The 115,343-nt window shown below is 72.2% G+C and carries 98 protein-coding genes (1 of these 98 cut by a window edge); 62 read left to right on the top strand and 36 right to left on the bottom strand.

All coding sequences use genetic code 11. The features are described 5' to 3' along the window. A protein-coding gene (locus EXE59_RS10660) for an FAD-dependent oxidoreductase (protein ID WP_135838877.1) crosses the window boundary here: on the top strand, positions 1-603 show its end. The gene continues 771 nt to the left of window position 1, outside the view; only the last 603 of its 1,374 coding nucleotides appear in the window; its start codon lies off the left edge, out of view; its stop codon occupies positions 601-603. A 32-nt stretch (positions 604-635) separates the two neighbouring features. Continuing rightward, positions 636-1,370 (top strand): N-acetyltransferase, encoded by a 735-nt coding sequence (locus EXE59_RS10665; RefSeq protein ID WP_135838878.1) that lies wholly within the window; start codon positions 636-638, stop codon positions 1,368-1,370. A 4-nt stretch (positions 1,371-1,374) separates the two neighbouring features. On the opposite strand, the gene EXE59_RS10670 is transcribed toward EXE59_RS10665, so the two are convergent. Continuing rightward, the gene (locus EXE59_RS10670) at positions 1,375-2,628 is read right to left on the bottom strand and encodes an Nramp family divalent metal transporter (protein WP_135838879.1); all 1,254 of its coding nucleotides are present in this window, start codon (positions 2,626-2,628) and stop codon (positions 1,375-1,377) included. A gap of 207 nt (positions 2,629-2,835) precedes the next feature. Between EXE59_RS10670 and EXE59_RS10675 the strand changes: the two genes are divergently transcribed. Together EXE59_RS10675 and EXE59_RS10680 are read left to right on the top strand one after the other, a co-directional pair. Continuing rightward, a complete protein-coding gene (locus EXE59_RS10675; RefSeq protein ID WP_135838880.1) occupies positions 2,836-4,515 on the top strand; it encodes an ABC-F family ATP-binding cassette domain-containing protein in 1,680 nt (559 codons plus the stop codon). Beyond that, positions 4,512-5,543, top strand: a complete 1,032-nt coding sequence (locus EXE59_RS10680; RefSeq protein WP_135838881.1) for a GNAT family N-acetyltransferase — start codon at positions 4,512-4,514, stop codon at positions 5,541-5,543. Before EXE59_RS10675 ends, EXE59_RS10680 begins: the two co-directional genes overlap by 4 nt. Positions 5,544-5,782: 239 nt before the next feature. Here EXE59_RS10680 and EXE59_RS10685 read toward each other — a convergent pair whose 3' ends face one another. The 9 genes from EXE59_RS10685 to EXE59_RS10725 form a co-directional block, all read right to left on the bottom strand. Beyond that, positions 5,783-7,081: a WD40 repeat domain-containing protein gene (locus EXE59_RS10685; protein WP_135838882.1), complete on the bottom strand. Its 1,299-nt coding sequence runs from the start codon at positions 7,079-7,081 to the stop codon at positions 5,783-5,785. A 36-nt stretch (positions 7,082-7,117) separates the two neighbouring features. Then, the gene (locus tag EXE59_RS10690) at positions 7,118-8,269 is read right to left on the bottom strand and encodes an acyl-CoA dehydrogenase family protein (RefSeq protein ID WP_135838883.1); all 1,152 of its coding nucleotides are present in this window, start codon (positions 8,267-8,269) and stop codon (positions 7,118-7,120) included. Beyond that, positions 8,269-9,414, bottom strand: a complete 1,146-nt coding sequence (locus EXE59_RS10695; RefSeq protein WP_135838884.1) for an acyl-CoA dehydrogenase family protein — start codon at positions 9,412-9,414, stop codon at positions 8,269-8,271. Before EXE59_RS10695 ends, EXE59_RS10690 begins: the two co-directional genes overlap by 1 nt. A gap of 21 nt (positions 9,415-9,435) precedes the next feature. Further along, positions 9,436-10,587, bottom strand: a complete 1,152-nt coding sequence (locus EXE59_RS10700; RefSeq protein WP_135838885.1) for an acyl-CoA dehydrogenase family protein — start codon at positions 10,585-10,587, stop codon at positions 9,436-9,438. Between the two features lie 87 nt (positions 10,588-10,674). Then, positions 10,675-11,871: a S1C family serine protease gene (locus tag EXE59_RS10705; RefSeq protein WP_135838886.1), complete on the bottom strand. Its 1,197-nt coding sequence runs from the start codon at positions 11,869-11,871 to the stop codon at positions 10,675-10,677. 62 nt (positions 11,872-11,933) lie between these two features. Then, entirely contained in the window at positions 11,934-12,485 is a 552-nt protein-coding gene (locus EXE59_RS10710; protein WP_135838887.1) for a GNAT family N-acetyltransferase, read from the bottom strand. Positions 12,486-12,499: 14 nt separating this feature from the next. Then, positions 12,500-13,018 carry a SigE family RNA polymerase sigma factor gene (locus EXE59_RS10715; protein ID WP_135838888.1) on the bottom strand — a complete coding sequence of 173 codons (519 nt, stop codon included), beginning with the start codon at positions 13,016-13,018 and terminating at the stop codon, positions 12,500-12,502. Position 13,019: 1 nt separating this feature from the next. Beyond that, positions 13,020-13,712, bottom strand: a complete 693-nt coding sequence (locus EXE59_RS10720; protein WP_210428959.1) for a hypothetical protein — start codon at positions 13,710-13,712, stop codon at positions 13,020-13,022. 159 nt (positions 13,713-13,871) lie between these two features. Further along, positions 13,872-16,172, bottom strand: coding sequence for an ATP-binding protein (locus EXE59_RS10725; protein WP_168218480.1), 2,301 nt, complete (start codon positions 16,170-16,172; stop codon positions 13,872-13,874). Between the two features lie 211 nt (positions 16,173-16,383). Here EXE59_RS10725 and pulA point away from each other — a divergent pair, with 211 nt between their 5' ends. Further along, positions 16,384-22,095: a pullulanase-type alpha-1,6-glucosidase gene (gene pulA / locus EXE59_RS10730; protein ID WP_246056699.1), complete on the top strand. Its 5,712-nt coding sequence runs from the start codon at positions 16,384-16,386 to the stop codon at positions 22,093-22,095. A gap of 24 nt (positions 22,096-22,119) precedes the next feature. On the opposite strand, the gene EXE59_RS10735 is transcribed toward pulA, so the two are convergent. Next, a complete protein-coding gene (locus tag EXE59_RS10735; protein WP_135838890.1) occupies positions 22,120-23,424 on the bottom strand; it encodes a citrate synthase in 1,305 nt (434 codons plus the stop codon). A 346-nt stretch (positions 23,425-23,770) separates the two neighbouring features. Here EXE59_RS10735 and rplM point away from each other — a divergent pair, with 346 nt between their 5' ends. The 5 genes from rplM to EXE59_RS10760 all read left to right on the top strand — a co-directional run bounded on the left by rplM (position 23,771) and on the right by EXE59_RS10760 (position 29,660). Beyond that, entirely contained in the window at positions 23,771-24,214 is a 444-nt protein-coding gene (gene rplM, locus EXE59_RS10740) for a 50S ribosomal protein L13 (RefSeq protein ID WP_135838891.1), read from the top strand. 14 nt (positions 24,215-24,228) lie between these two features. Then, positions 24,229-24,729 carry a 30S ribosomal protein S9 gene (gene rpsI, locus EXE59_RS10745; protein WP_135838892.1) on the top strand — a complete coding sequence of 167 codons (501 nt, stop codon included), beginning with the start codon at positions 24,229-24,231 and terminating at the stop codon, positions 24,727-24,729. 199 nt (positions 24,730-24,928) lie between these two features. Then, a complete protein-coding gene (locus EXE59_RS10750) occupies positions 24,929-27,184 on the top strand; it encodes a PxKF domain-containing protein (RefSeq protein ID WP_135838893.1) in 2,256 nt (751 codons plus the stop codon). Positions 27,185-27,244: 60 nt separating this feature from the next. After that, positions 27,245-28,591 (top strand): phosphoglucosamine mutase, encoded by a 1,347-nt coding sequence (gene glmM / locus EXE59_RS10755; RefSeq protein ID WP_135838894.1) that lies wholly within the window; start codon positions 27,245-27,247, stop codon positions 28,589-28,591. 76 nt (positions 28,592-28,667) lie between these two features. Next, positions 28,668-29,660, top strand: coding sequence for a GNAT family N-acetyltransferase (locus EXE59_RS10760; protein ID WP_135838895.1), 993 nt, complete (start codon positions 28,668-28,670; stop codon positions 29,658-29,660). Here the strand turns inward: EXE59_RS10760 and EXE59_RS10765 are convergent, their stop codons facing one another. Beyond that, positions 29,661-30,050 (bottom strand): winged helix-turn-helix transcriptional regulator, encoded by a 390-nt coding sequence (locus EXE59_RS10765; protein WP_135838896.1) that lies wholly within the window; start codon positions 30,048-30,050, stop codon positions 29,661-29,663. An 83-nt stretch (positions 30,051-30,133) separates the two neighbouring features. On the opposite strand from EXE59_RS10765, the gene EXE59_RS10770 reads away from it, so the two are divergent. Next, positions 30,134-30,718, top strand: a complete 585-nt coding sequence (locus EXE59_RS10770) for an NAD(P)-dependent oxidoreductase (RefSeq protein WP_135838897.1) — start codon at positions 30,134-30,136, stop codon at positions 30,716-30,718. Between the two features lie 46 nt (positions 30,719-30,764). On the opposite strand, the gene coaA is transcribed toward EXE59_RS10770, so the two are convergent. Continuing rightward, the gene (gene coaA / locus EXE59_RS10775; RefSeq protein WP_135838898.1) at positions 30,765-31,733 is read right to left on the bottom strand and encodes a type I pantothenate kinase; all 969 of its coding nucleotides are present in this window, start codon (positions 31,731-31,733) and stop codon (positions 30,765-30,767) included. A 65-nt stretch (positions 31,734-31,798) separates the two neighbouring features. Between coaA and glmS the strand changes: the two genes are divergently transcribed. Genes glmS through EXE59_RS23745 form a run of 8 tightly spaced genes read left to right on the top strand, consistent with a single transcriptional unit; the run spans position 31,799 to position 39,660 of the window. Beyond that, positions 31,799-33,643, top strand: a complete 1,845-nt coding sequence (gene glmS, locus EXE59_RS10780) for a glutamine--fructose-6-phosphate transaminase (isomerizing) (RefSeq protein WP_135838899.1) — start codon at positions 31,799-31,801, stop codon at positions 33,641-33,643. 13 nt (positions 33,644-33,656) lie between these two features. Continuing rightward, positions 33,657-34,010: a holo-ACP synthase gene (locus EXE59_RS10785; protein WP_135838900.1), complete on the top strand. Its 354-nt coding sequence runs from the start codon at positions 33,657-33,659 to the stop codon at positions 34,008-34,010. Between the two features lie 11 nt (positions 34,011-34,021). After that, positions 34,022-35,437, top strand: coding sequence for an NAD(P)H-hydrate epimerase (locus EXE59_RS10790; protein ID WP_210428960.1), 1,416 nt, complete (start codon positions 34,022-34,024; stop codon positions 35,435-35,437). A gap of 8 nt (positions 35,438-35,445) precedes the next feature. Further along, a complete protein-coding gene (gene alr / locus EXE59_RS10795) occupies positions 35,446-36,609 on the top strand; it encodes an alanine racemase (protein WP_135838901.1) in 1,164 nt (387 codons plus the stop codon). Beyond that, positions 36,606-37,673 (top strand): alpha/beta fold hydrolase, encoded by a 1,068-nt coding sequence (locus EXE59_RS10800; RefSeq protein WP_135838902.1) that lies wholly within the window; start codon positions 36,606-36,608, stop codon positions 37,671-37,673. Before alr ends, EXE59_RS10800 begins: the two co-directional genes overlap by 4 nt. Beyond that, positions 37,670-38,560, top strand: coding sequence for a tRNA (adenosine(37)-N6)-threonylcarbamoyltransferase complex ATPase subunit type 1 TsaE (tsaE, locus tag EXE59_RS10805; RefSeq protein ID WP_135838903.1), 891 nt, complete (start codon positions 37,670-37,672; stop codon positions 38,558-38,560). Before EXE59_RS10800 ends, tsaE begins: the two co-directional genes overlap by 4 nt. 9 nt (positions 38,561-38,569) lie before the next feature. Continuing rightward, on the top strand, positions 38,570-39,208 hold the full coding sequence (gene tsaB / locus EXE59_RS10810; RefSeq protein WP_135838904.1) for a tRNA (adenosine(37)-N6)-threonylcarbamoyltransferase complex dimerization subunit type 1 TsaB: 639 nt from the start codon (positions 38,570-38,572) through the stop codon (positions 39,206-39,208). Continuing rightward, entirely contained in the window at positions 39,205-39,660 is a 456-nt protein-coding gene (locus EXE59_RS23745) for a GNAT family N-acetyltransferase (protein ID WP_168218481.1), read from the top strand. The genes tsaB and EXE59_RS23745 overlap by 4 nt, the downstream gene beginning before the upstream one ends. A 67-nt stretch (positions 39,661-39,727) precedes the next feature. Here EXE59_RS23745 and EXE59_RS10820 read toward each other — a convergent pair whose 3' ends face one another. Then, positions 39,728-41,116 carry a hypothetical protein gene (locus EXE59_RS10820; RefSeq protein WP_135838906.1) on the bottom strand — a complete coding sequence of 463 codons (1,389 nt, stop codon included), beginning with the start codon at positions 41,114-41,116 and terminating at the stop codon, positions 39,728-39,730. Between the two features lie 4 nt (positions 41,117-41,120). Next, complete coding sequence (locus EXE59_RS10825; protein ID WP_135838907.1) at positions 41,121-41,531, bottom strand: hypothetical protein; 411 nt, start codon at positions 41,529-41,531, stop codon at positions 41,121-41,123. A 94-nt stretch (positions 41,532-41,625) separates the two neighbouring features. On the opposite strand from EXE59_RS10825, the gene EXE59_RS10830 reads away from it, so the two are divergent. Next, positions 41,626-42,246 (top strand): hypothetical protein, encoded by a 621-nt coding sequence (locus EXE59_RS10830; RefSeq protein WP_135838908.1) that lies wholly within the window; start codon positions 41,626-41,628, stop codon positions 42,244-42,246. On the opposite strand, the gene EXE59_RS10835 is transcribed toward EXE59_RS10830, so the two are convergent. Together EXE59_RS10835 and EXE59_RS10840 are read right to left on the bottom strand one after the other, a co-directional pair. Further along, positions 42,243-43,460, bottom strand: a complete 1,218-nt coding sequence (locus tag EXE59_RS10835) for a TolB-like translocation protein (RefSeq protein ID WP_135838909.1) — start codon at positions 43,458-43,460, stop codon at positions 42,243-42,245. The two genes, EXE59_RS10830 and EXE59_RS10835, sit on opposite strands and share 4 nt — an antisense overlap. Beyond that, on the bottom strand, positions 43,457-44,029 hold the full coding sequence (locus EXE59_RS10840) for a SigE family RNA polymerase sigma factor (RefSeq protein ID WP_246056701.1): 573 nt from the start codon (positions 44,027-44,029) through the stop codon (positions 43,457-43,459). Before EXE59_RS10840 ends, EXE59_RS10835 begins: the two co-directional genes overlap by 4 nt. A gap of 122 nt (positions 44,030-44,151) precedes the next feature. On the opposite strand from EXE59_RS10840, the gene EXE59_RS10845 reads away from it, so the two are divergent. Both EXE59_RS10845 and EXE59_RS10850 read left to right on the top strand, forming a co-directional pair. Beyond that, complete coding sequence (locus EXE59_RS10845; RefSeq protein ID WP_135838910.1) at positions 44,152-45,285, top strand: S-(hydroxymethyl)mycothiol dehydrogenase; 1,134 nt, start codon at positions 44,152-44,154, stop codon at positions 45,283-45,285. Between the two features lie 11 nt (positions 45,286-45,296). Further along, positions 45,297-45,905 carry an MBL fold metallo-hydrolase gene (locus EXE59_RS10850; RefSeq protein ID WP_425464513.1) on the top strand — a complete coding sequence of 203 codons (609 nt, stop codon included), beginning with the start codon at positions 45,297-45,299 and terminating at the stop codon, positions 45,903-45,905. 6 nt (positions 45,906-45,911) lie between these two features. Here the strand turns inward: EXE59_RS10850 and EXE59_RS10855 are convergent, their stop codons facing one another. After that, positions 45,912-46,574 (bottom strand): helix-turn-helix domain-containing protein, encoded by a 663-nt coding sequence (locus EXE59_RS10855; protein ID WP_135838912.1) that lies wholly within the window; start codon positions 46,572-46,574, stop codon positions 45,912-45,914. Between the two features lie 289 nt (positions 46,575-46,863). On the opposite strand from EXE59_RS10855, the gene EXE59_RS10860 reads away from it, so the two are divergent. Continuing rightward, the gene (locus tag EXE59_RS10860) at positions 46,864-47,322 is read left to right on the top strand and encodes a GNAT family N-acetyltransferase (RefSeq protein WP_135838913.1); all 459 of its coding nucleotides are present in this window, start codon (positions 46,864-46,866) and stop codon (positions 47,320-47,322) included. Between the two features lie 41 nt (positions 47,323-47,363). Beyond that, a complete protein-coding gene (locus tag EXE59_RS10865) occupies positions 47,364-49,163 on the top strand; it encodes a glycoside hydrolase family 3 protein (protein WP_168218482.1) in 1,800 nt (599 codons plus the stop codon). Positions 49,164-49,176: 13 nt separating this feature from the next. Here EXE59_RS10865 and EXE59_RS10870 read toward each other — a convergent pair whose 3' ends face one another. Next, positions 49,177-50,352 (bottom strand): class I SAM-dependent methyltransferase, encoded by a 1,176-nt coding sequence (locus tag EXE59_RS10870; protein ID WP_135838915.1) that lies wholly within the window; start codon positions 50,350-50,352, stop codon positions 49,177-49,179. A 221-nt stretch (positions 50,353-50,573) separates the two neighbouring features. Between EXE59_RS10870 and groES the strand changes: the two genes are divergently transcribed. From groES to EXE59_RS10895, 5 genes are all read left to right on the top strand, one after another. Next, a complete protein-coding gene (gene groES / locus EXE59_RS10875) occupies positions 50,574-50,867 on the top strand; it encodes a co-chaperone GroES (protein WP_129455534.1) in 294 nt (97 codons plus the stop codon). 86 nt (positions 50,868-50,953) lie between these two features. Beyond that, positions 50,954-52,573, top strand: a complete 1,620-nt coding sequence (groL, locus tag EXE59_RS10880) for a chaperonin GroEL (RefSeq protein ID WP_135838916.1) — start codon at positions 50,954-50,956, stop codon at positions 52,571-52,573. Positions 52,574-52,735: 162 nt separating this feature from the next. Further along, complete coding sequence (locus tag EXE59_RS10885) at positions 52,736-53,617, top strand: GNAT family N-acetyltransferase (RefSeq protein ID WP_246056703.1); 882 nt, start codon at positions 52,736-52,738, stop codon at positions 53,615-53,617. A gap of 54 nt (positions 53,618-53,671) precedes the next feature. Beyond that, complete coding sequence (gene guaB / locus EXE59_RS10890; RefSeq protein ID WP_135838918.1) at positions 53,672-55,183, top strand: IMP dehydrogenase; 1,512 nt, start codon at positions 53,672-53,674, stop codon at positions 55,181-55,183. A 221-nt stretch (positions 55,184-55,404) separates the two neighbouring features. Further along, positions 55,405-56,037 (top strand): TetR family transcriptional regulator, encoded by a 633-nt coding sequence (locus EXE59_RS10895; RefSeq protein WP_168218483.1) that lies wholly within the window; start codon positions 55,405-55,407, stop codon positions 56,035-56,037. Here the strand turns inward: EXE59_RS10895 and EXE59_RS10900 are convergent. Then, positions 56,027-57,724, bottom strand: a complete 1,698-nt coding sequence (locus EXE59_RS10900) for a CHAP domain-containing protein (RefSeq protein ID WP_168218484.1) — start codon at positions 57,722-57,724, stop codon at positions 56,027-56,029. The two genes, EXE59_RS10895 and EXE59_RS10900, sit on opposite strands and share 11 nt — an antisense overlap. 93 nt (positions 57,725-57,817) lie before the next feature. Between EXE59_RS10900 and EXE59_RS10905 the strand changes: the two genes are divergently transcribed. From EXE59_RS10905 to EXE59_RS10940, 8 genes are all read left to right on the top strand, one after another. Next, positions 57,818-58,741 (top strand): L-lactate dehydrogenase, encoded by a 924-nt coding sequence (locus EXE59_RS10905; protein WP_135838921.1) that lies wholly within the window; start codon positions 57,818-57,820, stop codon positions 58,739-58,741. Positions 58,742-58,765: 24 nt separating this feature from the next. After that, the gene (locus tag EXE59_RS10910; RefSeq protein ID WP_135838922.1) at positions 58,766-59,875 is read left to right on the top strand and encodes a GuaB3 family IMP dehydrogenase-related protein; all 1,110 of its coding nucleotides are present in this window, start codon (positions 58,766-58,768) and stop codon (positions 59,873-59,875) included. A 43-nt stretch (positions 59,876-59,918) separates the two neighbouring features. Then, positions 59,919-61,655 carry a glycerol-3-phosphate dehydrogenase/oxidase gene (locus EXE59_RS10915; RefSeq protein ID WP_135838923.1) on the top strand — a complete coding sequence of 579 codons (1,737 nt, stop codon included), beginning with the start codon at positions 59,919-59,921 and terminating at the stop codon, positions 61,653-61,655. A gap of 106 nt (positions 61,656-61,761) precedes the next feature. Next, positions 61,762-63,378: a succinic semialdehyde dehydrogenase gene (locus EXE59_RS10920; RefSeq protein WP_135838924.1), complete on the top strand. Its 1,617-nt coding sequence runs from the start codon at positions 61,762-61,764 to the stop codon at positions 63,376-63,378. Next, a complete protein-coding gene (locus EXE59_RS10925) occupies positions 63,375-65,093 on the top strand; it encodes a GMC oxidoreductase (RefSeq protein ID WP_135838925.1) in 1,719 nt (572 codons plus the stop codon). The genes EXE59_RS10920 and EXE59_RS10925 overlap by 4 nt, the downstream gene beginning before the upstream one ends. A 309-nt stretch (positions 65,094-65,402) precedes the next feature. After that, positions 65,403-66,980, top strand: a complete 1,578-nt coding sequence (gene guaA / locus EXE59_RS10930) for a glutamine-hydrolyzing GMP synthase (protein ID WP_135838926.1) — start codon at positions 65,403-65,405, stop codon at positions 66,978-66,980. A 58-nt stretch (positions 66,981-67,038) separates the two neighbouring features. Next, positions 67,039-68,022: a magnesium transporter CorA family protein gene (locus tag EXE59_RS10935; RefSeq protein ID WP_246056707.1), complete on the top strand. Its 984-nt coding sequence runs from the start codon at positions 67,039-67,041 to the stop codon at positions 68,020-68,022. A gap of 148 nt (positions 68,023-68,170) precedes the next feature. Continuing rightward, a complete protein-coding gene (locus tag EXE59_RS10940) occupies positions 68,171-68,500 on the top strand; it encodes a hypothetical protein (protein ID WP_135838927.1) in 330 nt (109 codons plus the stop codon). Between the two features lie 97 nt (positions 68,501-68,597). Here the strand turns inward: EXE59_RS10940 and EXE59_RS10945 are convergent, their stop codons facing one another. The 3 genes from EXE59_RS10945 to EXE59_RS10955 all read right to left on the bottom strand — a co-directional run bounded on the left by EXE59_RS10945 (position 68,598) and on the right by EXE59_RS10955 (position 71,312). After that, positions 68,598-70,091 carry an HNH endonuclease signature motif containing protein gene (locus tag EXE59_RS10945; protein WP_135838928.1) on the bottom strand — a complete coding sequence of 498 codons (1,494 nt, stop codon included), beginning with the start codon at positions 70,089-70,091 and terminating at the stop codon, positions 68,598-68,600. 218 nt (positions 70,092-70,309) lie between these two features. Further along, positions 70,310-70,672, bottom strand: coding sequence for a hypothetical protein (locus tag EXE59_RS10950; RefSeq protein WP_135838929.1), 363 nt, complete (start codon positions 70,670-70,672; stop codon positions 70,310-70,312). Positions 70,673-70,694: 22 nt separating this feature from the next. After that, a complete protein-coding gene (locus EXE59_RS10955; protein WP_135838930.1) occupies positions 70,695-71,312 on the bottom strand; it encodes a pyridoxamine 5'-phosphate oxidase family protein in 618 nt (205 codons plus the stop codon). A gap of 70 nt (positions 71,313-71,382) precedes the next feature. Here EXE59_RS10955 and EXE59_RS10960 point away from each other — a divergent pair, with 70 nt between their 5' ends. The 13 genes from EXE59_RS10960 (at position 71,383) to EXE59_RS11020 (ending at position 85,167) form a co-directional block, all read left to right on the top strand. Then, positions 71,383-71,766, top strand: coding sequence for a VOC family protein (locus tag EXE59_RS10960; protein ID WP_135838931.1), 384 nt, complete (start codon positions 71,383-71,385; stop codon positions 71,764-71,766). An 84-nt stretch (positions 71,767-71,850) separates the two neighbouring features. After that, a complete protein-coding gene (locus EXE59_RS10965; RefSeq protein WP_135838932.1) occupies positions 71,851-73,563 on the top strand; it encodes a sodium:solute symporter family protein in 1,713 nt (570 codons plus the stop codon). Between the two features lie 11 nt (positions 73,564-73,574). After that, entirely contained in the window at positions 73,575-73,889 is a 315-nt protein-coding gene (locus EXE59_RS10970; RefSeq protein WP_135838933.1) for a hypothetical protein, read from the top strand. 21 nt (positions 73,890-73,910) lie between these two features. Beyond that, positions 73,911-75,200, top strand: coding sequence for a DUF6986 family protein (locus EXE59_RS10975; RefSeq protein ID WP_135838934.1), 1,290 nt, complete (start codon positions 73,911-73,913; stop codon positions 75,198-75,200). Between the two features lies 1 nt (position 75,201). Further along, entirely contained in the window at positions 75,202-76,062 is an 861-nt protein-coding gene (gene pucL, locus EXE59_RS10980; RefSeq protein WP_135838935.1) for a factor-independent urate hydroxylase, read from the top strand. Then, positions 76,059-76,568, top strand: a complete 510-nt coding sequence (gene uraD / locus EXE59_RS10985; protein ID WP_135838936.1) for a 2-oxo-4-hydroxy-4-carboxy-5-ureidoimidazoline decarboxylase — start codon at positions 76,059-76,061, stop codon at positions 76,566-76,568. The genes pucL and uraD overlap by 4 nt, the downstream gene beginning before the upstream one ends. Next, entirely contained in the window at positions 76,568-76,888 is a 321-nt protein-coding gene (uraH, locus tag EXE59_RS10990) for a hydroxyisourate hydrolase (protein ID WP_135838937.1), read from the top strand. Before uraD ends, uraH begins: the two co-directional genes overlap by 1 nt. A 2-nt stretch (positions 76,889-76,890) precedes the next feature. Beyond that, complete coding sequence (gene allB / locus EXE59_RS10995; RefSeq protein ID WP_135838938.1) at positions 76,891-78,225, top strand: allantoinase AllB; 1,335 nt, start codon at positions 76,891-76,893, stop codon at positions 78,223-78,225. Next, complete coding sequence (locus EXE59_RS11000) at positions 78,222-79,067, top strand: bifunctional allantoicase/(S)-ureidoglycine aminohydrolase (protein ID WP_135838939.1); 846 nt, start codon at positions 78,222-78,224, stop codon at positions 79,065-79,067. The genes allB and EXE59_RS11000 overlap by 4 nt, the downstream gene beginning before the upstream one ends. Before the next feature lie 155 nt (positions 79,068-79,222). Further along, positions 79,223-80,608, top strand: coding sequence for a xanthine dehydrogenase small subunit (locus tag EXE59_RS11005; protein WP_246056709.1), 1,386 nt, complete (start codon positions 79,223-79,225; stop codon positions 80,606-80,608). Then, positions 80,605-82,980, top strand: a complete 2,376-nt coding sequence (xdhB, locus tag EXE59_RS11010) for a xanthine dehydrogenase molybdopterin binding subunit (RefSeq protein WP_135838941.1) — start codon at positions 80,605-80,607, stop codon at positions 82,978-82,980. The genes EXE59_RS11005 and xdhB overlap by 4 nt, the downstream gene beginning before the upstream one ends. Position 82,981: 1 nt before the next feature. Further along, positions 82,982-83,797 carry a xanthine dehydrogenase accessory protein XdhC gene (gene xdhC / locus EXE59_RS11015; protein ID WP_135838942.1) on the top strand — a complete coding sequence of 272 codons (816 nt, stop codon included), beginning with the start codon at positions 82,982-82,984 and terminating at the stop codon, positions 83,795-83,797. Beyond that, positions 83,794-85,167: a guanine deaminase gene (locus EXE59_RS11020; protein WP_135838943.1), complete on the top strand. Its 1,374-nt coding sequence runs from the start codon at positions 83,794-83,796 to the stop codon at positions 85,165-85,167. Before xdhC ends, EXE59_RS11020 begins: the two co-directional genes overlap by 4 nt. Here EXE59_RS11020 and aceB read toward each other — a convergent pair. After that, on the bottom strand, positions 85,124-86,716 hold the full coding sequence (gene aceB, locus EXE59_RS11025) for a malate synthase A (protein WP_135838944.1): 1,593 nt from the start codon (positions 86,714-86,716) through the stop codon (positions 85,124-85,126). The genes EXE59_RS11020 and aceB overlap by 44 nt on opposite strands. A gap of 210 nt (positions 86,717-86,926) precedes the next feature. Here aceB and EXE59_RS11030 point away from each other — a divergent pair, with 210 nt between their 5' ends. The 4 genes from EXE59_RS11030 to EXE59_RS11045 all read left to right on the top strand — a co-directional run bounded on the left by EXE59_RS11030 (position 86,927) and on the right by EXE59_RS11045 (position 91,475). After that, complete coding sequence (locus tag EXE59_RS11030; RefSeq protein WP_135838945.1) at positions 86,927-88,024, top strand: sugar ABC transporter substrate-binding protein; 1,098 nt, start codon at positions 86,927-86,929, stop codon at positions 88,022-88,024. Between the two features lie 137 nt (positions 88,025-88,161). Further along, a complete protein-coding gene (locus EXE59_RS11035; RefSeq protein ID WP_135838946.1) occupies positions 88,162-88,938 on the top strand; it encodes an ATP-binding cassette domain-containing protein in 777 nt (258 codons plus the stop codon). A 20-nt stretch (positions 88,939-88,958) separates the two neighbouring features. Beyond that, positions 88,959-90,236: a sugar ABC transporter permease gene (locus tag EXE59_RS11040; RefSeq protein ID WP_135838947.1), complete on the top strand. Its 1,278-nt coding sequence runs from the start codon at positions 88,959-88,961 to the stop codon at positions 90,234-90,236. A 9-nt stretch (positions 90,237-90,245) separates the two neighbouring features. Then, positions 90,246-91,475: an ROK family protein gene (locus EXE59_RS11045; protein WP_135838948.1), complete on the top strand. Its 1,230-nt coding sequence runs from the start codon at positions 90,246-90,248 to the stop codon at positions 91,473-91,475. Positions 91,476-91,484: 9 nt separating this feature from the next. Here the strand turns inward: EXE59_RS11045 and EXE59_RS11050 are convergent, their stop codons facing one another. The 3 genes from EXE59_RS11050 to EXE59_RS11060 are packed head-to-tail and all read right to left on the bottom strand — an operon-like array spanning position 91,485 to position 95,265. Beyond that, complete coding sequence (locus EXE59_RS11050; protein ID WP_135838949.1) at positions 91,485-92,660, bottom strand: ROK family transcriptional regulator; 1,176 nt, start codon at positions 92,658-92,660, stop codon at positions 91,485-91,487. Between the two features lie 2 nt (positions 92,661-92,662). Next, positions 92,663-93,829, bottom strand: coding sequence for a xylose isomerase (gene xylA, locus EXE59_RS11055; protein ID WP_135838950.1), 1,167 nt, complete (start codon positions 93,827-93,829; stop codon positions 92,663-92,665). Between the two features lie 47 nt (positions 93,830-93,876). After that, positions 93,877-95,265 (bottom strand): FGGY-family carbohydrate kinase, encoded by a 1,389-nt coding sequence (locus EXE59_RS11060; protein WP_135838951.1) that lies wholly within the window; start codon positions 95,263-95,265, stop codon positions 93,877-93,879. Positions 95,266-95,351: 86 nt separating this feature from the next. Between EXE59_RS11060 and EXE59_RS11065 the strand changes: the two genes are divergently transcribed. From EXE59_RS11065 to EXE59_RS11075, 3 genes are all read left to right on the top strand, one after another. Continuing rightward, positions 95,352-96,056, top strand: a complete 705-nt coding sequence (locus EXE59_RS11065) for a hypothetical protein (RefSeq protein ID WP_135838952.1) — start codon at positions 95,352-95,354, stop codon at positions 96,054-96,056. After that, entirely contained in the window at positions 96,053-96,826 is a 774-nt protein-coding gene (map, locus tag EXE59_RS11070; protein WP_135838953.1) for a type I methionyl aminopeptidase, read from the top strand. The genes EXE59_RS11065 and map overlap by 4 nt, the downstream gene beginning before the upstream one ends. 130 nt (positions 96,827-96,956) lie before the next feature. Then, positions 96,957-97,409, top strand: coding sequence for a DUF6326 family protein (locus tag EXE59_RS11075; RefSeq protein ID WP_210428961.1), 453 nt, complete (start codon positions 96,957-96,959; stop codon positions 97,407-97,409). Here the strand turns inward: EXE59_RS11075 and EXE59_RS11080 are convergent. Both EXE59_RS11080 and EXE59_RS24475 read right to left on the bottom strand, forming a co-directional pair. Then, positions 97,366-97,656 (bottom strand): hypothetical protein, encoded by a 291-nt coding sequence (locus EXE59_RS11080; protein WP_135838955.1) that lies wholly within the window; start codon positions 97,654-97,656, stop codon positions 97,366-97,368. The genes EXE59_RS11075 and EXE59_RS11080 overlap by 44 nt on opposite strands. A gap of 84 nt (positions 97,657-97,740) precedes the next feature. Then, positions 97,741-100,101, bottom strand: coding sequence for an MMPL family transporter (locus EXE59_RS24475; protein ID WP_246056712.1), 2,361 nt, complete (start codon positions 100,099-100,101; stop codon positions 97,741-97,743). 238 nt (positions 100,102-100,339) lie between these two features. Between EXE59_RS24475 and EXE59_RS11095 the strand changes: the two genes are divergently transcribed. From EXE59_RS11095 to EXE59_RS11105, 3 genes are all read left to right on the top strand, one after another. Next, positions 100,340-103,210: a hypothetical protein gene (locus EXE59_RS11095; RefSeq protein ID WP_135838956.1), complete on the top strand. Its 2,871-nt coding sequence runs from the start codon at positions 100,340-100,342 to the stop codon at positions 103,208-103,210. A gap of 10 nt (positions 103,211-103,220) precedes the next feature. Further along, positions 103,221-105,221: an HET-C-related protein gene (locus EXE59_RS11100; protein ID WP_135838957.1), complete on the top strand. Its 2,001-nt coding sequence runs from the start codon at positions 103,221-103,223 to the stop codon at positions 105,219-105,221. Between the two features lie 470 nt (positions 105,222-105,691). After that, positions 105,692-106,135: a ferritin-like domain-containing protein gene (locus EXE59_RS11105; RefSeq protein ID WP_135838958.1), complete on the top strand. Its 444-nt coding sequence runs from the start codon at positions 105,692-105,694 to the stop codon at positions 106,133-106,135. A 48-nt stretch (positions 106,136-106,183) separates the two neighbouring features. Here the strand turns inward: EXE59_RS11105 and EXE59_RS11110 are convergent, their stop codons facing one another. The 5 genes from EXE59_RS11110 to EXE59_RS11135 form a co-directional block, all read right to left on the bottom strand. Beyond that, a complete protein-coding gene (locus EXE59_RS11110) occupies positions 106,184-106,432 on the bottom strand; it encodes a hypothetical protein (RefSeq protein WP_135838959.1) in 249 nt (82 codons plus the stop codon). Positions 106,433-106,481: 49 nt separating this feature from the next. After that, positions 106,482-107,546 carry a hypothetical protein gene (locus EXE59_RS23750; protein WP_168218485.1) on the bottom strand — a complete coding sequence of 355 codons (1,065 nt, stop codon included), beginning with the start codon at positions 107,544-107,546 and terminating at the stop codon, positions 106,482-106,484. 205 nt (positions 107,547-107,751) lie between these two features. Beyond that, positions 107,752-108,813, bottom strand: a complete 1,062-nt coding sequence (locus EXE59_RS11125; protein ID WP_135838962.1) for a hypothetical protein — start codon at positions 108,811-108,813, stop codon at positions 107,752-107,754. A 39-nt stretch (positions 108,814-108,852) separates the two neighbouring features. Next, positions 108,853-109,704 (bottom strand): glycerophosphodiester phosphodiesterase family protein, encoded by an 852-nt coding sequence (locus tag EXE59_RS11130; RefSeq protein WP_168218486.1) that lies wholly within the window; start codon positions 109,702-109,704, stop codon positions 108,853-108,855. Positions 109,705-109,733: 29 nt separating this feature from the next. After that, complete coding sequence (locus EXE59_RS11135) at positions 109,734-111,599, bottom strand: AMP-dependent synthetase/ligase (protein WP_135838964.1); 1,866 nt, start codon at positions 111,597-111,599, stop codon at positions 109,734-109,736. A gap of 193 nt (positions 111,600-111,792) precedes the next feature. On the opposite strand from EXE59_RS11135, the gene EXE59_RS11140 reads away from it, so the two are divergent. Continuing rightward, complete coding sequence (locus tag EXE59_RS11140; RefSeq protein WP_135838965.1) at positions 111,793-113,037, top strand: MSCRAMM family protein; 1,245 nt, start codon at positions 111,793-111,795, stop codon at positions 113,035-113,037. Positions 113,038-113,046: 9 nt separating this feature from the next. Here EXE59_RS11140 and EXE59_RS11145 read toward each other — a convergent pair whose 3' ends face one another. Further along, positions 113,047-113,424, bottom strand: coding sequence for an HNH endonuclease (locus EXE59_RS11145; RefSeq protein ID WP_135838966.1), 378 nt, complete (start codon positions 113,422-113,424; stop codon positions 113,047-113,049). 66 nt (positions 113,425-113,490) lie between these two features. Between EXE59_RS11145 and EXE59_RS11150 the strand changes: the two genes are divergently transcribed. Then, positions 113,491-113,772: a hypothetical protein gene (locus tag EXE59_RS11150; RefSeq protein WP_135838967.1), complete on the top strand. Its 282-nt coding sequence runs from the start codon at positions 113,491-113,493 to the stop codon at positions 113,770-113,772. Positions 113,773-114,025: 253 nt separating this feature from the next. Here the strand turns inward: EXE59_RS11150 and EXE59_RS11155 are convergent, their stop codons facing one another. After that, positions 114,026-114,982: an SMP-30/gluconolactonase/LRE family protein gene (locus tag EXE59_RS11155; protein ID WP_135838968.1), complete on the bottom strand. Its 957-nt coding sequence runs from the start codon at positions 114,980-114,982 to the stop codon at positions 114,026-114,028. Positions 114,983-115,343 lie beyond the last annotated feature (361 nt).

The following is a 115,343-nucleotide window of genomic DNA, read 5'->3' on the forward strand; positions in this document are numbered from 1 at the left end:
CTGCGTGGGACCGGGCTGCCGCTGACCGAGGACGGCGCGCTGCGGCCGGATCCGCACGGCCGCGTGGCCGATCATGTCTGGGCTGCCGGTGACTGCTGCGAGGTGCGGCGGCGGATCGACGACGCGTGGGTCTTCCGCCCGCTCGGCACCCACGCCAACAAGCACGGCCGCGCCCTCGGCGACAGCCTGGCCGGCGGATCGCTCGCCTTCGAGGGGATGACCGACACCTCGATCACCCGCTTCGCCGCGTGCGGGCAGCACGTCGAGATCGCCCGCACCGGGTTGTCCCGCGCGGACGCCGAGGGGGCCGGCCTCGACCCGGTCGCGCTCGTGACGGAGGGCTCGACGGCGAGCGGCTACATGCCGGAGGCCGACCCCGTCGCGATCTGGGTGCTGGCCGACCGCGCCAGCCGACGGCTGCTCGGCGTGCAGGTCGTCGGGGGTCGCGGGGCCGGCAAGCGCATCGACGCCGCCGCCGCGGTCCTGTGGCACGGGGGGACGATCGACGACCTCGCCTGGATGGACCTGGCCTACGCCCCGCCCTTCGCCACCGCCTGGGACGTGCTGCAGGTGGCTGCGCGCAGGGTGGCCGAGCGGCTCTGAAACCCGTTGCGGTCCCGACCAGAATGGTGGGTATGCACCTCGAGCTCGTGACGCTGGCCGAGCGCCCGGAGCTGATGGACGTCTTCTGGGACATGGAGACGTCGTGGCCGGAGTACATGAAGCACGACCCGATCGGCAACGGCTACTACGCCTCGCTCGAGGAGTTCGCCGAGTTCGTCCTGGTCTGCCTCGACGAGTCGGGGCGGATGGTCGCGAAGGCCCACTCGGTGCCGTTCCAGCTGCCGGAGGGCGACCTGCCCGACGCGGGCTGGGACTTCGCCATCCGCAGCGGCCTGCTGACGAAGCTGTGGGGTGAGGAGCCCGACGCCGTCAGCGCCGTCGAGATCGCGATCGAGCCGAGCCTGCAGGGCACCGGGCTGTCGGGGCGGATCGTCGCCGCGCTGCGCGACAACGCGGGCCGGCTCGGGTTCGGCGAGCTGCTCGCACCAGTGCGGCCCAACGGCAAGTCCGACGTGCACGAGCCGATGGCGGCGTACGCCCTCCGCACCCGCGACGACGGGCTGCCCGTCGACCCGTGGCTGCGCGTGCACGTACGCGCCGGCGGCCGGATCGACCGCGTCTGCCCACGCTCGATGGTCATCCCCGGCACGGTCGAGGAGTGGCGCGAGTGGACCGGGCTGCCCTTCGACACGACCGGCCCCGTGGTCGTGCCCGGTGCCCTCGCGCCGGTGATGTGCGACGCCGAGCACGGCACCGCGACGTACGTCGAGCCCAACGTGTGGGTCAGGCACGCGACGGGCGCGTGAGGGGTCAGGCCCCCGAGACCGCCTTGCGGACCTCGTTGACGCAGAGCGCGACGAAGGCCAGCGCGATGATCGCCATCAGGACGTTGGAGTGGATCTTGTTGCGCCACTCCGCCGGGGTGCGGTCGGTGTTGAGCAGCCAGAGCAGGGTGATCGCGAGGAACGGCATGAAGAAGGCGCCGAGGACGCCGTAGGCGAGGATCAGCCAGACCGGCTTGCCGAGGAACATCATCACCATCGGCGGGAAGGTCAGCCAGAGGATGTAGGCCTTGTACCACTTGCCGCCGGCGCGGGCGTCCTCGGCGGGGCCGTTGGTCACGTTGGTCATGAAGTCGGCGAACATCAGGCTGACGCCGTTCCACACGCCGACGAGCGAGGACATCGCGGCGGCCCAGAACCCGAGCAGGAAGAGCTTGCCGGCCCACTGGCCGTAGCGGTCCTGCAGCACCACGCCGAGGTCGAGGAGCCCGGCGTCGCCGGTCTCGATCGCGACGCTCGTGGAGTAGAGCAGCTCGGCGCCGACCACGAGGGTCGCGAGGACGAAGATGCCGGTGACGACGTAGGCCACGGTGTTGTCGATGCGCATGACCCGCATGTAGCGCGGAGTGCTCCAGCCCTTCTCGCGCAGCCAGTAGCCGTAGGCGGCGAGGGTGATGGTGCCGCCGACGCCGCCGGCGAGGGCGAGGGTGTTGACCAGGCCGCCGTCGGGGATCCGCGGGACGAGGCCGGTGAGGAGCTCGCCGAGGTTGGGCAGCGTCAGCAGCGCGGCGCCGACCATCGTGACGAACATGATGCCGACCAGGGCGGCGAGCACCTTCTCGAAGACGCTGTAGCGCCCGGTCCACACCAGCACCAGGCCGAGGACGCCCGACAGGATGCCCCACCAGGTCGTCGACAGCGCGCCCGTCAGCCCGGCGAGGGCGAGGCCGGTGCCGGCCATGGCGGCAGCGCCGTAGACGAAGCCCCAGATGACGATGTACGGCGCGAAGTACCAGGTCGTCCAGGCTCCGAGCGAGCGCCAGCCCTCGAAGATCGTCCGGCCCGTCGAGAGGCAGTAGCGTCCCGCACCCTCCACGAGCACGATCTTCATCAGGCAGCCGACGACCACGCACCACAGCAGCGTGTAGCCGAACTTCTGCCCCGCGATCAGGGTCGCGACCAGGTCCGCGGCGCCGACGCCGGTGGCCGCCACGACGAGGCCGGGGCCGATGATGCGCCAGCGGGGGACGGTGGTCTGCTCTTCCGAGGTGGAGGTCGCCATGACCAGCACCCTAACGCTGGTCTGGACCAGCTCCTCCTGTCACGTCTCCGCGCACGAACGGGGAAGATCGTCCTGACATGTCGGGGACGATCTTCCCCGCTGCGCGCCGCGAGCGTCTCAGCCGGCCTCGCTCCCCGCGGCCCGCTCGAGAGCCGCTCTCGCGATATCCACGCGACGGCCGGGCCCGCCGCTTGCGACAATCCTGCGGTGGGACACGTCGACGTCGCTGGAGTGCGCTACGAGCTGCCGGACGGGCGGGTGCTGCTCGACGACGTCAGCTTCCGGGTCGGGGACGGCCAGAAGGTGGCGTTGGTCGGCGCCAACGGCGCCGGCAAGACCACGCTCCTGCGGATCGTGACGGGCGACCTCAAGCCGCATGCGGGCGTCGTCACCCGCTCCGGGGGTCTCGGCGTGATGCGGCAGTTCGTCGGCCACGGGGGTGCCGACGAGACTGTCGCCGACCTGCTGCTGTCGGTGGCGCCGGCCGACGTACGCCGGTGGGCGCACGAGGTCGCGACTCAGGAGCTGCGGCTCATGGACGACGACAGCGAGCCGGTGCAGATGGCCTACGCCGAGGCGCTCGGCCACTACGGCGACGTCGGCGGCTACGACCTCGAGGTCGTCTGGGACAAGGTCACCACCGCGGCGATGGGCATGCCCTACGACCGCGCGAAGTACCGCGCGCTCACCACGCTCTCCGGGGGTGAGCAGAAGCGGCTGGTGCTGGAGTACCTGCTCCAGGGCCCGGACCAGGTGCTGCTGCTCGACGAGCCGGACAACTACCTCGACGTGCCGGGCAAGATCTGGCTGGAGGAGCGCATCCGCGAGTCGGCCAAGACGATCCTGTTCATCAGCCACGACCGCGAGCTGCTCAACAACACCGCGACCCGCATCGTGACCGTCGAGCTCGGCAGCTCCGGCAACCTCGTGTGGACCCACCCGGGCGGCTTTGCGAGCTACCACGAGGCCCGCGCCGAGCGGTTCGAGCGGTTCGAGGAGCTGCGCCGCCGCTGGGACGAGGAGCACGCCAAGCTCAAGGCGCTCGTCCTCCGCTACAAGATCAAGGCCGAGTACAACGACGGCATGGCCTCGCAGTACCGCGCCGCGCAGACCCGGCTCAAGAAGTTCGAGGACGCCGGGCCGCCGACCGAGCAGCCGCGCGAGCAGCAGGTGAAGATGCGGCTCAAGGGCGGGCGTACGGGCAAGCGCGCCGTGGTGTGCACCGACCTCGAGCTGACGAACCTGATGCGACCCTTCGACCTCGAGGTCTGGTACGGCGAGCGGGTGGCGGTGCTGGGGTCCAACGGCTCCGGCAAGTCGCACTTCCTGCGCCTGCTGGCCGCCGGCGGCAGCGATCCCGACGTCGAGCACCAGCCCGTCGGCTCACCTCCCGCGCCCGTCCCGCACACCGGCAGCGCCAAGCTCGGCGCGCGGGTGCGCCCGGGCTGGTTCGTGCAGACCCACGAGCACCCCGAGCTGGTCGGACGCACGCTCCTGGAGATCCTGCACCGCGGCGACGACCACCGCGACGGGATGGGCCGCGAGGCGGCGAGCCGGGTGCTCGACCGCTACGAGCTGGCCCACGCCGGCGAGCAGCGGTTCGAGTCGCTCAGCGGCGGGCAGCAGGCGCGCTTCCAGATCCTGCTGCTCGAGCTGTCCGGCGCGACGCTGCTGCTCCTCGACGAGCCGACCGACAACCTCGACGTGCAGTCGGCCGAGGCGCTCGAGGCCGGGCTCGAGGCGTTCGAAGGCACCGTCCTGGCGGTGACGCACGACCGCTGGTTCGCGCGCGGGTTCGACCGGTTCCTGGTCTACGGCGCGGACGGCGAGGTCTACGAGTCCGACGGCCCGGTGTGGGACGAGGGACGGGTGGTGCGCACGCGATGAGCGCGCCCGGCGGCATCGAGGTCGTGCCCGTCGACCCGTCCGGCGACGGCTTCGTGGCGTGGCACCGCGTCTACGAGACGTCCGCCCGCCACGAGCTCGGCGACCTGGCGACGCCGTGGCAGCTGGAGGAGCTGCGGGCGACGATGCGCGACTCGGGCACTCGAGCCTGGTCGGGTGCGTGGTCGGCCGTCGTGGACGGCGACACGGTCGGCGCGGGCTGGATGCGGACGCCGCTCCTGGACAACCTCCAGCTGGCCGAGATCGACGTCCACGTCCTGCCGTCGCACCGCCGCCGCGGTATCGGACGGGCGTTGCTGGCGCGCCTCGAGGACGAGACGCGCCCCCGCGGTCGGCGGGTGCTGACCGGCCTGGCGTCGTGGTCGTACGACGCGGGCCCGGCCGGCTCCGGGGCGTCGGGGCCGGAGTTCGCGGGGGCGACGGGCTTCGACCTCGCGCTCACGGAGGTGCAGCGCGAGCTGCTGCTCCCGGTGGACGACTCCGTGCTGGCCGACCTGGCGGCCACCGCCGCGCCCGCCCATGCGGCGTACACGCTCCGCTCGTGGTCGGGACCCGTGCCCGAGGACCTGCTGCGCGGCTGGGCGGAGATCACCTCGACGCTCGTCACGGAGGCGCCCACCGGTGACCTCGAGGTCGAGCAGGAGGCCGCCAGCGTCGAGTCGGTGCGCGAGCACGAGGCGCTCGTCGAGCGGCAGGGCCGGACGAAGTACAACACCGTCGCGCTGTCGGCCGAGGGCGAGGTCGTCGCCTACTCGGACCTCGCGACGACGGTCCACGAGCCGGGCCGCGCCTATCAGTGGGGCACGCTCGTGCACCGGGGGCACCGCGGCCACCGGCTCGGCCTGGCGGTCAAGGTCGCCAACCTGCGGCTGCTCCAGCGCGAGCGGCCCGACGTCACGCGGCTGACCACGTACAACGCCGAGGTCAACGCGCACATGATCGGCGTCAACGAGGCGCTGGGATTCCGCCCGGTCGCGCGGCTCGGGGACTTCCAGAAGAAGCTGGGTTGACGAGCCGGCGGGGATGCTGGCCGCGCACATCCGAGCACCTGCGCGGGACGATCGCCTGTCGCAGGTGCCATCCGCCAGGTGAGGAACGCCGCGACCACGAAGGCGACGTTGGTGACCTCGTTCACGGCTTCGGACGACAGGCTCGCGTCCACTTCCATGCTTGCCGTGAACGCTCCGGATCGTGGAGTGCCCGAGCCGCCAGATGACTCGGGCACTCCACGATCTTCTCGCGCGAGCGATCATCCAACCGCATCCGGGACAGGCCCCTGCCCCCGTCGCCGCAGGACCAGCGCCGCGAACTGGGCCGTGAGCAGGGCGGCGAGCCAGGCCGCGAGCCCGACTGCCGCCGCGACGCCGATGCGCCAGGGCCACGGCCAGGGGCCGCGGTCGATGTCGTCCGGGTCGACCACGGCCAGGTCCCCGGCCAGCGAGGCAGCCATCTGGAAGCGGCCCACGCCGTAGCTCTGCAGGTCCCGGATCCTCGTCAGCGTGGTCGGCGGCGCCCCGTCGACCGGCACGCGGGACAGGGTGTACGCCTCCGGGCCGCAGCACGGGTCGTAGCCGTCGACGTCGAGCAGCGTCACCACCTCGCCCGCGGCGGTCCAGCCGAGGACCCGGCCCGGACCGGCCAGCGGGAGCTCCAGGGGCGCGGGCACCGCACCGCCCCGGCCCGAAGGGTCCACGAACGCGAGTCCGGTCGGCACGCCGGGGTCGGGGATCCCGACCGGTGCACCGGAGGACTCGAGGGTCGTGGTGGCGATCAGGCGTCCGTCCGGCGACCACCCGGCGGGGCCGGCGAGGACGCCGTCGGCCTCGAGGTCCCGCTCGGCGCCGCTGGCCAGGTCCACGACCCGGAGGCGGGCGGCGGCGACGCTGTCGGTGTCGGCCTGCTCGACCGCCAGCTCCGCGCCGTCGGGGGAGAAGGCCACCGCGGTGACGTCGGCGTCGGGCAGCACCGTCGTGGCGTCGTCGGCGAGGTCGAGGAGGCCGACCTGACCGGCGATCCGCTCGCCGGTGTAGGGGTCGGTGGGCTCGGGGGACAGGAGGTGGGCGAGCGTCCTGCCGTCGCGGGACCAGGCCACGGGGAGGACGCTGCGCCCCGTCGGCAGCGGGTGCGTCGTCGTGTCCCCGGTGAGCAGGTCGACGACCAGCACGTCGGGACGGTCGGTGTCGTGGTCGCCGACGGCCACCTTGGTGCCGTCGGGGGAGAGCAGCATGGGCGCGGGGTCGCCCTGGGTCTCGGCGCCCGCACGGTCCTCCGCCGCGTCGACGCGGCGGTAGACGTCACCCCCGGCGCCCAGCACGACGGCCTGTGGGAAGTCGAGGAGCTCGACGCCGTAGCCGTGCTGGTAGAGCGCGACGGCGGGACCGGGCGGGGAGCTCGAGGCGTCGCCGGTGAGGAGGGAGTAGCCGGCGAGCACCTCGGGGACCGCGGCCCCGTCCGGATCGGCAGGGCTTCCGGCCGATGCGGAGAGGGCGAGGGCGAGCCCGGCCGCGACGGCACCGATCGCCGCGGGCAGAGCCGTGACCATGCGCATGCGCCGACCCTAGGGGGAGCGCGGCGCCGCGTGGCGTCAGGTGAACGCGCTGATCCCGGTCTCCGCCCGTCCGATGATCAGCTTCTGGATCTGCGAGGTGCCTTCGTAGAGCGTCATCACGCGGGCGTCGCGGAGGTACTTCGCGACCGGGAAGTCGTCCACGTACCCGGCGCCGCCGTGCACCTGGATCGCGTGGTTGGCGGCGCGTACGGCTGCCTCGGAGGCGAACAGCTTGGCCTTGGACGCGGCCGTGCCGTAGGGCTCGCCCCGGTCGATCAGGTCGGCGCAGCGCCAGGCCAGCAGCCGGGCGGCGTCGGCGTCGAGCGAGATGTCGGCGATGAGGTCCTGCACGAGCTGGAAGGACGCGATCGGCCTGCCGAACTGCGTGCGCTCGGTGGCGTACGCGACCGACGCCTCCAGGCAGCCCTGCACGATGCCGACGCAGCCCGAGGCGACCGCGAGCCGGCCCTTGTCGAGGGTGCCCATCGCGATCTTGAACCCCTGGCCGACCTCGCCGAGCCGTGCGGCGTCCGGGACGCGCACGTCGTGGAGGAACAGCTCGGCGGTCGCCTGGCCGCGCAGGCCGAGCTTGTGCCTGATCTCGCGCGCCTCGAAGCCCGGCGTGTCGGTCGGCACGAGGAACGCCGTCACGCCCCGCGCGCCGTCGTCACTGGTGCGTGCGAAGACCAGCGCCACGTCGGCCCACGTGCCGTTGGTGATGAAGAGCTTCTGGCCGGTGATGAGCCAGCCGGCCCCGTCGCGCGTGGCCCGCGAGGTGAGGTTGCCGGCGTCGGAGCCGGTGCCCGGCTCGGTCAGCCCGAAGCAGCCGAGCTTCGTCGCCGCGGCCAGCTCGGGCAACCACTCCTGCTTCTGCTCCTCGGTGCCGTGGACGAGGATCGACTTGCCGACCAGGCCGCTGCTGACCGAGACGATCCCGCGCAGGGCCGAGTCGGCGCGGCCCAGCTCCTCCATGGCCAGGGAGTAGGTCACGTAGTCGCCGCCGACGCCGCCGTACTCCTCGGGGATGGTGAGCCCGAAGAAGCCGAGCTCGGCCATCCTGGGCACGATCGCCAGGTCCACCGACTCGTCGTGGTCCCACTGCATCCGGTGGGGGACGGCCTCGCGCTCGAGGAAGGCGCGGGCCAGGTCGCGGAACTCCTGCTGCTCCTCGGAGAGCGAGAGGTCCATCAGAGCGCCTCGACGAGGCCGTGGTCGTCGACCCGCTCCGCGAGCCGGCGCAGGTGGTGGGGACCGTTGCCGAGCCACTGGTCCAGCACTTCGAGGTGTGCGGTGCCCACGCCGACGGCGTACTCGGCGGTCATGCCGATGCCGCCGTGGAGCTGGATCGCCTCCTGGCCGATGTGGCGGCCCGCCCGGCTGACCTGGAGCCCGACCCGGTCGGCCGCGTCGGCCACCACCGCGGGGTCGCCGCCCGCGATCGTCATGGTGGCCCAGTCGACCATGCTGTGCGCGAGCTGGAGCTCGACGTACATGTCGGCGGCCCGGAAGGTCAGCGCCTGGAACGTGTTGAGCGTGACCCCGAACTGCTTGCGGCTCTTGAGGTAGTCGGTCGTCGCCCGCACCTGGCTCTGCATCACGCCGAGCGCCTGGTTGGCGCCCATGATGCGGGTGAGGTCGCTGATCGTGGCGATGCTGGCCGACAGGTCGCGGGCCGGCTCCCCGAGCGGCGTCGCGGCGCTGCCGTCGAAGCGGACACTGGCGGCGCGGGTCAGGTCGGCGGCGGCGTACGCGGTCACGGCCGCCGCGGAGGCGTCCACGAGGAAGACCCCCGTGCCTGCCCCGTCGCCGCCGGGGAGCGCGGCGGTCACCACGAGGACGTCCGCGGCCCCGCCGCCCACCACCGGGTCGGCCACGCCGTCGAGCGTCCAGGAGCCACCGTCGGCGGAGGCGCGTACGCCGTCCGCGCGGGCGGACCAGCGACCGCCGGGGGAGGTGTCGGCCGCGGCCAGCACCACCTCGCCCGCGCTCAGCCGGCCCAGGAGGTCGGCCTTCTGCTCGGGCGAGCCGACCGCGGCGACCAGCCCGCCGGCGTGCACGACGCCGGCGAGGTAGGGCTCCGGCGCCAGGACACGGCCCAGCTCCTGGCACACGATGCCGATCTCGACCGGGCCGGCTCCGACACCCCCGTCGTCCTCGCTGAAGGGGAGGCCGAGGATCCCCATCTCGGCCAGTCGCCCCCACAGGCCGCGGTCGAACCCGTCGGCGGAGGCGGCGGTGCGACGCCGCGTCTCGTGGTCGGCGTACGCGCTGGCGAGCAGCCCGCGCACGGCCTCGCGCAGCGCCTGCTGCTCGTCGTCGTAGGTGAAGTCCATGCCAAGTCCTCTCCGGGCCTCTCAGAGTCCCAGGATCGTGCGGCTGATGATCTGGCGCTGGATCTCGTTGGACCCGCCGTAGATCGACGCCTTGCGGAGGTTGAGGTAGGTCGGCGCCGCCCGCCTCGCCCAGCCCTCCTGCGGCGAGTCGTCGTCGGCCCGCGCGGCCAGCGAGGCCGGGCCGGCGAGGTCGAGGGCGAGCTCGCTGACGGCCTGCTGGAGCTCGGTGCCGCGGAGCTTCAGCACCGACGAGGCAGGGTGCGGCTCGCCGTCGCTGGAGTGCGCGACGACCCGGAGCGCCGTGAGCTCGAGGGCGAGCAGCTCGTTCTCGAGCTCGGCGACGCGCGCCCGTACGAGCGGGTCCTCGAGCTGGGCCGCGGCGGTGGTCTTGAGCGTGGCAAGGGCGCGCTTGGTCGCGCCGACCGGGGCGACGCCGACGCGCTCGTTGCCGAGGAGGAACTTGGCGATCGTCCAGCCGGCCCCGGGCTCGCCGACGATCAGGTCACCGGGGACGCGGACGTCGGAGAACCAGACCTCGTTGACCTCGTGGCCGCCGTCGATCAGCTCGATCGGGCGGACCTCGACGCCGGGGCTGCTCATGTCGACGAGGAGCATCGAGATGCCGGCCTGCTTCTTCACCTCCGTGTCTGTGCGCACGAGCGTGAAGATCCAGTCGCCGTGCTGGCCGAGCGTGGTCCAGGTCTTCTGCCCGTTGACCACCCAGTCGTCCCCGTCTCGGACCGCACTGGTCCGCAGGCCGGCCAGGTCCGACCCGGCGTCGGGCTCGGAGAACCCCTGCGACCACCAGATGTCGAGGTTGGCCGTCGCGGGCAGGAAGCGCTCCTTCTGCTCCTGCGTGCCGAAGTGGGCGAGGACGGGACCGATCATCGAGGCGTTGAAGGCCAGCGGGGTCGGCACTCCCGCACGCTGCATCTCCTCGTGCCACAGGTGCCGCTGCAGGTCGGTCCAGTCCTGCCCGCCCCACTCGACCGGCCAGTGCGGCACGGCGAGGCCCTCGGCGTTGAGGGCCCGCTGGCTCTCGACGATCTGGTCGCGGGTGAGGTGCCGGCCCTCCAGGACGGTGTCGCGGATCTCCTGCGGGACCACCGTGGTGAAGAGCTCCCGCATCCGGTTCCGGAACTCCGCGTCGGCGGGGCTGAGCTCGAGCTGCATGGGGCTCCTCGGGGGGGCAAGGGTCGGGCCGGGTCGCACCATCATGGCGCGACCCGGCCCGAACCGTCGTGCCGCGTCAGTCCTCCGTCAGTCCTCGGTGGCGTCGGAGTCGAGGGTCACGGACGCGGACCGGCTCTCGCCGTCACGCGTCCAGGTGACCTCGACCTGGTCGCCGGGGCGGTAGGAGCGGATCGTCGCGACGAGCGAGTCGGCACCGGTGATCCGCCGGTCGTCGACGGAGGTGATGACGTCGCCGGGCTCGATGCCCGCCTCGGCCGCGGTGGAGCCCTCGGTCACCTCGGTGATCCGCGCGCCGGACTCGTCGTCACCGACCCGGATGCCGAGCCGGGCGTGCGTCGGGGTCTCGCCGGCGGCCATCTGGTCGACGATCGGCATCACCTCGTCGATCGGGATCGCGAAGCCCAGGCCGATCGACCCGGACCCCGACTGCTGCCCGTACGGCGACTGCGAGGCGGCCGTGCGGATGGAGGAGTTGATCCCGACGACCGCCCCGGTCATGTCGACCAGCGGGCCCCCGGAGTTGCCGGGGTTGATGGCCGCGTCGGTCTGGATCGCGGGGTAGGTCGTGGAGTTGCCCTGGTCGTCGGAGCCGACGTTGACCGGCCGGTCGAGCGCGCTCACGATGCCGCTGGTGACGGTCGCGTCCAGCCCGAAGGGCGAGCCGATGGCGACGACGCCTTCACCGACGCCCAGGTTGGCGGACTTCCCGATCGTCGCCGGGGTCAGGCCGGAGACGTCGGAGGCCTGGATGACGGCGGTGTCGGTGAGCGGGTCGGTGCCGAGGATCTCCGCCTCGGCACTGGTGCCGTCGTCGAAGGACACCTCGATCGAGCCGCCCTGCGCGGCCAGCTCGACCACGTGGTTGTTGGTCAGGATGGTGCCGTCGGCGGTGAGGATGATCCCGGACCCGGAACCCGAGCCCTGCTGGCCGGTGACGTCGATCTTCACCACGCTCGGCAACACCCGCTGGGCGACCGACTCCACCGAGCCGTCGGCGGCCGGCGCCTGGCTCTGCGACACCGTCGACGTCGAGACCGGGCTCGTCGCAGGCGGGCTCGACGAGTCGCCCTGCGTGGCGTCCCACCACGCTGCCCCGCCGATGCCGGCCCCTCCGCCGACGAGCAGCGACGTGGCGACGACCGCGGCCGCCAGACCCGTACGCCGGCGCCGCGGCGGCTGCTGTGCCGGCTGCTGGGGGAAGGCTTGGGTGTGGGCCTGCTGGAACGGGTTGCCCTGCTGCTCGGTGATCTGTCGGTCGTCCATGTCCTCGACGATGCGCCGCGACCCTGTGGATGCCCTGAGAACCGGCTGGGAAGGTGCAGAGACTAGGCCGGCTGCTCAGGCAGCGCCATCCACTCCGCCCACGTCAGGTCGCGACCGACGTAGCGGGGGTGCTCCAGCGGCCAGGCGTCGGCGATCCAGCGCGGCACGAGCTCGTCGAGGGCCTCCTCGAGCTCGGTGCCGACGCACTCGTCGACGACCCACCACGAGATCTCCGCATCGGCCCCGGGCTTCTCGGGTGGATCGATGTAGACGCACCCGAGGAGCGCCGTCTCGTCGGTGTCGAACAGGGCGTAGTTGAAGGACTCGTGCGTGTCCATCTCGGCGGCGTGCCGCGCCAGGTCGGCGCGGTCCTGGTCGTGCGTCATGTCGGCCGGGGGCCAGCCCCAGGCCGCGCCGTAGATGCTCCACAGCCGCTCGCGCGAGCCCATCACGGCGACCATGTCCAGGTCGGTGTCCTCGGCGCGGATCGGGCGCAGGTGGTGCCCGAACGGGACCTCGACGCGGGTCGGGTGGCGGAAGCCTGCGGGGAGCCAGGTGTCATGCGGCCGGGTGTCGGGCAGCCCGGTGTCGGGCGTGGTCTCGTGTGACGACATGGGAGTCCTCTCGGTCATCCGGCGAGCGCCGTGTCGGCGGCGAGCCGGCGGAGCGCGGCGAGGCCGCGGCTGGTGTTGGACTTGACGGTGCCGGTGGAGCAGCCGAGCACCTCGGCGGTCTCGGCGACGCTGAGCTGCTCGTAGAAGCGGAGCGCCACGGCGGCACGCTGTCGTGCGGGGAGCGCCAGCACCAGCCCCCAGACCTCCCGCGCGTCGCGCGGGTCGGTGAGGTCCGGGGTGCTGGTCGGTGGCTCCGGGAGCCACGCGGAGACGACCTCGCGCCGCCTCGGCTCGCGCTGCCAGCTGACGTACTGCCGGGTGATGGTCCGCCGGACGTACGCGTCGGCGGCCGCGCCCTCGCGGATCGACCCCCAGCGGGGGAGCACCCGCACGAGCGAGGCCTGGAGCAGGTCCTCGGCGGTGTGCGGGTCCCCGGCGACGGCCCGCGCCCACCGGAGCAGCGCGGGCCGTCGCTCGGCGACGTAGGCCTCGAAGTCGACGACCTGCGAGCCCGAGCGGGACGGGGCCGACATGTCAGGACTCGCGCGCCGTGCGGAGCAGTCCGAGCGAGACGACCAGCAGCCACACGGGGCCGGTCATGCCCGCCATGTACTGCAGGGGGCTGACCAGGAAGAGTGCGGAGAGCCCGCCCAGGACGAGGCTGGCCCAGCCGAGCCACGGGGCGTACGCACCGCGGCGGGCCGCGCCGAACAGGGCGAGGCCGGTGAGGCCCGCGCCGCCCCACAGCCACGGGATCGTGCCGATCCAGTGGTTGAAGAACGCCGCGCTCTCGGGGAGCACGAGGTCGGGGTCCTCGGCCAGCGCGAAGGCGAACTCGGTGGTCAGGCCGGCGCCGAGGAGCTGTGCCACCGCGACCAGCCCGAGGCCGGCCACGGCGACGCCGGGGACCAGGCTGTCGGGTGCCGTACGGCCGCGCAGCTGGCGGTGCAGGCCCACGGCGAACAGCACCAGCAGGACGCACGAGAACATCGTGGCGGTGTGGAAGACGAGGATCTGCGGCACCTGCTCGGAGAGGCGCGAGACGACCGCGGAGGGATCGCCCGCGGTGTCGGGGTCGTACACGGCGTCGACCATGCCGCTCGCGATCGCGCCGACGATGCCGAGGACGGCGGCACCGAGGCCGGCGAGGACCCAGCCGCGACCGGGCGCGGTGCGGGTCGCGCCGGGACCGGCGCTGGTGGTGGACGGGTCGAGCGTGGTGCTCATGGCGACTCCTGGGTCGGACGGTGGCGGCACGGAGCGTGCCGTGGCACCACCCTCGGGCTCCGGCGCCGCTGTCACCACGGACAGCCGCCGGTGTGGGGGAGGTGTGCGGGTGCTGTACGAGTCGGGCCGGTCAGTCCCGTCGGGCCGGTCAGGTGGGGTTCAGGTGCGCAGCATGGCGGCGGCGTCGGTCGCCGGGAGCCCACGCCCGGTGTCGAGGGCGTCGTCGTAGCGGTCGGCGCCCAGGTGGCTGCGCGCCTCGTCCGCGGCGGCCTCGATCGCCCCCGGGTCCGGGCGGTAGTAGCCGTAGCCGCGGGAGCCCGCCGCCTCACGGATCGCCTGGGCGGCGCCGAGGAGCAGCGGGACCCGCGCGTGCTGGCCGGAGGCGGCGGCGAGCACCGCCCCGGCGTCGAGGAGGTAGGCCAGGTTGGCCTGGTCGCCGGTCTCGAGGGAGAGCCGGGCACCCTCCTCGAGATGCCGGCGGGCGGCGTCGTGGTCGCCACGGCCGAGCTCGACCTGGAACAGGTTGTAGAGCGCGATGTAGGAGGTCAGCCGGTCGTCCCGGCGTCGCGCCGAGGCCAGGCCCTCGTCCACGAACCGGACTGCCTCGTCGGCGTCGCCCTCCAGCAGCGCGACGGTGCCGAGCCAGATGTGCGAGAGCGCCCAGGTCCACTCGACCTCCGGCCCGGCGGCTGCGGCGTGGCGCATGGCCCGGTGGAACCGGTCGCGGGCCAGGTCGAGGTCGCCCTCCACGAGGGCGACGAGCCCCTCGCCGGCGATGCTGTTGGAGAGGATCTCGTCGACGTCACCCGCGTGCTCGTACGACAGCCGCCACCACCTCGCGGCACCGGCGACGTCGTCCATCGCGAACGCCATCGTGGCGGCACCGAGTGCGGCGCGGGCGTGCACGTCGTCCGCCAGGACGTGGCTGCGCTGCAGCGCGGCCTCGGCGAAGCGCCGGCCGTGGTCGTGGCGGCCGCGCAGCCACCAGTAGAGCCAGAGCTCCCACGCCATCCGGGCCGGCGTCTCGACGTCACCGACGGCGAGCGAGCGCTCGGCGGCGGCGTCGAGGTTGGCGGTCTCGAGGTCGATCCGGTTGAGGGCGGCGACCTGCCCGCCGTTGCGGTAGCTCGAGCTGTTGAGCTCCGCGACGGCGAGGTAGTGGGCGGCGTGCGCGCGGATCGCGCCGTCCCACTCGCCGGACTCGTGCAGCAGGTCCCGGGCGTACTGCGCCACGGGCTCGAGCAGGCGCAGGCGCCCCGACGGCTCGGCGACCACGAGGGAGTGCTCGACCAGCGACTCCAGGGCGGCGACCACGTCGTACGTCGCGCCGGCGCGCCCGGCCACCGCCTCGAGGTCGGCCAGGGTCGTCCCGCCGACGAAGACGCCGAGCAGCCGCAGCAGCGACTGGGCCGGGGCGTCGAGCAGCCCGTTGCTCCAGTCGAGGGTGGCGCGCATCGTCCGCTGCCGGGGCGGCAGGTCGCGCGGCCCGGACCGCAGCGCGCTGTCGAGCCGGTCGAGCAGCGCCGCCGGGTCGAGCAGCCGGGCGCGGGCGGCCGCGAGCTCGAGGGCCAGCGGCAGTCCCGCGAGCTGCTCGCACGTCGCGTTGACGGCCGGGGCGTCCGCGGAGTCCGCGCCCCACCCGGGGCTCACGCGCTGGGCGCGGTCGAGCAGGAGCCGGGCAGCGGGGGAGGGTGAGCCGTCGGGGGCCTCGTCGACCTCGAGCGGCTCCACGCCGTACTCGGTCTCGCCGCGCACCCGCAGCGGGGCGCGGCTCGTGGTGAGGACGGTCAGGTCGGGGACCGCCTCGACCAGCGCGGCCACGTCGGGAGCAGCGTCGAGCAGGTGCTCGAGGTTGTCGAGGACGAGCAGCCGGTGCTGCCCGCGGAGCACGTCGACAGCGTCGTCGAGGACGGGCCGAGCCGGGTCCCGCACGGCATCGACGGCGTCGGCGACGGCCGCGACCACCTGGGGGGCCTCGAGGAGCGGCGCCAGCTCGACGAGGGTGACCCCGTCGGCGAAGCGGTCGCGCACCCGGGCGGCCACTGCCAGCGCGAGCCGGGTCTTGCCCACGCCGCCGGGGCCGCTGAGGGTGACCAGGCGGCCGCTGCCGAGGAGGTCGGCGACCCGGGACACGTCGTCGTCGCGCCCGACCAGCGGGGTCGCCGGGACAGGGAGGTCGCGCGGGCGTACGGGTGCGGCCGCGGCCGCGGCGGCCTGCCGGGACGACCGCGGCGGGACCGCGGCGACCAGCGCGGCCCGCTGCTCGTCGGTGAGGTCGAGGGCGGTCGCGAGCGAGCGGAGCGTGTGGGGGTAGGGCCGGGTGCGGGTGCCGCGCTCGAGGGCGCTGATCGCGTGCGGGCTCAGCCCGGCGCGCTCGGCGAGCTCCTCCTGGGAGAGCCCGGCGCCCTCGCGCAGTGCGCGCAGCACGGTGCCGAGCGTGCTGTCCCCCTGTGTCCCCACGTCTCCTCCGTGACTGCCCAGCCGGCCGGTCCCGAGTGGTCGGGAGTGTAGTGAGCGGGGGCGCGCCCCATGAAGGGTTCGGGACCCGCAGGGGTGAGACCGCACGAGTGAAAGTTGTTGCAGGTCTTGCAACTTTTCTCAACGCGCGCCTAGTGTGACGCACGCCACCCCGACCACCCGGGCGGGGCCTCGCACCATCTCGGGAGCCACCGTGCGTCGTTCGTCCCCCGTCCTGCTCGGCGCCGCCACCGCCGTCGCCACCCTCGCCACCTCCCTGCTCGCCGTGGTGGGACCCATCGCACCCGCCCGGGCCGAGCACCGCGCGGCGGCTCCGGCGTCGGTGACGCTGGTGGGCGACCTCCAGGACGAGGTCGGGTGTGCCGAGGACTGGTCGGCGGGGTGCGACGCGTCCGGGCTGACCCGCCTGTCCGACGGCTCGTGGGAGCTCGTCGCCGAGGTGCCCGCGGGGACCTTCGAGTACAAGGTCGTGATCAACGGCTCGTGGGAGGAGAACTACGGCGCGGGCGGCACGGCCGACGGGTCGAACCTGCCCCTGGTGCTCGAGCACGCCGCCCGCCTGCGATTCACCTACGACGATGCCTCGCACCGCGTCGCCGTGGCACCGGCCGAGCTGCCGAGCCCGACCCCGACCGAGACCGACCGGGCGCTCGCGGGCACGTCGCTGCGTGGCCCGCTGACCCGGGAGAACTTCTACTTCGTGATGGCCGACCGGTTCGCCAACGGCGACCCGGCCAACGACACCGGGGGCCTCGCCGGCGACCGTCTCGCGACCGGCCTCGACCCGACCGACAAGGGCTTCTTCCACGGTGGTGACGTGCAGGGCCTGTCCGACCGCCTCGACTACATCGCGGACCTCGGGACCACCGCCATCTGGCTGACGCCGAGCTTCAAGAACCGTCCCGTCCAGGGCACCGGTGCCGACGCCAGCGCCGGCTACCACGGCTACTGGGTCACCGACTTCACCCAGATCGACCCCCACTTCGGCACCAACGCCGAGCTCGAGGCGTTCATCGACCGGGCGCACGACCGCGGCATCAAGGTCTTCTTCGACATCATCACCAACCACACCGCCGACGTCATCGACTACGCGGAGAAGGAGTACGCGTACGTCTCCAAGGACGCCGCGCCCTACCTCGACGCCTCGGGTGCGGAGTTCGACGACCGCGACTACGCCGGCACCGCCGACTTCCCCGAGCTCGACGCGGCGACGTCCTTCCCCTACACGCCGACCTTCCGCAGCGAGGCCGACCGCACCGTCAAGGTCCCGGACTGGCTCGACGACCCGACCTACTACCACAACCGCGGCGACTCGACCTTCGCCGGCGAGTCGTCGACCTACGGCGACTTCGTGGGTCTCGACGACCTGTTCACCGAGCACCCCGACGTGGTCGAGGGCATGACCGACATCTACGAGTCCTGGGTCGACCTCGGCATCGACGGCTTCCGGATCGACACCGCCAAGCACGTGAACCTGGAGTTCTGGCAGCAGTTCGCCCCAGCGATCCGCGAGCACGCCGCCTCCATCGGCAACGACGACTTCTTCGCGTTCGGCGAGGTCTACGACGCGAACCCGGAGTACCTCTCGACCTTCAGCACCGAGGGACGGCTCGACGCGACCCTCGACTTCGGCTTCCAGGACGTCGGCACCGCCTTCGCGAAGGGCGCCGCGACGACGCGGCTGCGTGACTTCTTCGCCGCCGACGACTGGTACACCGACGCCGACTCCAACGCGTACGCGTCACCGACCTTCCTCGGCAACCACGACATGGGCCGCATCGGCACCTTCCTGAAGGGCACCGACTCGGTGCTCGAGCGCGACGAGCTGGCGCACACGCTGATGTACCTCACCCGCGGCCAGCCGGTCGTCTACTACGGCGACGAGCAGGGCTTCGTCGGCGACGGCGGCGACAAGGACGCCCGCGAGGACATGTTCCCCAGCCAGGTCGCCTCCTACAACGACAACGACCTCATCGGCACCGACGCGACCACGGCGGACGCCAACTTCGACACCGGCCACCCGCTCTACCGGACCATCCGCGACCTCGCGGCGCTCCGCAGGACCTACCCGGCCCTCGCCGACGGCGCGCAGCTGCACCGGTACGCCTCCGGCGCCGCAGGGGTCTACGCCTTCAGCCGCATCGATGCCACCGAGCGCCGCGAGCACCTCGTCGCGGTCAACAACGCCACCACCGAGAAGACCGTCACGGTCGGCACCGAGATGCGGCGCAGCACCTTCTCGAAGGTCTGGCCGGTTGGTCGGGAGTCGCTGCGCACCGACGCCGAGGGGCGTACGACCATCACGGTCCCACCGCTGTCGGCGGTGGTCTGGCGGGCCAACGGCAGGCTCGCCGGCCGCAAGGCGGCACCGGCGATCCACCTCGAGAAGCCCTCGGCCGGTGGCACCGTCGGCGGCCGCGCGCCCATCACCGTGGCCGTCCCCGACGGCGGCTTCAACCAGGTCACGCTCGCGTGGCGCCGCGCCGGCGCGTCCGACTGGACGCCGCTGGGGACCGACGACAACGCCCCCTACCGGGTGTTCCACGACGTCCGGTCACTGCCCCACGGCACCCTCGTCGAGTACCGCGCCGTCCTGCGCGACAGCAGCGGCAACCTCTCCGTGGCCTCGTCCTGGGCGACCGTGGGCGACCCCGAGCCGGAGCCGACGCCCGGCGGCGGGGGTGGCGGCGGGCCCGTCACGCAGCCCGGCGCCGTGTCGGTCCCCGGCAGCCACAACTCGGAGATGGGTTGCGCGGGAGACTGGGACCCCGCCTGCCCGCAGGCGCAGATGTCGCTCGACCCGAAGGACCTGGTCTGGAAGAAGACCGTGATGCTGCCCCGGGGCGACTACGAGTACAAGGCCGCGATCGACGGCGCCTGGGAGGAGAACTACGGCGCCGGCGGCGTCCGCGGCGGGGCGAACATCCCGCTCGCCGTCCCCGAGGGCGGCCGGACGCTGACGTTCTACTACGAGCACGGCTCCCACTGGATCACCACTGACGCCACCGGTCCGATCATCACGCTGGCGGGCAGCATGCAGTCCGAGCTCGGCTGCCCGGGGGACTGGCAGCCCGACTGCATGCGCGGGTGGCTCAAGGACCTCGACGGCGACGGCACCTACACCTTCACCGGCACGCTGCCGGCCGGCAGCTACGAGACGAAGGTCGCGCACGGGTTGTCGTGGGCGGAGAACTACGGCGCCGACGGTGTGCGCGACGGGGCCGACATCGGCTTCGACGTCCCCGCAGGAGGGGTCGACGTGGTCTTCACTTACGACGTGGGCACCCACCGGCTCGAGATCGCGACGCGCAGTGCGGGCGCCGCACCCGACCTGACGAAGGCGCGCGCGCACTGGGTGCGACGCGACCTCGTCGCCTGGGACGTCCCCGACGCGGAGTCGCGCCGCTACCGCCTGCACTGGTCGCAGGCCGGTGACCTCGGCGTGGACGCCGAGGCCGTCACCGGCGGCTCGAGCGCCGCGCTGACCCACGACCCCGCCGGACTGCCCGCCGACGTGCTCGCCGACTTCCCGCACCTCGCCGGCCACCAGGCGTTCCGCCTCGACAAGGCCACGGCCCGGCGTGTCCCCGAGATCCTCACCGGACAGGTCGCCGTCGCGTCGTACGACCCGGGCGGGGCCCTGCACGACGCGACCGGCGTCCAGCTGCCGGGCGTGCTCGACGACGTGTACGCCGGCGCCGCCGACGCCGACCTGGGCGTCACCTGGCGTGGCGGACGCCCGACCCTCGCGCTCTGGGCGCCGACGGCGCAGGACGTCTCCGCCACCGTCGCCGGCCGCACGGTCCGGATGACCCGGCGAGCCGACGGCACGTGGACGGCCACCGGACCGGCGGCGTGGCGCGACGCCGCGTACACCTATGACGTCACCGTCTTCTCGCCCGCGGCCGGGAAGGTCGTCACCAACCGAGTGACCGACCCCTACTCGGTGGCGCTCACCACCAACTCGCAGGCCTCGCTCGTCGTCGACCTCGCCGACCCGTCCCTCGCACCCGAGGGGTGGTCACGGACCACGCCCCCTGCGATCGCCCAGCCGGAGGACCGCACCGTCTACGAGCTGCACGTGCGCGACTTCTCCATCGGTGACGAGACGGTGCCGGCGGCCGAGCGCGGCACCTACCTCGCCTTCACCCACGACGACACCGCGGGCATGCGGCACCTGCGGCGGCTCGCTGGCGCCGGGCTCAACACCGTCCACCTGCTGCCGGCCTTCGACATCGCCACGATCGAGGAGCGCCGCTCGGCGCAGCGGGTCCCCGACTGCGACCTCGAGGCGTTGCCGCGGGACTCCGAGGAGCAGCAGGCCTGCATCGAGGAGATCCGATCTGGCGACGGCTTCAACTGGGGCTACGACCCGCTGCACTACACCGCTCCCGAGGGCTCGTACGCCACCGATCCCGACGGCACGCGGCGCACGGTCGAGTTCCGCCGGATGGTCCAGGGGCTCAACGACGCGGGCCTGCAGGTCGTGATGGACGTGGTCTACAACCACACCGCAGCGAGCGGGCAGGACCCGAAGTCGGTGCTCGACCGCATCGTGCCCGGCTACTACCACCGGTTGAACGCCACCGGCGGGGTCGAGACCTCCACTTGCTGCTCCAACACCGCGACCGAGCACCGGATGATGGAGAAGCTGATGATCGACTCCGTGCTCACCTGGGCGCGGGACTACAAGGTCAACGGCTTCCGCTTCGACCTGATGGGCCACCACTCGCTCGACAACATGACCCGCCTGCGCGCCGCGCTCGACGGGCTCACCGTCAAGCGCGACGGTGTCGACGGCACGGCGATCTACCTCTACGGCGAGGGCTGGAACTTCGGCGAGGTCGCCGACGACGCCCGCTTCGTCCAGGCGACGCAGCGCAACCTCGCCGGCACGGGCATCGGGTCGTTCAGCGACCGGCTGCGCGACGCCGTACGTGGTGGCGGGCCCTTCGACGAGGAGCCGCGCGTGCAGGGCTTCGGCTCGGGGCTCTTCATCGACCCCAACGGCGCCGAGGTCAACGGCACCGCCGACGAGCAGCGCGAGGAGCTGCTGCACCAGCAGGACCTGGTCAAGCTCGGCCTGGCCGGCAACCTCGCCGACTTCCGCTTCCGCTCCTCGACCGGCGAGGAGGTGGTGGGCTCCGAGGTCGACTACAGCGGCCAGCCCGCCGGCTATGCCGCCGACCCGTCCGAGACGGTGACCTACGTCGACGCCCACGACAACGAGACGCTCTACGACTCGCTGGCCCTCAAGCTCCCGACCAGCACGTCCATGGCCGACCGCGTGCGGATGAACACCGTCTCGCTGTCGACCGTCGCGTTCTCGCAGGGCGTGGTCTTCTGGCACGCCGGCACCGACCTGCTCCGCTCCAAGAGCCTGGACCGCAACTCCTACGACTCCGGCGACTGGTTCAACCGGGTCGACTGGCAGCGCCGCGACAACACGTTCGGCTCGGGGCTGCCGCTGCGGGCGGACAACGAGGACAAGTGGGACTTCATGCGCCCGTTGCTCGCCGACCCCGCGCTCGACCCGGGGCCCGCCGCGATGGACGCCGCCCACGACCGGGCGCAGGACCTGCTGCGGATCCGTACGTCGTCCCGGCTCTTCCGCCTCGGCAGCCTCGAGGCGGTCCAGGCCAAGGTGTCGTTCCTCGACGCCGAGCCGGGCGTGATCGCGATGCTCGTCGACGACACCGTCGGTGCCGACGCCGACCCTGACCGCGACGCGATCCTCGTCGTGTTCAACGCGACCCCGGACGTCGCCACCGTCGCCGGCACGGGAGCCGGGTGGACGCTGCACGACGTCCAGGCCAACGGTGGCGACGCGGTCGTGAAGGGCAGCTCGGTCGCGGCCGACGCGGTCACCGTGCCGGCGCGCACGACGGCGGTCTTCGAGCGCTGACCCGACGCGGGTGGTGCGGTCCGTTCAGGACCAGCGCTCGGACGCCGCGGTGAAGGTGAGCTCGCGGTCGCCGGTGTAGATCTGCTTGGGGCGGGCGATCTTCTGGTCCTTGTCCTGCACCAGCTCGGCCCACTGCGCGAGCCAACCCGGCGTACGGCCGATGGCGAACAGCACGGTGAACATCTCCGGCGGGAACTGGAAGGCCTCGTAGATGAGGCCCGAGTAGAAGTCGACGTTGGGGTAGAGCTTGCGCTTGACGAAGTACTCGTCCTCGAGCGCGATCTTCTCGAGCTCCTTGGCGATCTCGAGGAGCGGGTTGACCCCGGTGACCTCGAAGACGTCGTCGCAGGCCTTCTTGATGATCGTGGCGCGCGGGTCGAAGTTCTTGTAGACCCGGTGGCCGAAGCCCATCAGGCGCTCGTTGCCGTTCTTGACGCCCTCGATGAAGGCGGGGATGTTCTCCTTGCTGCCGATGCGCTTGAGCATCCGCAGCACCGCCTCGTTGGCGCCACCGTGCAGCGGGCCGTAGAGCGCGCCGACGCCGGCCGCGACGGCCGAGTAGGGGTCGACCTGCGAGGAGCCGACGGAGCGGACCGCGTTGGTCGAGCAGTTCTGCTCGTGGTCTGCGTGCAGGATGAAGAGCACGTCGAGGGCCTTGACCAGGCGCTCGTCGGCCTCGAACTTCTGCTCGCTCATCTTGAACAGCATCGAGAGGAAGTTGGCGGTGTAGCCGAGGTCGTTGTCGGGGTAGACGAACGGCTTGCCCTGCGCGTGGCGGAACGACCAGGCGCCGAGGGTCGGCATCTTCGCGATCATGCGGACGATCTGCATGTGGCGGTTGTCCGCGTCGCTGATGTTGCGGGCGTCGGGGTAGAACGTCGACAGCGCGCCGACGGAGGCCATCAGCATGCCCATCGGGTGGGCGTCGTAGCGGAAGCCGTGCATGAAGCCCTTGACGTTCTCGTGCACGAACGTGTGGTAGGTGATCTCGTGCACCCAGGCGTCGTACTGCTCCTTCGACGGCAGGTTGCCGTGGATCAGCAGGTAGGCCACCTCGAGGAAGTTGGACTTTTCGGCGAGCTGCTCGATCGGGTACCCGCGGTACTCGAGGATGCCCTTGTCGCCGTCGATGAACGTCACCGCCGAACGGCACGAGGCGGTGTTGACGAATCCCGGGTCGTAGGTCGCGAGACCGGGCTGCTCCTCATCGAGGCGGATCTGCCCCAGGTCCTTTGCCGCGATCGTGTTGTCGGTGATCGCGATGTCGTACGTCTGACCGGTCCGGTTGTCGGTGACAGTCAGGGAATCCTTGGCCGCAACGTCGGTCACGTCGGCTCCTGTCTCTGCGCTCGATGAGTTTCGGGCGTCTTGTGTACGTCTTGGGTTGTCGCTCCAACTTAGCCGCGACACTCGCGCGAGCGCGAACCGGTGTCCACGGGCAGGGCGCTCGCGTCGCCGCGTTTTGACCCTCCCGCGTGAGGAGCCGTACTCTTGCTGGTCGCGACTCCTGCCGCGCCCGTCCTCTCCGGGGACGGGTGCAGATCCGGACGTCATCCCCAGTCTCCGCCGCGCGGAGCCGGGGAGCGAACCGGGCCGTGTTCGTCAGTCGTCGCAGCAGCACCAGCCGCTCTCCGTCCGGGGATGCGGGACCAACGAACCAGAACGGGATACCGCCGTGCGCACGTACAGCCCCAAGCCCGCTGACATCCAGCGCGAGTGGCTCGTCATCGACGCCACCGACGTGGTCCTGGGCCGCCTCGCCGTCCAGACCGCCAACCTCCTCCGCGGCAAGCACAAGCCGACCTTCGCCCCTCACATGGACATGGGCGACTTCGTGATCATCGTCAACGCCTCCAAGGTGTCGCTGTCGGGGACCAAGAAGACCACCAAGATGGCCTACCGCCACTCCGGCTACCCGGGCGGCCTCTCGGCCACCCCGTTCGGTGAGCTCCTCGAGAAGGACGCCCGCAAGGCCATCGAGAAGGCCGTGTGGGGCATGCTCCCGAAGAACAAGCTCGGTCGCCAGATGCTGAAGAAGCTCAAGGTCTACGCCGGCCCCGACCACCCGCACGCGGCCCAGAAGGCCACTCCGTTCGAGATCTCGCAGATCTCCCAGTGACTGAGGACTCACAGATGACTGAGAACACCACCGAGGTCGAGGAGACCTACGAGGCCAACGCCGAGGGCGTTTCCTACACCTCCGAGAGCGAGGCCTCGGCCGACGCTCCCGCCCGCCCCGCGACCATCGCGCCGGCCGGCGCCACCGGCCGCCGCAAGGAGGCGGTCGCCCGCGTCCGCATCGTCCCGGGCACCGGCGAGTGGACCATCAACGGCCGCTCGATGGACAGCTACTTCCCCAACAAGCTGCACCAGCAGATCGCCAACGAGCCGTTCGTCGAGCTGCAGCTCGAGGGCCGCTTCGACGTGATCGCCCGCATCCACGGCGGCGGCATCGCCGGCCAGGCCGGCGCACTGCGCCTCGGTGTGGCGCGCGCACTCAACGCCGTCGACGTCGAGGCCAACCGCCCGGCGCTCAAGAAGGCCGGCCTGCTCACCCGTGACGCCCGCGTGGTCGAGCGCAAGAAGGCCGGTCTCAAGAAGGCCCGCAAGGCCTCGCAGTTCAGCAAGCGCTGATCCCAGCACCGCCCACGAGGCCCGCACCGTCGACGACGGTGCGGGCCTCGTCGCGTCTCCACCCGCAGGGGGGTGCGTACGTCAAGGAACGTCGTAGAAGCGGTTGAGGTCGATCGAAGCCGCTTCGGCGGTCGGTTGCTGTTCCTACCGTCATGACGTGCGCCGTGGGGGTGCACCCTGGATGCATCGGAGCACGCGCATGTCTGTGTTACTACGTCGCGGGGCCGTCGGCCTCGCCCTCGCCTCGGCGCTGGTCGCCGGGCTCGCCCCGGCCGTGCAGGCCGACAACCTCGAGGCGGACAGGCTCGTCGGCGGGGTCGCCGCGCTCGGCGACGTCTGCCGCGGTACGACGAAGAACGGCTCGGTCGGGTTCACGCTGAACCGCAACGGCGGTGCGAACAGCCAGGCATGGGGCAACTCGGCGCTCGTCACTGTCGCTCCCACTACGCAGCCGGCGCCGCTCACCCTGGGCACGACCGCCGCGACGACGCTGTCCAACTGGACCAGCGCCGGCAACAACGCCTCGGTCGACGCCGGCGACGCATCCGTCTCCTTGACGGTGCCCGCCGACGCGGCGCTCGGTGCCCGATCAGTGGCGGTGACGTACGCCGCCAGCGGCCGCGGCGCGACGGCTGCCACCACCACCCGCACGGCCGACGTGACCTTCAGCTGGACGGTCGTGGACTGCACGCCGGTCGACACCACCGCGCCCGTCATCAGCAAGGAGCTCACGCCTGCGACGCCGGACGGTGCCAACGGCTGGTACCGCACCGACGTCGCCGTGGACTGGACGGTCGCCGACGCCGAGTCCGCGGTCACGCTGGACGGGTGCCAGGACGCGGCCCTCACCGCCGACGGCTCCCTGACCACCTCCTGCTCGGCCACGAGCTCGGGCGGCAGCGCGGCACCCGTGAGCGTCACGGTGAAGCGCGACGCGACCCCGCCCACCCTCCAGCCCGTCATCAGCGGGGACCTGGGCGAGGACGGCTGGTACGTCGGGGACGTCGACGTGACGTGGGACGCCGAGGACGCCACGTCGGGCGTCGACCCGGCCACTGCCTGCGCTCCCTCCACCCTCGCCGAGGACACCGCGGGGAAGACCTTCAGCTGCACCGTGAGCGACCTCGCGGGCAACGTCGCCTCGTCGTCGGTGACCGTCAAGCGGGACGCCACCGACCCGGTCGTCGTCGAGACGGTCAGCGGCACGCTCGGCGATGGCGGCTGGTACACCAGCGACGTCGACGTCTCCTTCGACGTCTCCGACGTCACCTCGTCCGTCGCCTCGACCACCGGGTGCGACGACGTGACCCTGGACGAGGACACGAGCGGCACGACCTACACGTGCACCGCGACCGACTCTGCCGGCAACAGCGCGAGCGCGATCGTTGACGTCAAGCGCGACGCGACCGCCCCGGACGTCATGTTCACGCGCACCGGAGCCGAGGGGACGAACGGCTGGTACACGGGGCCGGTGGTGCTCGACTGGACCGTCAGCGACGCCCTGTCGGGCGTGGCCGCCACGGACGGCTGCGTGGACCGTACGATCTCCAGCGACGGGCGTCAGACCTTCCCGTGCTCGGCGACGGACGCCGCCGGCAACACCGCGGGCGCCGAGGCAGCCGTGGACCTTGACGCGACCGCCCCCGTCATCACCCCGACGGTCACCGGTCCGACCAAGGGCACGGAGTGGTTCACAGGTGACGTGGACGTCGCCTGGACCGTGTCCGACGCGACCTCCGGACTGGCCGACGTCTCGGGCTGCGACGCGGTCGTCGTGTCCACGGACACCGACGGCGCGACGTACACCTGCTCGGCCACCGATGCAGCCGGCAACACGACGAGCAAGGGCACCACGGTCAAGCGGGACGCCACTGCGCCCGTGCTGACCCTGACGGGCGGACCGGCACACGGTGCGACGTACGACTTCGGGGACGTGCCGGCCCCGTCGACCTGCGCGGCGAGCGACGCCACGTCCGGCCTCGCGGGCGACTGCAGGGTCATGGCCGGCGGGACCGCTGTCGGTTCCGGCACCCAGGTCGCCACCGTGACCGACCGGGCCGGCAACGTCGCGCAGGACACCCGGACCTACACGGTCGCCGCCTGGAGGCTGGACGGCTTCTACAAGCCGGTGACCATGGGCACGGCGGTCGTCAACACGGTCAAGGCCGGCTCGACGGTGCCGCTGAAGTTCAACGTCCTCAAGGGCGGCACGGCCATGACGTCCGACATCGGTGCCTTGTTCAGCGCGAAGAAGGTGGGGTGTGACGGCTCGGACGTGCTGAACGCGGTCGAGGAGTTCGTCACCACCGGCAGCACCAGCCTCCGCTACGACGCGGCGGGCGGGCAGTGGGTGCAGAACTGGGCGACGCCGTCGGGCGGGAAGGGCTCCTGCTACCGCGTGACGATGACGACCGCCGACGGGTCCGCGATCGTGGCGGACTTCAAGCTCAAGTAGCCCCAGGGGGACAGTGGGGGAAGAGGTCGTGGCCCGGGGGCTCCCGTAGGCTCCCGGGCCATGACCCGACTCTTCGGCACGGACGGGGTCCGGGGCCTGGCGAACGCCGATCTCACGGCGGAGCTGGCCCTGGACCTGTCCGTCTGTGCAGCACACGTCCTGGCCGACCGCGGCGAGTTCGAGGGCCACCGTCCCCTTGCGGTGGTGGGGCGGGACACGCGCATCTCCGGGCAGTTCCTGGAGGCCGCCGTCGTCGCCGGCCTCGCGTCGGCAGGCGTCGACGTGTTGCTCCTCGGCGTGCTGCCGACCCCCGGCGTGGCGTACATGACCGAGCGGCTCGGCGCCGACCTCGGCGTGATGCTGTCGGCCTCCCACAACCCGATGCCCGACAACGGCATCAAGTTCCTCGCCCGCGGCGGGCACAAGCTCGACGACGCGATCGAGATCGCGATCGAGCGCCGGATGGGTGAGCCGTGGGACCGGCCCACCGGCGGCAACGTCGGCCGCGTCGACGTCTACGCGACCGCCGTCGAGGAGTACGCCGCCCACCTCGAGAGCACGATCACGCACCCGCTCGTGGGGCTCAAGGTCGTCCTCGACTGCGCCGAGGGCGCTGCCCACGCGGCCGGGCCCCGCGCGCTCGAGGACGCCGGTGCGACCGTCATCGCGATCCATGCCGACCCCGACGGCCTCAACATCAACGACAGCTGCGGCTCCACCCACCTCGAGTCGCTGCGCGCTGCGGTCGTCGAGCACGGCGCGCACGCCGGCTTCGCCCTCGACGGCGACGCCGACCGCTGCCTGGCCGTCGACGCCGACGGCAACGTCGTCGACGGCGACCAGATCCTGGCGATCCTGTCGCTCTCGCTGCTCGAGCAGGGACGGCTCGCCAAGGACACCGTGGTGGCCACGGTGATGAGCAACCTCGGGTTCGTCCAGGCGATGCGCGCCGGCGGGGTCGGCGTGCGCCAGACCAAGGTGGGCGACCGCTACGTCCTCGAGGCGATGAAGGTCTCCGGCTACAACCTCGGCGGCGAGCAGTCCGGCCACGTGATCCTCAGCGACCACGCGACCACCGGCGACGGCATCCTGACCACCCTCCACGTGATGGAGCGGATGGCGACGACCGGTAGGTCGCTGGCCGAGCTCGCGTCGGTGATGACCCGGCTCCCGCAGGTGCTGGTCAACGTCGCCGGCGTCGACAAGTCGCGCGCCGACGAGGACGCGGTGCTGGCCGCGGCCGTGGCCGAGGAGGAGGCGGTGCTCGGCGAGCGCGGCCGCATCCTGCTGCGGCCCTCGGGCACCGAGCCGATCGTGCGCGTCATGGTCGAGGCCCCCACGCAGGACGAGGCGCAGGGCGTGGCCTCGCGCCTCGCCGACGTCGTACGCCGCCAGCTCGCGCTCTAGCCAGCCGCAGACCTGGCGGCGCGGCGCACCCGGATATCCGGGTGAAGCGCAGCCCCGCGACGGCTAGGTTCCGTGCGTGGTCGACATCGAGCAGATCAACCCCCGCAACGAGGCAGCCCTGCGGGCGTGGTGGGAGGTCGGGCACGCCGCCACCGCCGAGCGGCCCGGGAAGCCGTGGCCGGTGTGGGAGCAGAGCCGGCTCGCGCTGCCGGTCGACAACCCTGAGCGCGGCATCACGCTCGTCGGCGCGATCGACGGTCGCGAGATGGTCGGCGCGGGGCTGCTCACGCGCACGCTGAAGGAGAACCTGCACACGGCGATGGCCTTCGCCTACGTCCGGCCCGACTGCACCCGCGAGGGCATCGGCCGCCGGCTCGTCGAGGAGCTCGAGGTCGTGGCGCTCGGCGACGGCCGCACGACGGTGCAGAGCGAGGCGTACCTGCCGCCCGGCGGCTCGGGGACCGCCGAGCGGTTCGCCCGCGCGATGGGCTACGACGTGGCGAGCCGGGAGTCCATCAAGGAGCTCACCCTCACCGACTTCGTCGAGCGCCGTGACGCACTGGCAGCCTCGGCGCCGGTGCCGGAGGGCTACCGGATCATCACCTTCGACACCGTCTGCCCCCAGGAGCACGTCGAGTCGTTCGGCCGGCTGCTCGGGATGCTGATGTCGGAGGTGCCGCTGGGCGAGCTCGACCTGGAGGCCTCGGAGTGGACCCCCGGGAGGATCCGCGCGGCCGAGCAGCGCCAGATCGACACCGGGCGGCACGTGCAGACGGCGATGGCGATCGCGCCCGACGGCGCGGTCGCGGGGGTGTCGGACGTACGCGTGGACGACACCGACCGCGAGCACGCGCAGGTCGGCATCACGATCGTCGACCCGGCCCACCGGGGGAAGCGACTGGGGCTGGCGCTCAAGCTCGCGACCCACGACCTGGTGGTGGCGACGTACCCCGACCTGGTCTCGGTCGACACCTCCAACGCGGAGGTCAACACGTGGATGAACGCCGTCAACGAGGCGCTGGGCTACCGCACGATCGAGACCCTGCTGGAGCTGCAGAAGAAGCTCTGATCAGCCCTCGGCGGCGCTGTCGTAGTCGTCGCGCGCGCCGAGGATCTGCGCCACGTGGGTCTCGGCCCAGTCGGTGAGGGTCTGGATCGGACCGGTGAGCGAGGCCCCGAGCCCGGTGAGCTCGTAGTCGACCCGCGGGGGCACCTGCGCGTGGACCGTGCGGGTGAGCAGGCCGTCGCGCTCCATCGCCCGCAAGGTCTGGGTCAGCACCTTGGCGGCGACGCCACCGATGCGCGCCCGGAGGACGCTGAACCGCAGGGGACCGTCCTTGAGGGCGCCGATGACCAGCACCGTCCACTTGTCGCCGATCCGGTCGAGCACGACGCGCGTGGGGCAGTCGGGGTCGAAGGCGTCACCGCGGTCGGGGGCCGTCTCGCTGTTGGTTACCACCAGGTACTTATAGCACGTTGAAGTGCTTGGTTACCAATGGTTACTGTCCCCCGCATCCACTTCCACGACCCGAAGGACTCCTCATGAAGATCGCCCTCTTCGGCGCCACCGGCATGGTCGGCTCCCGCATCGCCGCCGAGGCCACCGACCGCGGCCACGAGGTCACTGCGCTCAGCCGCTCGACCGGCGCCGACATGGCCGACGCCGCCGCCGTGCGCGAGGCCGCGTCCAGCCACGACGTCGTCGTGTCCGCCACCGGCCCGAGCCGCACCGGCGAGCCCCACGAGCCCTGGCTCGCCTCCGTCTCCACCCTCATCGAGAACGCCGGCGACGCCCGCGTCCTCTTCGTCGGCGGGGCCGGCTCGCTGCTCACCCCTGACGGCACCCGCCTGCTCGACACCGACGGCTTCCCCGACGCGTACAAGGCCGAGGCGACCTCCGGCGCCGCTGCCCTCGACCTGTTCCGTGCCGCCCCGGAGGCCGTCGACTGGACCTTCGTCAGCCCGTCGCCGGTCATCGCGCCCGGCGAGCGCACCGGCTCGTACGCCACCGCCCTCGACACCCCGGCCGGCGACTTCGTCAGCGCGGAGGACTACGCCGTGGCGCTCGTCGACGAGATCGAGCAGCCGCAGCACGCCCGCCAGCGCTTCACCGTCGCCTCGGCCTGAGGGGGACGGACGTACGGCCGGCTCCGGGCGGGGCCGGCCGTACGGTTCAGAGCTTGCGCAGCCGGACGTAGCGCACGGAGTGGTCGGTGTCCTTGCGGAGCACGAGGTTCGCGCGCGAGCGGGTGGGGGCGACGTTCTGGACGAGGTTGGGCTCGTTGATCGAGTCCCAGATCCGGGTGGCCTGGTCGACGGCCTCGTCGTGGGACAGCGAGGCGTACTTGCGGAAGTAGGACGCCGGGTCGCGGAAGGCCGTCTCGCGCAGCCGCAGGAACCGGTCGACGTACCAGCGCTTGATGTCGGCCAGGGCGGCGTCGACGTAGACGGAGAAGTCGAAGAAGTCGCTGACCGCGAGGCCGGTGCGGCCGTCGTCGCGCATCCGGGCGGGCTGGAGGACGTTGAGGCCCTCGATGATCACGATGTCGGGACGCTTGACCACGACCTTCTCGTCGGGCAGCACGTCGTAGACGAGGTGGCTGTAGATCGGCGCCTCGACCTCGTCCTTGCCCGACTTGATGTCGATGACGAACTTCAGCAGGGCCTTGCGGTCGTAGGACTCCGGGAAGCCCTTGCGGTGCAGGATCCCGCGCCGCTCGAGCTCGGCGTTGGGCAGCAGGAAGCCGTCGGTGGTCACGAGCGCGACGTGGGGGTGCTCGGGCCAGTGCGCGAGCATCTGCTGGAGCACACGGGCCGTGGTCGACTTGCCGACCGCCACCGAGCCCGCGAGGCCGATCACGAAGGGCGTACGGGGCGGGGTCACGCGGTGCAGGAACTCCTCCTGCTCGCGGTGGAGCCGGGAGTTGGCCGCGACGTAGAGGCTCAGCAGGCGCGACAGCGGCAGGTAGACCTGCTCGATCTCGCGCAGGTCCAGCTGGTCGCCGAGGCCGCGCAGGCGAGTCACCTCGTCCGGGGTGAGGACGGTCTCGGTGGTGCCGGCGAGCTCGGCCCAGGCCGCCCGCTCGAGCTCGACGTAGGGGGAGGCCTCGCCGTTGTTGGAGGGCGACGCGACCTCGGACATGGGTGCGATTGTGGCACCGCGGCGCCCCGCAGCCGCGCAGCGGCCTGCCGATAGACTCCCCGGCCATGTGTGGAATCGTCGGATACGTGGGTGCCCAGCCGGCCGAGGGCGTGGTGATCGAGGGCCTCCGGCGCCTGGAGTACCGGGGCTACGACTCCGCCGGGATCGCCCTCGTCGATGCCGGGTCGATCGTCTCCGACAAGCGTGCGGGCAAGCTCGCCAACCTCGAGAAGGCCATCGCCGAGTCGCCCCTCCCGCCCGCCACCACCGGCATCGGCCACACCCGCTGGGCCACCCACGGCCCGCCGACCGACCGCAACGCGCACCCGCACCTGGGGCACGCACGCCGGGTCGCGCTGGTGCACAACGGCATCATCGAGAACTTCGCCGAGCTGCGCGGTCGCCTCGAGTCGGCCGGCGTGGAGATGGCCTCCGACACCGACACCGAGGTCGCGGCGCACCTGCTCGAGGAGCAGCTCGAGACCGGTGTCGACCTCACCGTCGCGATGCAGAACGTCTGTCGCGGCCTCCGGGGCGCCTTCACGCTCGTCGCCGTCGACTCCCAGGACCCCGACCGGGTGGTCGCCGCACGACGCAACAGCCCGCTGGTGGTCGGGATCGGCGAGGGCGAGAACTTCCTCGGCTCCGACGTCGCGGCCTTCATCGAGCACACCCGCGAGGCGATGGAGCTCGACCAGGACCAGGTCGTCACCATCACGCGTGAGGGCGTGGCGGTCTCCGGCTTCGACGGCACCCCGGCCGAGGGCCGCCGCTACCACGTCGACTGGGACCTGTCGGCCGCCGAGAAGGATGGCCACGACTGGTTCATGCGCAAGGAGATCTTCGAGCAGCCGCGCGCCGTCGCCGACTCGCTGCTCGGTCGCCGCGGCACCGACGGGCTGCTGCAGCTCGACGAGATGCGCCTGTCCGACCAGGACCTGCGCGACATCGACAAGATCATCATCATCGCGGCCGGCACCTCGTTCTACGCCGGGATGGTCGCCAAGTACGCCATCGAGCACTGGTGCCGGATCCCGGTCGAGGTCGAGCTCGCCAGCGAGTTCCGCTACCGCGACCCGATCCTCACCAGCGACACCCTCGTCGTGGCGATCAGCCAGTCCGGCGAGACCGCCGACACGCTCCAGGCCATCCGGCACGCGCGGGTCCAGCGGTCCAAGGTGCTCGCCATCTGCAACACCAATGGCTCGACCATCCCGCGCGAGTCCGACGGCGTGATCTACACCCATGCCGGGCCGGAGATCGGTGTTGCGTCGACGAAGGGCTTCCTCACCCAGCTCGTCGCCTGCTACCTGCTCGCCCTCTATCTCGCGCAGGTCAAGGGCACCCGCTTCGGCGACGAGATCTCGCAGGTGATGGACCAGCTCGAGCAGATGCCGGCGCACGTGCAGGCCGTGCTCGACAAGGCCGAGGAGGTCTACGCCCTCGCCCGCGACCACGTCGGCAGCCGATCGGTGCTCTTCCTCGGTCGCCACGCCGGCTACCCCGTCGCCCTCGAGGGCGCGCTCAAGCTCAAGGAGATCGCCTACCTCCACGCCGAGGGCTTCGCGGCCGGCGAGCTCAAGCACGGCCCGATCGCGCTGGTCGAGGAGGGCCTGCCGATCCTGTGCGTGGTGCCACCGCGCGGCCGCGACCAGCTGCACGACAAGATGCTCAGCGGCATCCAGGAGGTGCGCGCCCGCGGCGCCCGCACGCTCTGCCTGGCCGAGGAGGGTGACACCACGATCGAGCCGTACGCCGACGTGCTGATCACGCTGCCGCAGGTGCCGGTGCTGCTGCAGCCGCTGGTCGCGGTCGTGCCGCTCCAGCTCTTCGCGTGCGAGCTGGCCACCCAGCTCGGCCACGACGTCGACCAGCCGCGCAACCTCGCCAAGTCCGTCACGGTCGAGTAGGGCGGCGAGGAGCGTGCCGGTCATCGGCGTCGGCATCGACGTGGTCGACATCGACCGCTTCATGCAGTCCATCGAGCGCACCCCCGCCCTGCGCGGGCGGCTGTTCACCGCGGCGGAGGCCTCGCGCCCGCCGGCGTCGCTGGCGGCTCGCTTCGCTGCGAAGGAGGCGATGGCCAAGGCGCTGGGCGCCCCGGTCGGCATGGCCTGGCACGACGCCGAGATCGTCTCCGAGGAGACCGGTCGCCCCAGGTTCGAGATCCGCGGGACGGTCGCGGCCCGCGCCGAGGCGTTGGGGGTCGCGCACGTGCACGTCTCGCTGTCCCACGATGCCGGCATCGCGTCCGCCGTCGTGGTCCTGGAGAGCTGAGGGCCGGGCCGGTGCTGCGCGCGCACACCGTGGAGGACGTACGCCGGGCCGAGGCCGCCGTCATGGCGCGGCTGCCCGCGGGCGCTCTCATGCAGCGCGCGGCCGCCGGTCTCGCCGCCGCCGTCCTCGACCTGCTCGGCGGAGGCTACGGCCGCCGGGTGCTGCTGCTGGTCGGACCGGGCGACAACGGCGGTGACGCGTTGTGGGCCGGCGCCCGGCTCGCCGCCCGCGGGGCGCGCGTCGAGGCGCTCCTGCTCGCCGACCGCGTCCACGAGGCCGGTCTCGCCGCGCTGCGCGCCGCCGGCGGTCACGCCGCCCGCGACCTCGCCGACCTGCACCCGACTCCCGACGTCGTCGTCGACGGGATCGTCGGCATCGGCGGACGGCCCGGCCTGCGCCCCGACGCGGTCGCCGCGCTGGAGGCGTACGCCGGGGTCCCGGTCGTCGCGGTCGACGTGCCGTCGGGCGTCGACGTCGACACCGGGAGGCTCGACGGACCACACGTGCGCGCCGACCTCACCGTCACGTTCGGCACGCACAAGGTGGCCCACCTCGTCGACCCGGCCGCCCGCGCGGCCGGCGCGCTCCACCTCGTCGACCTCGGCCTCGACGACCTCGGGGAGCCCGCGGTCGAGGCCCTGCAGCCCGCCGACGTGCGCGCGCTGCTGCCCCGCCCGGGCGACGCCGACCACAAGTACACCCGCGGCGTCGTCGGCGTACGCGCCGGATCGGGCACCTACCCCGGGGCCGCGCTGCTCGCGGTCGCCGGCGCCAACACGGGCCTGGTCGGCATGGTCCGCTACGTCCCTTCGACAGGCTCAGGACAAGCGGACGACAAGGTCGCCGACTCCGTACGCTCCGCCCACCCGGAGGTCGTGGGGGAGGGGCGCGTCCAGGCGTGGGTCGTCGGGCCCGGCGGCGGCGGCGACGCACCCCGGATGCTCGGCGAGGCCCGCGCCGACGGCGTGCCGGTGGTGGTCGACGCCGACGCGCTGCGCCACGTCGACGGCCCGCTCCCCGGGTGCGTCCTGACGCCGCACGCCGGAGAGCTGGCCGCGATGCTGGGTGTCGACCGCGAGGAGGTGGAGGCTGCGCCACTGGAGCACGCGCGCGAGGCCGCCCGCCGGTGGGACTGCGTGGTCCTGCTCAAGGGCCACCACACGCTCGTGGCCGCGCCGGACGGACGGGTCCGGGTCACGACCACCGGCGTGCCGTGGCTGGCGACGGCCGGGGCCGGCGACGTGCTCTCCGGACTGGTCGGGGCGCTGCTCGCCGGGGGCCTCGAGCCGTACGACGCGGCGTCCGTGGGCTCGTGGCTGCACGGCGCCGCGGCGACCGAGGCGGCAGGGGGCGGGCCCCTGACCGCGAGCCGGGTCGCGGTCCAGATCCCGCAGGTCATCCGCGAGACGTTCGCAGGTTTGGGATGATCGATGGCATGAGCGATCCCGTGCTGCCGCGCGCCGAGATCGTGGTCGACCTCGCTGCCGTGCGCCACAACGTGCGGATCCTCAAGGACCTGGTGTCCGTCGACGGCCCCGTGGCCCTGATGGCGGTCGTCAAGGCCGACGGCTACGGCCACGGCATGGTCGAGGTCGCCGCCGCCGCCCGCGATGCCGGCGCCGACTGGCTCGGCGTGGCGACGATCGATGAGGCGCTCGCCCTGCGTGCCGCGGGCGACCGCGGTCCGCTCCTGTGCTGGCTCAGCGCACCGGGCGACGACTTCGCGTCGGCCGTGGCCGCCGGGGTCGAGGTCACGGCCTACTCCGAGGCGGAGCTCGAGGAGATCGCGGCCGTGGGTGGCGCCCGGGTGCAGCTCAAGGTCGACACCGGCCTGTCCCGCGGCGGCGCCGCGCGACAGGAGTGGCACGACCTGTTCGCCGTCGCGAGCGACCTCGAGCGCGAGGGCCGGATCACCGTGACGGGCATCTGGTCGCACTTCGCCGCCAGCGACGAGCCCGCCCACCCCGCCAACGACGCCCAGGAGGCGGCCTTCCGCGACGCGGTCTCGCTGGCCGAGTCCGCCGGGCTCGACCCCCGGGTGACCCACCTGGCCAACTCCGCGGCGACGCTCCTGCGACCGTCGTCGCACTTCGACCTGGTGCGCTGCGGCATCGCGACGTACGGCCTCGACCCGGCCCCCGGGACCAGCCCGCGCATCGGGCTGCGTCCGGCCATGACCGCGCGCGCCCGGCTCGTGATGAGCAAGGCGATCGAGGCCGGCGCCGGCGTCTCCTACGGCCACACGTGGCACGCCGACGACAACACGACCGTGGGTCTGGTGCCCGTGGGCTACGGCGACGGCATCATCCGCGCAGCCGGCAACGCCGCGTCCGTGTGGGTCGATGACTCCGTGCGCCCGATCCGCGGCAGGGTCTGCATGGACCAGCTCGTCGTCGACCTCCACGGCGAGCTGCCGCCGGCCGGCACCGAGGTGGTCCTCTTCGGCCCCGGCGACGTCGGCGAGCCGACCGCACAGGACTGGGCAGCCGCGGTGGGCACCATCAGCTACGAGATCGTGACCCGCATCGGCGGCCGCTTCGTCCGGCGCCACATCGACACCGACGCCCCTGACGGGGCGAGCGAAGGGACCGTCCGTTGAGCATCAAGGGCCGCATCTTCGGCACCGTCGTGGGCGCAGCCGGCCTCGCCGCTGCCGCCGGCGCCGTCGGCATCGCCCGCCAGAACCGGATCATCGGCAACCGGGCCGCCGGGGAGGCGGTGGCCTTCGGCGAGCTCCACAGCGCACCGCGCGTGGTCGTCGCCGACGACGCCGTCGACCTGCACGTCGAGATCGACGAGCCGTCCGACTTCGGCGGACCGCCGGCCACCGACGACGACCTCACCGTGGTGTTCGTCCACGGATACTCCCTCAACCTCGACTGCTGGCACTTCCAGCGCGCCGCCTACCGCGGCCAGGTGCGCACGGTGTTCTACGACCAGCGCAGCCACGGCCGGTCCGCGCGGTCCGACGAGGACCACTGCACCATCGAGCAGCTCGGCCACGACCTGCGGCGCGTCATCGAGCACACCGTGCCCGGCCGCTGCGTGGTCGTCGGCCACTCGATGGGCGGGATGAGCGTGATCTCGCTCGCCGAGCACCACCCCGACCTCTTCGGGGACAAGGTCGTCGGCGCCGCGCTGATGTCCACGACCGCGGGCGGGCTCGACCCCGGCCGGATCCTGTTCCCGATGCTTCCGCTCGGCCTCGGCGGACGGTTCGTCGGCCGGGCCGTGCGTACGCTCGACCGGGGTCACCGGGTCGTCGACCACGCTCGCGCGTGGGGCCACGCCGTCGCGGACGTCTTCACCGACCGCTACGCCTTCGGCACCGACGACGTGCCCGCCTCCCACGTCGAGTTCGTCTACTCGATGCTGAACTCGACGCCGTTCGCGGTCGTCGCCGACTTCTACCCGGCCTTCGCCACGCTCGACAACTTCGAGCACCTCGAGGCCCTGGGACGGGTGCCGACGTCGATCATCTGCGGCACCGAGGACAAGATCACCTCGGTCGGTCACAGCCGCAAGCTGCACAGCCGCATCCCCGGCTCCAGCCTGCTCGAGTGCGAGGGTGCCGGCCACATGGTGCTGCTCGAGCGGCACAAGCAGGTCACCGCCGAGCTCGACGACCTGATCTCACTCGCCCAGGGGCGGGCGGCACGATGAGCGTGGTCGTACGCCGCGTCGGCCCGGAGGCGGCCGCCGAGGTCCTGGCCGTGGTGCAGGAGGCGTTCGGGGCGCGTCCCGTCCTCGACCCGCCCGCGGACGCGCTCGGCGAGGACCTCACGTCGATCCGGCGGTTGCTCGAGCGGCGCGGCGGCCTGCTCGCCACGCTCGACGACGTCCCCGTCGGCTGCGTGGTGCTCGATCCCGCCGCCGACGGCATGGTGCTGCGTCGTTTCGGCGTCACGCCGGCCGCCCAGGGCAGGGGCGTGGCGACTGCCCTCGTGGAGGCGGCCGTCGAGGCGTCGACCGGCCGGTCGGCCGTACGGGTGGTCGCCCGCGAGGAGCTGACCGACACCGTCGCCTTCTGGGAGGCCCAGGACTTCGTCGTCACCGGCCAACGCAGCCCCTACGTCGAGCTCGCCCGCTGGCTCGGCAGCACCTTCGACGCCCCCGACGCCGACACGATGCGCGGCCTCGGCGCGCGCGTCGGCGGCAGCCTCGTCGCCGGCGACCTGGTGGTGCTCACCGGCGAGCTCGGAGCCGGCAAGACGACCTTCACCCAGGGCCTCGGGGCCGGCCTGCAGGTCCGCGGCCAGGTCGCGTCGCCGACCTTCGTCATCGCCCGGGTGCACCCCTCGCTCGGCGACGGTCCGGCCCTGGTGCACGTCGACGCCTATCGCCTCGGCTCGCTCGAGGAGCTCGACGACCTCGACCTCGACACCTCGCTCGACTCGGCGGTCACGGTCGTGGAGTGGGGCGGGGGACTGGCCGAGGCCCTGTCCGACTCGCGACTCGAGATCGTCATCGATCGCGCGGTCGGTGCAGTGCCGGACGACGACGAGCTCGATCCGCGCCGGGTTTCGCTCCGCTGGATCGTCGGACAGTAGCCTCGACGCGTGCTCCTCGCCTTCGACACCGCGACCCAGCTGGTCTCCGTCGCCCTCCACGACGGGGAGCGCGTGGTCGTCGAGCTCTCCTCCGACCAGCCGATGAAGCACGGCGAGCACCTCGCGCCCCTCATCGCCCGGTCCCTCGAGGAGGCCGGCCTCGTCCGCCAGGACCTCACTGCCATCGCGGTGGGCGTCGGCCCGGGGCCGTTCACCGGGCTGCGCGTGGGCGTCGTGACCGCGCGGACCCTCGGGCTCGTGCTGGACGTGCCGGTCTACGGCGTGTGCTCACTCGACGCGGTCGCCCTCGAGGTGGTCTCCACCGGTGCCACCCCGGGCAGCTTCCTCGTGGCCACCGACGCGCGGCGCAAGGAGGTCTACCTCGCCTCCTACGACGGCGACGGTCGCCGGCTCGAGGGCCCCGTCGTCACCAAGCCCGCCGACGTCGCCACCGACGCCCCGGTCGCCGGCGCCGGACCGGAGCTCTACCCCGACGTGTTCCCACACGCCATCGCTCCCGTACGCCCCGGTGCGGGCTGGATCGCCACCGGGGTCGGCTCCGAGCTCGTAGAATTGCTGGACCCCGAGCCCCTCTACCTGCGACGCCCGGACGCGGTCGCCGGCGCATCCAGAAAGCCTGTCTCGTGATCCGACCCGCCACGCCGGCCGACATCCCGGCTCTCGCCGCGCTCGAGCAGGAGCTGTTCGGGGCCGACGCGTGGAGCGAGGAGCTGATCCGGCAGGAGATCGAGGGGCCCGGCCGCACGTTCGTCGTGACTGACGACCTCTCCGGCTACGGCGTGACGATGACGGCAGGTGACATCGTCGACCTGCTGCGCATCGGCGTACGCCCCGGCGCCCGCCGGTCCGGCGTGGCCTCGGCCCTGCTCGACGAGCTCCTGGTCGGCACCGACGACGCGTCGCGGATGCTGCTCGAGGTGAGCGTGTCCAACGCGGCGGCGCTGGGCTTCTACGTCGCGCGCCAGTTCAGCGTCATCGACGTGCGCCCGCACTACTACCGCGACGGGTCCGAGGCCTTGGTGATGTGCCGCTGGCTGCCGGGGGCCGCGCGGGCGCAGACGGCGACGGCGCACGACTGACGAGACGACGAAGGCCCCCGCCCGAGAGCGGGGACCTGCATCTTCGAACGCTCGAGCGAGGCGTACCTCAGTCGAGAACCCCGGGGGCGACGTCGTCGTCGCCGAGCCAGTCCTGGTCGTAGACCAGGCTGTCGCGCTGCTGTGACTCGTCGCGCTCGCCCTTGCGGCCACCGCGTCCAGCCGCGGCACCGGCGCCCGCGCTGCGCGCGCCGGCGCCGCCGCGTCCGCCGGCCGAGCCGGCCGTACCGGCCGCACCGCGCGCACCGGCCGCACCGCGCGCACCAGCCGCGCCGGCTGCACCACGAGACGTCGGGCTGCCGGCCGTGGCGCCGCGCCCTGCGGCGGAGCCGCTCGAGGCGGCGGGCGTGCGGGAGAGCGCGCCCGCACTGCCGCTGCGACCGGTCGCACCGATCTGCCGGGTCGGGGCGCTGCCGGCCGAGGCGGGCGCGGAGCCTGCTCGTACGCCGCCCATTATCCCGCTCGCGCCGCCGGCCGCGCCTGCCGCGCCGAAGGCGGCGGCGTTCATGCCACCCGCGCCACCGGCGCCGCCCGACGAGGTCGGGGTCGAGACCTGCGGACCCTGGTAGGTGACGCCGCTCTGCTGGCTGCCGGTCACCGTGGTGGTCTCCGAGGGGACCGGCAGCGAGATCGGGTGGGTCGGCGGCTGGGTCGGCGGCTGGGTCGGCGGCACCGTCGGGGGCTGCGTCGGCGGGAGCGTGGGGTTGGTGGTCGTGTTCGTCGTCGTGACCTCGGAGCCGTGCTCGATCCAGCTGTCGACGAAGTAGCCCTGGGCGTCCTTGCCGCCGCCACCGCCGCCGCCGGTGGGGGGCGGAGCCTGGGTGCCGGGCAGGTAGGGGCCGCCGGGGCCGGAAGGAACGTCGTCGGTCGGCTCGGTGGGGTCCTTCTGGCCATGGATCTGCTTCATCGGCGGGATGGCACCGATGAAGGCGGCGTCGAGCTGCCTGGTCAGCGTGAGGGAGCGGGCCTCCTGCTTGTCGTACTGGGTCTGCCAGGCGTTGATCTCGGCCTGGCGGGCCTGGGCCGCCTGGGCCTGGGCCTGCAGCTCCTCGGGGGTGGTCTCGACGCCGGTGGTGTTGGCAGGGGCTTGGTAGGCGGCCGGTCGCGGACCGATGTCGGCCATCGTGTCGCGGGCGTCCTTGGTGTCGTTGATCTGCTGACCGACGGTGACGAGCGCGTCCCCGGCCGCGCGCAGCACGTCGGACTTCTCGGTCATCGACGTGGCGGACTTCTCCATGCCGGCTCGCAGGGCGGGGCCGGTGAGGGTCTGCTCGCCGATGCGGAGCTCGGCCTGCGTCGCGGCCAGCTTGAGCGCGTTGCTCAGCGTCCGCAGGTCCTGGGCCTTGCGCTTCCAGTCGTCGCCCACGACCTGGAGGTGACCGCCCAGCGCGGTGTCGAGGTAGTCGTCGAGGATCTTGCGGTTGGGTCCCTTGGTCATCGTGTCAGTCCTGGCTCTCAGTCGGCAGCGTGCACTGGCTGGAGGAGAAGGTGGGCGCGGCGATGCACTCGGTGGCGACCTCGATGCGAGCAGCCGTGGCGACGGTCTGCTCGGTGGTCTGCTGCACGTCGTTGCTGAACTGCTGGACCGAGGCGCCCATCTCGCGCAGTCCGGCGACCATCCGGCTGAGCTCCTCGCCGACGGCCTCGTGGGCCATCTCCACGTTGGTGGCGAGTCGGTGGCCACCGGTGAAGGAACCACCGAACGACGTGGCCGCGACCCGGGAGATCGGGTCGTTCTCCAGGCCCTCGGCAGCCCTGTCGAAGGAGAACAGCAGCGAGGCGATGGTCTCGGCGTCGATGTTGAGCCCCACCATGGTCTGGGTGAGCAGTTCGCGGTCCTCGAGCGGCAGCATGGTCTGTCCTTTCCCCCTGAACACAGAGCCGAAACCAACCTTAATCGGCCGATCCGGGTCGGTCACCATCGTCCCTCGTGGCTAGGCTCGACGCATGACTTCTCGGGCATCTCGTCCTCGCCTCGCGCTCTCGTCGGCCGTGGCGGCCGGCGTCCTGGCCGTCACGGCCGGGTGTCAGTGGTCCACCGGGGAGTCCGCGGGCGACCCGGACGCCGGCACGCCGGGCACGACCTCCACGAGCCCGACCCCGGTGCCCGTGCCGGAACCCAGCACCCCGGTCGTCGAGCCCGCCGACGGCAAGGTCGTGAAGGTGCCGGGAGCGTCGATGCGCGCGCTCCGGACGTACAAGCGGGTCAGCGACTACGGCATCGTCCAGGGCTACAACGACAGCCAGAGCGCGCTCACGCTGTCGCCCAACCTGACCCTGGGGACGTCGATCGACGGCTACGCCAAGGAATGGATCCGCGACAACGGCGGCCCGAAGGTGATGGAGCGCCAGGACAACGCGGTGGTTGGCGGCAAGTACAACGCGTGGCACGTGATCGACACCCGCGACGACAACGAGGAGTCCCACTACTACGGCGTGATGTTCCTCGACAGCGCGTGGCTGATCAACATCGCGATCTACCAGGGCAACCCGGACAGCCTGACCCCCGAGGAGGGCGAGGAGGTCATCGCCAGCCTGCTCGCGTCGTTCAAGACCGACCTCGACTAGCGGACCTCGGCCATGGCGAGCCCCGAGGCTCCGGCACTGTCGGTGCCGAGGCGCTGCACCGTGCCGTCCAGCCCGAGGCGCACGATCGCGCTGCCCTCGCCACCCGGCCACACCCGTGCCACGAGGTGGCCGTCGTCCTCCCAGAGGATGTTCGTCTCGTTGACGCCGCCGACCTGGCGGCGGGGAATCACCAGCTCGAAGTCGACGACCACCTCGCCGGTCGTCGCGTCGAGGACCGCCAGCGTCGGTGAGCCGTACTCGCCGTCGGCCGCGACGGTGCCGACGACGTGCTCACCGTCGGGACTGAAGTGGTCGAGTGCGTAGTCGCAGGTCTCCCACGCCACCACCCCGCTGGGTGCGGTGCCGTCGACGATCGCCGAGCAGGAGCCGCCGACGTCGGAGCTGGTGAAGGCGGCGACCGTGCCGGCGACCGGTGACGCCGACTGCGCCCTGATCGGGCCGGGCAGTGCGATGGGCGCGCCGTCGTCGGCGATGAAGGTCGAGGTGTTGCCGTCGCCGTGCTCCTGCGTGGCGACGACGTCCACCTCCGACACGAACCCGATCGGGACGACCCGGTGCGCCTGGGGGCTCGGCGGGAACTCGAGATGGGTCGAGACCTCCCCGCCGACGACGTCGGCGACCTGCACCCGCCAGCGGACGTCGTCGTACTCCGACCACGCGACACGACTGCCGTCCGGGCTCACCACGACACCTCCGGTGGGCCTGGTCGGGTCCGTCGGCTCGAGGTCGGCGTCGAGGATCTCGAGGGTGAAGCTGCCCTCGTCGTTGGCGACGGCGATCCACCCGTCCCGGTAGGGCGTGATCGTGTCGTACGCCTTCGGCAGCTCGATCGTGCGCTCGGGAGTGATGAGGCTGGGGCTGTCGACGTCGACCAGCGGTACGCCGACCGAGTCGACGACCTCCGCGCTGCGGGTGTCGATGCGGACGGTGCCGGTGACGGCCGGGGCGGGCGAGGGCGTCTGTGTCGCGGGCGGGACCTCGCTGCGCTGGGCCGGCCCGACCAGGCCGAGGCCGACCGGCACGACCAGGGCCACCGCCACGGCCACCGCGGCGCCGGCCACCGCAGCGCGGCGGCGCTGGATGCGGCGGGCGCGCGTACGGACGTCGCCGACCGTGAACGGGGTGCGCTCCAGGGGGGCGGCCGTGCGGTGCAGGCTGTCGTGGACCTGGTCCTCGAGGTCGGTGTGGTTCATCGTGTGTCTCCTCCGGACTCGTGGGGGTGGAGCCCATGCGGATCGAGGGAGTGGGGCGCCCGCGCGCGCAGGGCCGCGAGCGCGCGGCTGGCCTGGGACTTCACGGTCCCGACGGAGATGCCGAGTGACTCGGCGATCTCGGCCTCGCTGAGCTGCTCGTAGTAGCGCAGCACGATCACCGACCGCTGCTTGGGCGGCAGCGTCTGGACGAACGACCAGAGGGCGCCGCCCGTGCCGTCGTCGTACGTGTCGACGACGCCGGTGTCGGGCATCGCGTCGGTCGAGTGCTCCCTGCGCTTCCACGCCCGGCGCCAGAGCGAGTTGTTCTCGTTGACCATGATCCGGCGGACGTAGCCGTCGAGGGCCTCGCGCTCGCGGACCTTGTCCCAGGACAGGTAGAGCTTGGCGAAGGCGTTCTGGAGCAGGTCCTCGGCCGCCGCGTGGTCGCCGGCGAGCAGGTACGCCGTCCGGTAGAGAGCGGCCTGGCGCGCGGACATGTACGCAGAGAAGTCGGCGTCCTTGTCGGCTCGCCGGTCGTGCGCTCCCATGTCGACGAGTGTCGCTGTCACCGCGCACCTCCTTCTCGATCCTCGAGTGTTTCGTCGGCGGCGTGTCGGGTGAGGACGCGATCCGGTCGACGGAGGTTGCATCTGTTTGGGAGGGTCGTGTCACCACGTCGTAGGAGGCACACATGCAGCAGGTCAAGGCCGTCGTCGCGCTCGCCAAGGGTGAGCCGGTGCAGCTCACCACCATCAACGTCCCGGACCCGGGTCCGGGGGAGGCGGTGGTGAAGGTGCAGGCGTGCGGGGTGTGCCACACCGACCTGCACTACCGCGAGGGCGGGATCAACGATGACTTCCCGTTCCTCCTCGGCCACGAGGCCGCCGGAGTCGTGGAGTCCGTGGGGCCGGACGTGACCGGCCTCGAGCCGGGCGACTTCGTTGTCCTGAACTGGCGCGCGGTGTGCGGTGACTGCCGCGCGTGCAACCGGGGTGAGCCGTGGTACTGCTTCGCGACCCACAACGCCACCCAGAAGATGACCCTCGCCGAAGGTGACCTCGCCGGCACGGAGCTGTCTGCGGCGCTCGGCATCGGCGCGTTCGCCGAGAAGACCCTCGTCGCCGCCGGGCAGTGCACCAAGGTCGACCCGTCGGCCCGTGCTGCCGCGGTCGGCCTGCTCGGCTGCGGAGTGATGGCCGGCCTCGGCGCCGCGATCAACACCGGGAACGTCGGGCGGGGCTCGACCGTCGCCGTCATCGGCTGCGGCGGCGTGGGTGCGGCCGCGATCGCCGGTGCGGCCCTCGCGGGAGCGGCCCGGATCATCGCGGTCGACATCGACGACCGGAAGCTCGAGACGGCGAAGAGGATGGGCGCCACCCACACCGTGAACTCCAGCGAGCTGGACGCCGTCGCCGCGATCCGCGAGCTGACCCCCCCGCCGGACGGCACCGGTCACGAGGGCGGAGCGGACGTCGTGATCGACGCTGTCGGACGCCCCGAGACGTGGAAGCAGGCCTTCTACGCCCGCGACCTGGCCGGCACCGTCGTGCTCGTCGGCGTGCCGACCCCGGACATGAAGGTGCCCGAGATCCCGCTCATCGACGTCTTCGGGCGCGGCGGTTCGCTGAAGTCGTCCTGGTACGGCGACTGCCTGCCCTCGCGGGACTTCCCGATGCTCGTCGACCTCTACCAGCAGGGTCGGCTCGACCTCGACGCCTTCGTGACCGAGGAGATCGGCATCGGCGACGTCGAGGCGGCGTTCGGGAAGATGCACCGCGCCCCCGAAGGCGGCCCCAGCGTGCTGCGCTCCGTGGTGGTGCTCTGATGGGCGTGCGGGTGGACCACGCCGTCGTCTCGGGCACCTTCTCGCTCGACGGTGAGACCCACGAGGTCGACAACAACGTGTGGGTGATCGGCGACGACGAGCAGTGCCTCGTCATCGACGCCCCGCACGACGTCGACGCGATCCTCGAGCTGGTCGCCGGCCGGGCGGTGAAGGCGATCGTGTGCACCCACGCCCACGACGACCACGTACGCGTCGCGCCCGAGCTGCGCCGACGCACCGGAGCGCCGATCCTGCTGCACCCCGACGACCGGCCACTGTGGGAGCTCACCCACGGTGGTGACGAGGAGGGGGCCGAGCTCTGGGACGTGGACGTCACCGACGGCCAGACCCTGACCATCGGCGGCGCGGCTGTCACGGTCATCCACACCCCTGGCCACGCGCCGGGCGCCGTCTGCCTCTATGTCCACGACCTGGGTTGTGTCTTCACCGGCGACACCCTCTTCGAGGGCGGCCCCGGAGCCACGGGGCGCTCGTACAGCGACGCCGACCTCATCGAGGACTCGATCCGGCGCCGCCTGCTCGAGCTTCCCGATGCGACGGTCGTCCACACCGGTCACGGCCCGGACACCACCATCGGCGCCGAGCGGGAGAACCTCTGAGGGAGCTCAGGCCGTCAGCCACCCGGGCGGGGGACGGAACCACGGCCGCTCCTCCAGGATGCGTCGACGTCGCTCCTCCCTGACCTCGTCGAGGTGGACCGCCTCCGCCACGAGCTGCTCGTGCGAGGGGTGGTCCATTGGTGTGCCGTCGAGGAGTCGGTAGATGTGCCGCAACGACGTGTGGAACACGACCCTCGGCGCCCGCCTCTGGCGGGATTGACGACGCCACCACAGGAGGTCGGCCGTGGACTCCACGCCGCGAGGACGCCACCAGCCCGCGACGGTCAGGTCGACGTGGGCCGGGAAGCGACGTCCGCCCCGGTCGCGTGCCCCGTCGTCACGCATGGGCTGGACCTCCTCACCCGTCTCGATGTCGGTCATCCGGCTCCCGAGGCCGGCCAGGCGAAGCAGGTGCTGGAGCACCGACGCGCGCGGACTCGTCCTGCCGGTCTCCCACCGCGCCACGACGGACTGGGACACGCCCAGGAGCGCGGCGAGGCCGCGCTGGGACACGTCGAGCACCCGCCGGACCCGGCGTACGGTCCCCGGGATCCCGCCGTCGAACGGTCCCATCAAGTACCACTCCACCTCCTCGGCGCTCCAGCCCTCCATCTGCTGCCAGTCGAACTCCGTCTCCATCTCTTCCCCCTTGTCGATGCGTTCGTCCATCACACTCGCGTGCACCGACAATCACCGAACGTTCTCCACAGGTGGTGCTCGTCGGGGCGCCGGTCGGCGCCCGGGGCCCTCGACCCGACCCTTGCGATTGAGTCTCTGAGCGACTCAGTGGCAATGGCGGAGTCGGCTCGACCTGCGCCGCCCGACCCTCGCCATTGAGTCTCTGAGCGACTCAGTGGCAATGGCGGGGACGGGGGAGCCGGTGAGCGTCCCCGGGGAGCGCGAGGGCGGGCAGCAAAAGGGAGCGCGCGGGGCGACGGGCCGCGGGTACGGTCGCGAGGTGGTGACCAACGCGTTCGTGCCCGCGGACTTCGTGCCGCCGACCTCCCTGGAGACGGAGGGCTTCCGGCTCGAGCCGCTCGGGCCGCTGCACAACGAGTCCGACCATGCCGCCTGGACGTCGAGCATCGAGCACATCCGCTCGACCCCGGGCTACCCGGACGGAGGGTGGCCGCCGCCAGCTGGCATGTCGCTGGCGGAGAACCTCGCCGACCTGACCCGACATGCCGCGGACTTCGAGGCGCGGAGGGGCTTCACCTTCACCGTTCTGGAGCCGTCGGTCGACGAGGTGGTGGGCTGCGTCTACCTGTACCCGTCGGCCTCGCCCGAGCACGACGTCGAGGTGCAGACATGGGTGACGGCCACTCGCGCGGACCTCGACGGGGTCCTGGCCGACGTGGTCGCCGACTGGCTGTCGGACGCGTGGCCCTGGAAGCGTCCCGACCGACTCGGTCGGTGACCGCGGACGGTCGGCATCGGCACCCGTGCCACCATGACGGGATGCGCGCGCGGTTGCTCTCACTCGTGGCGACCCTCGCGCTCGTCGCTTCCCTGAGTGCGTGCGAGGGGGAGGGCACGAGCGAGGGAAACGATGCGGACGGGGGTGCGGCGGAGGGTGCCACCTCAGGTGAGCCGACCGGCACGCCCACCGTCCCGCCCACGCCGTCCGAGGAGCTGGGACTCGTGGAGGGGTGGGGCCCCGACCGCTCCGAGCTGGACCTGGCCGCCAAGATCGTCGGCCGGGTGCCTCTGCCGGACCTCGCCGGTCAGGTCATCGTCGCCGACTGGCAGGGGACCGATGCCCCGGTGCGGATGGTGCGAGAGCTGCACCTCGGCGGCGTCATCGCCTTCTCGTCCAACGTCGCGTCCGCCGAGCAGGTGTCGCGCGTCAACAGCACGCTGACGCGCCAGGTGCGACGGAAGTGGCCCCTGTTCCTCGGCGTGGACCAGGAGGGTGGGGTGGTCGAGCGCCTGCGCGGGGCGGCGACCCGGTTCCCGACCTTCATGAGTGCCGGTGCTGCGGGGGATGTCGCGCTCACCGAGCAGGCGTACGCAGCGAGCGGGGGCGAGCTGCGGCGACTCGGGTTCACCGTCGACTTCGCGCCCGACGCGGACGTGACCTCCGGGCCGGGGGATCCGACCATCGGCTCGCGCGCGGCCTCGTCCAGACCGTCCGACGTCGCCGAGCACGTGGTCGCAGCGACCGGCGGGTTCGGTGCGGCCGGCGTGATGCCGGTCGTCAAGCACTTCCCCGGACACGGTTCCGTGCCCGCCGACAGCCACCTGACGCTCCCGGTCCAGACCAAGACGCTGGCCGAGCTCGAGGAGACCGACCTGATCCCGTTCCGCGCGGCCGTCGAGGCAGGCGCGCCGGCAGTCATGGTCGGGCACATCGACGTCCGGGCTGTCGACCCCCGGGTGCCGTCGTCGCTGTCGCGCAAGGTGACGACCGGCCTGCTGCGCGACGTGCTCGGCTTCGGCGGCCTGGTGGTGACCGACTCGCTTGAGATGGCCGCGGTCACTCGCGGCCGTGACCCGCGGCGTACGGCCGTGCAGGCGGTGCGGGCCGGGTCCGACGTCCTCCTGATGCCGCCGTCACCGGCCGTCGCGCGCGCGGCGCTCGTCCGGGCAGTGAGGTCGGGCGCACTGCCGCGCCGTCGCCTGGAGCAGGCCGCGGCGCGGCAGATCGCGCTGCTGGTGCACCTCGCCGACGAGCGGCAGGGCTCGGCCGGCGCGCCCGCCGACGCGTCGCGGGCGCTGTCGGCGGCGGCCGTGACGGTGACCGACGGAGCGTGCACGGGTCGTCTGACGGGCGACACGGTGCACCCGTACGGCGACCCCGGTGCCGTCGGCGTGTTCGCCGCGGCTGCTCGCGGGGCCGGGATGACGGTGCTGCTGCGGCAGGCGCCCCCGTCACGACTCGCGGAGGCGAAGCCGAAGCCGGAGCGGCGGAGGAAGGAGGGCAAGCGGGCGTACACGTTGCGCAAGCGACAGTGGAAGCGCGCGGAGGCGCGACGCGTACGGCGGCTCGCGGCCTGGACCGCACGGGAGGACGCGCGGCTGGCCGTTGGGACAGCCATCGGGTTCACCGGTTACCGAGACGCCCCGGTCGACGGCGAGATCGCCGTCGCCACCGACACCCCGTGGGTGCTCGGGAGGGTCAGCGCGCCCACGCGGATCGCGACCTTCGGGGACACGCCCGCGGCGATGGCCGTCCTGGTCGAGGTGCTCCAGGGCCGGGCGAGAGCGCCCGGCCGGCTCCCGGTCAAGGTCGCCGGGGTCGCGCGCACCGGTTGCTAGGTGCGCTGGCCACTCAGAACGGCTCGACCAGCAGCGCAGTGCCCTGCCCGGCGACCCGCGTGAGCACGAGCGTGGCCTCGTCGTCCCCGCGCAGGGCCAGCCGCTTGCGCAGCTCCTCGGGGACGACCTGCACGCCGCGCTTCTTGATCGTCAGGCGGCCGATCCCGCGCTCCTGAAGGGCCGCCCGGAGCTGCTTCTCGCGGTAGGGCAGCTGCTCGAGCACGCGGTAGCCGCGGGCGAAGGGCGTACGGAAGGAGGCGTCGCTGGTGACGTAGGCGATGTGCTCGTCGACGAGCCCGCCGTCGACCCCGGCGGCCACCGCCGTCACCAGGCCGGCGCGCACCACGGCGCCGTCCGGCTCGTAGAGGAACGCTCCGACCTCGCGTACGCCGGCGCCGGGGTCGTCCTCGTCGGTGAGGGTGGCCAGACCGCGCTCGCCGATGACGGTGGCCCGTCGGTCGGCGGTGGAGAGGTCGGGTGACCAGATGACCGCCTCCTTGACCTCGCCGCCGTCGCTGACCCACTCCGCCTCCGCGCCGGGGGGCACGAGGTCGTGGCCGATGCCCGGAGCGACCTTGACGAGGGCGCGCCGCTGCAACAGGTCGAGCACCCACGGCCACGGGGGTGTCCAGCCCGCCACGTCGAAGACGCGGCCCCGGCCGCCGCGGCGGGCAGGGTCGGCGAAGGCGGCGTCGAAGCCGCTCGGGTCGACCGCGGTGGCGTCGCCCGCCTGGACCGCGCCGGGCAGCCCGAGCGCGTCGAGGTTCGCACGCGCCATCGCGACGCGGACGGGATCGAGGTCGACACCGGCGGCGACGAGGCCGGCGCGGGCGAAGGCGATGAGGTCGCCGCCGATGCCGCAGCCGAGGTCCACGACGCTGCCGCCGGGGACGGCCGCGGCCAGCCGGGCCGCACGGTGGTCGGCGACCCGCGTGCGGGTGGCCTGCTCGAGCGCGTCGGGGGTGAAGAACATCTGGTGGGCGGCGTCGCCGAACTTGGCCACGGCCTTCGCCCGGAGCTGCGCCTGGGTCGTGGCCGCGGCCGCCTTCTCGGCGTCGGGCTCGAAGCGGCGTACGAGAGCGGCGACGCGCACCGGGTCGCCGGCGTGGTCGGCCCAGGCCTGGGCCGCGTGGACGAGCAGGCGACCGCCCTCGGTCGTCCGCAGCCAGTCCAGCGTCTCGATCTCCACGTCGGCATCCTGCCAGCGGGGACACCGGCTAGCACTCGGTTGGTCAGAGTGCTAGCGTCTGTTCTGGCACTCTCGACCCGAGAGCGCCAACGCTCGTGAGCCTGGCACGACCCCCGCGACGGCGTGCCGCCCGGACCGCGAGCCCACGTCCTGGGAGCCCCGGGCAAATCGACCCGGGCTCCTGAAGAATCTCGTGCAGAGAAAGTGGAGGTTGATCCGAAGTGTCGGTCAACATCAAGCCCCTCGAGGACCGCATCGTCGTCCAGACGCTCGAAGCCGAGCAGACCACCGCCTCCGGCCTGGTCATCCCGGACACCGCCAAGGAGAAGCCCCAGGAGGGCGAGGTCGTGGCGATCGGTCCCGGTCGCATCGACGACAACGGCAACCGAGTCCCGCTCGACGTCGCGGTGGGCGACAAGGTCATCTACAGCAAGTACGGCGGCACCGAGGTCAAGTACTCCGGCCAGGAGTACCTGATCCTCTCGGCCCGCGACATCCTCGCCGTCGTCTCCTGACGCACCTGCGCATCCCGGCCGGCCCAGCGCCGGCCGGGATCCGTGCACGTCAGGCCCTGATCAACCCTTCCTAGGAGCACACCCAGATGCCCAAGATCCTGGAGTTCGACGAGAACGCCCGGCGCGCGCTCGAGCGTGGCGTCGACGCCCTCGCCAACGCCGTCAAGGTGACGCTCGGCCCCAAGGGCCGCTACGTCGTCCTCGACAAGAAGTGGGGCGCCCCCACGATCACCAACGACGGAGTGACCGTCGCTCGCGAGATCGAGCTCGACGACCCGTTCGAGAACCTCGGTGCCCAGCTCACCAAGGAGGTGGCCACCAAGACCAACGACATCGCCGGTGACGGCACGACCACCGCCACCGTGCTGGCCCAGGCCATGGTCCACGAGGGCCTGCGCGCGGTCGCGGCCGGTGCCAACCCGATGGGCCTCAAGCGGGGCATGGACGCCGCGGCCGAGGCCGTCGGCGACGCGCTGCGCGAGGCCGCCCGCGAGGTCGAGACCCGCGAGGACATGGCCTCCGTCGCCACGATCTCCAGCCGCGACAGCCACATCGGCGACCTGCTCGCCCAGGCCTTCGACAAGGTCGGCAAGGACGGCGTGATCACGGTCGAGGAGTCCAACACCATGGGCACCGAGCTCGAGTTCACCGAGGGCATGCAGTTCGACAAGGGCTACATCTCGGCCTACTTCGTCACCGACCCGGAGTCGATGGAGGCCGTCCTCGACGACGCCTACATCCTTCTCCACCAGGGCAAGATCTCCTCGATCCAGGAGCTGCTCCCGGTGCTCGAGAAGGTCATCGCGACGGGCAAGCCGCTCTTCATCCTCGCCGAGGACGTCGAGGGCGAGGCGCTCTCGACGCTGGTCGTCAACAAGATCCGCGGCACCTTCAACGTCGCCGCGGTGAAGAGCCCGGCGTTCGGTGACCGCCGCAAGGCGATGATGCAGGACATCGCCATCCTGACCGGCGGCCAGGTCGTCGCCCCCGAGGTCGGCCTCAAGCTCGACCAGGTGGGCCTCGAGGTCCTCGGCCAGGCGCGTCGCGTCGTCATCACCAAGGACAACACCACGATCGTCGACGGCGCGGGCGACGCCACCGCCGTCGAGGGCCGCGTCAACCAGATCAAGGCCGAGATCGAGAACACCGACTCCGACTGGGACCGCGAGAAGCTCCAGGAGCGCCTCGCCAAGCTCGCCGGCGGTGTCTGCGTGATCAAGGTCGGCGCCGCCACCGAGGTGGAGCTGAAGGAGAAGAAGCACCGCATCGAGGACGCCGTCTCGGCGACGCGCGCCGCGATCGAGGAGGGCATCGTCCCCGGCGGTGGCTCCGCGCTCATCCACGCCGTGTCGGTGCTCGAGGGCAACCTCGGCCTGACCGGTGACGAGGCGGCGGGTGTCCGCGTGGTCCGCAAGGCTGCCGACGAGCCGCTGCGCTGGATCGCCGAGAACGGCGGCGTCAACGGCTACGTCGTGACGTCGAAGGTCCGCGAGCTCGGCGTCGGCAACGGCTACAACGCCGCCACCGAGGAGTACGGCGACCTGGTCGCCCAGGGTGTCCTCGACCCGGTCAAGGTCACCCGCTCGGCGCTCGTCAACGCGACCTCGATCGCCGCGATGCTGCTCACGACCGAGACCCTCATCGTGGACAAGCCCGAGGAGGAGGAGCCCGCGGCCGGTGGTCACGGGCACGGCCACGGTCACTGACCGGCCGCTCCACCAGGCTCGTACGGCCCGCTCTGCCACTCCGCCACGTCGGCGGCGGCGGGGCGGGCCGTCGCCATGTCCGTCAGGGTGCCCGTCGTCTCGTGACCTGCGCGTCACGCCTCGTACGATCCCCCGAAACATCTGCCGGCCACGATGGGTCGCATGCTGTGGAGAGTGCGTACGACCCTGGACGACCGACCCGGTGCCCTCGCCGAGCTGACGACCGCCTGCGGGTCCGCCGGCGTGAACATCCTGGGACTCCAGGTGTTCCCCGGCGTCGACCGGGTGACCGACGAGCTCGTGCTCCGTACGCCCGACAGCTGGGACCTCGCCGACCTCGCCGACCTCGTCGAGCGCGCGGGCGGCACCCGCGTGAGCGTGCTCCCGTGCACGGAGGCGGCGCTGGCTGACCAACCCACCCGCTACGTGCTGGCGGCGCGGAGCATCCTGGCCGAGCCGGCGAGCTTCCCCGACGTCGTGGCGCAGCTCTTCGACGCCGAGGCCGACCCGGACGCGACGGGCCTGTCGCCGCTGATGGACGGCATGGACCTCGAGATCGGCGACGTCGTCGTCCAGCTGCGCCGCACGGCGCCCTTCACCGCAGCGGAGCACGCGCGCGGCAGCGCGCTGGCCGAGCTCGTCACGGACGTGCTCGACGCCGCCGCGGTGACCGCGGCGCCCGAGCCGCAGGACGTGTCGACCGACCAGGAGCCGGTCCTGGAGGTGCGGGACGGGGAGGTGCGCGCCGTCGTCGCCGGCGTGGTCGTCGGGCAGGCCACGTGGGAGGGCGACGACAAGCACGCCTGGTACGTCGAGCTGGCGGTCGACCCGGCCTGGCGGCGCCGCGGGATCGGGTCACGGCTACTGCTGGAGACGGCGCGGGTCGCGCGGACCTCCGAGGCCCAGGAGCTCGTGGTGCGGACCGCGGCGGACAACCCTGCCGTGCTGCCGCTCGTCCTCGGCACGGGGCTGCGTGGACGGATCCGGATGGGCAGCGACGACCTCACCGTGCGGATCCCGGTGCGGAGGCTCGCCACGGTGTGACGGGCCTGGCCCAGCCCGTGACCCGGGCCGGGCGCCCCGCCGCGGCACCGTAGAATGTGCCCCGTGGAGATCCCGGAGAAGTTCGCTGCGCTCGGCCTCACCTACGACGACGTGCTGCTGCTGCCGGGGGAGTCCGACCTCGCGCCCAGCGACATCGACACCACCACCCGCCTGACCCGCGAGATCTCGATCCGCGTGCCGCTGGTCAGCGCCGCGATGGACACCGTCACCGAGGCCCGGATGGCGATCGCGATGGCCCGCGAGGGCGGCATCGGCGTGCTGCACCGCAACCTCTCCATCGAGGACCAGGCCCGTCAGGTCGACCTGGTCAAGCGGACCCAGACCGGGATCATCTCCAACCCCGTCACGATCGGCCCCGACGCGACCCTCGAGGAGCTCGACCGGCTCTGCGGCGAGTACCGCGTCTCCGGCCTGCCCGTCGTCGACGTCGACCACCACCTGCTCGGCATCATCACCAACCGCGACCTCCGGTTCACCCCGGTCGCGGAGTGGGCGACCACCAAGGTCGACGAGGTGATGACCCGGGAGGGCCTCATCACCGGACATCCCGGCATCTCCCGCGACGAGGCGACGGTGCTGCTGCGCGCCCACAAGCGCGAGCGGCTCCCGCTCGTCGACGCCGAGGGACGCCTCAGCGGCCTGATCACCGTGAAGGACTTCGTCAAGGGCGAGCAGTTCCCGCACGCGTCGTACGACGCCGACGGCCGGCTGCTCGTCGGCGCGGCCATCGGCTACTTCGGCGACGCCTGGGAGCGCGCCACGACCCTGGTCGAGGCCGGGGTCGACGTGCTCGTCGCCGACACCGCGCACGGCCACGTCCACCTGCTGCTCGACATGGTCCGTCGGCTCAAGACCGACCCGGCGACCCGTCACGTGCAGGTCATCGGCGGCAACGTCGCGACCCGCGAGGGCGCTCAGGCCTTCGTCGACGCGGGCGCCGACGCGGTCAAGGTCGGAGTGGGCCCGGGCTCGATCTGCACGACCCGCGTCGTCACCGGCGTGGGCGTGCCGCAGGTGACGGCCGTGTACGAGGCGTCGCTCGCCACCAAGCCGGCCGGCGTACCCCTCATCGCCGACGGCGGCATGAAGCACTCCGGCGAGATCGCCAAGGCGCTCGTCGCGGGCGCCGACGCGGTCATGGTCGGCTCGATGCTCGCCGGCTGCGAGGAGTCGCCCGGCGACGTCGTCTTCGTCAACGGCAAGCAGTTCAAGTCCTACCGCGGGATGGGCTCCCTCGGCGCGATGAGCAGCCGCGGCAAGAAGTCCTACTCCAAGGACCGCTACTTCCAGGCCGAGGTCGCCAGCGACGACAAGATCGTGCCCGAGGGCATCGAGGGCCAGGTCGCCTACCGCGGCCCGCTCTCGGCCGTCGCGCACCAGCTCGTCGGCGGCCTCAACCAGTCGATGTTCTACGTCGGGGCCCGCACCATCCCCGAGTTGCAGGACAAGGGCCGCTTCGTCCGGATCACCTCGGCCTCGCTCAAGGAGAGCCACCCCCACGGCGTGCAGATGACCGTCGAGGCGCCCAACTACAGCGGGTCCTGACGACACCACTGGTCCAGACCACCGCGTGGATTCCCGCGATCGTCGTGACTCATTGACTACGGTGTCATCGTATCCAATGGGGGTTCGGGATGGAGCAGCCGGCGTCGCGTGGGGCGACGACTGCCCGGCTCCACCCGGATGGCGCGTTCGCGTCGACGCTGGCGGCAGGGGGCCGGCGTCGGCAGCGGACGCCCGGAGACCGTGACCGGAGGTCCGCGACCATGACCGGCACCCAGGCGCGCGGCCGGCGGCCGTACGACGCCAGCGGCCGCCGAGCAGCCGCCGAGCAGCGACGCATCCACGTCGCCGTGACGGCGGCGGGACTGTTCGCCGACCTCGGCTGGCGGCGTACGACGATCGTCGCCGTAGCCCGTGAGGCCGAGGTCTCCCCGGAGTACGTCACCAAGACGTTCGATGGCAAGCCCGGACTGCTCATGGCCGCGATGGGCTCCGCGACCTTCGGCAGGAGCGGCACCCTGCGCGACTCCTTCGACGCGCTGCGGCTGGCTGACGAGCCGGATCGCCGCGTACGCCTGGACCGGTTCGTCGACTTCGCCTGCGACGCGGTCGTGCCGATGGCCCCCTTCGTGCCGGTGCTGGCCCAGGGGGCGGACGACGACGCGCGCATGAACGCGGTCCTGGAGGCGGCTCGCGCCGGGCACGTCGACACGATCAGCGCGCTGGTGCCGCTGCTCGCCTCCGGCCCCGTGCACGCCGACACGGTCGACGAGGTCGTGGTGCTGACCAGGGCCGAGACCTACCTGGTCCTCGCCGAGGAGCGCGGCTGGTCCGCGGCGCGCTACGCCGACTGGCTGCGCCGCTCCATCGCGCGGGCGGTGGGCTTCACGGCGTGAAGCCGGCGCTGGTCGGCAGCGAGTCGTCGACGGCGGCCGCGGCCGGTCGCGCCAGCAGCCGCGCCCCGGTGCGAGCCACCACGAAGACCCCGCCGTCGCGGCGGGTGAGCAGCCCCGGCGACAGGGTCAGGTCGCGTCCCGGGCGGGCGCCGCGCCCCAGGTGCGACGGCGTTCCGGGCACGGCGCTGCGCACGACGACGGCGCCCCGGGAACCGGTCGCCGCCACGTGCAGCTGTCCGGCCACGTCGTCGACGGCGGGGGAGGCGTACGGGGACCACCGTCCTGCCAGCCACGCGGGCCGGCTCCAGCGGCCGCCGTCGAGGGTGCGTACGCCGAGGCGACCGGTCGCGGTCACCTGGTGCAGGCGCGTGGTGCCGGTGCCGTCGGTGCTCAGGGCTGGCGTCGACGTGACGGACGCCGAAGGCCCGCCGAGGCGCTGCAGCCGGCCGCGTCCCAGCGACTGCGCGAAGGTGGCGCCCCCCTCGGTCACCGCGACCAGCCACGAGCGGCCCTGCGCGTCGGCGCCGAGGACGGGCGCGGTGTGGGTGCCCCAGGAGGCGGGGCGGCCGACCCGCGCCGGTCGGCTCCAGCCGCCGTGCAGGGTGAGGCGCCGGGTGACGAGCGTGCCGTCCGGCGACACCGCCGCGAGCAGCGGGCGACCGCTGCTGGTGAGCGCGACCGCCGGGCTCGCGGTCGACGCCGAGCGGGCGACCCGGCGCAGCACGAGCCGGCCGCGACGGGGCGTGCCGGCCAGCACCCGCCCCTCCCGCGTCGTGGCGGCCAGCCACGGCAGTCCCCTGCGGGAGAGCATCAGCGCCGGTGCCGCGACGGGGGAGAAGGCACGCCGTGGCCCGACGGTCCGCGCGGGACGCCCCGGGCGTGCGAGCCAGAGGGTGCCGCGGTCGTCGACGCGGGCGGTCCACGAGCCCCCGAGGGTGTCGGGCGCCGCGACGACGGTGCGGTCCGAGCCGACGTACGGCGAGGGGGCGACGTCGTCGAGGTGGAGGTAGCGGAACTCGGTCGCCGGGACCGTCCGCGTGCCGTAGCCGCCGGGCAGCGCGTGGTTGTACTCCTCGATGGTCACCGTGCCCGGCCCGACGGCGCTGACCCACGCCACGTGGCCGACCCGGCCCGCATCGGTCTGCGCGACCGCGCCGATCGCCGGGACGGAGTCGACGCGGTAGCCGAGGCGGCGGGCGACGTCGTCCCAGTTGTCCGCGTTGCCCCAGTGCTCCCCGCGGAAGTGGTTGCCGAACCGGTCCATGCCGTTGCGCTCGTGGAGGCGCCACGAGACGAAGCTCGTGCAGTTGCGCCACACGAAGCCCCAGGGGTCGCCGATCGACCCGTCGATCGACCACACCCGGCTCGCGCAGGTCGGCCGCGGTCCGCGGGGGTCGTAGAGGTGGCCGGAGACCGGGTCCAGCACCGGCGGCGGAGGAGGCGGCGGCTCGACGACGGGCGCCGCGTCACCGGGCTCGTCGCCCGGCTGCTGGCCGGGGGTCGGGGTGACGGGGACGGGCTCGGGCTCCTCGATCGGCACCTGCGGAACGATCGGGCACTGGCCGCGACCCGCCCATGGGTAGTCGTCCGACGCGTGCGCCGCCGCAGCGACCGTGCCCGCCACCCCACTGGCCAGGCAGGTCGCCGCGACGACGCGCGCGAGCCATCGGATCCCCGTCTTCCCCACCTGTTCGACGGTAGGCAGCGAGACCGTCGCGCATGACCGGCTTTGCCGACTTGTGCACCGCCCGTTGCCGAACCCCACCCCCTAGGCTGAGGCATGACTTCCGCGAAGATCGCCATCGTCGGAGCCGGCGCCGTGGGCTCCACGCTCGCGTACGCCTGCCTGGTGCGCGGTGTCGCGACCACCGTCGCGCTGCACGACGTCGACGCCGACAAGGTGCGCGCCGAGGAGCTCGACCTCCGCCAGGGCCTGCAGTTCCTGCCGACCGCCCACGTGGAGGCGTCAACCGACGTGTCAGTCTGCGAGGGCGCGCAGGTGGTCGCGGTGACCGCCGGTGCCAAGCAGCAGCCCGGCCAGTCCCGCCTCGACCTGGCCGCGTCGACGACTCGCATGCTGCGGACGCTGATGCCGGCCCTGGTCGAGGTCGCTCCCGACGCGCGGTTCGTGATGGTCACCAACCCCGTCGACGTGGTGACCTATGCCGCGCAGAAGCTCACCGGCCTCGGCACCGAGCAGCTCTTCGGCTCGGGCACGGTGCTCGACTCGGCCCGGCTGCGCGGGCTGGTCGCGGCGCACTGCGGGGTCGCGGTGCAGAACGTCCACGCGTACGTCGTCGGCGAGCACGGCGACAGCGAGATCCCGCTCTGGAGCAGCGCGAGCATCGGCGGCGTACCGGTCACCGACCTCGTGGACGAGGCCGACCGCGACGCCATGGCCGCCGACGTCGTCGGCGCGGCCTACGAGATCATCAAGGGCAAGGGAGCCACCAACTACGCCATCGGCGTGTCCGCCGGGCGGATCATCGAGGCGGTCCTCCGCGACGAGAAGCGCGTGCTGCCGGTCTCCACGTTGCTCACCGACTACCACGGCATCGGCGACGTCTGCCTGTCCGTGCCGACGGTGGTGGGCCGGGGCGGCGCCGAGCGCCGCCTCGAGGTCCCGATGAGCGACGCCGAGCTCGCCGGGCTGCGCGCCAGCGCCGACCGCATCCGCGCCACCGCCCGCGACCTCGGCTTCTGACCCGACGCCGTTAGGCTTCGCCTCGTGACCGAGATCGAGATCGGCCGTGCCAAGCGCGGTCGCCGCGCCTACTCCTTCGACGACATCGCGATCGTGCCCTCCCGGCGCACCCGCGACCCCGAGGAGGTCAGCACCGCCTGGCAGATCGACGCCTACCGCTTCGACATCCCGGTCCTGGCCGCGCCGATGGACTCGGTCATGTCGCCGTCGACCGCGATCGCGCTGGGCCAGATGGGCGGCCTCGGGGTGCTGAACCTCGAGGGCCTGTGGACCCGGTACGACGACCCGACCGGACTGCTCGAGGAGGTCGCCGGGCTCCAGGGGGCCGAGGCCACCCAGCGGATGCAGGAGATCTACTCCGAGCCGATCAAGCCCGAGCTGATCACCGCCCGCCTCAAGGAGGTGCGCGCCGCCGGTGTCACGGTCGCCGGATCGCTGTCGCCGCAGCGCACCAAGGAGCACGTGAAGGCCGTCGTCGACGCAGGTGTCGACATGTTCGTCATCCGCGGCACGACCGTCTCCGCCGAGCACGTCAGCAGCCAGTCGGAGCCGCTGAACCTCAAGGAGTTCATCTACGAGCTCGACGTCCCCGTCATCGTGGGTGGCTGCGCGACCTACCAGGCGGCGCTCCACCTCATGCGCACCGGCGCCGCCGGCGTACTCGTCGGCTTCGGCGGCGGGGCCGCGCACACCACCCGTACGGTCCTGGGGGTCGCTGTCCCGATGGCCAGCGCCGTCGCCGACGTCGCCGCCGCCCGCCGTGACTACCTCGACGAGTCCGGTGGGCGCTACGTCCACGTCATCGCCGACGGCTCGATCGGCAGCTCCGGCGACATCGCCAAGGCCATCGCCTGTGGCGCCGACGCCGTCATGATCGGCTCGCCGCTCGCGCGGGCCACCGAGGCGCCGGGCCGCGGCTTCCACTGGGGGAGCGAGGCCACCCACGCCGACCTGCCGCGCGGGCAGCGCGTGGAGTTCGCCCCGGTCGGGACGCTGGAGGAGATCATGTTCGGTCCCTCCCGCACCGCCGACGGCACCATGAACCTCGTCGGCGCCCTGCGTCGCGCGATGGCGACCACGGGCTACACCGAGGTCAAGGAGTTCCAGCGCATCGAGGTCGTCGTCCAGCACTGATGCGCACCGGTCGGCGCTTCGGTCGGCCTGCGACAATCGGCCCATGACGCTCGCCAAGGCCCTCGACGCCGACCAGCGCGCTGACGCGCTCGACCAGCTCGGGTCGGGTGAGCTCGACGTCCTCGTGGTCGGCGGCGGCATCGTGGGGGTGGGTGCCGCGCTCGACGCCGTGACCCGCGGCCTCAAGGTGGGCCTGGTCGAGCAGCGCGACCTCGCCTCCGGCACGTCCTCGCGCTCGTCCAAGCTGGTGCACGGCGGCCTGCGCTACCTCGAGATGCTCGACTTCGCGCTGGTCAAGGAGGCCCTCGAGGAGCGCGGCCTGCTGCTCACCCGGCTCGCGCCCCACCTCGTACGCCCGGTGCCGTTCCTCTACCCGCTCGAGCACGCGTGGGAGCGGCCCTACGTCGGCGCGGGCGTCGCGCTCTACGACGGCATGGCGATGACCGGCAAGTACGACATGGGCGTGCCGAAGCACAAGCACGTCTTCCGCAAGCAGCTCGCCCGGATGGCGCCCGACATCAGGACCGACAAGCTGCACGGCGCGATCCGCTACTACGACTGCCAGGTCGACGACGCCCGGCTGGTGATGACCATCGCCCGCACCGCCGCCAACAACGGCGCCCACGTCGCGACCCGCACGAAGGTGACCGGGTTCCTGCGCGAGGGTGACCCTTCGACAGGCTCAGGACAGGGCCGCGTCGTCGGCGCCACGGTCCGCGACCTGGAGGGCGAGCGTGACATCGAGGTCCGAGCCAAGGTCGTCATCAACGCCGCCGGGGTGTGGACCGACGAGGTCCAGCAGCTCATCGGCGGACAGGCGCAGCTCGACGTCGACGCGAGCAAGGGCATCCACCTCGTCGTGCCACGCGACCGGATCCGCTCCGAGTGCGGCTTCATCACCAAGACCGAGAAGTCGGTGCTCTTCGTGATCCCGTGGGGCCAGTTCTGGATCATCGGCACGACCGACACCGCCTGGGACTACGACCTCGCGCACCCGGCGGCCAGCAAGACCGACATCGACTACCTGCTCGGCCACGTCAACCGGCTCCTCAAGGACCCGCTCGACCACCGCGACGTCATCGGCGTGTGGGCCGGGCTGCGCCCGCTGCTCAAGCCGATGCGCAAGGAGGGCGAGATGGGGGAGACCACCAAGCTCTCCCGCGAGCACACCGTCGCCAACCCTGTCCCCGGCCTGGTGCTGGTCGCCGGCGGCAAGCTGACGACCTACCGCGTCATGGCCAAGGACGCCGTCGACCACGCCATCCGCGACTTCGGCGTGACCCCCGCCTCGATCACCGACCGGGTGCCGCTGATGGGGGCGTGGGGCCACGAGGCTCGCACCAACCAGCGCGTCGCGCTCAGCAGGTCCTCGGGGCTCGACGTCGGCGTCATCGACCACCTGCTCGGCCGCTACGGCGGGCTCGTCGACGAGGTGCTCGACCTCATCCACCAGCGACCCGAGCTCGGTGAGCCGCTCGCCGGCGCGGAGCACTACCTGCGCGCAGAGGTCCTCTACGCCGCCACCCACGAGGGCGCCCGCCACCTCGACGACGTGCTGGCCCGGCGTACGCGCGTGTCGATCGAGACCTTCGACCGCGGGATCTCGGCCGCCCGCCCCGCCGCCGAGCTGATGGCCGAGGCGCTGGGCTGGGACGAGGCGCAGGTCGCCGACGAGGTCGACCACTACCTGCGCCGCGTCGAGGCCGAGCGGCAGAGCCAGCTCATGCCGACCGACCAGGAGGCCGACGAGGCGCGCGTGAAGGCGCCCGAGATCGTCTGATCGACCCGCCCGTCGGAGCGGTGGACAAATGTGCCCGATATGTCGAATGGTGGGATGAAGTGACCAACCAGTAGCAACGGTCGTCACAGCGACCTACGCTGCACGGATGAGTGAGCAGACCCCCGCGTCAGGTCCCACCACCGACGGGCCAGCCGACCCCGAGCACGACAGCACCGCCGCCTACGGCCTCGACCGGGCGTACGTCTCGGGCCTGACGCGGCGCGTGGTCAGCACCACCGGTGAGACGGCCGCCGTGGCCTCGCCCATCGGACGGACCCCGCTCGCGCACGTCCCGCAGTCGAGCCCCGCCGACGTGGCCGAGGCGTTCGCGCGGGCGCGCCGTGCCCAGAAGTCGTGGGCGGCGACCTCGATCGACGAGCGTGCCGCCGCGCTGCTGCGGCTGCACGACCTGCTCCTCGACCGCCAGGACGAGCTGATCGACCTGGTCGTGTGGGAGTCCGGGAAGGCTCGCAAGGACGCCTACCTCGAGGTGGCGCACCTCGCGCTGACCGCGCGCTACTACGCCCGCACCGCCCACGAGCACCTCGACAGCGTGCGCGTCGGCGGCATGTTCCCCGTGCTCACCCGTGCCGAGGTCAACCGGATCCCCAAGGGTGTCGTCGGCATCATCTCGCCCTGGAACTACCCGCTCAGCATGGCCCTGTGCGACGGCATGCCGGCCCTGCTCGCCGGCAATGCCGTCGTGTCCAAGCCCGACGCGCAGACGATGCTGACCGCCCTGCTCGCCGCGCAGCTGCTCGACGAGGCCGGCTTCCCGCCGGAGCTGTGGCAGGTCGTCGCCGGCCCCGGCCCCGAGGTGGGCGGCGCGATCGTCGCCCACGCAGACTACGTCTGCTTCACCGGCTCGACCGCCACCGGCCGGAAGATCGCGCAGGGCTGTGCCGACCGGCTCATCGGCTGCTCGCTCGAGCTCGGCGGCAAGAACCCGATGCTCGTGCTCCGCGACGCCGACGTGCAGCGCGCGGCCGAGGGCGCCACCCGCGCCGTGTTCTCCAACGCCGGGCAGCTGTGCGTCTCGATGGAGCGGCTCTTCGTCGCCGACCAGGTCTACGACCGGTTCGTCGACGCTTTCGTCTCGCGCACGCAGGCGATGACCCTCGGCGCCAGCCACGAGTGGTCGGTCGACATGGGCTCGCTGATCTCCCAGGCGCAGCTCGAGACCGTCACCGCCCACGTCGAGGACGCCGTCGCCAAGGGCGCGCACGTGCTCACCGGTGGCCGGCACCGTCCCGACCTCGGGCCGTACGTCTTCGAGCCGACGATCCTCGAGGGCGTGTCGGCCGACATGGAGTGCTTCGGCACGGAGACCTTCGGCCCGGTGGTCTCGATCTACCGCTTCCACAGCGAGGACGAGGCGGTCGACCGCGCCAACGACGGCCAGTACGGCCTCAACGCCTCGATCTGGACGCGCGACGCCGCCCGCGGACGGGCGATCGCGCGCCGCATCGCGTGCGGCACGGTCAACGTCAACGAGGCCTACGGCGCGACCTTCGGCTCGCTCGGTGCGCCGATGGGCGGCATGCGTGAGTCGGGCATGGGCCGCCGTCAGGGCGCCGAGGGCATCCTGCGCTACACCGAGTCCCAGTCCGTCGCTACGCAGCGGCTGATGCCGATCGCACCGATGTTCGGGATGTCGGAGGAGACCAACGCCAAGGTGATGACCACGGCCCTGCGGCTGCTCAACAGGCTGGGCCGGGCATGAGCCGGCACTACGACGTCCTCGTCATCGGGTCCGGCTTCGGTGGGTCCGTCACCGCGCTGCGGCTCACCGAGAAGGGCTACGGCGTCGGCGTCCTCGAGGCCGGCGCGCGCTTCGAGGACGACGACTTCCCGGCCACCTCGTTCGACGCCAGGCGGTTCCTCTTCGCGCCCGCGCTCGGGATGTACGGCATCCAGCGCATCGACATGGTCAAGGACTGCCTGATCCTCGCCGGCGCGGGCGTCGGCGGCGGGTCGCTGGTCTACGCCAACACGCTCTACGAGCCGCTCGACGCGTTCTACCGCGACCCTTCGTGGGCGCACATCACCGACTGGAAGTCGGAGCTCGCCCCGTACTACGACCAGGCCAAGCGGATGCTCGGCGTGGTGGAGAACCCGCGCCACACGCCGGCCGACGAGGTCATGAAGCAGGTCGCCGAGGACATGGGAGTCGGTGACACGTTCCACCCGACGCCCGTTGGGGTCTTCTTCGGTGGACCCGACGCGCAGGGCGGCGAGCGGGTCGAGGACCCCTACTTCGGCGGGGCCGGTCCGGCGCGCAACGCGTGCCGCAACTGCGGCGAGTGCATGACCGGGTGTCGCCACAACGCCAAGAACACCCTCGTCAAGAACTATCTGCACCTCGCCGAGCAGGCCGGGGCGACGGTCCATCCGATGACCACGGTGACGCGCGTGCGGCCCCGCGCCGCCGGCGGCTACGAGGTCACCACCCGGTGGACGAAGGCCAAGCTGTCACGCTTCGGGAAGCAGCCGGCCACCAAGGTGTTCACCGCCGACCAGGTCGTGTTCTCCGCGGCCGCGCTCGGCACCCAGAAGCTGCTGCACCAGCTCAAGGGAGAGGGCGACCTCCCGGGCGTCAGCGACCGGCTCGGCGTGCTGACCCGCACCAACTCCGAGGCGGTCCTGGGCGCCCTCGCGCCGTCGACCAGCGACACTGACTACACCGAGGGCGTCGCGATCACGTCGTCGTGGCACCCCGACGACGTCACCCACATCGAGCCGGTCCGCTACGGCAAGGGCTCCAACGCGATGGCGCTCATGCAGACCGTGCTCGCCGACGACCGGCCGGGGGAGTCGCGGGTCCGCACGTGGCTGCGCGAGCTGTGGTCGCAGCGGCGCACCGCGCTCGACCTCTACGACTTCCGGCACTGGTCCGAGCGCACGGTGGTCGCGCTGGTGATGCAGACCCTCGACAACTCGATCACCACCAGGGGCGTCAAGGGCCGCTTCGGGTGGCGGATGACGTCCGAGCAGGGCCACGGCCTGCCCAACCCGACCTACATCCCCGTGGCCTACGACGCCGTGCGCCGGATGGCCGAGGTGATGGGCGGGACGCCCGGCGGCAACGTCGGCGAGCCGTTCGACCGGCCGCTGACCGCGCACTTCATCGGAGGCTGCACGATCGGCGACTCACCCGAGACCGGGGTCGTCGACCCGTGGCAGCGGCTGTTCGGCCACGAGGGCCTGCACGTCGTCGACGGCTCCGCGGTCTCGGCCAACCTCGGGGTGAACCCGTCGCTGACGATCACCGCGCAGGCCGAGCGGGCGATGGCCTTCTGGCCCAACAAGGGCGAGGCCGACCCGCGGCCAGCGCTGGGCTCGACCTACCGCCGGGTGGCGCCCGTCGAGCCCAAGAACCCGGTCGTGCCGGACGCCGCGCCCGGTGCGCTGCGCCTGCCGATCGTCGGCGTCAGCTGAGCGGCAAGATTCATCGGCCAGCGCCGTAACCACCCCTCGCAGACGTCGTTGGGCGGGGTAAGGGGTCCGGCAGTCATGCTCCCTCCCAAGGGTCGGGCTCCGAGTCTCGGCGCTGCTCGCAGGGTCGGGCTCAAGCGTCAGGGCCCGATCACCCTCCCTCCCCGATCGGGCCCTGATGCGATTTCCAGGCGGGTCCGGCGAAGCCGGACACGCTGTGGGAAATCGGATCGAGCAGGCCCGGCGCCGCGATGCGAAGCGACGCGGGGCCGACGGCCGTGTCGAGATACTCATCTCGATAGACTCCGCGGCGTGACGCAGCCTGCAGAGCACGACCTGGTCCTCGTCGTCGACTTCGGGGCCCAGTACGCCCAGCTGATCGCACGGCGGGTGCGCGAGGCGCGGGTCTACTCCGAGATCGTGCCGCACACGATGCCGGTCGCCGACATGCTCGCGCGCCACCCGAAGGCGATCATCCTGTCCGGCGGGCCGTCCAGCGTGTACGCCGAGGGTGCGCCCGGCATCGACACGGCCGTGTTCACCACCGGGGTCCCGGTCTTCGGCATGTGCTACGGCTTCCAGCTCATGGCGAAGGGCCTCGGCGGCGAGGTCGCCCACACCGGCGCCCGCGAGTACGGCCGTACGCCCGTCACCGTCTCCGAGCCCGGCACCCTGCTCGCGGGCATCCCGGGAGAGCACAAGGTCTGGATGTCGCACGGCGACTCGGTCGCCCAGGCGCCCGAGGGCTTCACCGTCCTGGCGTCCACCGACGTCACTCCGGTCGCCGCCTTCGAGGACGTCGACCGTGGGCTCGCGGGAGTCCAGTGGCACCCCGAGGTGCTGCACTCCGAGCACGGCCAGAAGGTGCTCGAGCACTTCCTTCACCACATCGCGGGCGCCCGCCAGACGTGGACGATGCTCAACATCGCCGAGGAGCAGATCGAGCGGGTCCGCGAGCAGATCGGCGACCGCGGACTCGCGATCTGCGGGCTGTCGGGCGGGGTCGACTCCGCGGTCGCGGCCGCGATCGTCCAGCGCGCCATCGGCGACCGGCTGCACTGCGTCTTCGTCGACCACGGCCTCCTGCGTGAGGGCGAGGCCGAGCAGGTGGAGCGCGACTTCGTCGCGGCCACCGGCGTCAACCTCCACGTCTACGACGCCCGTGAGACGTTCCTCGCCGCGCTCGCCGGGGTCACCGACCCGGAGGAGAAGCGCAAGATCATCGGTCGCGAGTTCATCCGCGCCTTCGAGGCCGCCGAGGTGCAGGTCCTCGGCGAGGCGGCCGAGCACGGCGACAAGGTCGGCTTCCTGGTGCAGGGCACGCTCTACCCCGACGTGGTGGAGTCCGGCGGCGGGGCCGGCACGTCCAACATCAAGTCCCACCACAACGTCGGCGGCCTGCCCGAGGACCTCGAGTTCGCGCTGGTCGAGCCGTTGCGCACCCTCTTCAAGGACGAGGTGCGTCTCGTCGGTGAGCAGCTCGGCCTGCCCGCCGAGATGGTGTGGCGCCAGCCGTTCCCCGGCCCCGGCCTCGGCATCCGCATCATCGGCGAGGTGACGGCCGACCGCCTCGACATCCTGCGTCGCGCCGACGCGATCGCCCGCCAGGAGCTGACCCGCGCCGGCCTCGACCGCGACATCTGGCAGATGCCGGTCGTGCTGCTCGCCGACGTCCGCTCCGTGGGCGTCCAGGGCGACGGGCGGACGTACGGCCACCCCGTCGTGATCCGGCCCGTCACCTCCGAGGACGCGATGACGGCCGACTGGGCGCGCCTGCCCTACGAGGTGATGGAGCGCATCTCGACGCGGATCACCAACGAGGTCGAGGAGATCAACCGGGTCACCCTCGACATCACCTCGAAGCCGCCGGGCACCATCGAGTGGGAGTGAGGACCCTTCCCGGCGGTTGAGGCTCGCGCACCGTCCCTCGCGGTGCCACGCTGGGGTCGTGCACCTGTGGTTCGTGCATCCGGACGGGATCCGGCCCCATGACGGGTCGGAGCTCGGCGCGCTCCTCGAGCGCACCGACGGCTTCGTCTGGATCGACATGCCGGCCGACGACCCCGAGGCCGAACGCGTGCTGGTCGAGGTTGTGCACGCGCACCCGCTGGTCGTCGCGGCGTGCCGGCAGCGCAACCACGTGCCGACCGTCCACGGGTACGCCGACCACGTCTTCGTCGTCCTCCACTCGCCGTACGCGGGCAACGCGGGACACGTGCACCTGCTCGAGCTGGACCAGCTGGTCGGCCGGCGCTACCTCGTGACCGTGCACGGCCCGATCAACCCGGTCGTGGATCCTGCCGAGGCCGTGCGCGAGACCGCGGCGGTGCGCAGCCGGATCGAGCGGGGAACCTTGCGGCCGGGCTCGCCGGCCGAGCTGTCGCACGCGATCGGGTCGGCGGTGGTCCGGTCCCAGCGCGGGCTGGTCAGCGCGGTGGCAGAGGGCCTGCCCGAGCTCGAGCAGGCAGCGATGGCGGGCGACTTCCGGCGACCAGAGGAGCTGCTCGAGCGGCTCTTCCTGGTCCGGCACGAGCTGATCACCGTACGGACGATGGCCGCCCAGTCGCACGAGATCTACGCGCGCATCCGGAGTCTCGACCGTGTCGTCCCCGAGGCGGAGCGTGCCTTCGCGAGCGACCTTGCCGAGCAGTTCGACCGGCTGCGCAGCCTCGCGGACGGCGAGAGCCACTTCCTCTTCGGCGTGATCGACCTCTACCAGACCAGGGTCACCACCAAGATGACCGTGGCGATGGAGCGCCTCGCGGTCATCGCCGCCGTCACGCTCCCGGTCACGGCGCTGGCGAGCATCTACGGGATGAACGTCATCGTCAACGACTCCACCCACGTCGTCCAGCTCGTGCTGGTGCTGGCGGTGATGGCCGCCGTCAGTGGGCTCCTGCTCAGGTGGACGAAGAAGCAGGCCTGGTGGTGAGGTCCGGCCGGAGCAGGCCGGCGGCGCGGGGCCCATCAGACCATGCGATGGCGGGGTTGTCGGCGATCGGCTGACCAGGACCGAGCACGGCCAGGCAGGGACACGGATTCAGCTTGATCGATGCAGGCGTGCCTGTCACGGTCGTCCCATGGCGTCCGTCGAGCGGTTGTTGCGCGCAGAGTTCGAGGCTGCGGCGGCTGCGGTCGCGGCCGCACGCGCTGACGTCGACCTGGAGACGGCGCGTCAGCTGATGGCGGAGGCGGCGGAGATGCTGCACAACAGCCTCGCCCTCGACACGCTCTCGGAGCGGGACGCCATGGTGGTCGTGCACGACCTGGCTGCCGACCTGACGGCCCTCGACCCGGGAGCGGCGGTACGCGCCCGGGCTGCGGACGTCGCACGGGCGTCCTCTGGTCTGGACGAACCGGGCGTGGTGGCGGAGACCTACCTGGTCTGCGCGGCGGTGCTCCAGCTCTGACGGGAGTCCGCTCGCGGCGCGGGAGAGTGCAGTGGGACACGAGCCGGCACGTGCCTCGAGCCCCCTGCTCGTGCTGCGCAGGGGGTGTGGGGCGGGGTCATCGTCGGCGTGGTCGTGGGATGTCGGGCGGAGCCGTCGGATGCGGTGGATGCGGTGGACCGAGGTCGGTGGTGCCGGTGTGGTCGCGGCGGTAGCGGTGCCCGTGCGGGCTGGTCCACTCGAACACTCCGGGCTCGACCATGGCGTAGCGCCAGGCGGAGTGGGTCTTGAGGCGGTGGTGGAACCGGCACAGGCAGGCCAGGTTGCTCGTGGTCGTCGGGCCGGGTTGGGGTCTGCCCTCGGCGTCGGCGTCGTCGTCCCACGGGATGATGTGGTCGACGTCGCAGCGCCGGGTGGGGCGGGAGCAGAACGGGAACACGCACGTGCGATCCCTCAGGATCACGTGTTCGCGGATCGGTGCCGGGACCTTCCGCGTCTGCGCGGTCAGCGTGGTGTTGAGGTCGATGACGGGCTTGATGGTGACCTCGGTGCGCGAATCTGCGCACCAGGACTGGATCTGCTCGAGCAGGACGAGACGCCGGCCGTTCTCCATGCGCCCGGTGGGACCGAACACCGTGGCGTCACCGGAGAAGGACGCGTCGACGTGGGCGTGGATCACCACCGCACGAGCGGCCGGCAGGTCCGGCTCGTCGGCGTCGTCGCCGGTGTCGGGGTTCACCCGGTCCTGTCTCCGGGTGTCCGGGTCCGGCCCGCTGGCGCGGTCCGTTCCCGGCCCCCCGGTCAGGAGCTCCAGCGCTGTCTGGGTCCGGGCGAGGTCCCCGAGGGCCTTGGCGCGGCGGGCGTCGAGTGGCAGCAGGGATCCGAGGGCCTGCTGGGTGGCGGCGTGGTGGGCGAGGGCGCGGTCGAGGTCGAGGGCGTCGGCGATGTCGACCTCGGCCTCGATCCGCAGGGTGCCGGCGTAGTGCACGTCGTCGGTGTCGACGGTGACGTGGCGCGGGTCGACGTGCAGGTAGCCGTCCTCCGGGTCCGCGGCCGGGTCGGCGGTCGCGAGGTCGTAGCGCCTGATGGTCTCCGCGACGAGCCGGTCGAGCTGCGCGGACCCGACCCGTCCGGCGACGGCGGCGACCTGGGCGTCGACGAACCCCGCGGCCTCGGCGGTGAGCGCGGGTGAGGAGTGGATGGTGGTGTCCGCGACCAGCCTGGCTCGCCAGGCCGGCACCTGCCCGGCTTGCACCTGTGCCCACAGGCGGGTAAGGCGGTGACGGAGCTCGAGGGCGTGGCCGATGAGCTTCTTCGCCGCCGTCGACGTGATCCCGAGGACGGTGCCGAGCTCGGCGCAACAGAACTCCGCCACCAGCGGGGCACCCTCACCCGCGATGGGCTCCTCGTGCTGCGACCCCGGGACCGTGAACGACGCTGCCGTGTGGATCGACTCGGGCGGGTGCAGGTCGGCCCACCGGGCCGCGACATCGAGGAGGTCTGCTGCGGCCCGGTCCTCGGCGGACTTCCGGCTTCGAGCGAGCGCGAGCAGCTCGGCAGCAGAGAGGTCCTCGACCTCACCTGCTCCGGGCGCCAGCAGCACTTCGCTCATGTGTTCGATCGTAGACGTCGGGTACGACAGTGGCCCTGGCCGTGATCGGACGTGGCCACCGAGGGCGGAGTGGTTTCGAGGCTCGCTGCGCTCGCACGTCAACACGGAGATGCTGACTGGCGAGGGGTCTCGATACGCCCGCTCGTCCCTCGCGGGCTACTCGACCACCGAGGGGACGGCTGCGCTCGCACCTCGACCACCGAGCGGAGGGGGGGTGGTCAGCGCGCCTCTTCCACGCACGTCTCGTAGGAGACGTTGCGCGGGCAGCCGCGGAGGTCGGAGCCGATGACGAGCCCGGTCAGCAGGGTCGCGACGACAGCGAGGGCGAGGGCGTACGCCCCCAGGCGCCCGCTGCGGCGGACGAGCGCGTGGACCGCCAGCGGGAGGGCGGCCACGACGCCGGTCGCGAGGAGCAGCAGACGGGTCAGGCCGGGGTCGGTGGCGCGCCCGAAGCCGCCGCCCGTGCAGCCGGAGACGCCGCAGATCGCGAAGCCGGCGGCGAGGGCGGGACCGGCGGCCAGCACGAGGCCGAGCACGACGAGTGCCGCCGCGAGGGGTGCAGAGACGGGACGGGGGTCCATCGCCCCCACCCTGCCACGGCTGTCAGAACTGCGGCGTCGCCGGCGCGCTCGGGCGGGTCGGGTCCAGCGCCGGGTCACCGGCCGGGAGGGTGCCGTCGAACCACTCGTCGCGCTTCCAGTCCGGGACGGGCGGCTGCTGGTCGCGGACGGGCACGAAGACCGACCGCTCCGCCGCCCCGTGCGTGTGGACGTAGCGCCGGCAGTTGGGGAAGACCGCGGTGGCGCGCACCCGTACGACGAGGCGGGCGCCAGGGAGCTCGGCGACCAGTGGGTCGGCGGGGTCGATGGACGCCTCGCCGTTGATGCGCAGGCGCGAGCCGGTGGCGAAGTCGATGAACAGCAGGCCGACGAGATGGTTCTCGGTGACGTTGCCCATCGTCAGGAACATGCCGTTGCCGTCGTACACGGGGAACGCCAGCGTGTGGTCGTCGACGACGCGCACGAATCCGGGGTCGCCGCCCTTGTAGGAGCACTGCGGCTGGCCGTCGGCGTCGGCGGTGGCGATGAAGAACATGTCGCGCGCCTCGATGAACTCGCGGAACCCCGACACGTCGTCGCCCGCGACGCTGGCGAGCCGGTCCGCGAGCCGGCGCGTGTCGAAGGCGTCCTGCAGGGCGCGGTGCGAGTCGCGGTAGTCCATGGGCGATGCCTCTCCACTTCGAGGATGGCACCGCGTCGACCCCGGAGGAAGGCCGGTCTAGGTTGGTTCCGTGCCCCGAGCCCTCCACCACCTCGACCTGTGGGTCGACGACGTCGCGACCGCAGAAGGGGAGTGGGGGTGGCTGCTGGCGCGGTGCGGGTGGCAGCGCGAGGAGGGGGTGCTGTCGTGGGTGCACCCCGACGGCACGTACGTCTTCATGGAGCACTCGCCCGACCAGCACGGCGCGCACGACCGGCTCCGGCCCGGGATCAACCACCTCGCCACGACCGTCGAGACCCGTGACGAGCTCGACCGGATGCGGTCGGAGTCGACGGAGCACGGGTGGCACGAACTGTACGCCGACCGCTACCCGTACGCGGGCGGCGAGGCCCACGTCGCGCTCTACCTGGAGAGCTCGGAAGGCTTCGAGGTGGAGGTCGTCGCCGGCGGGTGACCTCCCGAAGGGTGGTCGCGCCCGCAGTGGCATCCGGTCTAGGTTGCTGGGTGGTCCGATGAAGCTGACGCTCGGGAGGCAACCATGGGCTCCGACACCCTGATCGACGCGACCTGGCTGGACTACCTGCTGGTCGCCATCTACTTCGGCTTCGTGCTGGGCATCGGCGTGATGGCCCGGCGATCGGTGTCGGACTCGATCGACTTCTTCCTCTCCGGCCGCTCGCTGCCGGCGTGGGTGACCGGTCTGGCCTTCATCTCCGCCAACCTCGGTGCCGTCGAGATCATGGGCATGTCCGCCAACGGCGCCCAGCTCGGCCTGCCGACCTTCCACTACTTCTGGGTCGGTGCCGTCCCGGCGATGCTCTTCCTCGGCGTCGTGATGATGCCGTTCTACTACGGCTCCAAGGTGCGCTCGGTGCCGGAGTTCATGCTCCGGCGCTTCGGCACCGGCGCTCACCTGGTCAACGCCATCAGCTTCGCCGTCGCCCAGCTGCTGATCGCCGGCGTCAACCTCGCCCTCCTCGCCGGCATCGTGCGCGCGCTGCTGGGTTGGCCGATCTGGGTCTCGCTGATCGTCGCCGGGGCGGTGGTGCTGTCGTACATCACGCTGGGCGGACTGAGCGCGGCGATCTACAACGAGGTGCTGCAGTTCTTCGTCATCGTCGCGTCCCTGCTTCCCCTGACGCTGATCGGACTGAACCGCGTCGGGGGCTGGGACGGCCTGACCGAGAAGATCAGCGCCGCCTCGGCGGACGCATCCTCGGCATCCGACGCGCCACCGGCCGGGCAACAGCTGAACGCCTGGCCGGGCGAGGCACTGTCCGGCTTCGACTCCCCGCTCCTGTCGGTGATCGGCATCGTCTTCGGCCTGGGCTTCGTGCTGTCCTTCGGCTACTGGACGACCAACTTCGTCGAGGTCCAGCGGGCGATGGCCTCCGACTCGATCTCCGCCGCGAGGAAGACCCCGATCATCGGTGCCTTCCCCAAGATGTTCGTGCCCTTCATCGTGATCGTGCCCGGCATGGTCTCCGCCGTCCTGGTCGCGGAGATGATCGAGCTCAAGGACGGCGGCAGTCCCACGGGCGGCGCGTCCGGCGACGTGACCTACAACGACGCCCTGCTCCTGCTGATGCGTGACGTCCTGCCCAACGGCCTCCTCGGCCTGGCGATCGCCGGCCTCCTCGCCGCCTTCATGGCCGGCATGGCGGCCAACATCTCCGCCTTCAACACGGTGTTCTCCTACGACCTGTGGCAGCGCTACATCCGCAAGGACCACTCCGACGACTACTACCTGCGGATCGGTCGGCTGGCCACCGTGGGAGCGACGGTCATCGCGATCTTCACCGCCCAGATCGCGCTCGGCTACGACAACGTCATGACCTACCTCCAGACGCTGTTCGGGTTCTTCAACGCCCCGCTGTTCGCGACGTTCATCCTCGGCATGTTCTGGAAGCGGATGACCCCCACGGCCGGCTGGGTGGGACTGGTGGCAGGCACGCTGTCGGCCATCGCCGTCGACCGCGCCGCGGCGGCCGGCGTCTTCGAGCTGTCCGGGCAGGGAGTGGCGTTCCTCGCGGCGTCGGTCGCCTTCGTGGTCGACATCGTGCTGAGCATCGTGGTCTCGCTGGTGACCAGGCCCAAGCCCGCCGAGGAGCTCCGGGGCCTGGTCTACTCCGAGACACCCCGCGAGGACCGCACCGACCCGCACGAGGCGTCGTACCCGTGGTACCGGCGCACGGCACCGCTCGCCGGCATCGCGCTCGCGATGGTCATCGTCCTCAACTTCGCCTTCTGAGAGGGACCAGCATGTCCACGACGACGTCCGAGACCGACGGCAGGCCCAAGAAGGCCGGCCTCTTCGACATCCGCAACATCATCGGCGCGCTGATGGCGCTGTACGGCGTGATCCTCGCGCTGGCCGGCCTCCTCGGCGAGCACGAGCCGGAGAAGACCGGCGGGGTGAACGCCAACCTCTGGACCGGATTGGCCCTGCTCGCGGTGGGGCTGGGTTTCTTCGCATGGGCGAAGCTCCGGCCGATCGTCGTACCTCCCGACGTGGACCGCCCCGACGACGACCCGACGCGCCCGGCCCCCCAGCGCAAGCGCCCGCCCGCGCACTGACCCATGCCCTAGATTCCCTGCATGCAACGCCGCGAGAGCCTCGACCGCCTGGTGGGCGAGCTCGCCGACGACCTCGACGCGCGGCTCGCCTCCGTCGACGCCGCGCTGGCCGCGAGCTATCCCGGGGAGCGCCCCGGTCGCCAGCCCGTGCACACGCTGTACGTCCCGGCCGACCGCTTCCACGCCGCGCTCGCACCCGAGCACGGCGCCGCTGCCCTGGCCGCCGTCGACGCCCACGTCGACCTGTTCCTCGAGGTGCTCGACGGCGACCGCGGCCTCGTCGCGCTGGTGCGCGACAAGCTCGCCCGCGAGCCGGTCGAGGACCTCCGCATCGACCTCGAGGACGGCTACGGCACCCGCGCCGACGACGAGGAGGACCGCGACGCCGAGCGTGCCGCGACCGAGCTGCGCTCCGCGCTCGACGCCGGGACCGCCCCCTCCTTCACCGGCATCCGCGTCAAGGGGTTCGAGGCACCCACCCGGCGCCGCGGCGTCCGCACCTTGACCCTGTTCCTCGCGCGGCTCGTCGCGGAGGGTCCGCTGCCCGGTGGGTTCGTGCTGACGCTGCCCAAGGTGACGGCGGTGGAGCAGGTCGAGGCGCTGGTGCACGCGGCCGGTCGGCTCGAGGTGGCGCTCGGCCTCGATGCCGGCGCGCTTCGCTTCGAGCTCCAGATCGAGACGCCGCAGTCGATCCTCGGCGCCGACGGCACCGCGCTCGTGGCGCGCATGGTGCACGCCGCGGACGGGCGCTGCACCGGCCTGCACTACGGCACGTACGACTACTCCGCGTCCTGCGGCATCGCGGCCGCCCACCAGAGCCTCGAGCACCCGGTCGCCGACCACGCCAAGGCCGTCATGCAGGCCGCGGCCGCGGGCACGGGGGTACGCCTCTCCGACGGCTCCACCAACGTGCTGCCGGTGGGCGCCCCCGACCAGGTCGCCGCCGCCTGGCACAACCACCTCCGCCTGGTCCGCAGGTCGCTGGAGCGCGGCTACTACCAGGGCTGGGACCTCCATCCGGCCCAGCTCCCGACCCGCTACGCCGCCACCTTCGCCTTCTACCGCGACGGCTTCCCGGCCGCGGCGGCGAGGCTGCGCGCCTACCTCGGCCGGCAGGACTCCGCGATCCTCGACGAGCCCGCGACCGCCCGGGCGCTGGCCGACTTCGTGCTGCGCGGCCTCGACTGCGGCGCCGTCTCGCCGGACGAGGTCGCCGACGCCGGGTTGCTCGACATCCACGTGCTGGCCGCGCTGGCGCACCGCACGGGCGAGGCCGACACCGAGACCGACACCGACGAGGGAGGGGCCTGAGATGGGCATCCGGCTGGGACCGAACCGCTACGGCAAGGCGGAGTCGCGCGTCGTACGCATCGTGCGCGACACCCCGCGCCACGAGATCCGCGACCTCAACGTCTCGACCGCGCTGTACGGCGACTTCGCCGCGGCCCACACCGACGGCGACCAGTCGCAGGTCCTGCCCACCGACACGCAGAAGAACACGGCGTTCGCGTTCGCCAAGAAGTACGGCGTGGACTCGCCCGAGGACTACGCGCTGGTCCTCGGCCGACGGCTCTTCGAGGCGACCCCTGCCGCCCACGGGGCGATGGTGAAGGTGTCGGAGTACGCCTGGGACCGCATCCGCGTCGACGGATCAGGGCACGACCACGCCTTCGTGCGGCGGGGTGGCGAGGTCAGGACGACGGCGGTCCACGTCAGCCCCGGGCGCACGTCGGTCGACTCCGGCCTGCGTGAGCTGGTGGTGCTGAAGTCGACCGGCTCGGAGTTCAAGGGCTTCCTGCGCGACGAGTACACGACGCTCGCGGAAGCCGACGATCGCATCCTGGCGACCGAGCTGCAGGCGGACTGGCGGTACTCCCGCTTCGACGACATCGACTGGAACGCGTCGTACGCCTCGGTGCGCGCAGTGCTGCTCGCCACCTTCGCGACGACCTACAGCCGCGCCCTGCAGGAGACGCTCTATCTCATGGGCAAGGCCGTGCTCGAGGCCCATGACGAGATCGACCTGATCTCCTTCAAGGCGCCCAACAAGCACCACTTCCTCGTGGACCTCGAGCCCTTCGGCCTCGACAACCCCGGCGAGGTCTTCATCGCCGCCGACCGCCCGTACGGCCTCATCGAGGCGACCGTCGTCCGCGACGGGGAGCCCTCATGAGCGCGATCCGACCAGGCCTCGCCACCTTCAACGAGATGGAGCACGACCAGGCCCAGCAGCGCCTGCGGACCTGCCTCGACGCGCCGGGCTGGGCCGACCGAGTCCTGGCGGGGCGGCCGTACTCGGACCTCGACCAGCTCGAGAACGCGATGGTCGCCGCCTCCAGCACGATCACGGATGCTGAGCTGGAGCAGGCCCTCGCCCGCCACCCCCGGATCGGCGAGCGCGCCGACGCCGCCCGCCACGACGCGAGCCACTCCACTCGCGAGCAGTCGGGCGTCGACCGCGCCGATGCCGATGTCGTGCGCCGCCTCGAGGACGGCAACCGGGCCTACGAGGAGCGCTTCGGTCGCGTCTTCATCATCCGGGCCGCCGGCCGGAGCGGGCCCGACATCCTCCAGCACCTGAGGCGCCGGCTCGACAACAGCGACGAGGTGGAGCGCCGCGAGACGATCCACGAGCTCGTCCAGATCGCACAGCTGCGAATCCGGGAGGTGCTGGCCTGATGGCGAGCCTGAGCACGCACGTCCTCGACACGGCCGCCGGCCGCCCGGCCGTCGGCCTCCGCGTCACCCTCGAGACGGTTGATGGCACGCTGGTGAAGGAGGGGGTCACCGACGCCGACGGCCGGATCGGCGACCTGGCCCACGACCTGCCCGCGGGCGACCTGCGGCTGCGCTTCGACACCGGAGGCTGGTACTCCGCGCGTGGCGAGACCACGTTCTACCCCGAGGTGGTCGTCGCCTTCACCGTCGCCGACGGCGAGCACCACCACGTCCCGCTCCTGCTGAGCCCCTTCGGCTACTCGACCTACCGGGGGAGCTGAGCGTGGCGGACGGGCTCGACACCGTGGTCCGCGCGCGCCGGGCGGTCGTCGGGGCGGCGGAGCGCCCGGCCGCGGTCGGCATCCGCGACGGGCGCATCGTCGCGGTGGCGGCGTACGACGGGCTCGAGGGGGCGGAGGTCGTGGAGCTGGCCGACGACGAGGTGCTGCTCCCGGGCCTCGTGGACACCCACGTCCACGTCAACGAGCCCGGCCGCACCGAGTGGGAGGGGTTCGCCAGCGCGACCCGCGCCGCGGCGGCCGGCGGGGTGACCACGATCGTCGACATGCCGCTCAACAGCATCCCGCCGACGACGACGGTCGCGGCGCTGGAGGTGAAGCGGGCGGTCGCCCGGGACCAGGTCTGGGTGGACGTCGGCTTCTGGGGCGGTGCGGTCCCCGACAACCTCGAGGACCTCGCCCGCCTGCACGAGGCCGGCGTCCTCGGCTTCAAGTGCTTCCTGCTGGACTCCGGGGTCGAGGAGTTCCCGCACCTCCCGCCGGCCGGGTTCGCGGCCGCGATGGCCGAGACCGGGCGCCTCGGCGCCTTGATGATCGTGCACGCCGAGGACGCCGACGAGGTCGCCGAGTGTGCCCACGGGACGGCCTACCGCGGGTTCCTGGAGAGCCGGCCGGACGCGGCGGAGGAGCGGGCGATCGCGCTCGTCGTCGACACCGCCCGTGCCACCGGCGCCCGCGCCCACGTCGTGCACCTCAGCGCGTCGGGTGCGGTGCCGACCCTCCGTGCGGCGCGCGCCGAGGGCGTCGACGTCTCGGTGGAGACCTGCCCGCACTACCTGCACTTCGAGGCCGGCTCGATCCCCGACGGCGCCACCGAGCTCAAGTGTTGCCCGCCGATCCGCGATGCCGCCAACCGCGACGCCCTCTGGGCGGCGCTCGCCGACGGCGACATCGACATGGTCGTCAGCGACCACTCGCCGTGCACCGCCGAGCTCAAGCGCTCCGAGACCGGCGACTTCGCCGACGCCTGGGGCGGCATCGCCTCGCTCCAGCTCGGCCTGCCGGTCGTCTGGACGACCGCCCGCCAGCGCGGCGTGGCCCTCGTCGACGTGGTGCGCTGGATGGCGACGGCCCCAGCCCGCCGCGTCGGGCTGGCCGACAAGGGCGAGATCGCCGTCGGCGCCGACGCCGACCTCTGCGTCTTCGCTCCCGACGAGCCGTGGGTCGTCGACCCGGCCCGGCTGCACCACAAGAACCCCGTCTCGGCCTACGCCGGGCGTACGCTCACGGGCACCGTGCGGGCCACCTGGCTCCGCGGGCGCCCGCTCGACCTGTCGGCCGGGCCGCGGGGTCGGCTGCTGAGGAGGGGAGCGCGATGACCTACTACGTGCCGAGGGGCGGGCTGCCGGCACAGTCCGACCTGACCACCGGCCAGTCCGGCCGCGCCGTCTTCACCGAGGCGTACGCCGTGATCCCGCGCGGCACGCTCAGCGACATCACCGCCAGCCGGCTGCCGCACTGGGGCGACACGCGGCTGTGGGTGATCGCGCGGCCGCTGTCGGGCTTCGCCGAGACGTTCAGCCAGTACGTCGTCGAGGTCGCCCCGGACGGCGGGTCCGACCGGCCCGACGACGACCACGACGCCGAGTCGGTGCTCTTCGTCGTCGACGGCTCGCCGCAGCTGAGAATCCACCGTCCGGGCGGGGGACAGGCACACCGGCTGCGCGCCGGGTCGTACGCCTTCCTCCCGCCGGGCACGGTCTGGACGCTGCGCAACGACGGCGAGGGCACCGCGACGTTCCACTGGATCCGCAAGGCCTACGAGCGCGTGGACGGCGTCGAGGTGCCCGAGCCCTTCGTGGTCCACGAGGACGACGTGGCGATCGAGCCGATGCCCGACACGGGTGGGGCCTGGGGCACGCAGCGCTTCGTCGACCCGCTCGACGTGCGGCACGACATGCACGTCAACATCGTGACCTTCGAGCCCGGCGGCGCGATCCCGTTCCCGGAGACCCACGTGATGGAGCACGGCCTCTACGTCCTGGAGGGCAAGGCGGTCTACCTGCTCAACCAGGACTGGGTGGAGGTGCAGGAGGGCGACTTCATGTGGCTGCGCGCCTTCTGCCCGCAGGCCTGCTACGCCGGCGGGCCCGGCCGGTTCCGCTACCTGCTCTACAAGGACGTCAACCGGCACCCGCGGCTGCGCCCGTACGGCGGCTGACCTGCCGCGGGGGTGGTGACCGATCTCACTGCCGACGTGTCCCGCGTCACGTAGGATGTGAGGTGGCAGGTCGTCGTTCCGCATGGACAACCGGCGGCCCGTGACTCCCAACCATGCGAGCGCCGGGCACCCCTGCCCGGGCCGAGGGGAGGACCGTGCCCGAGCCACAGATCACCGTCAACGGGCAGTCGCGCCCGCTGGCCGGCGTGCCCGCCCACACCAACGCGCTCGACTTCGTGCGCGGCCTCGGCCTGACCGGTGCCAAGGAGGGCTGTGCCGAGGGTGAGTGCGGCGCCTGCGCCGTGCTGGTCGCCCGCCCCGACGGTGACGGGAGCCGCTGGACACCCGTCAACGCCTGCCTGGTTCCCGCCCTCGCCCTCGACGGCCAGGAGGTGGTGACCGCCGAGGGACTCGGTGGTCCCGGCGACCTCCACCCGGTCCAGGCGGGGCTGGCCGAGGCGGGCGGCTCCCAGTGCGGCTACTGCACGCCCGGCTTCGTCTGCTCGATGGCCGCGGAGTACTACCGCCCCGCCCGACCGCCCGGCCCCGACGGCTTCGACGTCCACGCGATCGGCGGCAACCTCTGCCGCTGCACCGGCTACCGGCCCATCCGCGACGCCGCCTGCGCCCTCGGGGCGCCGCCGGCGGCCGACCCGTTCGCCGAGCGCCAAGGGCGTCCCGCACCCGGGCCGGCGCAGACCCGGGTCGACGGCTTCGCCCGGCCGGCCGACCTCGCCGATGCGCTCGCCCTGCTCGCCGCGCACCCCGACGCCGCCGTCGTCGCCGGCTCCACCGACTGGGGCGTGGAGGCCAACCTCCGCGGCCGGCGCGCGGCACACGTCGTCGCGGTCGACCGGCTCCCCGAGCTGCGCGGCCTCACGACCGACGCCGACGTGATCGAGATCGGCGCCGCCCTCACCCTCAGCGAGGTCGAGGCGGCCCTCGGCGACGACGTGCCGCTGCTCGCGCAGGTGTGGCCGCAGTTCGCGTCGAGGCTGATCCGCAACAGCGCGACCATAGGCGGCAACCTCGCCACCGCGTCCCCGATCGGCGACCTCGCGCCCGCGCTGCTGGCGCTGGACGCGCGCCTCGTGCTCGCCTCCGCCGACGGCGACCGCGAGGTGGCGCTGGCCGACTTCTTCACCGGCTACCGGGAGACCGTGCTGCGGCCCGCCGAGCTCGTGCGTGCGGTCCGGGTGCCGACCCCGCTCGCCGCGCACGCGACCTTCCGCAAGATCGCCAAGCGCCGCTTCGACGACATCTCGAGCGTCGCGGTCGCGGTCGCGCTAGACGTGGTCGACGGCGCCGTCGTCCGCGCCCGGATCGGCCTGGGCGGCGTCGCGGCGACCCCCGTACGCGCGCGGGCCACCGAGGCCGTCCTCGAGGGCCGGACCTGGGACCTCGACACGGTCGAGGCGGCCTCCGCCGTCCTCGCGCAGGAGGGCACGCCCATCGACGACCAGCGCGCCAGCGCGGCCTACCGCTCGGCGATGCTGGGCAACGCGCTGCGGGCGTGGTGGCACGAGGAGGAAGTGCCATGAGCACGCTCTCGGACCGCCCCGACGACGCGGTTGTCGGCCTCTCGCTGCCCCACGAGAGCGCCGCCCTGCACGTGAGCGGCCACGCCCTCTACACCGACGACCTGGTGCACCGCACCCCCCACGTCCTCCACGCGCACCCGGTCTGCTCGCCGCACCCGCATGCCCGGGTCACCCGTCTCGACCCCTCGCCGGCGCTGGCGGTCGACGGCGTCGTACGGGTGCTGACCGCCGCCGACGTGCCCGGCACCAACGACGCGGGCGTGAAGCACGACGAGCCGCTGTTCCCCGAGATCGTGATGTTCGTCGGGCACGCGGTCTGCTGGGTGCTGGGGGAGACCCTCGAGGCCGCGCGCCTCGGCGCCGAGGCGGTCGAGGTCGACTACGAGCCCCTGCCCGCGGTCGTGGCGCTGACCGAGGCGATCGAGGCCGAGAGCTTCCAGGGCGGTCGGCCCGTCGTCGTCCGCGGCGACGTCGAGCAGGGCCTCGCGAGCGCCGCCCACGTGTTCAGCGGCGTGACGGAGATGGCCGGCCAGGAGCACTTCTACCTCGAGACCCACGCCTCGCTGGCCCTCGTCGACGAGGGCGGCCAGGTCTTCGTCCAGAGCAGCACGCAGCACCCGACCGAGACGCAGGAGATCGTGGCGCACGTGCTGGGCCTCGACAGCCACCACGTCACCGTGCAGTGCCTGCGGATGGGCGGCGGCTTCGGCGGCAAGGAGATGCAGCCGCACGGCTTCGCGGCCGTGGCCGCGCTCGGCGCGGTCCTCACCGGCCGGCCGGTCCGGCTCCGGCTGAGCCGCACCCACGACATGACGATGACCGGCAAGCGGCACGGCTTCCACGCCCAGTGGCGGGTCGGCTTCGACGACGACGCCCGGCTGACGGCCCTCGAGGCGACGCTGACCTCCGACGGAGGGTGGAGCCTCGACCTCAGCGAGCCCGTCCTCGCGCGGGCGCTGTGCCACGTCGACAACGCCTACTGGATCCCCCACGTCCGCCTCCACGGCCGGGTCGCGCACACCCACAAGACCTCGCAGACCGCGTTCCGCGGCTTCGGCGGGCCGCAGGGGATGCTGGTCATCGAGGACGTGCTCGGCAGGTGTGCGCCGCTGCTCGGGATCGACCCGGTCGAGCTGCGCCGCCGCAACTTCTACGTCGAGGGCCAGGCCACGCCGTACGGGCAGCCGGTGCGTCATCCCGAGCGCGTCGCCGCCGCATGGGAGCAGGTGCTGGCGTCCGGTGACGTCGCGCGTCGCCGCAGCGAGATCGCCGCCTTCAACGCCGCCCACGAGCACACGAAGCGTGCCCTGGCGGTGACCCCGGTGAAGTTCGGCATCTCCTTCAACTTCACCGCGTTCAACCAGGCGGGTGCGCTGGTGCACGTCTACAAGGACGGGTCGGTGCTGATCAACCACGGCGGCACCGAGATGGGCCAGGGCCTGCACACCAAGATGATGCAGGTCGCGGCCACCAGCCTCGGCGTGCCCCTCAGCAGGGTCCGCGTCGCGCCGACCCGGACCGACAAGGTGCCCAACACCTCCGCGACCGCGGCGAGCTCCAGCGCCGACCTCAACGGGGGCGCCGTCAAGAACGCCTGCGAGCAGATCCTCTCGCGCCTGCGCGAGGTCGACGCGGGTCGCGACCTGCCGTGGGAGGAGCTCGTCCGCGAGGCCTACTTCAGCCGGGTGCAGCTGTGGGCGGCCGGCTTCTACCGGACCGAGGGCATCCACTGGGACTCCACGGTCATGCGCGGCCACCCGTTCAAGTACTTCGCCTACGGCGTCGCGGCCGCGGAGGTCGAGGTGGACGGCTTCACCGGCGCCCACCGCACCCGGCGGGTCGACATCGTGCACGACGTCGGCGACAGCCTCTCCCCGCTCGTCGACATCGGGCAGGTGGAGGGCGGCTTCGTGCAGGGGGTGGGCTGGCTGACCCTGGAGGACCTGCGGTGGGACGAGTCGTCGGGTCCCGGCCGCGGCCGGCTCACGACGCAGGCCGCCAGCACCTACAAGCTGCCCAGCATCGGCGAGCTGCCCGACGAGCTCAACGTCGCGCTGCTCGAGCACGCCCACGACGACGGCGTGGTCTACGGCTCCAAGGCCGTCGGCGAGCCGCCGCTGATGCTGGCGTTCGCGGTCCGCGAGGCGCTCCGTGAGGCGGCCGCGGCGTTCGGGCAGGAGGGCACCAGCGTCGAGCTCGCCTCCCCGGCCACCCCCGAAGCGGTCTTCTGGGCCTGCGAGCGCGCCCGGCACGGTGCCTCCGACCACGTCGTCGAGGGCCTTCCGGGCGCGGTGCCCGACCAGCCGGACCCGGCTGCGCCTGCGCTCCACCCGCGGTCGGAGCGGGCCGCGCAGGCGGCGGGGGAGGCCTGAGATGCACTGGCTGACGGCCGTCCAGCGGCTGCGCGAGGAGCGGCAGGCAGGCGTGCTCGTCACCGTCGCCGACGTGCGCGGCCACGCCCCGCGCGACGCCGGCGCCAAGATGGTCGTCGCGGCCGATCGCTCGTGGGGCAGCGTCGGGGGCGGCAACCTCGAGGAGACCGCGCTCGCCCGGGCCCGCACGATGCTGGAGACGTACGCCGTCGCACCCGAGCAGCTCGTCCTCGGGCTGAGTGACAAGGCCCGCACCGACCACGGCCGCCAGTGCTGCGGCGGCGAGGTGACCTTGCTGCTCGAGCCGCTGCCCGTCGTCCCCGCGGTAGCGGTGTTCGGCGTGGGCCACGTGGGGCTCGAGCTGGCCCGCATCCTCTCCGCCCACGACCTCGACCTGCACCTGGTGGACTCGCGCGCGGCCCAGCTCGCCGACGACCGGCTCGCGGTGCTCGACGCGGGGACCGCCCGTGTCCGCGTGCACCACGCGCCCGTCCCCGAGCTCGCGCTCGGGTCCGTGCCGCCGGGCACCCACGTGCTGGTGATGACCCACGACCACGCCGAGGACTTCGCGCTGTGCGACGCCGCGCTGCGCTGCACGCACCTCGCGACGATCGGCCTCATCGGGTCGGACGCCAAGTGGGCGCGCTTCCGCTCCGGCCTGGTGGTCGAGGGGCACGACGCGGCCCGCATCGCCCGGATCCGCTGCCCCATCGGGCTCCCCGGTCTCGCCGGCAAGGAGCCGGCGGCGATCGCGGTGTCGGTCGCAGCGGAGCTGCTGCAGGCCTTCGCCGCCGACCGCTCCCGGACCAGAGCATGATGCCGGCCGAGGTCGTCTACCGCGCCCGCGCCTACGACACCCCCGACGACCCGTTCGACCCCGCGACCGCGGCTCCCGGCTTCCGCTACGACGACGACCTCGGCCTCGCCGTCTCCGACGACGGGGTGATCGTGGCGCGCGGGCCGTACGCGTCGGTCGCGGCCGCCCACCCGGACGCACCGGTGCTCGACCTCCGCTCCGGCCTGCTGCTGCCGGGCCTCGTGGACACCCACGTGCACTTCCCGCAGGTGCGGGTCATCGGCGCGCTCGGCATGCCGCTGCTCGAGTGGCTGGAGCGCTGCGCGCTGCCGGAGGAGGTGCACCTCGGCTCGCCCGACTACGCCGCGACCATCGCCGAGGAGTTCGTCGCGAGCCTGATCGCAGCCGGGACCACCACCTCGCTGGTCTTCGGGTCGCACTTCGCCCCGGCGGTCGACCTGCTGCTCGCCGAGGCCGAGCGCTACGGGCTGCGGGTGACGAGCGGGCTGGTCGTCAGCGACCGCATCCTGCCCGAGCCGTTGCTGACCACCCCGGACCGGGCGTACGCCGAGGCGCTGTGGCTGGCCGAGCGCTGGCACGGCCGCGGCCGGATCCGCTACGCCGTGACGCCGCGCTTCGCCCTGTCGGCCTCCGACCCCGTGCTGGCCGCGTGCGCCGCCGTGCTGGGCGAGGTGGGGGGATCCCTGTTCACCACGCACGTCAACGAGAACTCCGCCGAGGTCGCCACGGTCGCGGGGCAGTTCCCCCACCGCGACCACTACGTCGACACCTACGACCACCACGGTCTGCTGGGGCCGCTGTCGGTGCTGGCCCACGACGTGCACCCGACAGATGCCGAGCTCGGCGTGATGGCGGCGCGCGCGACGTCGGTGGCGTGGTGCCCGACGAGCAACTCCGCGCTCGGCTCCGGCATCTTCCCGCTGCGCCGGCACCTCGCGGCCGGCGTACGCGTCGCGCTCGGCAGCGACGTCGGCGCGGGCACGGGGTTCTCGGTGTTCAAGGAAGGCCTGCAGGCCTACTTCCTCCAGCACCTGCAGGGCGCGGAGGGCGTCGCGCTGGGTGCCGGGCACCTGCTGCACCTCAGCACCGCGGCGGGGGCCGCCGCGCTCGGCCTGGGCGACACGGTCGGCGACCTGTCGGAGGGCAAGCAGTTCGACGCCGTGCTGCTCCGGCCGCCCCCGGGCACGGCGCTCGACCTCGGCCTGCGGCACGCCGACTCGCCGGAGTCGGCTCTCGGCAAGGTCTTCGCCCTCGCCGGCGACGCTGACGTCGCCGAGGTGTGGGTCGGTGGCGACCAGGTGGCCTCCGGCGGGTTCGTGCGGCCCGTCACTCCCCGCGCGACAGCAGCACGTCGTAGGCCTGCAGGGTGAGGAAGTCCGGATAGTCGTCCGCGAGCGCGCACGCGACGAACAGCCGTCGCGCCTCCGGGTCGACCGCATGGCCGAGCGAGCCCTCCAGGGCCTCGTGCTCCTCCGCGACGAGCCGCTCGACCAGCGACCGGTCGATGACCTCGCCGGTGTCGAGCGTGGCGCCGTTGTGGACCCACTGCCACACCTGCGAGCGGGAGATCTCGGCGGTGGCGGCGTCCTCCATGAGGTTGTCGATGCCGGCCGCGCCGTTGCCCGAGAGCCATGCGTGGAGGTAGTGCATGCCGATGCGGACGTTGCCGCGCAGTCCCTGCTCCGTACGCTCGCCGGGCGTGCGGTCCACGGCGAGCAGGTCGGCGGCGGTGACCGAGACGTCGTCGCGGCGCACGTCGAGCTGATGGACCCGGCCGTCCAGCACGCCGTCGAAGACCTCCGCGCACACCGGGACCAGGTCGGGGTGGGCCACCCAGGACCCGTCGAAGCCCGCGGTCGCCTCACGGGTCTTGTCCTCGCGCACCTTGGCGAAGGCGCGCTCGTTGACCTCGGGGTCGCGCCGGCTCGGGATGAAGGCCGCCATGCCACCGATCGCGAAGGCGCCGCGGCGGTGGCAGGTCTGCACGAGCAGGTCGCTGTAGGCGCGCATCATCGGCGCCGCCATCGTCACCGCGTTGCGGTCCGGGAGGGTGAAGGACGCCCCGGCGTCGCGGGAGTTCTTGATGATGCTGAAGAGGTAGTCCCAGCGGCCCGCGTTGAGCCCGGCCGCGTGGTCGCGCAGCTCGTAGAGGATCTCGTCCATCTCGAAGGCCGCGGTGATCGTCTCGATCAGCACGGTCGCCCGGATCGAGCCGTGGGGGAGCCCCAGGACGGCCTCGGCGTGGGTGAACACCTCGTCCCACAGCCGCGCCTCGAGGTGCGACTCCGTCTTGGGCAGGTAGTAGAAGGGCCCGCGGCCCTGCTCGTGCAGCTCGCGGCCGTTGTGGAACACGTGGAGGCCGAAGTCGACGAGCGCGGCGACGACCGGTCGCCCGTCGCGGGTCAGGTGCGCCTCGTCGAAGTGCCAGCCGCGAGGGCGCGGCAGGACCACCGGGGCGGAGGCCGGCTCGGTGACGGCGTACTCCCGGCCGTCGGGGGAGGTGAAGGCCAGGCGCGCGCGGGTGGCGTCGCGCAGGGTCAGCTGGCCGCCCACGACGTTGCGCCAGTGGGGCGTGTTGGCGTCCTCGAGGTCGGCCAGCCACACCCGGGCGCCGGAGTTGAGGGCGTTGATCGCCATCTTGGGGTCGGTGGGCCCAGTGATCTCCACCCGGCGGTCGCGCAGGGCCTCCGGCACCGGCGCCACGGTCCAGTCCCCGGCACGGACGGCGGCCGTGTCCGGAAGGAAGTCGAGGGTGCCCGTACGGGCGATCTCCGCGCGGCGGTCCCGGCGAGCGGCCAGGAGCTCGTCGCGGCGTACGTGGAAGCGCTCGTCGAGATCGGCGACGAACGCGAGGGCCTCAGGGGTGAGGACCTCCTCGGACCTCGGCACGGGCGGGGCGGAGAGGAGGAGCTCGATCATCCGCCCACGCTAGCCGTCGCGCGGGGCTGTCGGTGGGACGGTGGACCAGTCCACCGAGGCCCGTGCGACCCGTTTTGGTAACGAACCGGCAACGGCGCGGTGGTCGGTCTGGACGTGACGACGGTCACTTCATATGTTGTCTGGAACAACATATGCACGTCGGCTGAGGACACCAGCCGACGCGCACGAAATCGCTAGGAGGCGGTTCGCGTGAAGCGGAAGCACAACTTGGTCCTCGTCACCCTCGTAGGCGCAGCCATGGCCCTGACGGCCTGTGGCAGCGACGACGACGGCGGCAGCAGCGGCAGCGACGACAGTGGCAGCGGCTCCGAGGCCGCGGGCAAGATCGGCGTCATCCTGCCCGACACCGAGTCCTCGGTGCGGTGGGAGAGCGCGGACCGCCCGGCCCTCACGGCCGCCTTCGAGGAGGCGGGCGTCGAGTTCGACATCCAGAACGCCGAGGGCGACGCCGAGCGGATGACCCAGATCGCCGACACCATGATCGGTGACGGCGTGACGGTGCTCGCGATCGTCAACCTCGACTCCGAGTCGGGTGCGGCCATCCAGGAGAAGGCTGCCTCGCAGGGCGTCGCCACCATCGACTACGACCGCCTCACCCTCGGCGGCTCGGCGGAGTACTACGTCTCCTTCGACAACACCGTCGTCGGGGAGCTGCAGGGCCAGGGCCTCGCGGACTGCCTCGGCGACAAGCCGGCCAACATCATCTACCTCAACGGCTCGCCGACCGACAACAACGCGACGCTGTTCGCCGAGGGTGCCCACAGCGTGCTCGACGAGATCGACAGCTACGAGATCGTCGGTGAGCAGGCTGTCCCCGACTGGGACAACGAGGAGGCCGCCACCATCTTCCAGCAGCTCTACACCGCTGCGGACGGCAAGGTCGACGGCGTGCTCGCCGCCAACGACGGCCTCGGCGGCGCCGCCATCAGCATCCTCGAGGGTGCGGGCCAGGCCGGCAAGGTTCCCGTCACGGGCCAGGACGCCACGGTCGAGGGCCTGCAGAACGTGCTTGCCGGCACCCAGTGCATGACGGTCTACAAGTCCGCCACGCAGGAGGCGCAGGCGCTCGCCGACGCCGCCATCGCGCTCGCCAACGGCGAGGAGGCGGAGACCACCGGCACGACGGTGGACTCCTCCGACGACAGCGAGGTCCCGTCCATCCTGCTCGAGCCGCAGTCCATCACCAAGGACAACGTCGGCGACGTCATCGAGGACGGTGGCCAGAAGGCCGAGGACGTGTGCGCCGGCGACTTCGCCGACCTGTGCGCCGAGGCCGGCATCTCCTGATCAGCTCCTGATCACACCCTGACGTGGGACGGTGTCGGGGCGCACGACGCCCTGGCACCGTCCCACCCCCAGCTCCGTCCGCGACGCCTCCCCTGCGTCGATGCGGACAACAAATTCCTCCCGATCGGAGTAGATCCATGGCTGAACCGCTGCTCGAGCTGCGCGGCGTCAACAAGAGCTTCGGCGTGGTGCACGTCCTGCACGACGTCGACTTCGCCGTCTATCCCGGCCAGGTCACCGCGCTCGTCGGTGACAACGGCGCCGGCAAGTCCACCCTCGTGAAGATCATCGCCGGCATCTACGGCCGCGACAGCGGCGAGTACTACTTCGACGGCAAGCCGGTCGAGGTGCACGGCCCGCGCGACGTCGCCGCCCTCGGCGTCGAGGTCGTCTATCAGGACCTCGCGCTGTGCGACAACCTCGACATCGTCCAGAACATGTTCCTCGGTCGCGAGGAGACCACCCGCCTCGGCCTCGACGAGGTGACCATGGAGTCCCGCGCCCGCGAGACCCTCGCGTCCCTCTCGGTCCGCACCGTCAAGTCCGTGCGCCAGAGCGTCGCCAGCCTGTCCGGCGGCCAGCGCCAGACCGTGGCGATCGCCAAGGCCGTGCTGTGGAACTCCAAGATCGTGCTGCTCGACGAGCCCACCGCGGCGCTGGGCGTCGCCCAGACGCGCCAGGTGCTCGACCTCGTCCGTCGCCTCGCCGACCGTGGCCTGGGCGTGGTGCTGATCTCGCACAACATGGGCGACGTCTTCGAGGTCGCCGACCGGATCACCGCCCTCTACCTCGGCCGGGTGGCCGCTGACGTCCCGGCCAAGGACGTCACCCACAGCCAGGTGGTGGAGCTCATCACCGCCGGTCGCTCCGGCGACCTCGGCATCGCCGAGAACCCTGCGACCGCGACCGCCTGAGAAGGACCGGAGACCACATCATGACTGCTGACACCGACACCGCGTCCTCCTCGACGCCCGCCGCCAGCGGGTTCGACAACGACAACCGCCAGGCCGCCACGATCGGCGACTCGGCGCGCGACTACGTCAACCGCCTGCGCGGTGGTGACATGGGCTCGCTGCCCGCGATCCTCGGACTGATCTTCCTCTTCGTTGTCTTCGCCTCGCTCAACGACCGGTTCCTCACGACCTACAACATGGCCAACCTGGTCATCCAGGCCGGCTCGATCTGCGTCATGGCGATGGGCATCGTCTTCGTCCTGCTGCTCGGCGAGATCGACCTGTCGGCCGGTGTCGCGGGTGGGGCCTGCGCGACGATCACTGCCCTGATGCTCATCGACTACGACTGGACGTGGTGGCTCGCCACTCTCGCCGGCGTCGCCGTCGGTGCCCTCATCGGCACGGCCATCGGCGCGCTCGTCTCCTTCCTCGGCATCCCGTCCTTCGTCGTGACCCTCGCCTTTTTCCTGGCGCTGCAGGCGGTGCCGCTGCGGCTGATCGGCTCGGGCGGGTCGCTGCGCTACGACGACCCGGTGCTGCGGGGGCTGTCGATCAAGAACGTCCCGGTGACCGCCGGCTGGGTCGCGGCGATCCTCATCGTCGTCGGCTTCGCCGCCCTGTCGCTGTGGCGCTACCGGACCCTGTCCGCGAAGGGCCTGGTCCACCAGCCGATCGGCCTCGTCGCGATCCGGATCGCGGTGCTGGCCGTGGTGGTGCTCGGCCTCACCGCGCTCCTGAACGCCAACCGTGCACCCAACCCGAACTTCACCATCGCCGGCATCCCGTGGGTGGCCCCGGTCGTCATCGCGCTGCTGCTGTTCTGGACCTTCGTCCTCACCAAGACCCGCTTCGGCCGCCACCTCTACGCGGTCGGCGGCAACGCCGAGGCCGCCCGACGCGCGGGCATCAACGTGCGCCGAGTCCGCATCATGGCCTTCGTCATCTGCTCGTCGATGGCGGCGCTCAGCGGCCTGCTGCTGGCGTCCTACGTCGGCAAGGTCTCGCCGGGCTCCGGCGGCGGCAACGTGCTGCTGTACGCCGTGGGTGCGGCCGTCATCGGCGGCACCAGCCTGTTCGGCGGGCGCGGCCGGGCCATCGACGGGGTGATCGGCGGCCTCGTGATCGCGACCATCCCCAACGGCCTCGGCCTGCTCAACCAGGCGAGCTACATCAACTTCCTCGTCACCGGCGGCGTCCTGCTGCTCGCGGCGAGCGTCGATGCCATCTCGCGCCGCCGTCGTTCCTCGGCGGGCGTCTAGGTCCCGACGATGAGCCCGCAACGGCGCGCGGGCCTCGGCACCAACCAGGAGGCCGTCCGGCGCCACAATCTCGGCACCCTGCTCCGGCACGTCCACGGGGCCGGGCAGATCTCGCGCGCCGAGCTGACCAGCCTCATGGGGCTCAACCGCAGCACCATCGCCGGCCTGGTCGGCGAGCTGGAGTCGCTCGGGATCTCCGAGCACACCACGCCGATGGGCGGGGCCCGGCAGGGAGCCGGGCGCCCGTCCGCGGGCGTGCGCATCGCAGCCGGGGGTCCCTACGTGATCGCCGTGGACCTCGGGGTCGAGCGAGCCGTGGTGGCCCGGGTGGGCCTCGGGGGCACGGTGCTCGAACGGGCGCAGGCGCCCGTGCACAGCGACGGCGAGGCCTGGCAGGTCGGTGCGGCGGTCGCCGCCCTCATCCGCCGGGTCGTCGAGGACGCCCCTCCCGCGGCGCCCCTGGTCGGCATCGGGATCAGCGTCCCCGGCCTGGTGCGCCGCAGGGACGGGCTCGTCCGGCTCGCGCCCAACCTGGAGTGGCACGACGTGTCGTTCGGCGGGATCGTCCTTGCTGCGCTGGGGCTCGACGTGCCAGTGTCGCTGGCCAACGACGCCGACCTCGGCGCGCTCGCCGAGCACGTGCGCGGCGCGGGAGTCGGCGTCGACGACCTGATCTACGTCTCCGGCAACGTCGGCGTCGGTGCCGGTGTCATCGCAGGCGGCGTACGGCTCGAGGGAGCCGGCGGCTACGCCGGCGAGGTCGGGCACCTGCGGTTCAACCCGCAGGGTCGCCCGTGCCACTGCGGCAACCTCGGCTGCTGGGAGACCGAGGTGGGAGGGCACGCCATCGCCGAGGCGATCGACTGCCCGCCCGACAAGGTCGCCCAGCTCGACGAGGTGCTCGAGGGGTTCACGGAGCCGACGCGCGAGCTCCGCGTCACCGGCACGGCGCTGGGCCACGGGCTGGCGAGCATCGTCAACACGTTCAACCCTCGCCTCATCGTCCTCGGCGGCTACTTCCGAGTGCTGTACCCGCTGGTGGAGGCGGAGGTCGACGCCGGTCTCGCCGACCGGGCGCTGCCGGCCCCGCTCGAGTCGGTGACCCTCGTCCTGCCGGCGCTGGGGTCCGACTCCGCGCTGCTCGGCGCTGCCGAGATCGCCCTCGAGCCGCTCTTCGTCGACCCCGTCGCAGCCCTTGGCGCCGCGCTCGTGGACGTACGCGCGCGGCTCGCCGGCTGAGCTCCTGCCTCAGCCCGTCAGGTCGCGGTCGCCGCTGAAGACCGGCCCGAGCGACTGCTCGGCCGCGCCGAGGGCGGCGGCCCGGATCCCGAGCGTGCTGGGGCGCAGCTCCGGGCGGACCTGGGCGGGGGAGGCGAGCCGCTCGTCGAGGGTGCGGCGGGCAGGCTCGAGGACGAGGTCGCCGAGCGAGGCGAGGTAGCCGCCGAGCACCACGACCTCCGGGTCGAGGATGCTGCTGAGCATGGCGATCCCGAGGCCGAGGTCGTGGCCCACGCGCTCGAGCCCGGCCCGCACGCCCGCGTCGTCGGCGGCCCGGGCGGCGACCGCCTCGGCGCTGCGCAGCGGGGTGTCGAGCTCGGGCATGCCGACGGCTGCCAGCATCGCGTGCAGGCCGACCGAGGCCTCCCAGCACCCGCGGCGACCACATCCGCACTCGGCCGCGGAGTCGCCGACAGGCATGTGGCCGACCTCGCCGGCGAAACCCGCCCCGCCGCGGACGAGCTCGCCGTGCTGGAGGATGCCGGCGCCGATGCCGACGGTGCCGGTGAGGTAGAGAGCGTGCCGTACGCCGCGCGCCGCGCCGTGGTGCGCCTCGGCGTACGCCGCGCAGTTGGCGTCGTTGCTGACCTGCACCGCACCGCCGGGGACCAGGCCGCCGACGGCCTCCGCCAGGTCGCGGCCCTCGACGTCGAGGTTGGGGGCCCAGGCCACCGTACGGTCGTCGCCGCGCACCAGCGCCGGGACGGCCAGGGTCGTCCCGACCACCTCGCGGCCGTCGACGTGCCGGTCGACCACCTCGCGCACCAGGTCGGTGAGGGAGTCGGGACCTGTCGCCGGCCGGCTGTCACCGAAGACCACGATGCCACCGAGGTCGAGGACGACGGCCGAGACGTAGTCGACGTTGAGCTCGAGGCCGAGGCCGGCGTACCGGTCACCGCGCAGCGCGACGGGCCGCCCGGGCCGGCCGCGGGCGCCCGGTCGCGAGTCCTCCTCGACCACGGCCCCCGCGGCCTCGAGGCCCGCGACGATCACGCCGATCGTCGCCTTGGCGAGCCCGGTGTGCTGCGCGAGCTCGGCGCGCGAGGACGCGCCGTGCTCGCGCAGGGAGCGCAGGACGGCGGCGGTGTTCTGCCGCCGCAACCCCTCGGTCCCGGCGTGGCGAGGTTGTGTGGTCAGGGGCTGCACCGTCAGCGGACGCCGTACAGGTGCTCGAGAGCCAGCTGGTCGAGGTGCTCGAAGGCACCGCCACGCGCCGCCAGCACCTCGGGGTCGGCGAGCTCGGCGTCGAGCAGGCCGCGCCACCCCTCGTCGCCGCCGACGGTCGGGACCGACAGCTCGGGCACCTTCGCCGCCTCGAGCGCGGCCTGCACCTCGGGGTCGGCGCGGAAGGCCTTCACCTTCTCGCGCAGGACGAGGTAGTTGCGCATGTTGGCCGCGGCGGAGACCCACACGCCGTCCTCGTCCTCGGTGCGCGCAGGCTTGTAGTCGAAGTGGACGGGCCCGTCGTAGCCACCCTCCAGCAGCGCGTCGACCACCCAGAAGGCGCCGCGCACGTTGCCGGCGCCGAAGCGCAGATCCTGGTCGTACTTCGGGCCGTTCTGGCCGTTGAGGTCGATGTGGAAGAGCTTGCCCGCCCAGATCGCCTGCGCGTAGCCGGCGGCGGCGTTCATCCCGGCCATCTCCTCGTGGCCGATCTCGGGGTTCACGCCGACCAGCTCGGGACGCTCGAGGCGCTCGATGAAGGCCAGGGCGTGCCCGATCGTCGGGAGCAGGATGTCGCCACGCGGCTCGTTGGGCTTGGGCTCGATCGCGAAGCGGAGGTCGTAGCCCTGGTCGGTCACGTAGTCGCCGAGGACGTCGAAGGCCTCCTTCATCCGGTCGAGGGCCACGCGGGTGTCCTGGGAGGCGCCGTAATCGGCTCCCTCGCGGCCGCCCCACGCGACGTAGACCTTGGCGCCGAGCTCGGCGGCCAGGTCGATGTTGCGCATCACCTTGCGCAGCGCGAAGCGACGGATGTCGCGGTCGTTGTTGGTGAAGCCGCCGGCCTTGAAGACCGGGTGGCTGAACAGGTTGGTCGTGGCGGTGGTGACGACCAGGCCGGTGTCCTCGAGGCCCTGCTTGAAGCGGCCGATGATCTGCTCGCGCGTGGCCTCGTCGCTGCCGAAGGGGATCACGTCGTCGTCGTGGAAGTTCACGCCGTACGCCCCCAGCTCCGCGAGCTTCTCCAGCGCGTGCACGGTGTCCATGTGCGGGCGGGTGGCGCCGCCGAACGGGTCGACGCCCTGCCAGCCGACGGTCCAGAGGCCGAAGGAGAACTTGTCCTCGGGGGTCGGGGTGGGGATCTGGGTGCTCATGGGGTGCCTTCCGTTGCGGTCGTTCAGGGTGAGAGGGGTGTGGTGGTTCAGGAGGTCCAGGGGGCGGTGCGCTCGCGGAGGCCGGCGTACGCCTCGCGGACGCGGGGGGTCGGCTCGGCGCGCAGCACGGTGGCCTCGCGCTCGGGCCAGGTGGGCGGCTCGGCCGAACCGGCCAGGGCCCAGGCGGCCTGGCGGGCCGCGCCGAGGGCGACGTACTCGCCCTCCGGGGGCAGCACGACCTCGCGGCCGAGGACCGCCGGCGCCAGCGCTCGCAGGGCGGCGCTCTTCGTGGCCCCGCCGACCATGAGCAGGCGCCGGGGCTCCTGCCCGGTCGCGGCGACGAGCCGGTCGACGGCGTCGGCCAGCGAGCAGAGGAGGGCCTCGTACGCCGCGCGGGCGAGGTCGGGGCGGGTGGTGGCCGGCGTCAGGCCGGTCCAGGTTCCGACCGCGCCGGGCCGGTCGGGGGAGCGCTCGCCGCCGTAGTAGGGGAGCAGGGTCACCCCGCCGGCGCCCGGGGTGGAGGCCAGGGCGAGCTCGGCGAGGTCGTCGTGGTCGACGCCCAGCCAGCGGGCCTGGAGGTCGAGGATGCCTGCGGCGTTGAGGGTGGTGACCATCGGGAGGTAGCCGCCGGCGGCGTCGGCGAAGCCGGTGACCACGCCCGTGCCGTCGGCGACCGGGGTCGGGCTGATCGTGGACGCCACGCCCGAGGTGCCGACGGAGACCAGCAGGTCGCCGGGGCCGAGTGCCATGCCGAGGGCGGCGCCCATGTTGTCGCCGGTGCCACCCGCGACGACGGCGCCGTGCGGTGTCTCGGCGGCGACCGTGCCAGGGGCGACGATGCGGGGCAGGTCGACGTCGTGCCCGAGGGCGAGCGCGGCGAGGTCGGGACGCCAGGCGTCGTCGGGCGCGGAGAAGTAGCCGGTGCCGGACGCGTCGCCGCGGTCGGTGAACGCGCCGGTCCCGGGGGCGCTGAGGTGGAGGGACACGTGGTCGTGCGGCAGCCGTACGGAGCGCACGCGCGCCGCGTGGTCGGGCTCGTGGTCGCGCAGCCACCGCAGCTTGGTCGAGGTGAAGGAGGCGACCAGCACGCTGCCGACGGCGTCCGCGCACGCCTGCGGACCACCCATCTCGGCGACGAGGTCGCGGGCCGCGCCGGCGGAGCGGGTGTCGTTCCACAGCAGCGCGTCGCGCACCGGGGTGCCGGCGTCGTCGACGGCGACCATGCCGTGCTGCTGGCCGGCGACGGAGACGGCGCCCGCGCGCTCGAGCAGGCCATCGGTGGCCGCCTCCACCGCGTGCAGCCACGCGGCGGGGTCGACCTCGGTGCCGGGCGGGTGTGGAGCGGTCTGGTGGGCGACGACGGACCCGTCGTCGGCGTCGACGAGCAGGGCCTTGGTCGACTGTGTCGAGGAGTCGATGCCGATGACGAGGGTCACACGACCTATTTAGTACGACACTCGAATTAAAGTCAACGCCTTGCCGGGTGCGCGCTGGACCAGTGCGGCTCGATAACCTCCTCGCGATGCTCCGCGCCCGCTCCTCCTCCGTCGTCCTCGCTGTCGTGCTCACCGCCGCAGCGCCGCTGCTGTCGGCGTGCATGGACGACGAGCCGACCGTCGCGCTCCTGGTCGCCGACGGCACCGACTCCTCCTCGCGCGCCGTCGACGTCGACCGGTTCACCGAGCGGGTCGAGGCGACCTGCGACGAGTGCCGGGTCCGGGTCTACGACGCCGAGGGCGACGCCGAGGTGCAGAAGAGCCAGGCCCGACAGGCCGAGGCGACGTCGGCCGACGTGGTCGTCGTCGTGCCGGTCGAGCCCGACGACCTCGGCACCCTCACCGGCAGCGGCCTGCCCGTCGTCTCGCTCGGCGAGCTCGTGCCGGGCGCCGAGCGCCACGTCGGGCTCGAGGGCGGCTCGCTGCCGCGCCAGGAGGGCACGGACCTCGACGCCGCGCGCGACGTCCTCCTCGGTGAGGAGGAGTCGATGACCTACGTCCCGACCCGCGCGATGAGCGAGCGGGCGGCCGACGTCGCCGTGGCGTTCCTCGCCGACGCGACCGTGGCCGACGGCGAGGTGGTCGACGGCGTGGAGTCCTGGCTCTACCGCGACCAGGAGGTCACCGTCGACTCGCTCACCTCGGTGCTCGTGGCCCAAGGAGCCATCGACCTCGACGAGCTGTGCAGCGGGGCCACCGAGAAGCGCTGTGCGAGGCTGGGGCTGCGATGATCGAGATCCTCACGCCCGGCCAGGTCGACAAGGCCCGCCGCACCGGCGCCCTCGTCGGCGACATCCTCGCCACGCTCCGCCAGCGCAGCGAGGTCGGCACCAACCTGCTCGAGCTCGACCGCTGGACCGCGGAGCTGATCCGCGAGGCCGGCGCCGAGTCCTGCTACGTCGACTACGCCCCGTCGTTCGGCCGCGGACCGTTCGGCCACTACGTCTGCACGGCCGTGAACGACGCGGTGCTGCACGGGCGCCCGCGCGACCAGCGCCTGGCCGACGGCGACCTCCTGACCCTCGACCTGGCGGTCCGCCTCGACGGGATCGCCGCCGACTCCGCGATCAGCTTCGTCGTGGGGGAGAGCCGCCCCGCCGAGAGCGTCCAGCTCATCGAGACCACCGAGCGTGCGCTCGCCGCCGGCATCGCCGCGGCCGGCCCCGGTGCCCGCATCGGCGACCTGTCCCACGCCATCGGCACCGTGCTGACCGACGCGGGCTACCCGATCAACATGCAGTTCGGCGGCCACGGCATCGGCACGACGATGCACCAGGACCCGCACGTCGCCAACGACGGGCGCCCCGGGCGCGGCTACCAGCTCCGTCCGGGGCTGCTGCTCGCGCTCGAGCCGTGGATCATGTCCGACACCGACGAGCTGGTCACTGACGACGACGGCTGGACCCTGCGCAGCGCCACTGGGTGCCGTACGGCCCACAGCGAGCACACCATCGCGATCACCGAGGACGGGGCCGAGGTCCTGACGCTGCCGTCGCGCTGAGCGTGCGGTCGGCCGATCGGACGAGGGACCACTCGCCCGGGTGGTCGGGAGGTCGGGCTCCCGGGCCGAGGGCACGGGGCACGCGCTCGACCATCGTGGACTCGACACCCCGATGAGAGAGAAGAGTCCCGTGAGCGCCTCGACCACGACCACGTCCTCGGCCACGACCCCGACGACCCTGCACGACCCGCCCGTGCCTGCCAGGGCGAAGCTCGCCGCCGCCTGGACCAGCATGATGTTCTTCTACGTCTACGTCGACCACCTCCACCTCTACAAGCCCGGAGCCGTCGCCGACATCCTCGACGGCATCGTCTTCACGTTCGACATCAGCCAGACCTTCGCCGTCACCTCGCTCACGCTCGTGGGCATCCCGAGCGTGATGGTCCTGCTCTCCATGGCACTGCCGGCACGAGCGAACCGCGCCCTCAACCTCGTCGTGGCATCGCTCTACGTCCCCGTCACGCTGTTCAACCTCTCCGGCGGCGAGTGGCTGTGGTTCTACGGCCTCGGCGTGACGGTCGAGACGGCCATCCTCGTCTTCATCCTGCGGTCCGCCTGGACCTGGCCGCGTATCGCGGCGTAGGCGGGATTGCGGGGCTGACGGCGAGGAGCGCCCGGTTCCCCTCGATCCACCTGATCTCCGCTGCCTCGTCCTCGAGGCTGCCCTCGGCGACCCAGGTCCTCTGCGGCTCGACCCCTTGGTCGGCGAGGAGGCGGACGTGCTCGATGGTGGCGTGACGGTGTCGGATGACCGCATCGGCGACGTCGAAGTCGGCCGGGATCCCATAGGCGTCGAGGAAGGCGTCGATGCGCGCACGACGGTCGGGCACCTCGGGGAAGTGGTGCCACTCGAGGGCCGACTCGTCTCGTTCACCTCGGCTGCTCGGGCCAGTGCCTCGTCATGTGCCACGGCTTCAGTGCACCGTCTCCAACGGCGCCTCGGCCTCCGCGGCGGTGAGTGGGGCGTCCTCCCGGTCGAGCCTGCTCGGCCACCAGATCTTCCCGCCGAGGTCGAGGTTGAGGGCCGTGACGAGCACCGAGCGGACGATCATCGTGTCGAGCATGACACCCAGCGCGACAGCGACGCCGAGCTCGGCGAGGAACACCAGCGGCAGCGAGCCGAGCACGAGGAACGTCGCGGCGAGCACGATGCCGGCCGAGGTGATCACGCCTCCGGTCGACGCGAGGGCGATGAGCGACCCCTTGCGGGTGCCGTGCGCCTCGGTCTCCTCCCGGACGCGGGTCATCAGGAAGATGTTGTAGTCGATGCCGAGGGCGACCAGGAAGACGAAGGCGAACAGCGGGAAGCCCGGGTCGGAGCCGGCGAAGCCGAAGACGTACTCGAAGAGCAGCGCCGAGATGCCGAGCGCGGCGCCGAAGGACAGCACCACCGTCCCGATGAGGAGCAGGGGCGCCAGCACGGCCCGCAGCAGGCCGATGAGGATCAGCAGCACCACGGTCAGCACGAGGGGCATGATCACCCAGCTGTCCCGCACGGACGCGATCTTGGTGTCGAGGTAGAACGCCGACCCGCCGCCCACGAGCGCGTCCGCGCCGTCGACGTCGTGCACCGCCTCCCGCGAGGCCTCGACGATGTCGGCGGCGGTGCTCGAGGAGATGTCGGCGTCGACGGTCGCCTCGAACCAGGATCGGCCGTCCGACAGCGGCCGGACCTCTCCGGGCGCGCCGAGGCCGTCGACGTCCTCCAGTGACGCGGCGACGTCGGCGGCGCTGGCGGTGTCGGTGACGACCTGGATGGTGTTGGAGCTGTCGGACAGGCCGTGCTCGGTGAGCAGCCGCTGTCCCTTGATCGAGTCGAACTCCTTGGTGTAGGTGTCCTCGGTCGACAGCCCCGAGGCGTCGAGGCGGAACAGTCCCAGGCACGCGAGCAGCAGCAGTCCGGTGGTCGTCACCCAGACGCGCCGCGGGCGATGGCTGATCGCGCGACCGACCCGGGCCCACGGGCCGGTGGCGGTGGGCTCCGGGCTGCCGAAGTCTGGACGGCTGTGGACCTTGGTCCAGTGCTCGATGGCGACCTGCAGGAGCACCAGCACGCCGAGGAAGGCGGACAGCCCGCCCACGACCGAGACCAGGAGGCCGAACGCCTCGATCGTCCTGCCCAGCCCGCGGAGGGCGTACCCGATGCCGCCGAGGACGACGCCGGTGACGATGTGGCCGAGGCCCAGGAGCACCCACGTCCGGTGTCCGCCGCGCTGCGGGCCGAAGACCCACCGCCCGCAGATGACCAGCAGCGCCGGGAGCAGCACGACCATGACCAGGAAGGTGACGCCGATCCCGATGGCGTTGACCGGACCCAGGCCCGCCGTGGAGTTGAGCTCGGCGACCGACAGGCACAGCATGCCGACGGCGACCGTGGCCGCGCTGGCCAGGATGGCGGGCGCGGCGCGGTGGAGGGCGTACGCCATCGCCTCGTGCCGGTCCTCGTGGCGGCGCAGCTCCTCCCGGTAGCGAGCGACCAGGAGCAGGGCGTAGTCGGTGCCGGCGCCGATCACGAGGATGCTCAGGATGGCCTGGCTCTGCCCGTTCACGGTGAGCCCGGCGTTCTTCGCCAGGAGGTAGACCAGGCCGGTGGCGATGAAGTTGGCCACGACGGCGCAGAGGATCGGGAGCAGCCAGAGGTAGGCGCTGCGGTAGGTGACGAGCAGCAGCACGACGACGACGAGCAGCGTGATCATGATGAGGGTGGTGTCGATGCCCTCGAAGGCCGCAGCCGAGTCGGCCGCCTGGCCGCCGTAGCCCGCGAGGTGGACCTCGCCGCCGTCGATGGCTGCGATGTCGCGGATCTCCTCGGCGGCGTCCGGGATCGCGTTCCACCCGTTCGTGCCGAAGTTGAGCACGAAGTAGAGGTAGGCGACCTCACCGTCGTCGGACACGAGCGTCGGCACGGGAGCACCCTGGGCCGCGGCGGCCTCCGCGGCAGTGGGCGTGAGGACGCCTTGCTCGGTGACCCCGTCGAGGTCGGTGATCTCCGCGCCGTCGGCCTCCATCGCCGCCAGGTCGTCGTCGGTGAGGCCGCCGTCGCGGTGGTAGACCACGAGCGTCGGGATGTCGTTGGGGTCGACGGCCTGGGAGAGCTCGTCGAGCACCTCTGTCGACTCGGCGCTCCCGGGCAGCCACGAGGACGCCTCGTTGTTCTGCACCGAGGTGAGCTTGGTGGAGTAGAACGCCATGAAGCCGGTGAGCACCAGCGCCACGACGAGCACGATCCACTTGGTGACACGTCCCGTCAGGACTCCCGCGATCCGTCGCTGCATGAGTTCCAGTGGAGCAGGCCCGTCGGTGCCCCCGCATCGGTGATTCCCCGGAGGACTAGACCGGGTCGGCGCTGCTCACCGCGTCCTGCACGGGACCCCGACGCCCCGTTGGCCGACGGAATCCGCTGCGGTCACGGGGACGGTCACGCTGCGATCACGCACGTCCGGTCATCCTCGTCCGATCGGTGCGTCGCCCAGGGGACCGCGGCCGCCAGCACTCCCGAGAGGAAGGCCGCCCATGTCCGAGCCGCACACCGATCTCTTCCGGTTCGTCGCCATCCGCCCGCCTGCACTTCCCGCGGACGCCGAGCCCGCGGTGGTCATCCGCGACCGTCGCCCGTTCGGGGACACCTACGTGGGGCAGGTCGCCGCGCGGCTCGACGGGCGAAGTCACCGACGGCTCCTGCCTGCGCTGCGGGCGGCGGCGGAAGAGGACGGCCTGGTGCCGGACGTGCCGGACACCCGGATGGGCGACGCGATGCTCGCCGTCGTGGCGGTGATCAAGCGCGGACTGGCCGACCAGACGGTCGAGGGGCTCGCCGAGGCCGTCACCGAGGCGCTGGGCGCCCCGCCCGAGGAGGTGGTGGAGGATGACGAGTTCGCCGAGCTGGTGACCCAGCTGTGGGACCGGCTGGAGACGTACTACCTCCTCAACCGTCTCGGCTCACCGGCCAACCTCGAGAGGCTGAGCGACGCGCTGCGCGCCACCCGGCTCGTACGGCGGCTGTCACGTGGCGTGGTCCTCCGGAAGGTGGGTCAGCTGCGCGATGTCGCCGAGCTCACGCTCGTGCTGCCCGACGAGGGTGAGCTGGTCGATCCGCCCGACCCGGTCCTGCGCAGGCGCGCCGTGGCCCAGGCCGAGCGGGACGAGGAGACGCTCGCGGGCTACGCCCAGACGTGGCAGCAGCTCCTCGACCTGCACAGGGCGCTCCAGATCGTCCGTGAGGTGCCGACCACCGCGGTCGAGACGGAGGTCCGGCCGACCGTGGCACGCGACTCGGCCGGCGGCTCCGGCTCCGACGACACGGACGACGGGACGGTCCCGGCCGGCGGCCGGCGTACGGCGACCGTCCCGCGGCAGACCATCGAGGAGCTGCCCGGGGCGGCCCGGGAGGTGGTCGCCGCGCTCCCGCTGACGGAGGACCTCAACGACAAGCCGCGGATCGTCGCCGCACTGGAGCAGCAGCTCGCCCAGCGCTCGCAGCAGATCCTCTCCTCGCCCGACCCGCTCGCGCTCAGGGCGATGCCGCCCGAGGCGGTGGACGTGCCCGGCATGACCGTGTTCGCCCACCAGTACAAGCTGCAGGAGGCGCTGGAGGTCGACTGGGATCCCACGCCGATCCTCTTCCCGTGGGTGGACCGCCCGGTGATCAAGCCGCTGGGCATCGGCGACCTCAAGGTCGTCAAGGAGAGGCTCCTGCGCTACAAGACCGGCGAGGTGGCCCACATCGAGAACGTCCTGGACGGCGAGAGCAAGGAGCGCACGCACCGGCGCCTGGACCGCAGCGAGGAGATCCTCACGATCGAGACCGAGTCCATCGAGGAGACCGAGAAGGACAACCAGACGACGGACCGCTTCGAGCTGAAGAAGGAGACCGAGAAGACGATCGAGTCCGACATGAGCATCGACGCCGGCGTCACGGTGTCGGCGTCGTACGGCCCGGTCGAGCTGGGTGCGTACGCCAACTTCGCCTACAGCACCTCGAGCAGCGAGACCACGCGCAACAGCCAGAACTTCGCGCGCGACGTGGTCGACCGGTCGCTCACCAAGGTGCAGAAGCGGGCCCGGGAGGAGCGGATCACCAAGACCCTGCACGAGGTGGAGGAGACCAACCAGCACGGCATCGACAACAGCCCGGCCGGGGGAGGCCACGTCACCGGCGTCTACCGCTGGGTGGACAAGGAGTACGAGGCCCAGGTCTACAACTACGGCAAGAGGATGATCTTCGAGTTCGTGGTCCCCGAGCCAGCCTCGTACTTCATGTACGCGCAGGAGAACGACCCCGCCAAGAAGGTCGACGTCGCCAAGCCCCGGACCCTGGGCTGGACGTCGCACCACGACGTCACGCCGTGGAACTTCGGCGACTACGTGCAGGCCTACAACGTCCAGGGCGTCGAGCCGCCACCGCCGGCCTGGAAGGTGATCAGCTCCGCCTTCGACCAGAACGGGATGACCCAGGACCAGGCGACCTCGAAGTCGTCGAAGGACCTCGTGCTCCCCGACGGCTACGTCGCCCGCAGCTTCGGCTACCACTGGAACGTCTGGCACTGGGACGGCTGGCACTTCGACGTGCTGGTGGGCCTGGAGGCGGTGTCGGGCAACGACAGCACCTTGTCGGGCGAGGACAGCGTGGTGCCCGTCAGCGTGATCGCCGCCAAGGTGGCGGCGTACGTCGTCAACGTCGAGGTGTTCTGCGAGCGCACCGACCGCGCCTTCGAGCTGTGGCAGCTCAAGACCTTCGAGAAGGTCGTCGCCGCGTACCAGGCCGCCCTCGCGATGTACCAGGACAAGCTGAAGGCGGCGGAGGTCGCTCGCGGCGTGGTGATCCAGGGGCGCAACCCGGGCATCAACAACCAGATCGTGCGCAACGAGCTCAAGCGTCAGTGCCTCACCCTCCTGACCGGTGACGACCTGACCGGCTTCAACGCCGTGAGCGGGGCGCCCCCCGTGGTCGACCTGTTCGAGGCGGCCGAGGAGGGCAGCTTCATCCAGTTCTTCGAGCAGGCCTTCGAGTGGGAGCAGCTGACGTACCTCTGCTACCCGTACTTCTGGGCGCGCGAGTCCACGTGGAGCAAGCGGCTGGGGCTGAACGACGTCGACCCGAGGTTCAACCAGTTCCTCCAGGCCGGCGCCGCCCGGGTCGTGGTGCCGGTGCACCCGGCCTACAACGACGCCATCGTGCACTTCGTCGAGACCGGGGTGCTGTGGGACGGCGGCACCCCGCCCCACATCGACGACCCGCTGTTCCTGTCGATCGTGGAGGAGCTCAAGGCGGCCACCGACGACCTCAACGGCGCCGAGCCCGAGGGCGAGCCGTGGCTGGTGACCGTGCCGACCACGCTGGTCTACCTCCAGCCGGACTCCTCGCTGCCGGACTTCACCGCCTGAGGGCGAGCCGATGGGCGACCTGCACCGCCACGCGGAGGTCTCGCGCCACGTCATCGACGCCATGGTGAGGATCCGGCCGCAGGAGGACTACGTCTGCGTCGAGCTGGGCAACTACCTCACCGACCTCAGCCAGTTCCGTGACCCCTTCGCCCACATGAACGCCAAGGCGGACGTGTGGACGAGGGCCACGCGCAAGGGCTGGCTCGGCATCCTCGGCTTCATCCCCGTGGTCGGCACGATCGCCGTCGACCTGATCCTGGACCTCGGGGTCGACCTGGACACGTGGATCAACAAGCTGCTCGGCGAGCACGACCCGCCGGACCGGCGGCACGGCATGTTCGCGGGCTACATGAAGGAGGCGATCCGTGGCGTGACCCACACCCTCTTCGCCGAGGGCGCGCCGAAGTCCGCCGACCTGAGGTCACGCATCCTGCCCCAGATCGAGGGGTTGGCGCCGTTGAAGGAGGCCGAGCTGGATCGACTCTTCGAGGCCCACTTCACGCAGTACTGGCCCCACGAGCACACCGACATGCCGCCCTACGTGCTGTACGGCGAGCACCGGCCGCGGCACCGCGCCTACCGTCGCGGCCCCCGCGGGCTCTCGAACTACCTCGAGGAGTACATCGAGTACCTCTCCGAGTCCCTCACGAAGCTCGAGGTCGACTGGAAGGCCTGCTCGAACCAGGCCCAGGACGCCCCCGAGCGCCACGAGGCGCTGGTGCGCCTCGGGAAGGTCCTGCACGGCGTCGAGGACTACTTCTTCCACTCCAACTACTGCGAGCTGCACCTGTGGCACAGCCTGCGTCGCAGTCGACCCACCATGACCGACGAGGCCTTTCGGACCTGGTTCGTGGCGAACGTGCGCGCGCACTGGCTGCCGCAGGACGTGGAGCAGGCACTCAAGGACTCCATCGACGACACGTTCGTCCCCAGCCAGGCGCACCAGCTCCGGTCGTTCCTCCGCCGACTCCGCTACCCGGCCTACCGACCGGTCAACACCGTGGACCCCGACACCTCGCTGCCGTCGCTGGACCATCTCTTCACGGCCGGGTTCGACAAGAAGGACCTGTTCCACACGCTCGCGATGGCGCTGGAGAGCATGGAGGCGCCGCTGAGCCGCATCCAGAGGGTGGAGGTCGTGGTGCCTCAGGCCATCGTCGAGGCGTTCCAGCCGGCGGCGCGGGCCGCGCAGCTCCGCGACTCGCCGCTGGTGCTCGTGCGCACCATCTTCAACCACTCCTTCCGATCCGAGCTCGGCAAGGACGGCGACGAGCTGGACAAGCAGCTCGGCGTGCACGCCGCGCAGCTGGGCTCCGGCGTCTACGACACGAGCATCGACCAGCTGGAGACCAAGGGATACCTCAACCACACCGCGGCAGCCTCTTGGCGCAGGGCCCTGGCGATCGACAAGGACCTCGAGTCGTTCGGCCAGAACACCCCCGGGGTCGGCGGCTTCCTGATGAGCTTCTTCTCCGAGGCGCAGGCCGAGCTGGAGAAGAGCCGCAGGACGAGCCGCCGGCACGACCTCTCACGCGCGTTCGGTGAGGGCAACGTCCTCGACGAGCGCAGCGACAACGGCGCCACGGGCGAGCACGTCGGGATGCACGCCATGCAGTCGAAGGACACCCCCCGCAGCCAGCCCATGCACGAGGAGGCCAAGCGCCTCGCGAGGTTCGCATCGATGGCGGTGGCCTCGCTGCTCGTGACGGAGGTCAACCGCACCCCCAGCACCGCCCAGGGGCTGGACTGGGACGTGATCCTGCGCCACTACCTCCGCTTCCCCGACGGGAAGCCCGCCATGTGGGAGTCGCAGGTGCTGGCCCACTACCGCACCAACCGCGTCGACCCGGCGTACGACGAGATCCCGGACCGCGTGCCCACCCCCTTGGCATCGGGGCCGCAGGCGCTGACGAGGGTGGCGAAGCGACGCGGTGGCTCGAAGCGGGCCGAGCTGGAGAAGCGGTACGTCAAGCTCGAGGAGCGGGTGGACCGGATCGGGAACATCTTCTGACGACGGACACGGACGCCGGGGACAGGCTCGTACGCTGTGGCGAGGAGGCAGGAGATGACCGACCCGAGCGAGGACGACCTCAGCCGGAGGGCACCAGCACGGCGAGTCCGAACAGGTAGATCAGCACCGACGCTGCGATGAAGGCAACCAGCGCGACCAGCGCGACCAGCGGCATCCACGCAGGTCGCTTCTACGCGTTCAGCAGTTGGTCCATGGCGAGGCGCTCACGGGTCTCGTCGCCGTGGCGGATGCTCTCGACGAGCTCGTCGTCGGGCACTGGTGTCCTCCTCGAAGTGGCCGCGCGCCGGGTTCGCGACCGGTCCACACCCGTACCCGGCATGTGCGCATGCATGCAGGCCGCCGGTCACCCGCGGTGGTCCCTTGGGAGGCCCTCGCATCCCCACGGGTGATCCGTGGAGGCGACGAGTCCGCAACGGTAGGGACTTCCCCATCCCAACGAAGGAGCAGAGATGTCTGATGACGCCAAGGCGGCCAAGGAACTGGTCGAGACGCTGAAGGACGGCGAGCGGGGCTTCGCCGAGGCGGCCGAGAAGCTCCGCGACGGCGAGCACCCCGAGTGGGCCACGACGCTGCAGCGCTTCTCCGAGCAGCGCGCCGGCTTCTGGCGCGAGATCGTCGAACTGGGTCACCAGTACGGCGACGACGTGGACGAGAGCGGCACCGTCGCCGCAGCGGTCCACCGCGGCTGGATCTCGCTGAAGGACGCGCTCACCGGCGACGACGCCGAAGCCGTGCTCAAGGCTGCCCTGACCGGTGAGGACCACGCGGTCTCGGAGTACGAGGACGCGCTGAAGATGGACCTGAGTGCAGGGTTCCGCGAGGTCGTCGTACGCCAGCAGGCTGCTGTGGTCGCTGCCCGCGACGAGGTCAAGGCGCTCCAGGACGCCAGCTAGTCGCGTCGCCCGGCGTCGCCGCACATGGCGACGTCGGGCGCGGCGCCACTACGCGGTGAGATCGTTGGTCCGCACCGCGATGCGGAAGACGACGAACTCGGCCGGCTCGACCGGGGCCACGCCCACGACCAGCACCAGGCGTCCGGCGTCGATGTCGGCCTGGGTCATGGTCGACAGGTCACAGCGCACGAAACAGCTCTCGTCGGCCTTCGTGCCCGCTCCGACGGTCGGCAGGCTTCGCAGGGCGTTGACACGGCGCGGGCGCAGCTCGTTGATCTCCTGCGGTGACACCGGCAAGCGAGCTCCGCCAGCGCAAGGAAGATGGCACCGACCCATGCACTCCGCGCTAGTCAGCAGGCGGCCGGTCTACCGATGGTTCGTTCCTGTTCACCGGCACCGGCACCGGCCTCGAGCGACCCGCCGTGTCGCGTTGTGGCCGGGGAACCTGGGTGTCCTTTCCCGGAGCCGAGGCGAGCAGGTGGCCGGCCTGCTTGTCGATCAGGCTGGTCAGCAGCTGCTGGGCGTACCCGAGGATGAGGGCGTACGCGAGGATCTGGCCCTGGGAGTCGAGCTCGCTCAGGCCCGGGACGAACTGCCCGCGCAGCACCAGCAACCCGCCGATGGCGGTAAGGGTGCCGAGCGGCAGCTTGAGCGCGGCCAACGCGAAGGGTACGTCGTAGGGCGTCGAGGTGCCGGACAGGTTCTTGATCGAGACGGCGGCCGCGAGTGCGCCGCCCAGGAGGCCGAGCAGCGCCACGACCTCGACGTCGCCGGACGTGGGGCCGCTCTCGGGGTCGTCCGCTGCGTACTCCGCCGTCGGGCACATCAGCATCGCGGACTGAGTCGGCTCCGGGGTCGGGGTGAAGCAGAACGACACCGCTGCCGGGTTGACCGAGACGTACCAGGTGAAGGCGGCCACGAGCACGGCTGTCACGGCGGCTGAGATCAGGACGGCGTTGCGGAAGTTCCTCAACCGTGAGTGCTCGTGATCGGTGGCAGCATGGCCGACCTCGATCGCCTTGCGCAGCTCAGCACGTGCTCGGCCGAGATCGAGGGAGGTGTCGCCGGAGGCAAGCGCAGCGACCGCCTGCCGGCGGGGGTCGTCGCGATCGAGGGAGGCCTCGACCCGGGCGAGCGCCTCCGGGATCTCGGCCTCGACCTCGTCGTGGTCGTACAGCCCGACGATCAGGGCCTCGGCCGCGTGCAGGTTCTGGTAGGCCGCCTCGATCAGCGAGCCGCGCCACCAGTTGGCCACCCGCCCCGGAACCGGGTCCTTGCGAGTAGCAGCCCTCCGAGCGGCCGCCAGCAGCTCGCCGACCGATCTCTCCAGGGCTTCCTGCGCAGCATGCGGTCCTGGCCCGCGTCGGGCACGCAACGTCCTCAGCCGGGCTTCGAGGACGCGGGCACTCACCTCGACGTTCTGTACCCACACTCGTTTCAAGGGCTGACGGCCTTGCGACCAGTCAGCCTCGGTGCAGTCACGACTTCCGTCGTCCATGGCACTCACCGCTCCCCGTCAGTCCAACGCGACATGAACGTCTCAGGACAGCAGTGCTTGCGTGACTCCAGCGTGACCGGCCCGATCCGATCCGGTCAGTGCGGGGGACGGCGCGGGGTCACCGCGTCTGGAGCTGGAACGGGGCCCAGGTGTCCATCGACCCGCGACGCGGCGCGACGGCGTACTCCATCGACCCGTCGACGCCGAGGCGCACGACCGCCCACTTCCCGTCCTGGTAGGTCACCACCAGCACGTGGTCGGCGTCCTCCCAGACCTCGTCGAAGTACGTCGCGGAGCGGCCGTTGCGCGCGCTGGTGAAGCTGTGGACCGTCTCGCCGTCGGCGGTCGCGAGGACGTCGAGGGCAGTCGGGCCGAACCCGTCTGCGTACGCCGGGGTGCCGAGGACGTGCCGGTTGTCGGGGGAGATGTCGGAGAGCTGGTTGTCGCAGGTGCGCCACCGGACCTGCCACGAACGCAGGAGCGCGCTGCACGAGCCGAAGTCGCTGAGGGAGGTGATGCCGCCGAGCCAGCGCTTCCGACCGGTGGTGACGATCCGGAGGTGGGGGACGCGGTCGACGATGCCGTGCGACGACGTGTAAAAGGCCCGGCGCGGGCCGTTGACGTAGACGGTGCAGCCGTTGCTCGTCCCGTCCTCCTTGCAGCTCTCGCCGACCACCGCGACAGCCCGGCCCTTCCCGGTGATCGGGACCGGGCGGAAGCTCAGCACCCGGTCGCCCTCCTCGTCGATCGTCCAGACCCGGCCGGCCCTGCCCGAGAACCCGACGGCCGATCCCCTCGCGGAGACGCCGAGCCCGTGGCCGGTGCGCCACTCGCGGCGGCCGGGAGAGCCGTCGGCGTCGATCCAGCGGGTCCTGGTCCCGCCCCGGCCGAAGGTCTGGATGACGTGGCCGGAGCCCATCGGTGCCAGCTCGGCGAGGCGGTTGGGGGCCGGCGTGCGGCCGCCGTCGGTCCCGTGGATGACGGTCCTCCCGGATCGTCGTTCGCTCCACGCGACGGCAGGCGGAGCGCCCTGGTCGAGCCCGCGGACGTCGAGGACGGTACGGGTCGCCGCCCCGCCGGCGGCCGTCCCGTCGGCCGACGACGAGGGAATCGTCGCAGCGAGCCCGGCGGTGACGGCGAGTGCGGCGGCCAGCGCGGCAGTCCGAGAGAAGGTAGTCATGTCAGGGAGACGTCGCGCACAGGCTCGGGGTTGCCCTGTCTAGCCCGGGAAGGACGGCGGCAGCTCGCGTCCCTCGCCGGCCAGCACCTCGCGCAGCCGCTCCGGGCGGTTCGTGATGAGGCCGTCGACACCGAGCCCGACGAGGTGACGCATCGTGGCCGCGTCGTCCACGACGTACGGCACGACCGCCAGCCCGACGCAGTGGGCCGCGTCGACGAGGGCCGCGGTGGTGAACGGGCGGTACGCCGGGTCGTCCACGCCCGAGGTGTACGGCGAGCCGTGGACCGGCGAGATCGCCGTGAAGCCCTCGCCCGCCGCGGCGTGCACGAAGTCGGTGCCGACCGGGACACCGTCGAACCAGGGCGAGGGTGCGTCGGCGGTGCCGCGGAGGTACTTCGGCGAGACCAGCAGGTTGCGCCCGAGGCGGGGCTCGGTGTCGCCCACGCGGCGCAGCACGCCCCAGTCGAAGCACTGGATGCTGGTGCGCGCGACGAGCTCGTCGATCCGCAGCGCGTCGACCACCCGCGCCACGAACGCCTCGCGCGAGGTCAGGCCGCTGGCGTCGATCGCGTCGAACTTGATCTCCAGGTTGACCCGCACCGGGTGGGCCCCGCGCTCGTCGAGCAGCGCCGCGACCTGCCGCAGCAGCGGCATCGTCGGCGGGAGGTCGCGACGGGTGAGCTCGCGGATCCTCCGGGCGTCGTCGAGGGCCGGGTCGTGGGCGACCACCACGTCGTCCTCGGCGGTGAGGTGGACGTCGAGCTCGAGCGTCGAGACGCCGAGGGCCAGCGCGCGCCCGAAGGCCTCGAGCGTGTTCTGCGGCCAGAGCCCCGCGCCTCGGTGGGCCTGGAGGTCGAAGGCGCGGGGTTTCGAGGCTCGCTCCGCTCGCACCTCAACCACCGGAGTCGATCGCTCGCACCTCAACCAGCGTAGAGACTGTCCACCACGTCGGCGTACTTGGTCTTCACCACGCGCCGCTTGAGCTTGAGCGTCGGGGTGAGCTCCTCGGACTCGGCCGTCCACTCGTCGGCCAGCAGCTCCCAGGCCTTCACCTGCTCGGGGCGGGAGAGGCGCTCGTTGGCCTTGTCGACCGCGTCCTGTGCCATCGCCCGGATCTCCGGCCTGGTCGAGAGGTCGGCGAGGTCGGTGAACTCGATGCCCATCTTCGCCGCGACCAGCGGCGCGATCTCGCCGTCGAGGGTGAGGATCGCGACGACGTACGACCGGTCGTCGCCCAGCGCCATGGCGTGGCCGATGATCGGCGACTCCTTGAGGTAGTTCTCGATGTTGGAGGGCGCGATGTTCTTGCCCGCCGAGGTGATGATCAGCTCCTTCTTGCGGTCGATGATCGAGTAGAAGCCGTCCTCGTCGACCGTGCCGATGTCGCCGGTGTGGATCCAGCCGTCCTCGTCGATGAGGTTGCGGGTGGCCTGCTCCTGCAGGTGGTAGCCGGGGGTGTTGACCGGCCCGCGACAGAGGATCTCACCGTCCTCGGCGAGCCGGACCTCGATGCCGGGGTTGGGGCGACCGACCGTGCCGAGCTTGAAGGCGCCGGGCCCGTTGGAGGTGAAGGCCCCGGTCGTCTCGGTCATCCCGTAGACGTCGTAGACCTGCAGGCCGAGCCCTCCCATGAACTTCGCGACCTCGAGCGGCATCGGCGCCGCCGCGCTGGCCGCCCAGGTCACCTGGTCGAGCCCGAGCAGGAGCCGGAGGAAGCCGAGGATCGCCTCGTCGGCCTTCGCGTACGCCTCCTCGACCTCGGGCGTCATCTCGTTGCCGTGCTCGTGGGCCTGCGTCCACGCCAGGCCGGCGGCCATCGCGTTGGTGACGAGCTCGTGGTTGGCCGGGTCGGGGTCCTCGGCGAGCTTGGCCGAGATGCCCGTCTTGATCTTCTCCCACACCCGGGGCACCCCGAAGAACGCGGTGGGGTGCACCTCGCCGAGCGCTCCGAGCAGGCCGGCCGGGTCCGGGATCGCGTGCACGTGGCTGCCGAGGAACGGGGGAGCGTACGTCGCGAGCACCCGCTCGGCGATGTGGGCGAGCGGGAGGTAGCTGATCGTGCGCTGTGCCCCGAGGAGTCCGGCGGCGTCCAGGGTGGAGACCGCCTCGTACATGACGTTGTGGTGGGTGAGCACCACGCCCTTGGGGTTGCCGGTCGTGCCGGAGGTGTAGAGGAAGGTCGCGGGCAGGTCGGGGGTGATCCGGTCCATCCGCTCCTCGACGCCGCTGGTGTCGTGGCCGCGGGCGAGGAGGTCGTCCCACGTCATCACGCGTGGGTCGTCGACCCGGTCGGCGTCGGCGAGCATCACCACGTGGCGGATCGAGTCGACCTCGGCGAGCGCCTTCTCCCAGCGCTGGTAGCGGTCGTGGTCCTCGAGCACCACGACCACGGGGCGCGACTCGGAGGCGATGAACGCGACCTGCTCCTGCGCGAGGGTGTTGTAGATCGACATCGGCACGGCGGCAGCGGTCATCGCGCCGTAGTCGGCCAGCGTGTGCGCGGTGCGGTTGGCGGCCATGATCGCCACCGGGTCGCCCTTCTCCACCCCGAGGTCCATGAGCGCCGCGGCGACCTGCTGGGTCAGCTCCCACGTCTCGGTCCAGGTGATCGTGGACCACGTCTCGCCCTTGGGCACGTCGAACCGGTCGGAGAACGCCGGGCGGTCGCCGTACTTGTCCGCCGCCTGCCGCACGGTGGCCGGCATGTGCAGGCCGAGGATGCGCGCCTCGTACTGCTCGCGGACTGCCAGGACGTCGGGGTCGGGTGCGAGATCGGGGTCGGTCATCTCCGGCTCCTCGGGTACGGGATGTGGCGGGGGTCACATCATCGTGGGGCCGCGGGCCACGTGGCTAGGTCTGCGGGCGAGACGGGAGGACGTGCCGACGGGGAGGTGGTCCAGACGTGTCCGTGTCCTGCTCCCGGCGTCCCTCCGACAGACGTAGCCTGAGGGGCAGGGTCCCTCTTTCGCTGGAGACGCCATGAACCGCGGCCGCCGACTCCTCCTGACCGGTACGGCGACGTGGCTCGCCGCGGTCCTCGCCGTGACGGGCGCTCCTGTCCCCAGTGCCGTGGCCGACAGCGGACCGGGCGCCGCGCAGGGCAGGGTGACGGACACGGACGGGAATCCCTTGCCGGGCATCGTGGTGTCGTTCCACCTCGCCGGGCAGCTCGTCCGTCAGGACGAGACCGATGCCACCGGCACCTACGAGGTCGGCCAGCTGCCGCCCGACCCGCACTACTACGTGGAGTTCCGGGACCCGGCCGGTGACTTCGCCACCGAGTGGTACTTCGACCGGAATCCTGCCGACTGGACCTACCAGTTCGTCCCGATCGAGCCCGACGAGACGACGACCCTGGTCGACACCGAGATGGAGGACGCAGCGACCATCACCGGTCGCGTCTCGTCGGCGGCAGGAGAGCCCATCGCCGGCGTGGCGGTGTCCCTGTGGCTCATCCGCGGCGACAGTGCCTCGAGCACGAGGACTGCGCAGACGACCGACGCGACCGGGCGCTACACGATCGGCCGGCTGAAGCCTGCCACCTACATCGTCGGGTTCTACGACCCGGCGACCGGGATGCAGGAGTACTGGGACAACGGCGCGACCCTGCTCGGTGGGACGGCCATCGCGCTGTCCGGTGGCGCCTCCGTCACGGCGGACGCGGTCCTCGGCGGCACGATCACGAACACCATGGCGCCGACCATCAGCGGGCGGCCCGAGGTGGGCCAGGCGCTGACCGCCTCCCCGGGCGCCTGGACGCCGGCGGGCATCGCGCTCACCTACCGCTGGGTGGTCGGGGCCGACAGCGACCCGACCGACGACCCGACGGGCGCCGTCTACGTGCCCAGCGCCGCCGACATCGGCAAGACCGTCCGGGTCCACGTCACCGGCACCGCGATCGGGTGGCTGCCCGGCACGGCGCTGTCCGCCCCGTCCGCGCCCGTCGCGCCCGCCGCGGTCGTCAACGTGGTGCGCCCGCGCATCACGGGCGTCGCAAGGGTGGGGCGCACTCTCCGGGTCTCGCGCGGCGAGTGGGAGCCCGCTGCGGTGAGACGCTCCTTCCAGTGGTACGTCGCCGGCCGGCGCGTGAACAGCGCCACCGCGAGGCGGCTCGTCCTACGGTCCGCCCACCTAGGCAAGCAGGTGAAGGTCCGGGTGCGCGCAACCGCTGCCGATCACCGTCCCGCGATCGTGTGGACCAGGTCTGTCCGCGTGCGCCGCTGACGCCGGCGGTCAGTCGACGACGAAGGTCTCCAGCCGGCCCTGCAGCTCAGCCCGCACCTCGGCCTGCACCTCGCCGAGGCGCACGAGGAACGCGCGCTCGTCGAGTCGCTTGCGCCGCAGCCACCCGGTCACCTCGTCGTTGCACTTGCTCGCGTTGCACGACCGGCAGGCCGGCACGACGTTGAGCAGCGTGTAGCGGCCGCCACGCGAGATCGGCAGCACGCAGTCCTTCTGCAGCGGGGTGCCGGTCGCCCCGCAGTAGGCACACCCGCCCCACACCTCCTGGAGTGCCGTCCACTCGGCCGGGCTGAGGTCGTGCTCGACCGCGGCGATCCGCCGCTTGCGCCGCGTGGCTGCCCGGGCGCGTCGGGTGCGGGCGGCAGGCATGAGCTCAGGCTAGGCGCGACGGTGCCGCGAACGAGTGAGGCGCGGGCGTACGGGTAGGTTCGGTGCATGGCACCCCACGACTCCACCACCGACGACGTCGTCGCCGAGGCGGCGCTCCAGCTGTGGTCGGCCGCCCAGACCGACTTCGACCCCTTCGAGGTCCCGTCGCAGGAGTGGCCCAAGACCGCGGTCCCCGTCCGCGACGCCGACATTGCCGTCGACACGCACCTCGAGGTCCAGGACGTACGGGACGCGCTCGAGCGCCTCGACGGCGTGAAGGTCGTCGTCGGGCGGGAGGCCGGCACGGTCAGCGTGCTCCGGGTGATCCCGGAGGACGTACCGCTCTGACGGCCGCCTGGAGCCAGGCACCACGTTGGGCGGCCGGTACGCGCCTCCGATGGTCATGCGCCGTTGCTGGCTTCGTGCCAGTCCCAATGGATGCGGGGGTAGGGGTCCTCAGCGAGGACGAGCGCTCCACACACCCGGCACGCAAGCAGTGCTGGGTCGAACGGGCAGGAGGAGCACCCGCTCCTCACACGGCTACGGGCGCTGGCTGCGTCGTAGGTCCTGACCTCTGCCAGGACGGGCCCCGAAGCGTGTGTCAGGGGCGGATCTGCACCACGTCGAAGTCGGTGCCTGGAGGTGCCCCCGGCCCGAAGGGCGGCGGGAAGCCAAGATCGAACCGGCCGTTGACCAGCGCGAGCCTGCTCCCGTGCCGCGCGACCGTCGTCGGCACACGGAACAGGTCCGAGGTGATCACCTCGACGACCCGCCCGCTGGTGAGGTCCGGCGACAGCTGCACCCGCGCCACCGAGTTCGCGAAGTTCTGCACCACCCAGACCGTACGGCCCTCGACCTGCAGGCCGTCGAGCGTGCCCGCAACCAGACCCGGTCCGGTCAAGGCGATCTGCCTGCTCACCCCGGTCGCCGGGTCGATCAGCGCGAGGATGCCGAGGCCAGTGTGATTGACCAACAGCCAGCCATGATGAGTCGAATCGATGCCGTTGAGACCGAAGCCGCCGGTCGCAGCGGCGGGTCCGGTCACCGTGATCGATTCTGTGGCGCCGAACGTCCCGTCCGCCCCGATGGGCACCTTGTAGATCCTCGGCGCGAACGTGTCGGTGAAGTAGAGAGCCTCACCGGTGATGGCGACGTCGTTGGAGAACGTGGCGCCGGGCGGGCCGAGGACGAGGTCAGCGACGGTCGTCCCGTCGTCGGTGTCGTACACCCAAGCGTGACCAGTCGGGCCGCCGGCGACGACGAGCCAGTCCCTGGCCTTGTCGACCCGCATGCCCACAGCCACCCGGCCGTCATCAGCATGGTTGTCGACCCACGGTGCCCCGTCCCCGCTGCGCAGGTCCCCGCGATAGATGTCGCCGTCGCGCAGCGACCCGACGTAGAAGGAGTTGCCCTCGCCGACCGCGATCCCTTCCGGCTGGAAGTCGTCCGGGATCGGAATGGACGAAGGTCGCGGAGCGGCGACCGCGGGAGCGGCGACCGCGGGAGCGACGAGCACCGAGACGAGGACGGCAGAGATGATTGGGGTGATCAGACGCATGGGATCCTCCGGTCGGGAAAGCCCCCACCTGTCACTGTGCGCCGCGACCGTTGCGAAGTGAATGCCATAATTTGGTCAACCTCCGGCTGCTGGACGATTCCGGGAGGGCTAGCGTCCAATCCGCAGGGTGCGATCGTTCCGGCCCACGCGTGCGTTTCTGCCCCCCGGGCTCATGCCCCGGGGCAGAAGCAAGTCGACCGGACCGCGCGTACGTACGTGCCCTGCAGCACGGAAACTCTCTGAGCGCCATGGTTCGGGGGGCGAACGACGGAGCCGTTGGAGCGGCGCTCAATCGCGTCGGCCCCTCGATCATCTCCGACACGAGCGCGAGGCACGACTGTTGTCGACAAGGCATCGCCTC

The organism is Nocardioides eburneiflavus (assembly GCF_004785795.1).
Lineage (GTDB): Bacteria > Actinomycetota > Actinomycetes > Propionibacteriales > Nocardioidaceae > Nocardioides > Nocardioides eburneiflavus.

Excerpts from the sequence above, each read along its gene's own strand:
- EXE59_RS11020 (WP_135838943.1), top strand. The coding sequence starts at position 83,794 with ATGATGCCGGCCGAGGTCGTCTACCGCGCCCGCGCCTACGACACCCCC.
- EXE59_RS11135 (WP_135838964.1), bottom strand. The coding sequence starts at position 111,599 with ATGACCGACCCCGATCTCGCACCCGACCCCGACGTCCTGGCAGTCCGC.
- EXE59_RS10710 (WP_135838887.1), bottom strand. The coding sequence starts at position 12,485 with ATGTCGTCACACGAGACCACGCCCGACACCGGGCTGCCCGACACCCGG.
- EXE59_RS10905 (WP_135838921.1), top strand. The coding sequence starts at position 57,818 with ATGACTTCCGCGAAGATCGCCATCGTCGGAGCCGGCGCCGTGGGCTCC.
- EXE59_RS11035 (WP_135838946.1), top strand. The coding sequence starts at position 88,162 with ATGGCTGAACCGCTGCTCGAGCTGCGCGGCGTCAACAAGAGCTTCGGC.
- EXE59_RS10965 (WP_135838932.1), top strand. The coding sequence starts at position 71,851 with ATGGGCTCCGACACCCTGATCGACGCGACCTGGCTGGACTACCTGCTG.
- EXE59_RS10915 (WP_135838923.1), top strand. The coding sequence starts at position 59,919 with ATGACGCTCGCCAAGGCCCTCGACGCCGACCAGCGCGCTGACGCGCTC.
- xdhC (WP_135838942.1), top strand. The coding sequence starts at position 82,982 with ATGCACTGGCTGACGGCCGTCCAGCGGCTGCGCGAGGAGCGGCAGGCA.
- EXE59_RS10665 (WP_135838878.1), top strand. The coding sequence starts at position 636 with ATGCACCTCGAGCTCGTGACGCTGGCCGAGCGCCCGGAGCTGATGGAC.
- EXE59_RS10950 (WP_135838929.1), bottom strand. The coding sequence starts at position 70,672 with ATGGACCCCCGTCCCGTCTCTGCACCCCTCGCGGCGGCACTCGTCGTG.
- EXE59_RS10690 (WP_135838883.1), bottom strand. The coding sequence starts at position 8,269 with ATGGACCTCTCGCTCTCCGAGGAGCAGCAGGAGTTCCGCGACCTGGCC.
- EXE59_RS10750 (WP_135838893.1), top strand. The coding sequence starts at position 24,929 with ATGTCTGTGTTACTACGTCGCGGGGCCGTCGGCCTCGCCCTCGCCTCG.
- EXE59_RS10720 (WP_210428959.1), bottom strand. The coding sequence starts at position 13,712 with ATGAGCACCACGCTCGACCCGTCCACCACCAGCGCCGGTCCCGGCGCG.
- EXE59_RS10695 (WP_135838884.1), bottom strand. The coding sequence starts at position 9,414 with ATGGACTTCACCTACGACGACGAGCAGCAGGCGCTGCGCGAGGCCGTG.
- EXE59_RS11100 (WP_135838957.1), top strand. The coding sequence starts at position 103,221 with ATGGGCGACCTGCACCGCCACGCGGAGGTCTCGCGCCACGTCATCGAC.
- xdhB (WP_135838941.1), top strand. The coding sequence starts at position 80,605 with ATGAGCACGCTCTCGGACCGCCCCGACGACGCGGTTGTCGGCCTCTCG.
- EXE59_RS10830 (WP_135838908.1), top strand. The coding sequence starts at position 41,626 with ATGACTTCTCGGGCATCTCGTCCTCGCCTCGCGCTCTCGTCGGCCGTG.
- uraH (WP_135838937.1), top strand. The coding sequence starts at position 76,568 with ATGGCGAGCCTGAGCACGCACGTCCTCGACACGGCCGCCGGCCGCCCG.
- EXE59_RS11150 (WP_135838967.1), top strand. The coding sequence starts at position 113,491 with ATGGCACCCCACGACTCCACCACCGACGACGTCGTCGCCGAGGCGGCG.
- rpsI (WP_135838892.1), top strand. The coding sequence starts at position 24,229 with ATGACTGAGAACACCACCGAGGTCGAGGAGACCTACGAGGCCAACGCC.
- coaA (WP_135838898.1), bottom strand. The coding sequence starts at position 31,733 with ATGTCCGAGGTCGCGTCGCCCTCCAACAACGGCGAGGCCTCCCCCTAC.
- EXE59_RS10685 (WP_135838882.1), bottom strand. The coding sequence starts at position 7,081 with ATGCGCATGGTCACGGCTCTGCCCGCGGCGATCGGTGCCGTCGCGGCC.
- xylA (WP_135838950.1), bottom strand. The coding sequence starts at position 93,829 with ATGAGCACCCAGATCCCCACCCCGACCCCCGAGGACAAGTTCTCCTTC.
- EXE59_RS10680 (WP_135838881.1), top strand. The coding sequence starts at position 4,512 with ATGAGCGCGCCCGGCGGCATCGAGGTCGTGCCCGTCGACCCGTCCGGC.
- EXE59_RS11095 (WP_135838956.1), top strand. The coding sequence starts at position 100,340 with ATGTCCGAGCCGCACACCGATCTCTTCCGGTTCGTCGCCATCCGCCCG.
- alr (WP_135838901.1), top strand. The coding sequence starts at position 35,446 with ATGAGCGATCCCGTGCTGCCGCGCGCCGAGATCGTGGTCGACCTCGCT.
- aceB (WP_135838944.1), bottom strand. The coding sequence starts at position 86,716 with ATGATCGAGCTCCTCCTCTCCGCCCCGCCCGTGCCGAGGTCCGAGGAG.
- map (WP_135838953.1), top strand. The coding sequence starts at position 96,053 with ATGATCGAGATCCTCACGCCCGGCCAGGTCGACAAGGCCCGCCGCACC.
- EXE59_RS10820 (WP_135838906.1), bottom strand. The coding sequence starts at position 41,116 with ATGACCAAGGGACCCAACCGCAAGATCCTCGACGACTACCTCGACACC.
- EXE59_RS11125 (WP_135838962.1), bottom strand. The coding sequence starts at position 108,813 with ATGACTACCTTCTCTCGGACTGCCGCGCTGGCCGCCGCACTCGCCGTC.
- EXE59_RS10700 (WP_135838885.1), bottom strand. The coding sequence starts at position 10,587 with ATGCAGCTCGAGCTCAGCCCCGCCGACGCGGAGTTCCGGAACCGGATG.
- guaB (WP_135838918.1), top strand. The coding sequence starts at position 53,672 with ATGTGCCCCGTGGAGATCCCGGAGAAGTTCGCTGCGCTCGGCCTCACC.
- EXE59_RS10975 (WP_135838934.1), top strand. The coding sequence starts at position 73,911 with ATGCAACGCCGCGAGAGCCTCGACCGCCTGGTGGGCGAGCTCGCCGAC.
- glmM (WP_135838894.1), top strand. The coding sequence starts at position 27,245 with ATGACCCGACTCTTCGGCACGGACGGGGTCCGGGGCCTGGCGAACGCC.
- EXE59_RS11105 (WP_135838958.1), top strand. The coding sequence starts at position 105,692 with ATGTCTGATGACGCCAAGGCGGCCAAGGAACTGGTCGAGACGCTGAAG.
- EXE59_RS10835 (WP_135838909.1), bottom strand. The coding sequence starts at position 43,460 with ATGAACCACACCGACCTCGAGGACCAGGTCCACGACAGCCTGCACCGC.
- EXE59_RS10925 (WP_135838925.1), top strand. The coding sequence starts at position 63,375 with ATGAGCCGGCACTACGACGTCCTCGTCATCGGGTCCGGCTTCGGTGGG.
- EXE59_RS10855 (WP_135838912.1), bottom strand. The coding sequence starts at position 46,574 with ATGGACGAACGCATCGACAAGGGGGAAGAGATGGAGACGGAGTTCGAC.
- EXE59_RS11140 (WP_135838965.1), top strand. The coding sequence starts at position 111,793 with ATGAACCGCGGCCGCCGACTCCTCCTGACCGGTACGGCGACGTGGCTC.
- glmS (WP_135838899.1), top strand. The coding sequence starts at position 31,799 with ATGTGTGGAATCGTCGGATACGTGGGTGCCCAGCCGGCCGAGGGCGTG.
- EXE59_RS11045 (WP_135838948.1), top strand. The coding sequence starts at position 90,246 with ATGAGCCCGCAACGGCGCGCGGGCCTCGGCACCAACCAGGAGGCCGTC.
- EXE59_RS10845 (WP_135838910.1), top strand. The coding sequence starts at position 44,152 with ATGCAGCAGGTCAAGGCCGTCGTCGCGCTCGCCAAGGGTGAGCCGGTG.
- EXE59_RS10770 (WP_135838897.1), top strand. The coding sequence starts at position 30,134 with ATGAAGATCGCCCTCTTCGGCGCCACCGGCATGGTCGGCTCCCGCATC.
- EXE59_RS10715 (WP_135838888.1), bottom strand. The coding sequence starts at position 13,018 with ATGTCGGCCCCGTCCCGCTCGGGCTCGCAGGTCGTCGACTTCGAGGCC.
- EXE59_RS11145 (WP_135838966.1), bottom strand. The coding sequence starts at position 113,424 with ATGCCTGCCGCCCGCACCCGACGCGCCCGGGCAGCCACGCGGCGCAAG.
- EXE59_RS10895 (WP_168218483.1), top strand. The coding sequence starts at position 55,405 with ATGACCGGCACCCAGGCGCGCGGCCGGCGGCCGTACGACGCCAGCGGC.
- EXE59_RS10920 (WP_135838924.1), top strand. The coding sequence starts at position 61,762 with ATGAGTGAGCAGACCCCCGCGTCAGGTCCCACCACCGACGGGCCAGCC.
- EXE59_RS10705 (WP_135838886.1), bottom strand. The coding sequence starts at position 11,871 with ATGGACGACCGACAGATCACCGAGCAGCAGGGCAACCCGTTCCAGCAG.
- EXE59_RS10945 (WP_135838928.1), bottom strand. The coding sequence starts at position 70,091 with ATGAGCGAAGTGCTGCTGGCGCCCGGAGCAGGTGAGGTCGAGGACCTC.
- EXE59_RS11065 (WP_135838952.1), top strand. The coding sequence starts at position 95,352 with ATGCTCCGCGCCCGCTCCTCCTCCGTCGTCCTCGCTGTCGTGCTCACC.
- EXE59_RS24475 (WP_246056712.1), bottom strand. The coding sequence starts at position 100,101 with ATGCAGCGACGGATCGCGGGAGTCCTGACGGGACGTGTCACCAAGTGG.
- tsaE (WP_135838903.1), top strand. The coding sequence starts at position 37,670 with ATGAGCGTGGTCGTACGCCGCGTCGGCCCGGAGGCGGCCGCCGAGGTC.
- EXE59_RS10825 (WP_135838907.1), bottom strand. The coding sequence starts at position 41,531 with ATGCTGCCGCTCGAGGACCGCGAACTGCTCACCCAGACCATGGTGGGG.
- EXE59_RS11000 (WP_135838939.1), top strand. The coding sequence starts at position 78,222 with ATGACCTACTACGTGCCGAGGGGCGGGCTGCCGGCACAGTCCGACCTG.
- EXE59_RS11040 (WP_135838947.1), top strand. The coding sequence starts at position 88,959 with ATGACTGCTGACACCGACACCGCGTCCTCCTCGACGCCCGCCGCCAGC.
- EXE59_RS10955 (WP_135838930.1), bottom strand. The coding sequence starts at position 71,312 with ATGGACTACCGCGACTCGCACCGCGCCCTGCAGGACGCCTTCGACACG.
- EXE59_RS10885 (WP_246056703.1), top strand. The coding sequence starts at position 52,736 with ATGCTGTGGAGAGTGCGTACGACCCTGGACGACCGACCCGGTGCCCTC.
- uraD (WP_135838936.1), top strand. The coding sequence starts at position 76,059 with ATGAGCGCGATCCGACCAGGCCTCGCCACCTTCAACGAGATGGAGCAC.
- EXE59_RS10940 (WP_135838927.1), top strand. The coding sequence starts at position 68,171 with ATGGCGTCCGTCGAGCGGTTGTTGCGCGCAGAGTTCGAGGCTGCGGCG.
- EXE59_RS10670 (WP_135838879.1), bottom strand. The coding sequence starts at position 2,628 with ATGGCGACCTCCACCTCGGAAGAGCAGACCACCGTCCCCCGCTGGCGC.
- EXE59_RS10865 (WP_168218482.1), top strand. The coding sequence starts at position 47,364 with ATGCGCGCGCGGTTGCTCTCACTCGTGGCGACCCTCGCGCTCGTCGCT.
- groL (WP_135838916.1), top strand. The coding sequence starts at position 50,954 with ATGCCCAAGATCCTGGAGTTCGACGAGAACGCCCGGCGCGCGCTCGAG.
- EXE59_RS10970 (WP_135838933.1), top strand. The coding sequence starts at position 73,575 with ATGTCCACGACGACGTCCGAGACCGACGGCAGGCCCAAGAAGGCCGGC.
- EXE59_RS11155 (WP_135838968.1), bottom strand. The coding sequence starts at position 114,982 with ATGCGTCTGATCACCCCAATCATCTCTGCCGTCCTCGTCTCGGTGCTC.
- pucL (WP_135838935.1), top strand. The coding sequence starts at position 75,202 with ATGGGCATCCGGCTGGGACCGAACCGCTACGGCAAGGCGGAGTCGCGC.